The sequence below is a fragment of the Thermococcus indicus genome, assembly GCF_006274605.1.
Classification (GTDB): Archaea; Methanobacteriota_B; Thermococci; order Thermococcales; family Thermococcaceae; genus Thermococcus; species Thermococcus indicus.
Map to the genome: position 1 here is coordinate 2,099,189 of NZ_CP040846.1, position 111,103 is coordinate 2,210,291.

Sequence of the window (111,103 nt, forward strand, 5' to 3'; positions counted from 1 at the left end):
AGGATCCTAACTTCCTGAACTTCATCCGGCATGGTCATCACCTACCCAAATCTAAACGGCACTTGGGGATATTAAGGTTACTCTTTTTTCTGAAAGCTTCGCCCTTCAGGACGGGGAGGAGGTCAGCGGTGCGTGGCGCCCCCATCGCGGGCTGCACCAGAACGGGCACTGCAAAACTTTTATACCTCGATGACCAAAAAACGACCGGTGGTTCTCATGGCGAAGCTGGACTGGATTAAGGAAGAGCTCAAAGAGCTCAAGGACAAGGGCCTTTACGTAACCATAAGAAAGCTCGAGAGCTCCCAGGGCCCCTGGGTCGTCGTTGACGGAAAGCGCGTTCTCAACATGTGTTCGAACAACTACCTCGGCCTGGCCGCCCACCCCAAGATAAAGGAGGCCGCGATAAAGGCCATCCTCGACTACGGCGTCGGTGCCGGAGCTGTTAGAACCATCGCCGGAACGATGGAGCTTCACGTCGAGCTCGAGGAGAAGCTCGCCAAGTTCAAGAAGAGAGAAGCCGCCATACTCTTCCAGAGCGGCTACAACGCCAACCTCGGCGCTTTAAGTGCTCTGCTCACCAAGAAGGACAATGGCGTGTTCATCAGCGAGGAGCTCAACCACGCGAGCATCATAGACGGAATGCGCCTCAGCGGCGCCCCGAAGGTCATCTACAAGCACCTCGACATGGAGGACCTCAAGAAGAAGCTTGAGGAGAACAAGGACAAGGAGAAGAAGATAATCGTCAGCGACGGTGTCTTCTCGATGGACGGTGACCTCGCCCCGCTGCCGGAGATGGCGGAGCTGGCCGAGCAGTACGATGCCATGCTCTACATAGACGACGCCCACGGTGAGGGTGTCCTCGGAGACAGCGGAAGGGGTATAGTTGACCACTTCAAGCTGCACGATAGAGTGGACTTCGAGATGGGTACGCTGAGCAAGGCCTTCGGTGTCATCGGCGGCTACGTGGCCGGACCGGAGGAGGCCATCGACTACCTCCGCCAGCGCGGAAGGCCGTTCCTCTTCTCAAGCGCCCCGAACCCGCCCGACGTCGCCGCGGCTATAGCTTCCGTCGAGATACTCCAGCACAGCGACGAGCTCGTCAGGAAACTCTGGGACAACACCCACTTCCTCCAGAACGGGCTCCGCGATTTGGGCTACGACCTCGGCAACACCAAGCACCCGATTACTCCGGTTATGCTCTACGACGAGAAGACCGCCCAGGAATTCTCAAAGCGCTTATACGACGAGTACAACATCTTCGCGCAGGCGATAGTCTATCCGACCGTCCCGCTCGGAACCGCAAGGATAAGGCTCGAGCCTTCCGCGGCCCACAGCAAGGAGGACCTCCAGTACGTGCTGGACGCCTTCGAGGACCTCGGGAAGAAGACGGGCTTCTTGAAGTGATCAATATAAAGCCTTCCCTTCAATTTTTACTTTTTCTTCCGAAGGCTTTGCCCTTCTCGACTGGGTGGTTCTTGGAGACAACTAAAAATGGCATATAACGATTAAAGGATAGATTGAACGTTTAAACGATGTTTTGATTTCAATCATGTCACTGCCAGAGAGTAAAATTTATTAGTTCTCAATTCGAAAAAAAAAGGTGGGATCATGAATTATCCTGAGATAAAGCTGGCCCTTGAAGTAGTCAAACTTATCGCAGTTACAGGGATGCTCGTAATTGTACTCAAAAGACACAGGACCTTTACAGGCCTCTTACCTTCCCGCATCCTCAGCAGGACATTTGGATTTCTGGTGGTATTCTGGCTTGGATTCCTAGCGGATGTTTTCAACGACGTGTATCCCACATCATTCACAAAGGTACTGGACGATATCATACTCTCCATTACACTGATTTTTGGTGCGTACTTAACTTGGTGGGGCTCTAGGACAACACTAAGAAAGTCCATAGCTCCAAAACGACTCCACGGCAACCACACATCAGCAAAAATCAAAAGCGGTGCCCATATTGTGTCCGAACAAGATGTTAACGAGATAATACGGCTATCCTCAGGAAAAAAGATACTCTTTGTGACAAGACGGCCGGAAATTATGAAAAATCTGGAAATCCCGTACATATGGGTTACAAAGGTTCCCGGCGAACATTCCATCGATCCATCCGACATGCATATTCTCCTCCACAAGATTGCCAAAAGCATGGATGAGGAGACGGTAATAGTTTTAGATGCCGTGGAATATCTGATTCTGGAGAATGGCTTTGGCCCCACTATGAAGTTTCTAACGGCTCTCAAGGATATAACGCTAGAGAAGAAAGCAACTCTGCTGATTTTGCTGAATACTGAGTCCCTCGAAAAAAGAGAACGTGCGTTTATTGAGATGGAATTTCCCCCGCTTACTTCTTCTTCCGAAGACTTTGCCCCCCCAAAGGGAAGGACAATCAACACCCCCTTCTGACCAACGACAAGATCACAACGTGAGTCTTGCCAAGGCAAAAAAGAAATTCACTGAGGCAAATCCGTTCTGGTTAGCCGTAACTTGTGTAAAGTTTGTAAGCCTCGTTACGGCTAACCTTCCCTCCTCCCATTTTCATTGGAGGGCTTTCGGGGGGAACGGAGACTCCCCACATCTTCGGAAGCTTTGACGGTCTCCATTCGGGCTTAACAACCCCACATATCGGAGACTGTCACACCACCACAAAATAAAACCCAAGAATATTTTAAAAATTACGCAAAGCAAAAGACACCAAACATTTCAAAAGTTACCATTTATGAAACAGCCCACACATAAAAGGTGAGATTTTATAGACTTTAAATCTTTGTCAGAAACTCAAAACTTCACCCACTCAACCTTGTAGTACACCACGTCGTTGTCCTCATCGACGACAGCCATCACCATGTTCTTCCTGACGCCGTGGGCAACCCTCACGCGGGCGGTGATGTCGTTAGGGGAAAAGCGGAGGTTTTCTGGAACCACCCATATCAGCCACTGGGAGTGCTCGTCCATCCCGCGCCTGTAAACGCGGAAGTGGGAGCCGAACTTGAGGGCGGACTTCACCGTGTACCCCCTGTCGCGCAGGTCGGTGTAAACGAGTAACTTGATATCAAACTGGTCGTCCCTCTTCCTCCCGAGTTCGACCAAATCCTGGAAAGAAAGCTCCTTCTCCCCATCGAAGACCCGTATCTTGCCCTTCTCCATCAGGTAGGCCGCCTCTATGAGCGAGAGGAAGAGCTTTCCGTTCACGACCTCGCCAAAGTAGCGCTTGTTGTAGAACTGGTTTATCGCCTTCTCCCTCTCACTGAAGACCCTGTCCCCGCTGAGCTGAAAGATTATCGGTTCCTTCAATTCCTTCCACCCCACTCGTCGGCGGGCAGGAGCATGTAGTACGCATCCTCCCCGTCCGCATAGTAGCCGATTATGCGCTTGATCCGCCTGAAGCCAAAGCGCTCGTAGAGCTTTATGGCATTTTCGTTGCTCACGCGAACCTCCAGGCCTATGTAGCGGGCCCCCCGGTTTATGAGCCTTTCGATGACCTCGGTAAGCAAAGCTGAGCCTATGCCGTTGCCCCGGTACGCCGGATCGACGGCTATGCTCATGATGTGGCCCTCGAGGTCCGGTCTGAGGTAGCCCATGACATAGCCGATAACTTTGCCGTTGTACTCGGCGACCAAAAAGGTGTCGGGGTTGTTCTCCAGGAAGACCAGGAAGACACCCCTCGGGTAGTCCTCCCTGAAGGACTCGCGCTCTATCCTCATGACCTCGGGGATATCAAAGAGCCTGGCCGGTCTTATGGCCACCATGGCTAGTGGGACCCTCCCCCCAAACTGACGGATGGAGACGCTCATATCCTATTCTACGCACCAGAGCTTTTAAGGATTAACTGCCTCCTCGTCCTGAAGGATGAGACTTTCAAAGAAAATTCAATGCACCCAAAAGCTTTAAACGTCTGGACAAATAATCCGACCCCATGAGGAGATGGCTCCCCGCGCTGGCACTGCTCTCAACAGCCGCGCTATTCCTTGGAGTCTACGTGGGCTCCGTGGGCATAAGCCCGTCCGACGTCACCGCCAGCATAGCCTACGGAATAAAATCGACGCTCTCTCACTTCACCCAGACCAACCCGGGTGAAAAGCCGCGGTACTTCGTGATAATATGGGAGCTCCGCCTCCCAAGGGTTCTCCTGGCGTATCTCGTTGGGCTCTCCCTCGCCTCAGCGGGCGTCGCTTCCCAGGCCCTCTTCAGGAACCCCCTGGCTGACCCCTACATCATCGGTGTCAGTGCCGGCGCCGGAATCGGGGCCGCGCTGGGTGCCATCTACGCCCCCTCGCACATGGGCTCCCTTGCCCTCGCCTCCGCCCTGCTATCGGTCTTCATAGTTTACTCCGTCTCAAGGGTCGATGGCCATGTCCCCGTTGACACCCTCCTCCTGGCGGGAATAGCGTACGGCTTTCTGGCGAGCGCGGTAACGTGGTACCTCATCATAAGCCAGGGAGAGAGGGCCCACGTCACCTGGATGTGGCTCATGGGGACGTTCAACGGTGCCGGCTGGGGCGACGTTGGTGAGATGTTCATCGTCTCCGCCCTGGGGACGGGCTTCCTGATATGGAAGTGGCGCGAGCTGAACCTCGTCCTCCTGGGCGAGGAGAGCATAGCACTTGGCCTCGACCTGCACCTCTACAGAAAGCTCTTCATCGGGGTCATAGCCCTTTTAACGGCCTTCGCCGTCTCGACCGCGGGAATAATCGGCTTCATCGGCCTCGTCAGCCCACACGTGATGCGCCTTCTCCTCGGCCCGAACCACAAAAGCCTGACCCCCGCGAGCGCCCTCTTCGGAGGCGTTCTCCTCGTCTTCGCAGACCTGCTCGCCAGAACCGTCGCAAAACCGACCGAACTGCCGGTGGGCATCATAACCGCACTGATGGGGGCGCCCTTCTTCCTGTACCTCCTGATGAAGCACAAGAGGGGGGAGCTGTACTCATGACGATGAGGCTGGAGGTTAGGGTTTCCTTCGCCTACGGCGAGAGGGCGGTCCTGAAGGGCGTCGAGTTCACGGCGGAGAGGGGTGAGCTCCTCGCGATAATCGGGCCGAACGGTGCCGGAAAGAGCACCCTGCTGAAGGTCATGGTCGGGATTCTGAGACCGAGGGGGAGCGTGAGGCTCGACGGAAGGGACCTGCTCTCAATGAGACCTCCGGAGAGGGCAAGGCTCATAACCTACGTCCCGCAGAGCTCCTTCCCCGAGTTCGCCTTCACCATCGAGGAGTTCGTTGAGATGGGTGCCTATGCAACAAGGGGCAACGTTGAGGCGGCTTTGAAGCGCGTCGGCCTCTGGGAGCGCAGGAAGGAGCCGGTAACGAACCTGAGCGGCGGCGAGTACCAGCTGGCCCTCGTGGCCAGGGCGCTTGCGCAGGGGAGCGAGGCGATACTCCTGGATGAGCCGACGAGCCACCTGGATATAAACCACGCCCTCGTGGTGATGGAGCTGCTGAAGACCCTTAAGGAGGAGAAGATAATCGTGACCGTTCTCCACGACCTGAATTTAGCGCTCCGGTACGCGGACAGGCTCGTCCTCCTGAAGGGAGGGGAGAAGTACTGGGAGGGGAAGCCAGGGGAGCTGAAGCCGGAGACTATTGAGGAAGTCTACGGGGTGAGGGCGAGGATAGCGGAGGTAGATGGCCACAGAGTTCTTATAGCGGGGATTTGAAGGCTAGTATGAGAGATAGCCGGAAGGATGTCAGTTATGTTCTTTTTCTACCTATTACTCAGGCTCCAAACGAACGAAAGGCCCATTAGGTTTTCCAAGCTTCAAGAGTAAATTTTATAAGTCAACATTGGGCAATAGCATGTGGGGCCCACAATGGTGAGAAAGAAACCCCTGTTAGTGGTCTTACTGCTGATTCTCCTGGGAGGAACCACAGTAGGGGCCTTAAACTACACGGCAGGCAACGAAGACTCCGTAACCAGGGTACTCGGCTACGACGTGTACAGGATCGAAGGCTCAGGCAACTACATCATCTACTACCCCCTGCCCAACGGAAGCGTTAAAGTTCTGAAGAATGGAAAAGCCGGCGGCCTCTTCCCGACCTTCGTCAAAGTACCCAGGCACGAGTGGATAAAGGAACTCTCAACGGCAGAGAAAGCCCTCTACGCCCCACCAACCCCGCTAATACTCTACATCACGGAGGACGGAAAGCTGGGAGTGAAAAGCATAACTTCAAGCAGAATCAAGCTCGAAAGCGAAAAGACGCTGAACCTGAAGGGGGACTATCAGGTTCAGGCAAAGGGTTCATGTCCAAGGGGCTGGATAGACTTTGGGGGAAGGTACTGCCTCGACCCACAGTGGAGTCTTCATTTTGACAGCAGGGCAAAGTCAAAAACCTTCGACGAGTGGGTTTCAGTGATGGGATTGAAGATTGAGAACAGGGTCGCAGAAAAAGTTGATTACCACTGGCTCCTCCAGCTCAGCAGGAGCACCTACAGCTACTGGACAGTTGGGATTGATGTGGGACCTTTCAACGTAATCACCGTGTCCCTTGGAAACCACTTCGAAGGCTGGGGACTAGACATTGGATACGAAGTTGATGGACCTCTCCAAGTTCGTTCAAACACCTGGGAGCGGTATCTTAATATTAAGGTGGAGTACATTGTGGCCCACGCCAAAGTTCCGGCATACGACAAGCTCACAAGGAAGTACATGGACATAGAGATAGTTCAAACTTACCCCATCAAAATCCACAGCACCGGAAGGTACACAATACTAGAATCTTCCAATGGCCAAATCAAGTTCACCGAATCTTACGGGAGCAATCCACCAAGAATAACCAAGACTCCAAACCTCTGGACAATTCCTGAGAACGTCGAGTGGACAAGAAGCTGGATCGGTGTAAGCACATGGAAACGGGCCATATACCTAAGACAGAACCAGAGCAAAGAATTTAGCTCAAGCTCTAGCCTGAACATCCCACTCGGCTATGCAGCCGGAAAGTACCTGACAAGGATAAGCCCCAAACTCGGAAAATTAGCCAACACGATAAGCATAACCGTTGGATTCCACCATAGCTCAGGATACCGTTCAATGGCAGAATACAGCGTTAAAATCAAGCCAAGGAAGAGTTGCTATGCGATGTACAGTGTTCTGGGAGTCAATGTCGGCACGAGTGGAGCAAAGACAAAGGTAAACGTCCCACTAGTGTTCGGTGTCATAACCGACGGCAAGGTACCTTCACCACCGTGCAACCCAAGAACGGGTGTATGCGTGGACTCCACAAACCCATGGGGAAGAGAAGGAGACTAAATCTCCATTCCCTATTTTTAGGGTGCAGAAGCACCGGTAGAGACGGCCCAGGGAGATCAGAAACCAGGATAATTGAAGATTGAAGACGTCTACAGGGCAAAGGCCAAGATAGCGGAGGTAGATGGTCACAGAGTCATTCTAGCAGGGGTCTAGCAAAGGTTTAAAACGTCAGGTGAGAAGATGGGTCAGGGGTGAGAGAATGGAAACGAAGAAAACCGGCACCACCACCGTGGGAATAAAGGCCAGGGACGGTGTCGTTCTGGCCGCTGATACGCAGGCTTCCCTCGACCACATGGTCGAGACCCTCAACATCAGGAAGATAGTCCCGATCACCGACAGGATAGCGATAACAACCGCGGGAAGCGTCGGCGACGTTCAGGCCCTGGCGAGAATGCTCGAGGCGGAAGCGCGCTATTATCAGTTCACCTGGAACAGACCCATGAGCACCAAGGCCATGGCGAACCTGCTCAGCAACATACTCAACGAGAACAAGTGGTTCCCCTACCTCGTCCAGATAATCATAGGCGGCCACGTTGAGGAGCCGACCCTGGCGAACCTCGACGCAATGGGTGGTCTCGTCTTCGATGACTACACCGCCACTGGCTCTGGAAGCCCCTTCGCCATAGCCATCCTTGAAGACGGCTTCAGGAAGGACATGAGCGTCGAGGAGGCGAAAGAGCTGGCAGTCAGGGCCGTGAGAACCGCCGGAAAGCGCGACGTTTACACCGGCGACAGGAAAATCCAGGTCGTCGTCATAACGAAGGATGGTATGAAGGAGGAGTTCGTTGAGTTCAAGGAGTGAACCGTTCAACGGTCGCACCAAAGCCCTTTTTAATTCCCTTTTCGAGTTGGTAACATGCGGAAGCTTTCCGAAAAGCTGGCGGTTCTCGGGCTGATAATCCTGCTCGTCTCGGCGCTCTACGCAGCGGAGAGGCTGACCGTCAATCCGAGCGCGGTTCTCGGTGAGGTAAACGGGATACTCGACCAGGTCCAGGAGATAAGGAACCTCACCTTCAAGGAGAGGCCGAAGATAGTGGTTCTCACGAAGAGCGAGGCCCTGGCCAAGTGGAAGCCAGGCAAAGCGGACATCGAGAGGATGAAAATAGAAGAGCTGACCTACAAGATGACCCTCCTCCTTCCGCCGGATTACCAGTACGTCAAAAAGGAAACCGAGAGAAGCGCCAACTGGATAGCCGCAACCGTTGGGGACACGATATACATCATCCAGGAGAACTTTATGGCCGATCCGGACACCGCCAGGAGGACGATAGCCCACGAGAGCGTCCACGTGCTCCAGAAGCAGTGGTTCGACGCGAAGTACGACGCCGACACCTACGATGGCACCATAGCGATCCAGTCCCTCATCGAGGGCGACGCCGACCTGGTTGCTGACCTCTACTGCGAGAGGAACGGGATACCCATCCACAAGATACGCTCGCTGAGCGGGAACCCGCTTACGGACCTCCACATCTTCCCCTACGTCTTCGGCGACAAGTTTGTTCGCTACCTCTACGAGAAAGGCGGCTGGGAGCTGGTGAACGAGGCCTATGGTCACTATCCAGTCTCGGCGCAGCAGGTCATGCACCCCGAGCTGTACCTCGAAAACGTTACGCCCACCAACGTCACCCTGAGCGAACCGCCGAGCTCGCGCGTCCTCAAGGAAGACAGGCTCGGCGAATACTACGTTTACCTCCTCCTCAGGGACGTTGCGAAGCTTGAGGACGAGACCTCCTGGAACGTCTCGAGTGCGTGGCGCGGGGATAAGCTCCTCTTGACCCAGAACGCGAGTGGCTACCTCCTCCAGTGGAAGGTGGCCTTCTCAAGCGGGAGCGCCGCGAGGACCTTTGGTGAAACCCTCTCCAAGCTCGCGGAGGGCAACACCTATGCCAACTACACGATAAGGATTGAAGGGAACTCCGTTCTCCTGATCGCCAAAAGGAGGGACTGATGTGAAGCTCCTCTGCCCCATCTGCGGGAAAACCTACGACGAACCGGTTCAGAGGTGTGAATGCGGTGAACCAGTCGAGTTCGAGCCCTTTAAGGGCGAACCCTACATTGGAAAAACAGTCTGGGAGCGCTTTTGGGACTTCTGGCCGGTGGAACCTGCTCTGGAACTTTCGCTCGGCGAAGGCGACACACCCCTAGTGAAGTCGAGGCTCGGCGAAGAGCTTGGAGTGAAGCTCTACCTCAAGAACGAGACGGTCAATCCAACCTGGAGCTTCAAGGACAGGGGGACGTTTTTAGCCCTAAGCCACGCCCTCAGAGAGAGTTATAAGGCCGTCGGAACGGTCTCGACCGGAAACATGGCGGCGAGCGTTTCTGCCTACGCTTCCCGCTTTGGGTTGAGGGCCAAAATCCTCGTCTCCGAGAGCGCGAGCGACGAAAAGCTGAAGGCCGTTTCGGTTTACGGCGGCGAGGTCATCAGGGTTCGCGGCGACTACGGGAAGCTCTACTTCGAGAGCCTGAATCTGGGAGAAAGGCTCGGGGTTTATTTCATCAACTCGGACAACCCCTTCCGGATCGAGGGCTACAAGGGCATAGCGTTTGAGATAGCCGAGGAAGTAAGCCCGGACTACGTTCTCATTCCGACCAGCTCCGGTGGCCTCTTCCGCGGAATAGCTAAAGGCTTCATCGAGCTCCACGAGAGCGGGCTCATCGATGGACTTCCAACCCTCATCGCGGTTCAGGCCGAGGGCTGTTCGCCGATATGCAGGGCGTTTAAGGAGGGGAAAACAAGGGTGGAGCGCTTTGAGAAGCCGGAGACGATAGCGAAGGCCATAGCGAACCCATATCCACCGAGTGGGAACGCGGTTCTAAAGCTTCTCCGCGAGTTTGGCTGGAAATGCGTGACGGTCTCAGATGACGAAATCAGGGAAGCCCAGAGGAAGCTCGCCGGTGAAGGCATCTTCGTCCAGCCGGCGAGCGCGACCGGTGTAGCTGCCCTGAGAAAGCTCGAACTTCCTGAAGGGGTCAAGGTCGTCTCAATACTTACCGGTTCCGGTTTGAAAACTTTGAAGAACGCTCCGGCCAGGAAAATAAGGGAATGCCCGCTTGAAGAGCTGGAGAACTGCCTGGGGTGATGAAAATGCTCGCCGGAATCGGCCTCATGCCCCACGGAAACCCGGTTCTTGAGCCGGAGGATGAGGAAACGAGAAAGCTCGCGGAGGTTCTGAAGGAAATCGGAAGAACCTTTAGCGACGTTGATTCCTACGTCTTAGTAAGCCCCCACAACGCCCGTATGAGCGACCACCTCGGCGTTGTTTTAGCGGAGAACCTCGTCTCGTGGCTGCCCTTCGAGGGGAAGGAAATCCCAGGGGAGTGGAAGACCGACCGTGGGCTGGCCGAGAAGATTTATAGAGTAGAGAAAGAGGCAGGAATGCCGGTCGTCGATTTAAACTTCGCCTCGCTAAGGGGAGAATACTCCCGCTGGCCGTTGAGCTGGGGGGAGCTGATCCCGCTGAGCTTCCTCAAGAAGAAGCCGCTCGTACTCATAACTCCCTCGCGCGGGGTTTCTAGGGAGACGCTCGTAAAGTTCGGCGAAGTCCTCGGAGACGTGCTCGATATGGAGGAGAAAAAAGTCGCCCTCATAATAAGCGCCGACCACGGGCACGGGCACAGCGAAAACGGCCCCTACGGAAAGGTGAAGGAGAGCGAGGAGTACGACAAACTCATAATGGAGCTGATCAACGGGAACCGCATTGAAGAGCTGCCAAAACTCCCCGAGGAACTGGTGAGAAAAGCCCTCGTTGACAGCTACTGGGGAATGCTGATAATGCTCGGGGCGATGAGGAAGGCCGAGTTCGAGCTAAGGACTTCAGCCTACGCCTGCCCGACCTACTTCGGCATGGCCGGGGCGCTGTGGGTGAGAAAGGGCTGAGCGCAAGTTATTCGTGTTGTGTATTAGTAATACACAAACCTTTTATATTATTGTGTATTAGTAATACACATGATTTCGCTGATTGAAATTACCGAGGAGTACCTCGGCTCCCTCAGGTTCGTCGAGGAAATACCCAGAGAAGTTGAATTGCCCGGGGGAAGGGACATAAAGGCCATAATCGGGCCCAGAAGGGTAGGAAAAACGTTCCTGCTCCTCAAAAAGGCCAAATCAATCAAAGACCGCCAAAACGTTCTCTACCTTCCGTTCGATGAACCAGAGCTGAGAAGACTAACTGCCCGGGAGCTGGCGGAAAGAATCAGGCGAGAATTCCCTGAAGGCAGGGTGGTTCTTTTCCTTGACGAAGTTCAGGAATGGGCAGAATGGGACGTCAAGCTTCGCTGGCTCCACGACGTTGGAGATTTCGATGTATACATCTCGGGCTCCTCCTCCACCCTTATGTCCTCCGAGATACCCTCGCGCCTGAGGGGAAGGCACGTCTCAAGGCTGATTCTCCCGCTCTCATTCAGGGAAATCGCGGGAGAGTCCGGAAAAACCTTCCGGGAAAGGGGGAGACTCCAGGCGGTTCTGAAAGATTACATAAAGTGGGGAGGTTTCCCGGAGGTATGGACGTCCAAATCAAGGGAGAAGATTATTTCAATCCTCGAAACCATGTTCTACAGGGACATGGTGGAGCGCTTTGCCTTCAGGGACGTCAAAGAATTTCAGGAGGCCTTCTACCATATACTTTCCCTCTACGGCGGCTACTTCACGTACCGCTCCCTCCAGAGGGCCCTAAAGGGCCTCGGCGTCGACGCAAACCTGAAGACGGTCATGAACTACCTCAGGGCAATGGAGGAGTCCTTCCTCGTTTTCCAGCTCCCAATATTCTCACCCTCAACGAGGGAGAGAATGATAAAACCCAGAAAGCTGTACCTCGTTGACACTGCCTTTGCTTCTCTCTTTTTCAAAGGACACGACGGAGGGAGAAAACTGGAGAACCTGGTGTTCATAGAGCTGTTGAGGGAGAAGAGCTACTGGAACCCGTCGCTTGAGATCTCCTACTACTCCGACGGAAAAAACGAGGTTGACTTTGTCGTGAGAGAAGGTTCGCACATGAGGGAGCTCATCCAAGTGACCTACGAATTGAACGCCGCAAACTATGAGAGGGAGATCAAAGGGTTAATCAGAACTGCTAAGAGACTCGAAGTGAGTAAACTTACTGTAGTCACGGTGGAAGACGAAGAAAGGATTAAAGAAGGAAACCTAACGGTGGAGGTTCTTCCAATTTGGAAGTTCCTCCTCAGAGGACATCAAAGCTAATCTCAAGCAGTTCCTTGCTTCTCCTGAAGCGGACTTTCCTGATTTTTATCTCCCCTATTTCCCCGGTAGTTGCGGTGTGCTCCTTGTTGCAGGCATTTACGTTCCAGCCCTCTATAACGACCACCTTGAGGGTTCTTACCTCCGGCGGGATCGGGAAAAGGTCGTACATGTCCTCGCCGAAGCGCTCCTCTGCCTCTTCGCGCGGAAGCTCGTAAACCTGGACCGGGACGTTTTCCCTTACCTTTTCGTTTGCCAGGCGCTCTATCTCGGCGATTTCTTCGGGCGTCGGCTTTCTGTCGAACTTGACGGTCAGCCTTCCATGGTTTCCATCCACGTAAACACTCGCCGTCCACTTTGCTTTCTCGCCAAGAACCTTGACGACGGCGCCTTTAACGACATGCAAAGCCGTATGGGCTCTAACGTCAACCGGCGGCATAGGCATCGCAACATCTTGTCAAGAGGATTATTAAGGGTTACGGGATGTGGGAAACAGCCCGGCTGGTTATCAATCCCACAGGTAAATTCAAACGGAGATTATCCAGCGGCTCTTGAATGTTTTTCAGTCCACTGGTGGCCGTACCGAATAATCCCCGCCAGAAGCTTGCACCATTAAACAAAAACCGTTATAAATGCCAAAAACGATACACTAGTGCCTGATTAAAAACTTTTGAGGTGGTCGAAAATGGCCGAGAAGAGAAAGAAGAGGGTTCTCATTTTGGGCGCCGCCGGAAGGGACTTCCACAACTTCAACGTGTTCTTCAGGGACAACCCCGACTACGAGGTCGTTGCCTTCACCGCCACTCAGATTCCGGACATCGAGGGCAGGGTCTACCCGCCCGAGCTCGCCGGCGAGCTCTACCCGAACGGCATTCCGATCTGGAGCGAGGATGACATGGAGAAGATAATCAAGGAGCACGACATCGACGTCGTCGTCTTCGCCTACTCCGACGTTCCGCACGAGCACGTCATGCACCTCGCCAGCAGGGCCCACAGCGCCGGTGCCGACTTCTGGCTCCTCGGTCCGAAGAGCACCATGCTCAAGTCCAGCAAGCCGGTTATAGCGGTTACCGCCGTTAGAACCGGCTGTGGAAAGAGCCAGACCAGCAGGAAGGTCGCCCAGATCCTCCAGGAGATGGGCTACAAGGTCGTCGCGATAAGGCACCCGATGCCCTACGGTGACCTCAGGAAGCAGGTCGTCCAGCGCTTCGCCAGCTACGAGGACCTCGATAAGCACGAGTGCACCATCGAGGAGCGCGAGGAGTACGAGCCCTACATAGACAGGGGCATGGTGGTCTATGCCGGCGTTGACTACGAGAAGATCCTCCGCGAGGCCGAGAAGGAGGCAGACATAATCCTCTGGGACGGCGGAAACAACGACTTCCCGTTCTACGAGCCCGACCTCTGGATAGTCGTCACCGACCCGCACAGGCCGGGCCACGAACTCAAGTACCACCCCGGTGAGACCAACTTCCGCGCGGCTGACGTCATAATCATCAACAAGATAGACACCGCCAACAGGGACGACATCCAGAAGGTTCGCGAGAGCATCGAGAAGGTCAACCCGAACGCCGTCATCATCGACGGTGCCTCACCGCTCTACGTGGACAAGCCGGAGCTCATCAAGGGCAAGCGCGTTCTTGTCGTTGAGGACGGCCCGACCCTCACCCACGGCGGCATGAAGTACGGTGCCGGCTACGTCGCCGCCAAGAAGTATGGCGCGGCTGAGATAATCGACCCGAGGCCCTACGCCGTCGGCTCGATCATCGACACTTACAAGAAGTACAGCCACCTCGACGTCATCCTTCCTGCTATGGGCTACGGCGCCAAGCAGATCAAGGAGCTTGAGGAAACCATCAACCGCGCCGATGCCGACGTCGTCATCATGGGTACCCCAATCGACCTCCGCCGCGTCATGAAGCTCAACAAGCCGGCCGTTCGCGTCAGGTACGAGCTCGAGGAGATCGGTGAGCCGAAGCTCAGGGACATCCTCAAGGACTTCGTCGAGAAGTGCGAGAAGCTCAAGAAGTGATTTCCTCAGCCAGGAGAAAATCTTTTATCCTCTTCTTTTGTATTTCATGCAGGTGGTCTCATGACAGGTGAAGGGGCGATATTTGTATTTGTCGGGGTGTTCTGGCTGTTGGGTCTCATTGGGCTGATGGCAGCAATATGGGTTGTCTACGATGTCCTTGCAAAGCAGACGAAGATGGACACAACCCAGAAGCTTATTTGGATACTAGTGGCCCTGTTCCTTTGGCTCATAGGCGCGATAATCTACTACCTCCTCGTCAAGAGGGAGGGCAAGTACGAAGAATCCTGAGGGCACTTGATTCCTCAAGGTGGTTGCAATGGACGAGATGGCATTCTTCGGCCTTGTCTATGTGGCGGGCATGCTCCTGATGGTCCTCCAGCTGCTCGCCCTCGTGTGGGTCATCTACGATGTAACAACAAAGCAGACCAAGATGTCCGGCGTTGAAAAGGTCCTGTGGATCGTCCTGACGTTCCTCTTCACGATACTGGGGGCACTGGTGTATTACCTCGTCGTTAAGAGGGGACGCAGGTACGAGGAGGGCGAAATAGACGCAGGGGAGATACGGGTCTGCTGACCGGAAGCCTTTTAGGGATGACGACCAACTTACCCTGCCCGGGGAGTGCCGCCGAAGGCGGAGCCAATGAACTTGGGCGGGTTATTACCCCCTGTATTTCATTAAGGCAATAAAGGTAAATATCTTCTATTGGCCCCCAAATTCTAAATAAAACAAACTGTGTAACAGCCCACTACAGGATATTTCTAAGCTCTTTTTCGCCTCGCTGTTCATTCAAACATAACAAGATAACTAGTCACGAAACCATGTTGATCTTTAAATTAAACCGACAATAGGAAAGTTTAAATATGATCGCACAAAGTATAATATGTCCCACACACTTTAGGAGGTCCAGAAAATGAGGGCAACAATCGCGGGATTGCTCCTCAGTTTGGTTATCCTGCTAAGTACGGTGAGCCTCGCGACTCCCATCTTTGACGATCCAAAAGCAGACTCCCATTCGGAGATAGTCATCTCGGAGTCCGCGCAGAAGCTTCTAAGGGGCAACCCCGTTTACTTCTACGGTGATGATGCTCCAGAGAACGCCCAGAGGCTGATAAATTCCCTTAAGACAAAATTGGGCATCGTCCTAGATTTCAAGGGACTGAAGAAATCCAACATAAAGTTCATCGGAATAGTGACTAAGCCAACCCCCGGGGGTAGATATTACACAGTGTACTACATTGTTGAAGGCCAAGGGATAGACCCGCAGCGAGAGGTACGCGAACTCCAGAAGATAAGTGAGGAGGTAAAAAGAACGGACATTGAAATCCTATCCGCCAGGTCCAAGTTATCGCCTCTAAGCCTCCAGGTCTCCTATGACTGGAATCCCATAGGGAGCGTTCAATGGAAGAGAAGCGCGCTGGATTCCGCCTCCCGTGCATATCTAGAATTCAAAGCGGACTACAGTTACGTGACAACCACCTCCGGCCAGTACTGGTATCTCGTTCACACAGTAACCCAGGGCAGGGCGGTGACATCTACCGTGGCCGTAAAAAGCCTGGAGACGATAATAGACGCCAACCACCCTCAGAACCCGTGGCAGCAGATAGAAGACTGGTGTCCCAAAAACGACGGAGGCCCTAAAACGGTTTATAGTTACACATTCCAGATCAACAATGCAAAAGAAGGGTCAGTAAGTGCCACCGTCAGTTATGAAACCAGCGATGGATATTACATGAAATGGAAGGACCGCACCAGCGGATACGAGAGCAGGCTCGATGTCACTCACGAGTACTACAAACAACATTATCTCCGTCCCGACATAGCCTGGGGATCACAGCTGACCGTGGAACCCTCTGCGATATTCTCAGCAGATCCATCAAAGGGAATGGGACGTACCTACTATTTAAGCCTAGACCACGTTGTGAAGGGAACCTTCTGGGTCAGGGGTGGAAGCGGAGCCATATACACCATGAGCACGCCTCCGATAGAATTCCACGTGACAGTGTATCCCTGGAAGATTGTTGAATACGATCAATGATTTGTTTTTCAATTTTTGAGATGCTTAGAACTCCCACGTCTCAGCTTTTATAAAGGTATGAGAACCGGGAGTTCTCACTCCCCAACAACCTGCACCACAACGCGCCTTTGCCTCGGTATCACGTCGAGCTCGACGAAGAAAATCTGCTGCCAGGTTCCGCGCACGAGCCTGCCGTCAACTACCGGGAGGCACTCGCTTGCGCCGAGAAGCGTCGCCCTCAGGTGGCTGTGGGCGTTGTCATCGATTCTGTCGTGGAGGTAGCCTTTGCCTTTGGGAATCAGCTCTCTCAAAGCCCGCTTGAAGTCCTCCAGAAGACCGGATTCATGCTCTATCGTGACTATCGCGCCAGTCGCCCCGGGAACGAAGACCAGAACCTGGCCGTTCTCGATTCCGGATTCCTCAACGATTCTCTCCACCTCACGGGTTATGTCGATGAGGTCAATCTCCCCCTTCGTTTGAAACTTCAGTTCCCTCGTGAGAACCTTCATGCCACCACCCCGCGATGACTCCGAGGGTGAAGCCTATTAGGTTTGCGCCCATGTCGGCGAAGGAGAACGTTCTGCCGGGAACGAAGAGCTGAAGAAACTCCAGAAGGAACGGCAGGGGCAGGAGGTAGGCCCACCAGCGCCATCCAAAAAAGCCCAGAGAGGCAAATTCTACCAAATGAACCAGCTTATCCCCGTTGGCCACGGGCGACGACGGAACCCTCGGGGTCAGGTTCAGAAACAGAAGAAGGAGCACGTAGAGGAAGAGAAACCTCCGCCTCAAAGGTTCTCCACCAGCCTCTTGAGCTTCTCAACGACGTCAAAGGGCGTCTCGCCGAATATATAGACCAGCGGTTCGACTCCAAGGCCGCCCACGTCAACGACAGCGTCGTAGGCATCCTGCCTGAAGGCCTCTGCTATAACCCTCACGGCCTCCTCTTCGCTCAGTCCGCCGGTTTTAACCTTCCCGACCTTGAACCCCACCGCAGTCAGGGCGGATTCTATGTCACGGCCGTACCTGATGTTGAGAACGCTCCGTATTTCGGGTCGTATCGCGGCCAGCTTAACGAGTATACCCGCGGTAAAACCGCTCGCCCCAAACTCGGGCGGGAGGGCGAAGGCTTTACCCTTGGCGGCGGTTATCCTTCCCGGAATCGCCGCAACGTCTTCGATGCCCCGCGGGGACGGAAGGGAGTAGGCGAAGTTGCTCCTGACCTCCGGGATGAGGGCTGGGAACTTTTCATCCCTGAGGAGCTCGTTGAGGGCCATGTTCAGAACCTCGAGTACCTCGCTCCTCAGCGGCTGGACCTCAAAGAGCGACCTGCATGCTTCTTCGCTCACACCTGCGTACTCGGAATAGAACCTGCACAGAAAACCGGTTTGAAACAGATCAAAAATGTGCTTCGCCACGAGGAGTATCGCATCCTCCCTGCTCCCCCCGAAGAGTATGAAGGAAGACACGTCGTCGGCCATGTCCTCGAGCCTCTCGGCCACCTCTGCGGGGGGCACCTTATACTTCCCGGCCAGATATTTGCTAACCATCGCCTGGGTTATGCCGAGGTACTCGGCTATCTGGGACTGCTTCATGCCCTCACGGTAAAGTCTCTCCGCTATCTTGGCCCTCAGAAAAGGCATCAGCTCCTCGGCTATGTACACGCTGGGCGTCCTCATGCTACCACCCTAAAACCAGGTTATGGAAATTTTGAACCCGGATTTAAAGGGTTACCGTCGACAAGTTTATGTTAAAAAACGTTTAAAAACCCTTCGAAATTTACACGAGAAGGGCTTTTATGGACTGGAAAGGACGCGACGTGATAAGCGTTAGGGACTTCTCGAAGGAGGATATTGAGTTCGTTTTGAACGTTGCCGAGAGGCTTGAGACGGAGCTCAACGAGAAGGGCGCACTCGAGTACGCGAGGGGAAAGATACTCGCGACGCTCTTCTTCGAGCCATCAACGAGAACCCGCTTGAGCTTCGAAAGCGCCATGCATCGCCTCGGCGGCTCGGTCATCGGGTTCTCCTCCGCCGCAAGCACGAGCGTTAAGAAGGGCGAGAGCTTAGCGGACACTATAAAGACGGTCGAACAGTACAGCGACGTGATAGTCATACGCCATTCGATGGAGGGGGCCGCGAGGCTCGCCGCGGAGGTGGCGGAGATACCGGTGATCAACGCCGGCGACGGCAGCAACCAGCACCCGACGCAAACTTTGCTCGACCTCTACACGATAAAGCGTGCCTTCGGGAGGATTGACGGCCTGACCATCGGCCTGCTCGGTGACCTCAAGTACGGGAGAACCGTCCACAGCCTGGCGGAGGCTCTGGCCTTCTACGACGTCGAGCTGTATCTGATTTCGCCGGAGCTCCTGCGGATGCCGAAGCACATCATTGAAGAGCTCCGCGAGAGGGGTGTGAAGGTTCAAGAGACGACCGACTTGGAGGGAACGATCCCGGAGCTGGACGTCCTCTACGTCACCAGAATCCAGCGCGAGCGCTTCCCGGACGAGCAGGAGTACCTCAAGGTCAAAGGTAGCTATCAGGTCAACTGCGCGGTTCTGAAGAGGGCGAAGGAAAGCCTCAGGATAATGCACCCGCTCCCGAGGGTCGACGAGATACATCCCGAGGTTGACAAAACGGAGCACGCGCTCTACTTCAGACAGGTCTTCTCCGGCGTGCCAGTCAGAATGGCCCTTCTGGGGTTAACGCTGGGGGTGCTTTGAATGAAGGTGAGTTTTAGCCTGTATCCCACTCAAGGGGCCTCATGGGATACATTGGGGAGTCACGCTATTGGTGAGGCCCCAAAACTTTTCCGCCAGCGCTTTGCGGAGCAAAGGGCTGTTTCGGGGGTGCTGTGAATGGCCGAGCTCAAGGTTACCGCCATCAGAGAGGGAACCGTCATAGACCACATCCCGGCCGGAAAGGGGCTGAAGGTCATCGAGATACTCCGCCTCAACAGGCCGAACGGAGGCGTTCTCCTTCTCGCCTCGAACGTCCACAGCGGAAAGCTCGGAAGGAAGGACATCGTCAAGATAGAAGGAAAATTCCTGAGCGAGGAGGAGGTCAACAAAATAGCCCTGATAGCCCCGACGGCCACGGTCAACATCGTGAGGGACTACAAAGTGGCTGAGAAGTTCAAGGTCGAGATTCCCGATGAGATAACCGGAATCCTCCGCTGCGCGAACCCCAACTGCGTCAGCAACCACGAGCACACCGTTTCAAAGTTCTATGTCGTCTCGAGGGAGCCACTCAAGGTGCGCTGCCACTACTGCGAGAGGACGATGGAAGGGGAGGAGATACTCGGGAACCTCTAACCATTTTTTAAATCTTTCGAAAAGCTTTTTAACTCTCTCAGATAGTGTTAACTATGAGTTCCATGGGGAAAACAGCAACAGTAATCTTGGTAACGCTCCTTCTTATAATCTCCGGTTGCCTGGGGACGAATGGAAAAGAAACGAACCCCACGCCTTCCAACCCGATGACCAAAACAGCCACGCCCATTCACAAACCTCCGATTGAACCACCGCCCGCAGGACCGGGGGACTACGAACTCCTCATTGAGGAGTATCCCTCCCTACGGGAGATCATAGGGAAAGCGTTCAATGCCTCCCTGGAATTCCCGGACATCCACTATCCCATCGAGGTGTTCTCCTCAATCGCAGGGAAACGACGTCTTACCCGGGCCGAGCTGGAGATACTGAACCTCACCCTCCGCGCCGACCTCTGCTACTTCTCGAAGAGCGAGCCGCCGGGTACCGATTACCACGTCGTCTCATTCTCCAGGGAGCGGCCCCTCGAAAGCATCCCCTACGTGGAATGTCAGAACTTCACGAGCACGCTGCCCTTCGTGTACTACAGGGGGCGCGGTTTTCAGTATTACCCTGTGACGGCCTCCAACTGGGCGTACCACTACCTGAAGACGGGCCAGGTTGAAAGGGCGGAGGAGCTTCTAAAGGAAATGCTCCCCCTTATGGAGGTGGTCAATCAAAGCACCGGCGAAGCGGGCATCTTCAACGTTTATTTCGAGCCACCGGGCACCCGGGAGATCAGGCTACCCTGGGCCTCGTCGTTTTCACAGGGAATGCTCGCCGGTCTCTACGCGTGGCTACACAACGAGACCGGCAACGAGACATACCTGCGCGCGGCCCATCAGCTCTTTAACTCGTTCTACCTGTCCCCCGAGCACGGCGGTTTCATCGAGAACACGGACTACGGGATCTGGTTTCTCGAGTACCCATACCGCCCGGACTTTCTCGTCCTCAACGGCCACATCATCACTATGAAGGGGCTGTGGCTCTACCACAGATTCACGGGTGATGAACGGGCACTGGAGCTCTTCAACGCGGGCGCGGAAAGCGTTAAACGGGCCCTTCCAGACTGCGATAGCGGTGAGTGGAGCCTCTACTCAGTCAAAGGACCGGAGGCCAGAGAAGACTACCACCGGCTCCACATCAAGCTCCTCATCTGGCTCTACACCCGGACGGGGGATAGAACGTTCATGGACTACGCAGAGAGATGGAACGGTTATCTTGAAGAAAGAGGGCTCAAAAAAGAAAACCTGGAGGCACTACTCCAGCAGGTGCGGAAGGCGCCTTAACACGGGTATCGTCGCGGCAAGCCCCACGAAGACGTCGATGGCACTCTGAATGGCGTTCGGAAGACCTATGGCGACCCAGAAGGGAACGCCCGTCCAGCTCTCGACGGCCTGGATCACCTGCTCCCGCGGAAGGCCAAGCCATATCTCGAGGGCAACGTAGTAGTTGAGGGCCAGCATGAGGGGTACCCTTATCGCGATTCCTGCCAGGTAGGCAACCACCGCAAACAGAAGGAGCCTCCCTCCGTTTCCACCGCCAAGGTCAAAGCGCGTGAGTCTCCTGGCCGCTTCAAAGCCCACGATGACCGAGAGGGTAGCCAGGGACTTCATCATGGCCCCGAGCCAGCTGGCGGAGGATACCACGCTGAGACCAGCAAAGAGCAGCAGAACCGCGGTTAATCCCCCTGTGAACCCAGTGAGAAGGTAGGCCATAACTATCGGAACCGCCACGAGGTCTATCTTCATCCCCCAAACCGTGGGCATCTCTATAGGCATGACATCGAAAAGCAGCGAGAGTCCCAGCATCATGCCGATTAGAGCTATCTCCCTCGAACTCATCCTCACCCACATCACCGGAGGGAAGTTTGTTCCACATTTTATAAATTTTTGTTCGTATTTTGGAACAAACCTCCTCCGAGAACCTTAAAAGTCCACCCCTTGAGGTAAGATGGAAGAGCCATGTTCACGGTCGAAGAGATATCAAAGCTGGTCAGAGATATAAGGCGCGAGAACGGCTTTCCGGAGAGCCCGTTCAGGATAGACGAGGTTCGCTACGACGAAGAGGGAGACAAGCTCTTCATAATCGCCCACGACAGGACAGACAAGAGCGTCGTCATAGGCAACAGCTTTGTCATCGGAAAGCTCCGCGAGAGGCTTGGGGTTAAACAGCTGACCGTTTATTCAAACCTCGATCTGGAGATAAAACGGAGGAAGCTCGAGGAAGCCGGGAAACTGGTTAAGGGGACAGAACTCGAGTTCCTCCTCCCACTAATCGAGGCGGAGAAGAGGTTTCCCCCACGAAAGTGGCCGGAAGTTAAAGGGGAGGTCAAAACGCTCGTCTTCATGAGCTTCAACGCGAAAGCCCTGCTCGGCTTTTCCGAGAGGCTGAACCTTCCCCACGAGGCGATCGGCATAAGATACGCCTTTCCGAGGTTGAAGTACGAGCCGATAGAAGCCGAACCCCGGGAGCTGTTCTTCCCGGACGAGGGGAAACTCCTCAAAATAGCAGAGGAGCGCGGGGCAAAGCTTGTCTTAGCCGATTTCCCGTTTTCACTCAAGGAAATGGGGGGAATTTACCTCCTCAACCCCTCCCGGCTGCTGCACATAGGCTTCTTCGAGCTGAAGTACCTCTTCGGCTTTGAGAGGCCCGTGGTGTACGACAAAAAAGCCTTAATCAGGTTCATCACAGAGTTAACCTACGAGGGGCTTATGGAATCGACCGACGGGGCGAATCTAATCTGGAGGATGTGGAGAAGATGATAGTCGGTGTCGTTGGGAAGATTGCGGCAGGAAAGACGACGGTTGCAAAGTTCTTCGAGGATAAAGGCTTCTGCAGGGTTTCCTGCAGCGACCCGCTGATAGACCTGCTCACCCACAACGTCTCGGACTACTCGTGGATTCCAGAGCTGCCGGAAAAGGCCGAGCCGACGCGTGAGAGACTCATAGAGTTCGGGAAGTACCTCAAGGAAAAGTATGGGGGAGACGTCCTCATAAGGCTCGCCGTGGACAAGAAGAGGCACTGCGAGAACATCGTCATAGACGGCGTCCGCTCGCGGGAGGAGATAGAGGCCATCAAACAGCTCGGTGGAAAGGTGATTTACGTCGAGGCGAGGCCCGAGCTGAGGTTCGAGCGCCTTGTGAAGAGAAAGGCAAGCAAGGACAAGGGCATAAGAAGCTTTGCGGACTTTAAGGAGATGGACGACGCCGAGGAGCGGCTGTATCACACGAGCGAACTTAAGGGACTGGCCGATTACCTGATAGTCAATGAGGGAACTCTGGAAGAGCTGAGGGAGAAGGTCGAGGGGATAATTGAAGATGTCGCGGGGAAGGTTTAAAGGGAGTTGGAACAATTCATACACGGTGGGAAGATGGGAGAGATAGTTGTAAAGATTCCCGACGAGATTGAGAGATACCTCACCCCCGCGCTGAGGAAAAGAATAGAGCTTGAAACAATCAAGGAGATAGAGATGAGAATCCGCAAGGCCAGCAGGTTCATCAAACTGGTCGAAAAAAGCGAACTGACCGAGGAAGAGGCGGAAAAGCTCGCCGAGGAACTCAAACGGGACCTCGCAAAGAGGTACGGGGTTATTTAGATGGAAATCGCGCTTGATTTCAACCTCGTTTTCTCAGCGCTCCACAGCAGGGGTAGGGTTCACTTAATTTTCGCCTGGAACTACGTTGTTAAGAGGGTTACTTTTCTCGTTCCAGAGTACTTCTGGGAGGAAATCGGGGACAAGTGGAGAAAGATTCTCCTCTCAACGAAACTGAGCGAGAGCGAACTCTCAGAGATGCTTGAAATCATCAGGAGCCAGACTCTGACGGTTCCAGAGGAAAAGATACGGCTCCACCTCCAAAGAGCAATTGAGATAAGTCCCGACCCAAAGGACGCCCCATACGTGGCGCTTGCTTTGTCCTTTAATGTTCCTCTTGCAACGGGGGACAAAAAGCTTAGGGAAGGGCTAAAAGGGAGTGAAGTCCGACTACTCACGCCCAACGACCTTGCAAAAATAGTGCTGGGTGAGTGAGATGAACCTCCTCATCATCGCGCCCTGCCTGCTGAGTCCGTTCTACGTCTACCGCGGGCCGAAGGAAAAGGAGTACGTAACTGCGAAACTTTTGAGGGAGCTGATTGGAGAGCTTGGCGAAAACTGGCAGGTTTTAGCTTATCCCTGCCCCGAGTACGAGCTGATCGGCTGGCCGAGGGCACCGGCGAGCAGGGAAGTTTACGTGAGGCTCGGAATGCGCGAGAGGGCCAAGATAATAGCAGACTTCATAGGAAGGGTCCTTACCGAGGAAAAGCCCGAGAAGGTCGTCTTCGTTGGAGTCAAAGGGTCCCCGACCTGCGGCGTCTTCCACACGAGCTCAAGCGACCCGGAGGGCTATCCTTACAGAGCTATGCAGGAGTTCTTCTACATGAGCAAGGAGGAGAGACTTAGCCGTTCGAAGGAGATTGTAGAGGAGCAGGGCTTCAGGCTCGTGAATGCGCCGGGAATACTCTTCGAGATACTCATGGCGCGCTTCCCGGAGGGAACCTACATCGAGTTCGATAAGGATGCCATCGAGGAGAGCATCGAGGAGCTGAGGAATGCCCTATGCGGACCCTCATAGTCTACGTCTCGATACATCACCGGAACACGGAGAAGATAACCAAGGCCATGGCGGAGGTTCTCGGGGCAGACCTTGTCAAGCCCTGGAAAACGGAACCGAATGAGCTCCTGAAATACGACCTCATAGGCTTCGGCTCTGGAATATACTGGTGGAGGCACCACTGGGGCCTCTTCAAGCTCGTTGAATCCCTGCCCAGAATGGACGGAAAAAAGGCGTTCATCTTCTCAACCGCAGGGATGAACATAAGATGGTACAACCACAGGAAACTAAAGAAGGCCCTGAGGAAGAAGGGCTTCAAGGTAGTTGGGGAGTTCTCCTGCAGGGGCTGGGACACGAACGGCTGGCTTGCCAAGATAGGCGGCCTTAACAAAGGACACCCGAATGACAGAGACGTAGCCGAGGCGAGAAGGTTCGCGGAGAGGCTGAAGGCAAAAGTGTTAAATCCTCACGCACCAAAGAGCCGTTAGATGATGCGGTATGATGTGGTACACGCACGTTGTCTTTGGAGTCCTCTTCTACCTGATAGCGGCCCTCTTCGGAGCCCCGATGAGCTTTCTGGACATCGGTATGGCCGCCTTCGGGGCGTTGATGCCCGACATAGACCACCCAAAATCCTACATCTCGACCAAGCTACCCGGCGGAACCGTCATGCCCCGGTTCGTGGAGCACAGGGGGGCAACTCACACGATAGAGGCCGCTTTCCTGATAACCGCACTCGTTGGTGGCTTAGCGTACTGGATAACCAACAGCTACTGGCCAGCAATAGCTTTCTTCATCGGCTACATCTCGCACCTCTTCGCCGACACGCTGACGGTTTCGGGCATCAAGTGGAGCCGCTTCTCAAGCTTCCACCCGAGGGGAAAGATAAGAACCGGAACCAAGGGCGAGGGGCTGGTTCTGATACTGATGACCTTCACCACGGTGATGCTCTTCGCCTACATCGTCATGCCAGAAGAAACGAGCAAGAACCTCGGCTGGGTCATGCTGGTGGCTTTAATGGCGACCTTCGCGATAATAGGAAAGAAGCTGAAGAGGTTGAAGTGATCAGGCCCTGGCTATTGCCTCCCTCACCAGCCTCTCCGCCTTCTCCATCAAAGCTCTGGCCTTCTCCCCGGTGTGGGCCTCGAGAGTTATGCGCATTATCGGCTCGGTTCCGCTCGGGCGGAAGAGGATCCACCAGTCGGAGTTCTCAATCCTGACCCCGTCTATGTCTATGAGCCTCTCGTAGTCGAAGCTCTTCAAAGCCTCCCTCGCTATGATTTCCATCGCTTTGGCCTTCTTCTCGTTGGGGCAGGGTATCTTGGCGCGGAGCGTAACGTAGCGCGGGACTTCCTTTGCTAACTCGCTCAGCGGGCCGAGTTTGTCTATCATCTCAAGAACAAGCGCTCCAGCAAAGATGCCATCAGGCGTCAAGTTCCACTCGGGCATTATCCAGGTTCCGCTCGGCTCGCCGCCGAAGACGCCGCCATGCTTGGCCAATTCATCAGCGACGGCAACGTCCCCAACGCGCGTTCTAATGACCTCTCCGCCAAGTGGCCTGACGTAGTCGTCTAGGGCGAAACCGGCATCTACAGTGGTAACTATCCTCCCCTTCCCGAACTTCCTGAGCATGTAGCCGGCTATGAGGCTTAGCATGACCTCGTATTCCACGAAGTTCCCCAGGTCATCAACGACGCCAATCCTGTCGGCGTCGCCATCGTGGGCTATTCCAACGTCGGCCCTCATGGCCTTCACGGTCTTTGCCAGAGCGGACAGGCTCTCCGCGTTCGGCTCGAGCTCCCTCACGAAGAAGCCGCTGGAGTGGGAGTTGAGGGAGATAACCCTGTTGCCAAGCTCACGCTGGAGGTATGGACTCAGAATCGAGCCGGCACCGTTGCCGGAGTCGAGGACGACCGTGTACGAATCCCCAAGATGAACCATTTTAAGGGCCTCGCTGATGTACTCCCCCTCGGGTCGGCCTTCCTGAGGCTCCCAATCTCGTTCCAGGGGGCCTTCCTGAAATTCCCGGATTCCAGGATGGCCTCAAGCCTGTTCTCCATATCCGGCGTGTAGGCCATTCCATTGGCCTGCCACACCTTTATGCCGTTGTACTCCGGCGGGTTGTGGCTGGCCGTTATCGTAACGCCCGCATCAGCACCGTAGAGCCTGATGGCGAAGCCGGTGAGGGGCGTGGGCGCGAGGCCGATGTCTATAACGTCTATTCCCGCCGAAAGGAGCCCGCTTATTAAAGCTCTCTTCAGCATCTCACCGCTCGTTCTCGTGTCCATGCCGACGACGACCGTTCCCTCACCAAGGAAAGTCCCAAGGGCCCTGCCAACGTTGAGGGCAAGCTCGGGGGTGAGTCTTTCGTTGACGACCTCTCGAATCCCGCTGGTTCCGAAGTACCTTCCCATGAATCTCACCCGTGAGAATTATGGTACGCGTTGGGAGAGGGAAAATATAACGTTTTCTCACGCCAAAGGAAAGGGAGAATTAATGAGGGAGGGAAAGGTTCCGGGCCCTCAGCCGCTGAAGGCCGCTATCTCCTTCCCCTTGGGGTTCAATACGTGGACAACCACGTCCCCGCCAAGTTTCTGAGACAGGTCGGACGCCATCTGCCTATACGCGTTTTCGGCGTCGCCTATCTCGTCCCTGCTCTCGAAGGAGCTCACAGCCTTCACGTCGTAGGGATCGCTCCCTTCGAGGATTATGTCCCACGGCCCCTCGCCGACGAGCGAGACCGCATAATCAAGCACGGCCTTCGCCTTATCCTCGCCGGCGTCAGCGTACCACACGTATATGGTGCCGGAGTTCACGTACGAGTACCTGCTCTCCGCGGAGAAGAGCTCGTCCCTCTCGTCCGTCACGAGCTTCAGGGTCGATTTAGAGCCCCCGAACACGTCCTGCGACATCTTCGAGGCCATCATCTTCACGTAGAACTTCGTGGCATCGTCTATCTGGTCCGGGCTTGTGTAAGGCGTGGTCACCTCGACGATGTAAGCATCCCCGCTCTTAGCCAAATAGACGTCCGTTTCACCGGTTATCTGAAAGGTCTCTCCAACGAAGTCAATGAGCGCCTTGGCCTGCGAGAGCGACACGTCGCCGGAGTAGTGCACAGTTACATCGTTTATGGTGAGGGTCTTCTCAGTCTTCACATTCGTGTCCGGATTTTCACAGCCAGCGGCGATGACCAGAAGGGCCACCGCTAACAGGGCAAAGACGAGTTTCTTCATTTTCACACCTCACTCACTTCCAATCTCACGGACGCTTATCGCGTTCGCGAACTCCTCGGGAGAGAGCTCTCCCGAGAGGGCCTTCAGGAGAGCGTCGCTGGAGACGGAAACGCTGACGTTCCTCTCACCGAGGTAGACTATCTCCACCCTCTCGACCCAGGGAACAGCTTCCAGTATGGCGAGGCTCATCTTAGTGTAGTCCCTCCAGAAGAAGTCCTCTCCAGCCAGATACTCGAGGGAAACACTCGCTGTGTCGTTAGTTAGGGCTACATTGTGCACGAGGACATCGAAGAGGCCCAGGTCGTTTTCAATCATGAACTCCGGCCTTCTAATATCCTCGAAGGTAGCATTGTCGAGGTCACCGTTTCTGACCGTCAGCGCGATTACTGGCTCGTCCCCGAAGTAGGCCTCGACCCTGATGTTCTCGGAGCCGTTTTCGCGAGCTTTCTCAGCGAGGGTGTAGAGGGCACCGGGAAGGCTCCCGTCTATAATGCTCGTCTCGAAGCGTATAACCGTCCAGTTGCCGGAGTTCATAACGGTGACGTTCCCGGCTAAATCGGTGCCGGGACTTTCCGCCCCGTTGGATGAAGGAGTTTCTGTGGCGGTGGATGTCTCACCAGCGTTGTTCGTCAGGTTTTTGGCGGTATCGATAACCCGCTCCGGGCTTAGGTCGTCTGGAATCTGGAAGCCCCCGCTGAAGTACACGTAGCCACCGATGAGGAGCAGTATCAGGAGGAGGGCCTTTCCCTTCATATTACCCCCTCCTCGTAGAGCTTGTTTATGTAGAACCGTATCCTTGCCTCCTGGTCTCTAAAGTCGCCCTTGGAGTTCCTGTTCATCATGTTGACCCTGTGCATCCCCGTGGTGGTGTCCCTCATCTCGTCGATGGTGTTCCTGATGATGTCGCGGTACTTCATGCCGGCCTTCTTGTAGCGGATGGCAATTTTCGCGGTGGCTTCAAACTCCCACCGGTAGTCCTGGGCCAGGGTCTTCTTTATTGCCACGCCCATAGAGTTGAGAACCACCTCGATCGGCTTCGTCTCGATGTTCGATGGAACTGCGTTCTTGTAGGGGGACATGGCCTTTTCGCGGTTCTCTATGTCCGACATGTCGTTGTAGAACGAGGCGCTCTTCTCGTCCACGTGCAGGTCTTTGGCGGTCTTCTTCACCGCCTCGCTATCGGAGAAGACGTTGACGTCCTTGTCGGCCTTGAAGTAGTCCTTGAGGAGCCCCAGCGGTTTGGGGAGGTAGTTTGCGGCCTGGTCGATGAAGGTATCGAGGGCCTTGTTGCCGTAGTACTTGGCCTTCCAGCCGAGTGCCGAGCTTCCGCCGGAATAGTCCGGGTCTGAGTTGATTACCCTGATAACGTCTCCCCTCGGTGTTTTGACGACCACGAATCCTCCCCACTTCTCACCGAGAGCTTTGAGTCCCTCCTTGGTTTCCGCCATTCTTCTGGCAGCATCCGGAGTCAATCCGTTGGAAGAAACCTCCGGGCTTTCAGGAACGGCCACCGATGAGCTAACCGGGACCCTAACCGTAGTGTTGGGGATTCTGCTCAGGTAGAGGTTGAGCAGAACCGGGGCGAGGCCCTCGAGGTCGCAGGCGTTCGCCCCAACCAGATATTCAACCTTGGCACTCACCAAGTAGTGGTCGTTGGCGAGGACATCGTAGGTGTGGGTCACCCCCGTGAAGCCGGTTCCGTCGAGGTACCTCTTGCCACAGAAGGACTTCAGGCTGACGTAGTTCCTTCCAGACTCGAACTCAAAATGGCAGAACTCCACGCCTATTTTCTGCCCATAGTCATCTGTCATGTCGTACTCGTAGTCCGTGTAGTTCGGCAAGTCTTTGAGGAGCCCATTAAACAGCTCAACGGCCTCGTTATCGGTGTAGTAGGTCGCCCCCACCCGGATGTAGTTGGCGCTCTCAGGGCTGTGGTTGGCGCACATGAAGTCCTGGACGACGTTGACGTAGTTTGAACCCTCCCAGCCGCCCCCACCCTGGCCGAAGGTGAGTATCAGGCCGAGGGATTCGGCCTCTTCCTTCGTTATCGCGGGTAACCGATCCGGAAACTGGGAGGCAGAAACGGGCAGGGCGAGTAGGAGTGCAACTCCCAGGAAAAGAATCAGGTTCTTGAACATCATACCAGCCTCCGAAGGAGCCCCAGGAACCACCTCGCGAGCAGGAGGAAAACTATAACTGCCCCAATGAGCAGGAGAAGCCCGAGTAGCGGGCCGAGAACGTTCAGGCCCGTGAGGGGTTCCGAGGGCATCTGATCACTTCCTGGCAAAACCGTCTCGCGAAAGAGAAAAGCGGGACAGCTCTGCGTTGATCCTTTTAACAAATTACGCAGTTATGAGTAATAAGACTTTCGGAAAAGAAAATTCAAGTGAGGATTTTATAAACAAAATTTCTTCAATGGCGAAGACTTTTCGCCAAATTGACCAGCTTCCTCGCCCTTTCGAGAGAGACCTCGTTTTCCACCCTTTCCGTCCCCGCTTGAGCCACGTGCGCATCCGGACGAACTCGAGGTCTCACCACAAAATGACATAAAAGAAAAAAGAAAATGGCCTCATTTCTTCTCCAGCCGGTAGATTCCAACGCTGACCTTGTAGGAATCGACGTTTACCGGGGCCTTATAGTCCACCCTGACCTGGAAACGCTGTGTTGTACCGTAGACCAGGCTGTCGGTTTCGGATTCTGTCAGAACGTTGCCGTTCTCGTCGAGTATCGTTATCTTCTCGACTGTCCCTTCACTGCTCGCGTTTATGTAGTACTTCCCAGGTTCAAGGACGTGGCTGAGGTAAAAGACATCACCCGAAACCGTCTCGGTCTTGACCTCCACCGGAACCTTGTCGTAGGCGTGAGTGTAGTAGTACTGGACGCCGAAAACACCGGCTATTCCGATGAGTATCAGCAGGAAGAAGCCCACCACGAGCTTTTTTAACAATCCCATCTTTCTCACCTCCCAGCGTTTCTGTACTCGATTTCAACCACGTGCCCGCAGTCTCCGATTCTCTCGTGGGAAACGAGGGTAAAGGCAGTGTAGCTCCCGTCGGAGTTTCTGTTCACATAAACATGGCCGATTACCACTTCCATAGCTCCTTCCTCCGCTGGGTATCCTGAGGCTGGGATGTCCCCAACGGTAAGCTCCTCAAGGCTCTTTGCTCCGATGTCAACGTAGTGGCCTAGTATCGCCGGATAATCCACGCACCACGGCTCCAACGCTATATCCATCTTCTCCCAGTCCTCAAGGGTCTGGAAAATTTCGCCGGTGGAGAACCTTATTCCAACGCTACCGTTGGTTGAGAGCGTTGCTTTCATCAGCCCACCGAGCTCGCCGGTAATGTTCTCTCTTTCCGTCCCGCTTTCCGTTTCGGTGAATGACTCGTAGCAGGCTTTGGCCTTCTCGTATTTCCCGTAGGCTTCCTCAAGCTTCTCCTTGAGTTCGTCGCTCGGCTCGTCGTTGTACTGGGCCTGGAGTTTGGTTACGTTGTTGTAGGCCTGAACATAGAGCCTGTAGGCATCTTCAACGGTCTGGGGGCAGGCGGCGGTTTCGTTTTCCGGGGAAGCGAGGACCGGCCCGCCCTGGAACTCGTCGAAGACGCCGTCGAAGTCCATGTCGTGAAGGTCCGGATTTCCATCCCCGTCAACGTCCCTCTCGTCTATAACCCCGTCGGAGTTTATGTCCCACGCGTCAACCTTCCCGTCGCCGTCGGTGTCGTAAACATCTGCGATTCCATCGCCGGTCAAATCCCAGGCGTAGCTCTTTTCGCCGTTGAACGTCGTTACCCACTCATCGGTTTTGCCGTCGTAGTTCTGGTCGAGGTATTTGGTATCGTAGTTTCCATCCCCCGTCGTGTCAAGGTAGACGGCATCTATTTTTCCGTCGTCGTTCCTGTCGAGGAAGAGGACGTAGGTCGAGTTCACCCTCACCGCTCCAAATCCCTCGCCTATGTAGACGTCTCCTTCGCTTCCGTTGCCGGCCCAGCCGGAGCCGGAGAAGCCTTTCTCCCCGGTGTTGGTTCCAGCAGAGTTTCCGTTATCGTTTCCGGGGTTTTCATTCCCCGAGTCGATGCCTTCGGCCTTCTCCCTGGCCTTCTTCGTGAGGTCGTCGATTACCCTCGGATTGCTGTGGTAGATGTAGGCAACGAGGAGAACCACCAGGAGGAGCACGATGAGCTTCTTCATCTCACTTCACCTCCACGAAGGTCGTCGGACCGAGCCAGCCGCCGCTCACGCGCCTGAACTTCTTTCCCGTCTCGTAGTCCTCGTATATTCCTGGCGTCTCCGTCTCGTGGAGAACGTAGCCGTTCCAGGTGAACCAGCCCCCGTTCCTCTCCTCGAGCTTCTTCCTAAGGTTCACGAGGGAAGAAACGGTAGCGTCCGCCATGTTACCGAAGTAGCCAGTCGGGTCGAGGAGCTTGCCTATTTTGGTGGCCCCATCAAGGACTATTATGGAAACCTTCGTTCTGTCGTCGAGGTTCATCTTGCTCAGTTCCCTCGCCTGGTCCATCAGCGATTTCGCGTCCTGGGCGACGAGGAATATGCCGAGGGGGGTGGTGAGCATTTTCACCTTGGCATTTCCCTTCAGCTTGACGGTATCTCCAACCTTCTCGAAGTTTGTGGCCACGAACTGAGCCCAGTCGAGTGCCCCACCGGAGCCGTACTGACCTCCCACCAGCCACTTGGGCGGGTCTATTATTCCCGTTAGAATGGCGTTTTTCAGGGCCTCCTTTGTGGATTCCTCCTCGGCGTGGCTGTATACGAAATCTTTGAGCTTTATGTCCCTCATTATAGGGTCGTACTGGTATTTCTTGGCGATATCGAGCAGTTCCGCCTGCTTCTCGGGGTCGTCCTTGAATATCGAGAGGTAAGCATTCAGCTTCTGCCTCCCGTAGACCTTCTCGTTCATGTAGGCGTTCATCCGCCTGACCATCTCCTCAGGATTGTCCCCGTATTTCCCGTGAATCTCGTTGATGTCGTCGAGGTAAATCGAGTAAACGCTCTCCATGCTTGGGTTCAGCTCGATGGCCTTCTTCAGGTACTCAACGTGCCGCTTGTATATCCCCTCGGCCCACTCCTTCTGCTTTTCCAGAACGCACTCGTCGCAGGTGAAGACGTCAGGGTCGTCGCAGTCAATCAAACCATCCCCGTCGTTGTCTATACCATCACCGGGCTTCTCCTCGCCCCAGAAGTTCAAACTAACGCTGTCCGAGGCTATGACGTTTCCTTCAGCATCGTAGAGCTGAACCGAAATCTCACCGCTGTTTCCGGGGTTGGTGATTCTCAAGATGTCCGCTATAAAGCCCCCACCCGCATCTACCCTGTGCCTTGAACCATCCGGAGAAATCACGACGGCGTAGGAGGCGTTGCCCTTAACTTCAGCCCAGAGGGGAATGACGAAGGCATCCCCAACGGTCGGCTCCAGCCTGGCACCGTTCCTTGGGGAGGTTATCCTCACGGTCGCCTTTTCAGGTTGTTGAGTTGTCGCGTTTGCCTCCCCTGCGTTTTCAGATTTCACGAACATCCACGAAACCTCGACTTCTTCGCCGGAATCTGTCCTAACCACGGCCCTCGCGGGGCCCTCCCTGAGTTCTCCGGGCGGAATTAGGATTTCAAGGACGACGCTCGCCATCCCGTTCCTCATCCAGCCCTCGCAAAGGTAAGCCTCAGTTGAGGTTCTCTCGGAAGTGAGCTTGGCAAAGTACTCCTCCTCAGTCAGAACCCTTGGCTTCCCGCTGTAAGGCCCTCCAGGCCCAGAGTACGAGACGGTCAAAGAATATATCCCGTTGGCGTCGAAGAGGTTGAAGGTCAGAGCCATAAGCGTCGTCCCGTTGGCATCCTCTGGAGTGAAGTATATCTCGCCGATGTAGCCCGGACTAACCGAAGCCTCACCGGACGATGACTCGTTGCTCCCGTAATTGCTTATGGCAGATATGGTTATATCACCGACCCGGAGGGGGTAGTTTTGGGATATCACCGCGTTGAAGACATCGTTGGCCATTCCTGAGAAGAAGCCCCTAAAGTCGGAGTTCATAACGGCCAGAATTTGCTCGCGGTATTTCCGGTATTCATCCTCCTTGAAGTAGTCGTAGCAGGTTGAACTCCCGTTGATATCGTAAACGCAGCTCGTCTCTATGAAGTCGTTGGGGCTTTTGGAGTAGCCACCGTAGGCGGTGAGTGTTACGGTGAAGACGGTGTAGGTCTCGGTGAAGGAGTAGGTGAACTCGTAGCCCACCAGCAGTTCCCTGGTAACAGGGGCGCCGTCAGAGCCATCGGGATAGTATGTGATGTTGGTCTTTAGCGGAGTGATTTTAAAGTCCTGGGTGAGGTTCATTGGCTTTGCATATTCGTCGAGGCGGGAGAAGTCCTCCGGCGAACCAACCTCGTACCTCTTTATGTGCACGCTCACATGATATGGGGCCATTCCGCTTTCGGAGTAGTTCCCGCTTCCGTAGAGGTGCATATAGGATACACCGCTCTCCACCTCGGCGGCATCAACCCTGCCAATTAGGACTCCCTTATCGGTTAGAATTCTCTCTATCGCGCCCCGGGGCGGTAAAACCGCCGAGGCAAGGCCAACGGTCATTAAAAGCGTGATTACAATAAGCGCAAGGGCTTTGGATTTGCTCAAGTCTCATCCCTCCTCTTTTTTGTGACCCTCGCCGGAAGAAGGACGGGGATGAAAACGAAAGCAAAAACCAGCGCTCCCACGACCGGTCCCAACGGATGGAACCCGGTTGGATAACCACCCGTATCCGGTTGAGAAGCCGTGGTGATGATAGTTAAACACATCTCAGTCCCTTCCCAAGGAACCCCTCTCGCGGAAGAGAAAAGCGGGACAGGGTTCACCTTTTTACTTGTTACGCAGTCATAGGTAATAAGTCTTTCGCAAAATAAAATTCGAGATTTGAAAGATTTCTAAGACGAATTTCGAAGTTTATTCGCCAGCTCGACCAGCTTCCTCGCCCTCTCGAGGGAGACCTCGTTTTCGACCTTCCCGTCCCGCTTGATCCACGTGCCCACTATGAAGCCGTCCGCGAACTTCCATAGCCCCGGCAGGTTGTCGTAAGTCGTCCCGGAGCCGACCACCACCGGCACCGGCGAGACCCTCTTCGCCAATGCGAGCCTTTCCAAATCGACTGGCTTTCCGGTCGCCTTTCCACTCACGACGATCGCATCTGCGAGGCCCCTCTCAATGGTGTCCCTTACCGCGTCCTCAAACTCGAAGAAGTGGACGGCGTGCTTGACATGGACGTCGGCGAAGACCTTGATTTTGCTCGGGAGGAGCTTTCTGAGCCTTGCCAGCTCGTGGGCGATGCCCTCTATGAGGCCCTGGTCAGTGTAGGCAACGCCACTCAGCACGTTCACCCTTATGAAGTCCGCCCTGACGGCGTAGGCTATTGAATAAGCCGCTATCCCGTCGTTGCGGAGGACGTTTATCCCCAGGGGCAGGCTCACCTCGTCGCGGATTGCCTTGGCGACGGCCGTGAATGCCGCGACAGTCGTCTTGTCCACGTACTTTGGGAACGGGATGTCGCCGAAGTTCTCGACCATCATCGCGTCGAAGCCCGCCTTTTCAAGGGTTTTCGCGTCATTAACGGCCAGCTCGATGACGTTATCAAGGTTCCCAACGTAGAGGTAGGAACCCGGAAGGGGCTTCAGGTGAACCATGCCTATGAGGGGTTTCCGCTCGAATTCCATAACACCACCAATCCAATGACGACCCAGCGATAGTTAAGGGTTTTGGAAATGGGGCACATTAATGGTCAAATTTATACACTGATGAAAAGCCTTATATAACCCACGGTTGAGGTAAAGAACATCATGGTGAGGCGGAAATACATCGCCTTTCTCACGCTGACACTGCTCTCCCTCCTCCTTGTCTCCGTCGTGCTTGGACCAGCCCTCATCGAGGCCCCGCCCGGAACCAAGAGCATCGAGGAGATACTCTCTCCGAAGCTTCCGCCCGGGAACGAGAGCAACGAAACCGGGCCGCCGGCTGAGGCTCCGGTTTCTCCCCACTTCGTTCTCCTCGTAACTGGGGCGGCCCACACCCACTACCTCAGGCTCAACGTGTACACCGACTACATCAACGGGAGCTGGAGGACGGAAAACGCCACGGCGATTCCGAGCAACGTCATCGCCCCACCAGAAATAAACGTCCCCCATCACGCCGAAAGGGATATAATAACCGTCGTCTCGTTTCTTCCCCTCAGCGGGAACCTCTTCACCTCCCTCTACACGACCCGCGTTGACGGTGCCGGGGCCGAGGCGATTCCTGAATACAACCTCTTCAGAACACCCATGAACGTGACGACCTACTCGTTCTCCGCGGTGGGCTACACCTTCGACATGCCATACCTGGTCAACCTCACCGCTGGAAACCAGACGGAGTATCTCTCGGCCCCCAACGACACCCGGCTGACGGCCCTGGCGGAGAGCATAACGACGGGGGCACGCTCGGACTACTGGAAAGCACTCAGTATAGTCAGGTACCTGGCCGGCAACTACAGGCACGTGGAGGACGTGACTCCCCCCGAGGGGGCTGACAGGCTGACGTGGTTCCTGTTCGAATCAAAGACGGGCAGCGCATACGACTTCGCCTCCGCCCTCGTGGTTCTGGCCAGGCTGAACGGCCTTCCCGCGAGGCTCGTCGAGGGGGTTTACATCGATGCAGTCCCCCAGACCCAGGTCGTGACCGAAAAGAACAGGCACTTCTGGGCCGAGGTTTACTTCAAGAACACCGGCTGGCTGGTCTTCGACCCCCTGCACCCCACGGATCAGAACGTGTACCTGCCCTTCGAACTGGAGGCACCCGGGGTTCTGATGCCCCTTGAGCCCGATTCCTCCGGAACGGTTACGATAAAGTTCGAGCGGGTCGCGAGCGGGACGAACTCGAGCGTCACCGTGGACGTTCCGACCCTCGGGAGGATAGCGCTCATCAGGGAGTCGGGGATATACAACCTGACGGTGGGCCCCTTTGAGGAGCCCGGCTACTATCCCCTCATGGTCAGGGCATCGGACAGGGAAGGAAACTCGCTGACCCGGATCGTCCCGGTGACTGTCCCCGGAAACGTGAGCGCCCTGCCCGACCCGGCCGTGGCGTACCTGCGCAAGAACGATGCACTTACCCTGGAGCTCACCGTGCCAGGCACAGGGGGGACGGGCCTCAGAACGGAATCCCCGCTGGTGGATTCCTGGTTCTCCATCGAGACCCCTCGGAACGAGACCAGGGTGTACGTCAGGCTAATCTCCCCCGACGATTACCCGAACGGCTGGCACATCGAGAACCTCACCGTCACAAGGGGAGCAGACGAATACAAAATCCACCTCCCGGTTTTCGTCGTGGAGCGAACCGAAATAAAAGCGGGGGTACAGAGAGCGGTGACCGCCGGGGGCTCGTTCGTCATAAACGGAACCGTGGAAGGCAGCACCACGGGCGAGCGGCCGCGCCTGGGAAGCGTGGCGGCGTTCATAAACGACGGGGAAAGGGACGTCCTGATAGGCTACGCAAACGCATCCAACGGGACCTTCGCACTCCCCGTTAAAATCCCGGTGTACCTCTCCCCCGGGACGAAGCAGGTTTTCGTATACTACCTCACCCCCCTCGGATACCCCTACCTCCCCTCAGGGGCCACGTTCACGGTCGAAGTCAGGGGGCTGGCCAGATTCTCGATGCCCGGGCTGATCCTGGCCAGACCCGGCAACGTCACGGTCATAGGTAGTCTCCTCAGCGGGGCGGGGAGACCGATAGCCAATGCCAGCATCGAATACTACCTCGATGGAAGGCCCCTCGGAGAGACCACCACCCTGACGGACGGCAGGTTCTCCCTGGTTCTCCAGCTTCCCCAGATTGAGAGGCACGTGCTGACCGTGAGGTACCCCGGAAGTCCCGTTTACTCCCCGTCCGCCATGAACGTCACGGTGGCGACCGTTGAGCTGAAGGTTCCGGAGAGGATAACCGGAGAAATCGGGGAGCCCGTCAGAATCAGCGGAAAGGTCGCTGGGGTGGAAGATGCGACCCTGCAGGCCTATGTGTTCCCTGGGAAGACGTATCAGGTAAACGTGATCAACGGGAGCTTTGAACTGACGATCGAACCATTCCAGACTGTCGGGGAAAGGTCCGTGGAATTCCGCCACGGCACCAGAACCCTGGGGAGAACAGCGGTAGCGGTTCTTTCACCGGTGGAAATAGAGCTCCTGACGCCGAGGGCGGAGGGCGAAAAAACCGCCGCGCTGAGGTTCAGGGTCGTTGATTCCGCCAACAATCCGGTAAGCGGGGTTTACCTCAACGTCAGCGTGGACGGCTTCGCGATGCGGGTAATGACCAACGGTTCTGGAATAGCCACCCTAGAAGTCCCCGTGCCGGAGAAGGAAACCAACGCAACGGTGGTTGTTGCTTTCGACGGCTCCTCCTACTACCTGCCCGCGAGCGGGAGGTTCCACGTCGTGATATCCAGAAAACGGGGAATCCCCTGGACCTACATTGCCATAGCTCTGGTTATCGGTGCACTGATAGTCAGATACCGTCTCGTGAGAAGAAAACCGGAGAAGAGGGGAGTGGAGAAGGTTCTGAAGATTATCTTCAACAACGGTATTCCCGTATTCAGGGAGGGGGAAACGGTGGAGCTGAGCATCGAGTGCGAGGGAAAGGCGGAGCTTTACGTTGATGGAAAGCCGGCTGGGAAGGGCAGGGACTTTACCCTGGCCCTGGAAGTTGGGGAACACACCATAGAGGCCCGCTGCGGGGAGCTCATCGAACGTGCGACCGTGAGGATAGTACCCCGCTACGATGACGCGGTGATCGATTACTACGAGAGGTGCTTCCTGCCGTGGGCCAGAGGGACCGGCCTGGACGTCGAAGGGATGACCCCCAGGGAGATAGCCGCGGCGCTGACGGACATGATGTACCCATGGGAGCCCCTAGACACCCTAACGGAGGTCTTCGAGAGGGCCAAGTACAGCACGGTCGAGGTGTCGCGGGGAGAGTTCATCAGATTTTACCGCTCGCTCCTCGAGCTGGTTGGAGGTGGTTGCATTGTTTAAGCTCAACTGGGGAAGGATAGGCATTTACTTCGGGGCGGTTGCCCTCATCTACGCCCTTTCGCCCTGGGCGGAGCCCCTCAACGCCATCAAGGAGCCATCGGCAATTTTAGCGCTGTTTATGACCGCACGGGAGGTGGCGAAGGGGCTGGGGAGGGAGCTCCTCGCCGGGCTTCTCGTGCCGCTCGGTCTCTCGGCCGCGGCCCTTCTCATCCCGATCCCGGAGTGGCGCCTCCCGCTGGCCCTGATTTCATTCGGCACGGGGGTTGCACTCACCGCGCCGAATCTGGAGGAGCGGGCCAGGGTCGTTAGGGGGATCGGGGTCTTTCTGGCCCTCTACGGTCTGTCCAGAACGCCCCCGCTGATGGCCTACGGAAGCGTCTTCAGCTACGCCGGGGCCGCGTTCCTGCTCGGCTACGCCGCCTCCGAACTCATCGAAAGATACCCCTGGGTGGAGGTCATCGAGAGAAACCTGCTTGGAATAGGTGCCCTCGGCGGCGTTTTGGGCCTTTACGTTTCCGTCAGAGGGAAACTCAGTGAGAGTCACCCAGAGCTGGTCTTCTACGGGGAGTGGCTGGTGCTCGTCCTGGGCGTCGTTCTGGCCGGATCGATGGTGTACTCCCACGTGGCGGGGCACGACCCGGAGCGCTACCTCCTCGAGCAGTGGCGGAGGCACGAGGCAAAAACGCTGGAGAGGCTGGGCCCAGAGATGATGGAAGCCAGAAGGGCCGTTGAGGATTTCATCGTGCGCGGCAGAAGGGGGCCGCTGGTGGCGTTCGTAACCTACTACGGTGCGAGGCTCTTCGGGGACAGGGAGGAGTTCGGAGCGCTCATCTCGAAGGTGGCGGACTACGAGGGAAAACCAATCTCCCCCCTCATGCCGCTCTGGATAAGGCGGCGCTATGAGAGGGCCGAGCTTGAGAGGAGAAGGAAGATCGTGGAGGAAGTTTTTGAAGGATTGAGGGATCTGATGGGGTGAAAGCCATGACCGAGATTGAGGAAGCCTCTAAGAAGCTTGAAGAGATTGTGGAGAGAATTTCAACCGTCTACATAGGCAACGAGGAGGTCATAAGGAAGACCCTGGCGGCGGCTCTCGTCAATGGGAACGTCCTCTTTGAGGACTACCCCGGCCTGGGAAAGACACTCCTGGCCAAAGCCTTCGGGAGGGTTCTGGGCCTGAAATACACCCGCGTTCAGTTCACCCCTGACCTGCTCCCCGCGGACATACTGGGAACGAAGGTATGGCGCCAGAACCTTGGAACGTTCGAGCTCATTAAAGGCCCAATCTTCACGCACGTCCTTCTGGCGGACGAGATCAACCGCGCTCCCCCCAAGACCCAGTCCGCTCTACTTGAGGCAATGGAAGAGCGCCAGGTCACGATAGAGGGTGAGACCTTCCCCCTGGAGCGGCCGTTCTTCGTCATCGCAACACAGAACCCGATAGAGTTCGAGGGAACCTACCCCCTCCCCGAGGCCCAGCTCGACAGGTTCCTCCTCAGGTTGCGCGTGGGCTATCCGAAGAGCCTGGAAGATGAGATGGCAATCCTTGAAGCGCGTTTGAGCTGGAGAAAGGACGACCCAACGGCGGACATGGAACCGATGATCGACAGGAAGACGTTCGTAAGAATCCAGGACCTCGTGGAGGAGAGAATTTTCACCAGCAGGGACATTGTGAGGTACATCTCGGAGCTCGTGAGGAACGCCAGGGCGGATTCCAGGGTGGAGGCCGGCCCGAGCCCCAGGGGCGGAATCGCACTGATGAAGGTGGCAAAGGCAAACGCCCTTCTGGAGGGCAGGGACTACGTTCTTCCGGACGACGTCAAGGCCTTCGCCATCGATGCCCTGGCCCACAGGGTCGTCATCAGGGCGGAGTACTCCTTTGAGGGCATCAGGGGTGAGGACGTTATAATGGAAGCCCTGGAAAAGACCCCCGTTCCCAAAGGGGCGGAAGGAAGATGAGAAAGAACCTGACGGGCTACCTCCTATGGGCGCTCCTCCTGGGGACGCTTTTTCTCTCCCCCGGGATGATAGGCCTGGCCACGGTGCCCCTGTCCGTCCTGGCCCTAGGAACACTGATCGAACCGCCGAAGGGCATAACCGTGGTGAGGAGGATATCCCGGAGGGAGGTGCGGCTCGGTGAGGAGGTCGAGGTCAGGGTGCGCGTCACGGTCGAACGCGGTATGGGTATAGTGGTCGTCAGGGACCCCCTGCCCGGGAGCGTGGCGCTGACCGAGGGCAGCAGCGTCGGGGTATTCTTCAAGGGCCCCAGGCCACTGCAGGTTGAATACACCTACAGGATAAAGCCCGTCCTCAGGGGCGTTTACAGCCTGCCCAGGAGCGAGGTGACCACGAGGAATCCCCTCGGGACCCGCTATCTCTGGGGGCTCTACGGGGAGGAGCTGAGAATAAGGGCCGTTCCCAGGGTGCTGAGAGAGGTATCTGTGATTGAAACCCGGAGAAAGGCCAGGATAAGCGTTCCGGAGACGAGCTACTCCATAAGGGGGCCCATCTCAACGGACTTCAAGGAGATAAGGAACTACCAGACGGGGGATCCGATGAAGCTCATAAACTGGAAGGCGACCGCGAGGATGGGGGAGGTGCTCGTCAACGAGTTCGAGAGGGAAGGAAAGAAGACCGTGCTCTTCATTGTGGACGCCCGGGAGGCGATGAAGATAGGAAAGGAGAGCGAGAGCCCCTACGAACACGCCATGAACCTGGTCGCATCGATGGCCCACAGCTTCCTGAGAAAGGACTACCACGTGGGGCTCTATCTGCTGGGAGCGGGAAAGTTCATTCCACCTGCCACGGGGCCCAGACAGCTCCACGAAATCGTTAGAACCATGATGAGCTTTGAGAGGGTCCAAACTGGGGAGGAAAGGCTCGATGACGCGGTGGAGAGGCTGAGGAGGATACTCATCCAGTACACCCCCCTTGTGGTCTACGTCTCCAACATCCTGGAGGGAACGTGGGCCGAGACGAGGAGAGGAATGCTCACCGTGAGGGCCATGGGGCGGGGCAAGACGAGGCCGATGGTGATAGACATCTCGGTCTATCCGACCCTCGACCCGGGGACAGGGACGCTGATGGAGATGGAGAAGAGGGCGATAATGGAGGACCTGGAGAAAACCGGAGCCTACGTCATCCGCTGGCTGCCCGGCGAGGAGGAAACGGGCAGGATAGTAACCAGGCTTCTGGGGGAGATAAGATGAGCCTCACCCCCGCAAAATTCGCGGTTGTTCTCCCCGCGGCGGCTCTGACCGCGCTGGCGTATTCCAGCGTCTCTGGGGTGAGCGGCTACGCACTTCCAGCAGCACTCGCGGCGATCCTGCTGGGAGTCTTTCTATCCAGCGGCTCCGCCAGCAGGGCCGTCTCCCTCTCGATGACCCTCTACGCGGTCCCATACACGATCGGGGCGTCGCAGTTCCTGCCCGTGGCATTTCCAGAAGCCTACAGGAACCTGGGGGAGGCAATACTGGCCAGCCCGTACTTCTCATCTGTGCTCCCGATATTCGCCCTCGTCGCCCTGGGAATCACCGCGGACTACGTGGAGACCGCAGAGGAGTGGGAGGGCGTTCTGAATGAACTGGGCGGGCAGGAAGTCGGAAAGAGAACGCTGCTCTACGGCCTTCTCTTCCTGCTGGGGGCGTTCATTCTCTCCCTGGCGGTCTTCTGGGCGGGCGGCCGCCTGGGAATCTCGGCGGCTGGCCCTCTGCTGCCGTTGATTCTCATCACGGTGGGGCTGGTTGTCGCATACTCCTCCATCGAAAGCGGGGATCACAGGAGGGTGATCGTCGCGGTGGAGACCCCCCCGTTCAACGGGAGCGTGGTTATCCAGACCCCAAAAAGGACGCTGACCCTGCCGGTGAGCCGTTCCATGGGCTTCGAGTGGGAGACCGTGAGACTGGAGGCCGAAACGGGGGAGAGACCAAGGAGGGTCCTCCTCAGAACAGGAGAAAGGGAAGAAGTCCTGAGCCCCCTGATTGAAAGCGTCGATCAGGGGACTCTCTTCCTGCTCTACCGGGTGGAAAAAGAGAAGGTTAATATAGACCGCCGTCCATATTCATCCCAGGTGAGAACGTATGAGTAGTAAATTACCGAAGGCCGCCGGAAAGGTTTTGGAAGCCGGGGAGAACGTGCTCTTCACCGTTAAAAAGAAAGTGAGCCTTGAAAAGCCCAAATGGCTCCTCATAACCGACAGGAGAATAATCTACCTGGACGAAAAGATCCTGGGAAGGTACGACGTGAAGGCCATACCCTATCAGAAGCTCGAGGAAGTCAGGGTTGAGCTCGGTGTGGTGTCCTCGGAGTTCCTCATTAAGGGTGAGGAGAACGTGAGGCTAAAGCTCGGCTGGATGAACAAGGAACAGGCAAGAAAGACGATAAACGCCATAAAGGACGCTTTGAATGCCATAGCCATTGAACCCGTGAGTGTGGACATCAAGAAGGGCCTGACCCACGAGACATGGGTGCTGAAGAAGCCCAAGGAACTCGTCAGCAGGGTCGTCTCAACTGGAACCACGGTCCAGCACACACCGGCCGTGGAGAAGAAGGAAGATCCCATCGAGAAGCTCAAGAAGCTCAAGGAGCTCTACGACATGGGTGTTATAAGCGCCGAAGAGTACGAAGAAAAGAGAAAGAAGCTTCTCGAGCAGATTTAGCCCCTTTTCTTCCAGATTATCAGCGCCGCCCCGAGCAGGAGAAGGGAGGCGAGGAGGTAGGGGAGAGGGTTCTCTCCAATGGGCCTGTGGACTATCGTCGTTGTTGGCATCGTTGAAGAGATTTGGTTTTCTATTGGAGGTTTATCATCCAGGAGCACCGTTTTTCCAGCTTTTCCATACAGCGTAATGCCCAGAGGGCTGAGCTCTCCCCACGACGAGCCGGTGTAGAGTTCCACTGAAAAGGTGACGTTTTGGGGCAGCGGAACCACTGTGAAGTAGTAGCCCGTCGAGGATTTGAACATGGGCCTCGGCTCCTCCAGCTCCGGGAGGCTGCCCCTGATCCAGAGCGTTCCGGAGAGTGAGGCATTCACAAGGCTCGCATTGAACGCCAGCAACGCCGGAACGTCGTTCCCCGAATAGTAGCGCAGCTTTGCCGGTTCGCTGACATTTCCACCTGTCTCGACCACGACGTCGAGCCACGCTTTTTGAGTTCTCACCTCGGGAACCTCGACGAGTATCCCGGTCGAGTTCCAGGAAAGAACCCTCGCCTCAGCGCCGCCGATGATGACCCTTCCACCGCTTCCGAAGCCCGCCCCTCCAATGAGGATTCTCTGACCCGGCTTGGCCGTGTAAGGGGTTACCGAGCCGATGAGAGGTTCTTTCTGCTCTCCTTCGACGTGGAAGACGTAGATGCTGTTGTGAGGGAGTTCGAGGGATGCCTTTACATTCGAAACGCTCATCTTGGCCCCGTAGAGGGCATCGTGGTATGTTCCGTCCGACCACTCAAGGTTGAGGGTCAGGTTGACGGGCGAGCCCTTGTTCATGACGACCAAGAGCCTGTGGCTTCCGAAGGTTCTCTCAAAGGCCCAGACGGAGTAGTTGGCGTAAACCGTCCTGAAGTCGCCGAAAGCCAAGGCATCGTTGGCCTTTCTCAGCTCGGCTAAGATTCTGATTATATGAGCCGCCTCGGTGGTGTTGTTGAAGGCCATCATCGGCCGGTTGTAGGGGTCGCCCTTTCCGTCTTTGCTCACCAGGTAGCTCTCGTCGCCGTAGTATATCACCGGAATCCCTGGCAGGGTCATCGTCAGTGCCAGGGCCATGTGAAAGCGCTCCACGGAATCATCTCTCTTCGCCGCGTTGAGGAAGCGGACGAGGTCATGACTATCGAGGAAGTTCAGTTGCTTGTTCGGATAGACGAAGAGAGAGTAATAGTCCTCAAGCGTTCTGGAGAGTGTTTCGAGGCTTCCCACGAAGCCGAAGGTCCTCACGATGTTTTCCCTTATCGGTATGTTGAGGACCGGCGAGACGTTGGAGTAGCGGTAGAGCTCGTACAAATCGTCGCTCCTTTCCGGAGAGAGCGAGTAGTACTCCCCGTAGATGAAGAGTGGCCCTTTGGAGTAGAGGCGCAGATAAAAGGCCTCCAGCCAGCCGAGTTCCATGTGCTTGACGGCGTCGACCCTGAAGCCGCAGGCACCTGAATCGGCAAAGAGCATCGCCCCCTCGGTGAGGTACGAATCGACCCAGGGATCGAGCTGGTTGAAGTCAGCTAAACCGAAGAGGTTGGCGTACTTGAGGGGGATTCCCGACCAGGTGAATATGTTGCCGTTGTGGTGGTAGAGGTTCTCACGGATTCCGGTTATCGGGTTCACCGTGGCGTTCCTGGTGTCCCGGTAGTAGTCGGTTACAAACGTGCCGTTGTCGTAGAGCGCTCCAAACTCGCCGTCCGTTGCCGGGTTGGAGTGGTTGGGGACGTAGTCAACGCTCACGCACATGCCCCTCTTCTTGGCTTCCTCTACAAGCCGTCTGAAGGCTTTCCAGTCACCGAAGTGCTCCTCTATGCGCTTGTAGTCGCGCGTCCAGTAGCCGTGGTAGGGGGCAGAGCCGTGTGCCATTTTGTTTATGTTGTCGTTGAGCGGAGAGACCCATATCATGGAGACGCCGAGGCTCGCTATGTAGTCGAGCTTTTCTGTCAGGCCTTCCAGGTCACCTCCCCAATAGAGGCGGTAGCTGGTGTGGGTCGGATCGTAGAAGGGCTCGTTGTTGCTCTGATTCCCATCGTAGAATCGGTCAACCATCACCTGGTAAACGACGCCCCGCTCGGGCACCGCGTAGGCCCCGGAGGGGGGCAGTATCATAAGCATCATCAAAATCACAGCTAAGGCTGCCCTCATCATATCACCAAGAGTGATTAGAAAAGACGGCTTAAAAATCTCGTGCCCAAAGATCGATGGATACTGCCGAACCCCGGAGGTCGGGGTTGGGAGACTTAACAACCCTGAGAACCTGCTCGGTTTCCACCAGGTCAAAGCTCATAACGGTGGTGGCCACGTCCCTGAAAAGCGCGAGATGCGCCGGAAAAGTCGCGCCCGCTATATCGGAGTTCACAACGTAGACCGCGACCCTGTCCCTGTGACCAACGAAGGACGCAAGGTTCCGTATGAGCCTGAGAACCTCCCTCTCAGACAGGGAGAGAAACAGCTTGTGGAAACCAAGAACGGGATTAAACACAAATTTATCTCCCCTCGCCCGCGTGTATATCGACTCGTAGTAGCCGAAGTCCAGGGAATGCCTGCCGACATCAACGATACCAAAGACGTTGCCGGTCCTCGAGCTACCACCTATTTTTATGACGGGCACCCCCTGCAGTCCCTCAACATCGAAACCCCCAACATCAAGCTTGATCAGGTATTCACCGAAGGTATCGAGAACATCATCAATTATCATCGGGATTCCTTTTTCAGCACAGAAATCCCAGAAGGACTTCAACAGAAGCTCAGGCATCACGTACGATGTGTATTCAAGAAGAACAGTCTCACCCGGAAGGAGACCCTCAAGTATTCTCCCAACATTATCCACTACCATAGGGCATCACCAATAATGGAGTACAGTTCACGGATTAAAAACGTAGCGGAGCTACACCAGTCTGGCGGTGACTAGAATCCTCGGAGATACGAAGGAACCCCTGCGAACAGGCTCCCGCCCGACGGCGAGGATTGACCGTAGAACCTCGAAGGCGTTTCCTACAAGCATGTTGTCCCTGAATGGCCGAAGCTCCCCGTTCTTAACAACGTATCCCAGCTCAACCGTCAGGGAGAAATCGCCGCTGACGGGGTTGGCGGTGTGCTCGCCGAAGACCTTTCTAACAACAACCCCCTCGAAGTCGCGGAGGCTCTCCTTCCCCGGCTTGACCAGCAGGTTGCTCGTCCCTATGTGCGGCATGGTTCTGAAGTCCCGAACCGCGTTGCCCGTGCTCTCCATGCCCAGAAACGAAGCGTATGTGTGGTCAAGGAGGAAGGACTTCAGCACACCATCCTCAACGAGAACCGTCCTTCTGGAAGGAGTCCCCTCACCGTCGAAGGAGTAGCTCCCGGGGAGACCCTCGATGGAGGGGTCGTCGATGAGGGTAAGCCCCTCGGCGGCCGCGGGCTCACCGGGCCGCGAGAACCTGCTCCTGCCGAAGTAAACGCTGTCGCCGTAGAGGTTCTCGAGCAGAATTCCCAGGATCGCCCCGAATGCCTCGGGCTCGAGAACCAGCGTGCCGGAGTAGCCCCCGAGCTTTCCGGCGGCAGCGCTCAGCTCCGCCTCCTCGATGGCGAGAGTTATGGCCCGCTCAAGCTCCTCAAATGGCTGAAGCGAGCGGTACGACTGATAGTAGGAGCCGGTTCCCGTTCTCCCGCCGCCCTTGACCGCGTAGGCGGAAACGCTCATTCCCGTGGAGCGCTCCTCGAGGAAAACACCGTTCGAGTTCGCGACACCGTAGGTGTTGACGCCGAAAGCCAGCGAGCCGGAGAGGGTAACTCCCTCGCCCTTAAGCTCCGCCATCTTGGACGCAAAGTCTCCCGCGAGGGCGTAGGCGTCTTCAAAGGGAATCTCGTCGATGAGCCTGTCGTAGAGCCCACCGACGGGGCGCGGCTTTCCCACGGAGGGGAACCCCGCGAAGGGCACCTCGCTTACCCTCGCGAGCTTTATCGTTCTTTTCACGAAGTTTTCAAGCGTTTCGCGGTCGTGGTTGAGACCGGTTATGTAGGAGAAGCCCAGCCTCCCGTTGTAGCCAACACGCAGGCCCATTCCCGAGTAGAACTTCCTCTGGGAGCGCTCGAGCCTCTCGCGCTCTATCTTGAAGGAGCCTCCCCTACCGACCTCCCAGTAGAGCTCCCACTCGACGTTCTCCCGCTCCAGTATCGACACCAGGGTCTCGACGGAAGAGTTCATCTCAATCCCCCCACGAGAGCCCTCGTTAAAAGGTGCGGCCCGCCGTCGTCCACCGGAACCACCTGTCCCTTGCCGCAGTAGCCGGGGAACTCCACCCTCAACTCCTTTCCCACGGCCCTGATGTTCCTCAGAACTTCAAGAATGCTCCCGCTCATAGCCACATCGCGCACCATATCCTTTATCTCGCCGTTCTCTATGATGTATCCCTCTGTAGCACCGAAGGTGAAGGTTCCGCTCGCGGTATCCACCTGGCCCCCCTTGTCGCCGGCCATGTAGAGGCCGTTCTTAACTTCCTCCAGCATCTCCTCGAGGCTCCAGCTTCCAGGCTCAACGTAAGTGTTGCTCATTCTGACGAGGGGCTGGTAGTTGTAGCCCTGGGCACGGCCGTGGCCGTTCGGCTCTAGGCCGAGCAAAGCGCTCGTCTCACGGTCGTTGAGGTAGTTCACGAGCACGCCGTCCTTGATTATCTCCACGCGCTTTGCCCTGATTCCTTCGTCGTCGTAGACGTAGGAGCCGTACTTGCCGGGAAGTGTTGGGTCGTCCACAACGGTCAGCTCCTCCACCGCTATCCTCTCGCCCAGCTTCCCGGCCAAGATGCTGTCGCCGTTCTTTACGGAATCCGCCTCGACCGCGTGGCCCAGAGCCTCATGTATGAAGACGCCAGTCAGTTCGGGGTCCATTATGATCTCGAACTCTCCAGAGGGCGGCGAGCGGGCGTGGAGGAGCGAGAGGGCCTTTTCCTTCACCAGCTCGGCCCAGTGGGGGAAGTCTATGCTCTCGACCAGCTCCCAGCCGGCAGTTCCACCGAAGTACCTCCAGTAGGTCTGCATCTCCCCGTTCTCCCTCGCCGTAACCGAGAACCTCACCCTTATCCTCGGAACCACCGTCTCTATCTCGCTCCCAAGGGAGTTGAAGTAGAGCTGCTCCTTCAGGCCGTCGCCGTATGCGGCTTCCCTGCTGACTATTTTCTCCCCCCTGAGGAGGGAGTCTATCTCCTTAACAAGGGCCAGCTTGTCCTCGACATCGATGTCGGTGAAGGGCTTCCTCACCTTTATCTCCGCCCTGTCCCTCACGGGGTCACCGAGGTGTATCCTCGAATCCCCGCGGGAGAGCTTGGCTATCTTCATGGCCGTTTTTATGGCCTCCTCTGCCCGCGTCATGTCGTTGGCGCTGGAAAAGCCCCAGGCCCCGTTGAAGGCCCTCACACCTATGCCCATCTCGGTGTTGAGGGAAAGCTCCTCCAGCTGGCCGTTCTGCATGCCGAGATGGGCTGCCGTGACACGGGTTATCCTAATTTCATAATAGGATATACCGTAACGTCCCGCCAGTTCCTCGGCCTTTCTCACCAGTTCCTCCATACGCACACCGATGGACATAAAAGGGAGTTCCTTTATATGGGTTGTTATAGAGATCCGGTATAGATGGAGGAACCACAGGGTTTAAGGGTTGGCTATGGAGAGGCGTAACGAGATACTCGAAACGATCACGGACAAGCCGGGAATAACCTTCCGGGAGCTGGCGAGGGAGCTCGGGATAGGCATAGGCGACCTGCAGTACCATCTCCGGAAACTCGAGAAGGAGGGCCGGGTGTTCTCAAGGAAAACAGGCAAGAGGCGCTACCTGTTCCCGAAGGGCTTCGAGGAGAAGGCGCAGAGACTGCTCATAGCAATATCGACGGAGACGAGGAGAAGGATACTGCTGCTCCTCATGGAGGGGCCGAGGAACCAGAAGGAGGTGGCGAGGAGCCTTGGACTCAGCCAGCCGACGGTGAGCTACCACATGAACGAGCTGATAAAGCTCGGCGTCGTGACCGCGGAGAAGGAAAGCAGGAGCATCATATACACCCTCTCCTACGATCCCGAGCTGATAGCAAGGCTGATAAAGGAGTACCGGCCGAGCCTGTGGGAGAAGCTGGCCGACAACCTGATAGACCTGCTGACGAGCGTGGGTGATGTAGAATGATGGAAACCCTACTCGCTATCGTGGCGCTGATCCTTGCGCTGACGCTGGCCGGAATCTCTTTCATCGCGTACAGGAAGAGCCACCTGCGTCCGGCAATGTACCTGATGATAGCCTTCCTCCTGCTCGCAATCAAGAAGACGATAGAGACCGCCAAACTGGCGGCGTGGATAGAGCGGGACGTGGGGCTGGTGGTGGGCGCCCTGGAGGTGGTCGTTCTGGCCCTGCTGGTGCTCTCGCTCTGGAGGCGCTAGCGAACCACCATGACAGGGGGGCCTATCAGACCGACTACCTCCTCGAGAAGGCTCCCTATCCTCGTTTTTCCGCTCCTGCCGTAGGCACCCATGACGACCAGACTGTAGCCCCCGGAGTTGGCCTCTTCGAGGATCTTTTCCTTGGCGGAGCCCTCGACTATCCTGAAGGAGCAGTTCACACCCTCCTCCTGACAGAGCTCCAGGAGGTTCGTCATCAGGTGCTTGATGCTCCTCTTCATATCATTCCATATCTCCTCCTCAAACCTCTCAACCTCCGAGAGGTTCTCGCTGAACATTCCCAGGTTGAAGGCCATGGCCCTGGCTTCCCTCCTGTCCAGGACCGAGAAGAGTATGACCTTTCCCCTCTTCTTCTTGGCTATGGCGATGGCATGGAGAGCCGCCTTCTGGCTCCACTTCGAACCATCAACGAGGACCAGTATACGCATGACATCACACCCCTATGTACCTTATCCAGAGCAGCCCCAGTCCTATGGCGACTGTGGCAAACATTATAACAAGACCAACCTTGAGGAAGTCCATAAACGTTATCCTAACGCCCTCCCTGGCCGCAATACCGATGACAACCACGTTGGCGCTCGCACCTATTGCGGTTCCGTTGCCTCCAAGACATGCTCCGAGGGAGAGGGCCCACCAGAGCGGGTAAACGTTCATCGAACTCCCCATTGCCTTTATGAGGGGTATCATCGCCGCCGTGAGGGGGATGTTGTCCACTATGGCGGAGGAGACCGCGGAGAACCATGTTACTATAATCAGCGCCTCACCGGTGCTCCCGATGTATCCCAGTATCCAGCGGGCGACCCCGTCGATGATGCCGGTCTCCACAAGGGCACCGACGAGTATGAAGAGGCCCATGAAGAAGAATATGGCCGTCCACTCGACCTTTTCGAGTATCTCCTCCGGGTCCATCCCGCTCCACAGGAGGAGAACGGAGGCGCCGGTGAGGGCGACGACCGCCGGCTCAATCCCAAGCCGGTCGTGGATGAAAAAGAGCATGACCACCCCGATTATAACCGCCACGGACTTCTTGAAGAGGGAGTGATCCCTTATGGCATCCGCCTCGTCGAGCTCACCGATGGTAGAGAGTATTCTGTCCCGCTTGGCGTCGCTGATCTTCATGGCCTTCCGGTAGACCAGGTAGATTATCCCGAGGGAGGTGAACAGATCCACGAGGGCTATCGGACCCATGTTAAGGAGGAACTCGTTGAAGCTCAGCCCGGCCGCGGAGCCTATCATTATGTTGGGGGGGTCGCCGATAAGGGTGGCGGTTCCGCCTATGTTGGAGGCAAAGACCTCCGCCAGGAGAAACGGAACAGGATTGATGTCCATGAGGCGCGTTATGTAGAGGAGCATCGGGGTCAGGAGCAGGACGGTTGTAACGTTGTCAAGAACCGAGCTTATGACGGCGGTGACGACGGAAAACAGCAGGAGAACCTTCATAGGGCTCCCCCGGGCAAACTTGGCGGTCTTTATTGCTATGAACTCGAAGAGACCGCTCTCCTTGGAGGTGTTGACGATTATCATCATACCGATGAGGAGAAGGAGCGTGTCGAGGTCGAGGTGCTCGGGAAGCGCCTCCCACGGCACTATGCCGAGGAACAGCACCACGGCCGCACCGAAGAGGGCCGCAACCGTTCTGTGAACCCTCTCGCTGATTATCATGGCGTATGTTACCAGGAACACTGCGACGGCTATCCCTGCTGCGATGGTCTGCTCCATGGTCACCACCCAACTAGTAGATTATAACCGGACTCTCAAGATGCTGGACTATTTTCAGAACGACGGGGCTTACGGGCGACGTTCTCGTAACCTCCGAGCCGTAGCTCCTGGACACGACGAGGAGATCGAAGTTATCGTTCTCCATGAGTCTTATAACGTCGTCACTCTTGCTCCCGATGAACTGCCTCCGCTCTATTCTAAGGCCCAGCTCCCCTAGCCTCGGGGCTATTTTAAGAACAAGGGCCCGGGCAAATTCCATTTTGGCACTTCTAAGCTTTTCAGCCTCTTCCTTGCCCAGGGTCTGCTCAATGAGCGCCAGAGTTCTTTTCTCCGAGATGTAAACGAGCGTCACGGACGCACCGCTGTACGCGCTCAGCGTCTCGTAAAGCTCCTCCGGTATCTCACCGGAGAACCTATCAATGGGGATCAGAATCGAACGAACCTCCGGAAGCACAAACTCCTCGGGAAGGAGCAAAAACTCCCGGTACCTCCTGGTTATCTCCTCGTACCTGTCCGCGGCGATGTTCTGAAACTTCCTCTGGATGAGCCTGCTGAATATGTCCATTCCCATCCCCACCTTCCGGAGGGAGAAGAGGAATATATAAGCTTTTTCTGGCTCCCGGCCCATCTCGAGGGGTCGGGTCTGAATGGAAAATGGCCCCCCAACTGGATTTCAGTCCCTGAGTTAAACGGATGAACCACAAACCCTTTATTAAAATCCGTTGAGATAAGTGCGGGGTGAGAATATGAAGCGAACAGCGGCCGTGCTTCTCATAGCCCTGCTGATTCTGCCGTTCGCAGGATTTGCAGCGGCCCAGTGCCAGAGCGAGGGACACACGGTTGTTCTAAAGGCACCGGCAGTCTCGAAGACCTCCAACGGAGAGCTCGTCGGAGTGGCCACGGACTTCGTGATAACCGTCGCACCCGGAACGGGGCACGTCTACGTGGAAACCTGGCCCCTCGCGGAGGTGGACATGCAGGCCAGCGCGAGGCTTGCCGCCCAGATAGCCGGCAAGGTTCTCGGTGTGGATATGAACAAGTACGACGTCTTCATTCAGATAAAAGCCGATTCCCCAATCATCGGCGGCCCATCCGCCGGCGGAACCATGACCGTCGGAATAATCGCGGCCCTTGAGGGATGGCAGGTCAATCCAAAGGTGATGATGACGGGTATGATAAACCCCGACGGCACCATCGGTCCGGTTGGCGGCATACTGGAAAAGGCCTCCGCCGCCCACGACGTCGGGGCCGAGGTGTTCCTGATTCCGGAGGGCCAGAGGATACAGTACGTCCAGGAAACCCAGAAGAAGGAGATAGGGGGCATAGTGGAGATAAACACCCAGACGAAGAAGGTGGACGTGGTAGATTACGCGAAAGAGCGCTGGGGCCTGACTGTTATCGAGATAAAGGACATATACGACGCCGTTTACTATTTCACCGGCCGCAGGATACCGAGGCCCGAGGCCCCTCCTACGTCAGCGTCGATACGTCGTTCCTCAAGGACGACGCGCTCAGGGACTACGAGAACACAACCTCCTACTACCGGGCAACGCTTGAGAAGCTCAAGGACAGCGACGTCAGCTACGCCACCTACACCACGCTGATGGAGGCTCTGAACCAGGCCAGCGCCATCCTCAACCAGTCAAAGGAAGCAATAGACGACGGAATGTACTACACCGCACTCAGCAAGGACTTCCAGGCGAGGATAATCATAAGGCACGTTGACTGGTACCTGGACGTGAAGTCGCAGGATGATGTTCAGAGGCTCCTCAAGACCACAGGCAACCAGATAAACGCATCGGAAAGCACCGTCTCCGGGATAACCATAAAGGGCGTCACGATGCTCCAGGCGGTAGCTGCCGCGGAGGAGAGGGTGGAGCAGGCCAAGGGGCTGCTTGAGGAGGCGTGGAAGTACTACTACAGCGGAGACTACTGGGACGCCGTGGGCGATGCGGCATACGCCTACGAGAGGGCCAAAACCGCAGAGCTATGGGCGGAGCTGGGCGAGAGGTTCGCGGGCGACGAGGTCATAAGCAGGGACGTTGTGAAGGCAACGGCCAGGGACTACATAGACGAGTCCAACCTCATCGTGACCTACATAGAGTCGATGTACGGCACCGTTGGGGGCGACCTGAGTCAGAGCATCCAGCAGGCAGAGCAGTACTACGAGGACGGCAAGTACTCGGCGGCACTGTTCACGGCGATGGAGGCAAGGGTGAGGGCGCAGGTCTTCCTCGACACGCTGGGTATAGATAACCAGAGCGTGCTTGTGGATAAGATGAAAGCGATGAAGACCGATGCCAGAACCGCCATCGGGGTGGCTCAGAGCCAGGGTGTCACGCCCGTCCTTGCGATGGCCTACTACGAGTTCGCCGAGAGCTACGAGAAGAGCGCCGAGGAGAACGGGAGTATCGACGACATGCAGACCGCGATGATATTCTACCAGTACGCCAGGGAGACGGCCGGCCTCTTCCTCAGCGCGCCGTCCCAGCAGACCCCACTGCCCCAGGACAACTCAACCGGCGTACCGCAGATAATCATACCCACCGGCGCGTCCACTCCGACCGATGGCTCCACCAGCACCCGGTCGGAAGGGACGCCGGAAGGACTCCCCGCCGCGGCCCTGGCGGCAGCGGCGGTGGGGGCGTTCCTGGTCGGTGCCCTCGTTGGAAGAAGGCTCTGACCACCACTTCTTCTTTTAGACCGCTAGACCAGCGCCTTCAGGAACTCAACGTAGACGCGCTTTACCCTCTTCAGGGATTCAACGCTCACCCACTCGTCGCTCCCGTGCCAGTTGCCACCGACCGGCCCGTAAACCAGCGTCGGCTTGTTGAGGTAAGTCCCGAAGTAGTTGAAGTCCCCAACGCTCCGACCGTAGATTATCTCGGGCTCTCCTCCAAGGACGGTCCTGTGGGCGGACTTGAAGATGTTCACAAAGCGATCGTTCTCCCTGACGACGTAGGGGAGCATATCCGGCGTCGGTCTCTCAAACTTCGAGACCCTGATGTCCCCCTTCAGTTTTACCCTCCCCGCAAGGTTGAGGAGCTCGGAGCTAACCTTTTCCCAGTCCTCACCAATGACTACGTGCCTGTCTATTATCGCCCTGGCGTAGTCCGGGACGCTCAGGCCGTCGGCAGAGCCCTCAATACTGAGGGTGCAGTAGGAGCCCACGCCAAGCTTTCTGTGGTTCCTGAAGCGTATCTTCCAGAGGGAGCCGACGAACCTCCCCAGCTCCTCTATGGAGTTGAGCCCCTCGTGCGGCCTCGCCGCGTGGGCTTTCTTCCCGAAGACCTCCACCTGAACAACGAAGCGCCCCCTCGCACCGAGCATGAGCCTCTCGTTCGTCGGCTCCGCGACGAGGACAACGTCAGCCCTGTCCAGCTTTCCGCTCCTTATGAGCTCCCAGGCACCCCTGGAGTAGCCCTCCTCATCGACGACCGCGGTGAAGATGATGTTGGGCCGCTCCTTCCGGGGAAGCTCTGCCATCTCAACGAACGCGGCCAGGAGCGCCGCCAGGCCCGCCTTCATATCCGCGCTTCCCAGGCCGTAGAAACGGTCGCCCTCCAGCTCACCGTGAGGATTTCTGGTCCAACCGGGGGATAGATTGACGGTGTCCATGTGACCGTTCAGAACGACGGTGTAGCTCCTTCCAGGAAGATAGGCCACCACGTCGCTTCCAAAGCCCTCAACCGGAAGGAGCTCCACGTCAAAGCCATGCTCCTCGAGAAACGAAGCGATAAATCGGGAGATCTCCTCCTCTTTTCCAAACGGGGAGCTGATGGACACCAGTTCCTTCAGGAGGTCAAATTCCATATAACCATCACCAGATGATAAAAACGACAAAGTGCTTAAGTAATTTTCCCCAATTACATTGAACAAAATTTGACTAAAATCCCAGTTTTTTCAAAATGCCAAAGTATTCCACCGTGAGGTAGACAATGCGGCAGGTGAAACCAGAAACGGCAAGTATATCCAAAACAGGAAGGTTTGTTTTCTGGTGGACCGGGCGGGATTTGAACCCGCGGCCTCCGCCTTGCGAGGGCGGCGCTCATACCAGGCTGAGCTACCGGCCCACACCCGGTATTAGGAACCGGCCCTGGGTTTAAAAGCTTTTGGTTCCCCCAGCTTCTTCCGTTTCCATATCAATGTCAAAGACCTGGAATTACCAAAGCCCTTTTAACTCATACATGCCAACAAACCCCGGTGGTGAGATGGACCCCCTAACGTTTCACAGGGACAACTTCATAGGGAACGGAAAGATAGAGGTAATACCCAAGGTTCCCATCACGGGAGAGAGCCTCAGCCTCGCGTACACGCCGGGCGTAGCGGAGGTTTCGCGAAGGGTAAAGAAAAATCCCGAGGACGCCTTTGAATACACCAACCGGGGAAATACGATAGCCGTCGTGAGCGACGGAACCCGCGTGTTAGGCCTTGGGGATACAGGGCCCCTCGGGGCACTCCCGGTCATGGAGGGGAAAGCTCTGCTCTTCAAGGCCTTCGGGGGAGTCGATGCGTTTCCCCTGGTGGTGGACGAGAAAAACCCGGACCGCCTCATCGAAGTTATAAAAGCCGTTTCACCCTCCTTTGGGGGAATCAACCTCGAGGATATCTCCTCCCCGAAATGCTTCTACATCCTTGAAAGGCTGAGGAAAGAGCTCGAAATTCCCGTCTTCCACGACGACCAGCAGGGGACTGCGAGCGTCGTCCTCGCGGCGCTCATAAATTCGCTGAAGGTGGTCGGAAAGAAGCCCGGCGAAATCACGGTCGCGCTCTTCGGGGCGGGGGCAGCGGGATTCGCCACCCTCAGACTGATCACGAAGGCCGGAATACCCCCCGGAAACGTCCGCGTCGTTGAGCTCGTGAACGGGGAGCCGAGGATTTTAACACCGGACCTTCCGCTTGAGAGGCTCTTCCCATACCGCGGCGGGCTCCTTGAAAAGACCAACGCCGAGGGAATCGAGGGCGGCCCTGAGGAGGCGCTGAAGGGCGCCGACGTGCTCATATCCTTCACGAGGCCCGGGCCAGGGGTGATAAGGGGGGAGTGGATAGAGCTGATGGCCGACGACGCAGTAGTGTTCCCTCTGGCCAACCCCGTTCCGGAGATACTCCCGGAGGAAGCCAAAAAGGCCGGAGCGCGGATAGTTGCCACCGGCAGGAGCGACTATCCCAACCAGGTGAACAACCTCCTGGGCTTCCCGGCGATTTTCAGGGGGACCCTCGACGTGAGGGCCAGAACCATAACGGACGGGATGGTCATCGCCGCGGCAATGGCCATGGCGGAAACAATCGAACCCGACGAGGACGAGATAATCCCCTCGCCATTCCACCCCGACGTCCATCCAAAGGTAGCGAGGGCAGTCGCCGAGGAAGCGATGCGTGAAAACGTTGCGAGGATACGCGTGAGCGGGGAAGAAGTGGAGGAGAGGCTGAAGCGCTGGAGGGAGTTCTACGAGCGGGAGATAGTGCCCCTCAACGACCGTAGAGGGAGCTACCGTTAGCGTCTATCGCCACCAGCAGCGGGAAGTCCTCAACCTCAAGAACCCACGCCGCCTCCGGAATCCCCAGTTCCTCCAGCCAGAGGACGTCAACGACGCGCTTTACGCTCTTCGCCGCCAGGGAGCCCGCTCCACCTGTGAAGGCGAAGTAAACGGCGCGGCCTTTGAAGGGCCCCGGGTTCATGCCCCCCTTTCCGATTATCCCACGGACGCCGAGGGAGAGGATTTCCTCCAGGTAGCGGTTCATCCTAGCGCTCGTCGTCGGCCCGGCGGAGACTATCTCATACCCATTGGAAGTTTTCCTCACCACCGGCCCGCAGTGGTAGATAACGGCCCCGTTGAGGTCGAAGGGAAGCTCTCCCCTCTCTGCCAGTTCGAGGATTTTCCTGTGGGCCGAGTCCCTCGCCGTGTAGATCACCCCGGAGAGGTGAACAACGTCGCCGGCCCTGAGGTTCAGGACGTCATCCTCGCTCAGAGGGGTTTTCAGCCTCATAATAGGCCATAGAGGGAAGTCCTTAAAGGCGTTTTGGGTTTGGCAGAATTGGTCAAACCCAGGTCATAAGTAGGAATCCGCCGATGTTTCGTATGGTGATTCCATGAACGTTAAGGTTGTTGCTTCCGCTGTGCTGGCCCTCCTTCTCGTGGTCTCGATAGCCGGCTACACCGGGGCCTTTGGAAAGGGCGGCGAGGGGAAGCTTGAGTACAGGGTTTACACGAAGGAAAGGATAATGGCCGGTGCCTACAAGGTCTACGGCAACCCGAAGCTCGACTTCTGGGCGGCCAAGACCGTCCTGACCAACGGCGGGGAGGGAACGATAAAGAACATCAGGATAAGGTATTCCATCGACAACTACGCCCCGGAAACCGAGAAGAGCTATCCCCTCCTCCTACCGGGCGAAACCATCGTGGACCTCTACTATCCCATAGTCTCAAGTGAGGTCACCAAGCTTTCGGCCTCAACGCCATCGAACGTAAGGATAACCATAACCTACGAGGTGAACGGCGAAACCAGGGAGGAAAGCGTCACAAAACCCCTGAGTATCCTCGGCGTCAACGACTTCGTCTTCTCCTCCCTCAACCCCGAAGAGAGCACGGGGAGCTTCTACGACACCTTCAGCAACGCCCCCCTCTTGGCGGCATGGGTTACCCCGAGCGACCCGGTCGTCAGGGAGTTCGCCGACATGGGAAACAAGCTGGCAGGGGGTGCCGGGGCGAGTCTGAGCGACGAGGAGGCCATGAAAAGCCTCAGCGGCATGTGGGAGCTGGCGGTGAGGAACGGCTTCTCCTACAAGACGGAGGGCGAAGGCTACTGGACCGGAAAGTTCTCCGAGCACATAATGTTCCCGCGCGACGTGATAAGGGACAAGAGCGGAACCTGCGTTGACCTGGCGCTGTGGTTCGCCTCCCTGGCGATGTCCCAGGGGCTTAAGGCCTACATAGTCCTCATGCCCGGCCACGCCTTTCCGCTGATAGAACTGCCCAGCGGGGCAGTGATACCCGTCGAGGCAACCGCGATAAATCAGGGGGTCTCATTCCAGGAGGCGGTGCAGATCGGCATGGAGAAGAGCTGGAAGATGGCGATGGACGGCCCACACGACATCATAGACGTCGCGGAGGAGCATTCCACGGGAATAGTCCCGCCGGAGCTGCCGCCCCTCCAGGCGGATATCCTCTCAAAGTGGGGGATAAGCCTGAACGCGGGTGGAAACGGGCTCAACAACGGAAACGCCGGTGGAAACGGAGGAAACCCCGAGGGTGAAAACGGTGGAGAAGCCGGAGGAACCGGGGGGTGGAAAACATACCGCGGCACCTACTTCTCATTCGCCTACCCCGCCGACTGGGACGCGCCCGAGGACTACGGCGGTTACGTTTACCTGCTGAGCCCCGATGGGGAATTCGAGTTCATCGTTCTATACTCCCAGGGGGCGAGCGTTGGAGACATGGTTCAGGCCTTTGAGGGAAGCCTGGCAGACGCAGGGGTCGAGATAACCGACCGCCAGGAGGGGGAGGCCAGCGTGATGGGTCAGAACGTGTACGCAGTAGCTTATGGCCTCGGCACTGACTATGGAAAGTACTCAGCCGCCGCCAGGTACTTCACGGCAGGCGGAGTTGGCTTCGCCGTTATCTACGACTTCCCGGCTGGGAACAGCGAATACAACCAGCTGGGCGAGCATATTGTGGAAACGTTCAAGTTGGGGTGATGCAGATGAAGAGAACCCTGACCCTGCTGATACTGCTCCTCCTGACGGTGCCCTTGGCCGCGGGGGAGGTCAAGATAGTGGAGTACAAGATAGACGGAACCATGAAGGTTACGCTAGACGGCGTGGGGAACGCTCAGGTGGAGGAGGCATGGCACCTCACCCCGAACCTCTACCTCCAGATGAAGGGGGCGTATCCCACAACGTACATGCTGAAGCGCGAGTTCGAGAACAGACGGAGCGACACCGAGTACAGGGACATGAAGATCGAGTGGGACGACTCCAACAACGAGATCAGGGCAACCTATACCATGCTCGGGGCGGCTATCAACAGGGGCGACCACTGGGAGCTGGACCTGGGGGAGGGCGACATGACCCTCTCAAGCCAGAACGGGAACACCGTGGTTTTAACCCTGGTTCAGCCGATTTCCGGGGGAGAGGGAAGGCTCATCGAGACGGCAACGATAGTCCTCCCCGAGAGGGCGGAGAACGTGAGGGTGGATGACGGGATACTCCGCTACGAGCTTCCAGAGGAGGGAAACGGAAGAAACCCCGCCTTCCTGGGTCTAGCGATCATCTCGCTCGCCGGCCTGGTTCTCCTTAACGTGCCCCTAAAGAGGGGAAAGGAATGATAAGGGAGATAAAGAGGGAGATGGTCGATTACATAACCCGGGAAACCGGAGTGGACAGGGAGGTCGTCGTCAAGGTTCTCCGGGCGGAGGAGGAGTACCTGCTGACGGAGATTAGGGATGCCCTAGGGCGGGTCAAGTGACTTTTCTCTTCTCCAAGCCCCGCCCTTTAGGACGGGGTACAGTATTCTGAAAATCAGCCTTCAAGCAGGAAAGCAACCTTTTTTAAAGCCCAAAAACCGTACCATACTTTGGAATGAAGCGGGCAGTAACGGTAAAACTCCAGCCCTCAAAGGAGCAGGAGAAAACCCTCTTCGAGTTAGCCCACGCCACAGCAATAATCTGGAACAGGCTCAACTACGAGCGATTAAAACAGTTCAAAGAATTCGGCAAAATGGACTTCTCAACAACTGAAAAAGAGGCCTATCACGAGTTCAAAAACTGGATTGGCGGCTCAACAGTTCAACAATTAGCTCGAAAGAATGCAGAAGCGTGGCGAAGTTTCTTCTCACTCAACAAAAAGAAAAAGAAGAGAGAACTTCCCGAGTGGTTCAAACCAAAACCACCAAAATTCGTCAAAGAAGAGAATGGGTGGAAGCTCTTCATAATTCCCCTCAGGAACGACCAGTATCGGATTGATGGGAACGTTATTGAATTGAGGAGGCTCGGCAAATTTGGAAAACTCGAAGTTCAGTTTAAGGGGAGAATACACCTGAAGGGCAAGCAAGGGCGGTTGGAAGTAACCTACGACCCGGTAAAGCGGAAGTGGTATGCTCACATCAGCTTTACGATCGAGGAGAAACTTGAGGGTGGAGAATGGGTTAAGCTTCCGAGAACTCCCAAGGGGAGCCTTTCAGCAGGAATTGACTTGGGGATTAACAACTTGATGGCCGTTTACGTTGAGAATGGGGAAAGCTTTCTGGTCAATGGAAGGCCACTCAAGAGCATTGATTTTTACTGGTGGAAGAAGATTGCTGAGTACCAGTCGAAACTCAACAAGTCCGGCTGTAAAAAGAGTAGAAAACTCAAAAGAATGCACGAGAAGGCGAAACTTCAGGCGAAGCACTACATCAATACTGTCGTTAGACAGACTGTTAAGAAACTCTATGAACTTGGAGTTTCCAAAATCGTCGTGGGTTATCCGAAAGGCATTGCAAGAAACTCCGACAAGGGTAAAAAGCAAAACTTCATCCTCTCTCATGTCTGGCGGTTTAATTACGTAATTAAACGTCTCAAGGAAGTTGCTGAGGAGTATGGTATTATTGTTGAGGTGGTTGATGAGGCTTTCACTTCGCAAGTTTGCCCTCTCTGTGGCCAACGCCATGAGAATGCTCGTTTTGTTAGGGGTTTGTTTAAGTGCCACAGGGAGGGTGTTGTTATGAATGCTGACCTTGTTGGGGCGTTTAATATTTTAAAGAAGGCGGTAAAAACCATAACCCCAAATCTGAGCGGTCTTTATGCTCAGGGGAGGGGTAACGGGGGGAAGACCCTCCCCGAGGGGCTGAAAGCCATCTTCACTGGCTTTGGTGAAGCCCCTCAAACCTCCCCGCCAATGGCGAGGGGTTAAACCATTGGAACCCTCGCCCTTCAGGGCGGGGAGGAGGTCAGCCTCCCATTTTTCCGGCAACTATAAAAACTTTGAGCGCGTAGTGAGAGCTTGAAAACCGGTCGCGATATAAACGCCGGTTCTGGAGAGGGTTGTGTGAACCGTCCAGATGATGTAGCCCTGCTGAAATCGATTCTCAGTGAGACCAACCTTCAGATAATCTCACTCCTCAGAACGGACTCTCTGAACACACGGGAGATAGCCCGTCTTCTCCAGAAGGACGAGACGCAGATCTCCAGGGGATTGAGGAACCTTGAGCGGATGGGCATCGTTGAGGGAAGGTGGGTTCGGCTGGGGGGCAAAAACGTCAAGCTCTACTCCCTCAAGTGCGACGAGTTCAGCGTCCGCTTCACAGCTGGGGGAATCGAGGTGGCGATGGGCGATACCGTCTACCGCCGTCCCCAGCGGCTTCTGGCATCCAGCGTGCCGGAGGTGAAGAACTTCGTTGGAAGGGAGGAGGAGCTGAAACTCCTCAAAGGAAACGCACCTGTTGTGGCCGTGTTCGGGATAGCAGGGATAGGGAAATCCAGCCTCGTGGCGAGGGCCTTTGAGGACGCCTTCTGGTACTCGATGGACGGGAGCGAGAGCCTTGAGTACGTGGCGTGGCAGATGGCACTCTACCTGAACATGAAAGGGTTCCCGGAGCTGACCGAATACCTGCGCGCCGGCGGAAGGGAGTCCGAATCCATAAGGGAACTGGTTCTCGAAGGAATGGAGGAGACCCGCTCCATAGTAGTCTTCGACGACCTTCACAAGTGCACCGATGAGGATGTTGAGTCGTTTCTGCGGTTCCTATCATCAAGGGTTGAGAGGGGAAAGCTGATCCTCATCTCAAGGGAAAAGCCCAGGGTGGACTATGAGAGGGTTCTTTTCATACACCTCAGGGGGCTGAAAATTGAGGAATCCCACAGGCTCCTGAGCCTCAGGATTCCGGGGATAACCCTGAAGGAGTCGGTCAGGATGCACCACCTCACCCTGGGCCACCCCCTGCTCCTCGTCCTTGCCGCGGAGGCTCCGGGAACGGCGGGAGACGAAGACTCACTCTTCGAATACCTGCTGGGGGAGATATACGACACGCTGGACGAGAGGGAAAGGCTCGTACTTCAGGTCCTGGCGCTCTTCGACGAGCCCGTAGAGCTATCCGCCCTCAGGAGGATGACGTACAGAAACGCATTCCTGGTTCTGTACTCCCTCCTGAACAAGAGTCTGGTGGAAAGAAAGGGCGAGAGCTATCAGGTCCACGACCTCCTCAGGGCATTTATCCGACGGGTCAGCGAGGTTGACGAGGAGCGCTATTACAGAGAGTACGTCTCGTACCTCCTGGAGAAAAACACGGCCAGGGAGTTCCTCACGGCATTCACATATGCCGCCAGGTTGGGGGACGAGAGGCTGATAGCCGAGATAACCGAGCTGAGGGTAAGGAGGCTCTGGAGGGTTGCGCTGGACTTCCCAACGGCGTACATGAGACTCCTCAGGGGGGTAGGCAGCAGCCCGTACGCAAAGAAGGAGATGGCACGGCTCTACTTCAACAGGGGGTTCTTTGAGAGGGCCCTGAACCTGTGGAGTGAGGCATTAGGGGGTGTTGAGGGGGACTTCCACAGGTTCGACGCCCTCATGATGCTCGTCGACGTCCACTGCGAGATGGGAGATATCGAGTCAGCGGAAAGGATTTTCAGCGAGCTTGAGGGGATTTTCAGGAGGCAGGGGCAAGACCCCTACATCCGGCTCGGTTACTACATCGAGCTCACAAAGATAAGGACGTTCAGGAGGGAGCGCGAGAAGGCCATCGAAAGCGCCTTCAAGGAGCTTGAGGCTGTAAGGAACTACCCGGAGCCGTATCCCGAACTCGAAGCCCTCATCCTCTACCACATAGGCTACCTCTACGTCGAGCTCGGCGAGCTTCAGCGGGCGCTGACATACTACCGGGAGGGCCTTGAGACGGCCAACGCATACAGCCTGCCCTTCATGCTGAACCTGGGATACCTGCAGATGGGGATAGTTCACTATTACCTCAGGAATTTCGACGAGGCCGCCGGCAACGCCAAGAAAGCCGCGGAGTACTTCCTGGGAGTTAGAAACTACCGCAGGGCGCTGGATGCGCTCTTCAGGCTGACGGTGTCCCTCATGGGGCTGGGGGCGTATGAAGAGGCCGAAAAATGGGCCGAGAAAATGACCGAGATAACCCACAGCACGAACTACCCGCTGGGATGGACGGCCTACGTGCTCATCGGAATCCTGAGGGCGCTCAGGGGAGAGGGCGGCAGGGAATACCTTGAAACGGGCCTGGAGAAAATCAAGAACAACCAATACCTGTACAGGGGACTAATTGAAGAGCTGGCCGTTCTCTTCGACGAGGAGGACGTAGATTCCTGGCTTTCCAGCGGCTCTAGTTCCAAACCCTGACATCACCGTCCGGCTTTATCTCGATGAAAGCCCTCCTGTTGGCCCAGCACTGGACGACCAGCCCCACCGGAAAGCTCGCCGGATGCCTGTGGGCGACCTCTATCTTGACGTCCAAGGCGGTGGTCTTCCCGCCCATACCCATCGGACCGATCCCTGTGCTGTTCACTTCCGTCAGAAGTTCCTCCTCGATTTTCGCTATCCTCCCATCCGGGTTCCTCTCGCCCACCTTCCTCAGCAGGGCCTTTTTGGCCAGGAGCAGGGCGTAATCTGCACCCCCACCAACCCCTATGCCCAGGATGACCGGCGGGCACGGCTTTCCGCCGCAGGCCCTAACGTGCTCGACGACGAAGCGCTTTACCCCTTCCCAGCCCCCGGCGGGGGTCAGCATTGCTAAAGCAGAGCAGTTCTCGCTTCCGCCGCCCTTCGGAAGAACCGCTATCCTTATTCTATCCCCCGGAACGGGCTCCCAGTGGATTATGGGAATCCCTTCCCCGGTGTTGTCACCGGAGTTCCTCCCCGTGAGAACATCGACGGCGTTCGGCCTGAGGGGGATTTCCTCAGTTGCCCTCCTCGTCGCCTCGATGAGCAGATCTCTGAGTTTTCCGAGAAAGGGACTCCCAACGCCGGCCTCGACGAAGAAGGTAACCGTGCCCGTGTCCTGACAGACGGGAACCCTGTCGGCGAAGCCGAGGTCTATTGCCTTAATTATGTTCCCGAGGTTGAAGCGCGCTGTCTCGTCCTCCTCCCCGGCGTAGGCCTTCCTGATGGCGGAGAAGGTGTCCTCGGGGATCTTGGTGACGGCAAGTCTTATCGCCTCAACGATGGCCTCAATCAATTGGCATCCACCTGTTGAAGATTGTGATTGTAGTTAAAAAGTTTTAACTTGAACATTGCACAAAATCCCGGAAGGTTTACCACCATATTGGCAAACTTTGGCATTAAACTGTCCCACCATACCGGTACATATTTCGGCAGAACTGCACCACCGTACCGGCAACATTCAAACCACAGAAGAGAAAGAAAGGGCATCAGCCCTTCAGAACCTCGACTATCTGCTCCGCAACCTGGACGCCAGCGCGCATCTGGGCCTCGACGGTCGAGGCGCCGATGTGCGGGGTGAGGACGACGTTGTCGAGCTTGGTGAGCGGGTGGTCGGCCGGGAGCGGCTCCTCCTCGAAGACGTCCAGGCCGGCCCCGGCAATCCAGCCCTCCTGGAGGGCCTTGACGAGGGCGTTTGTGTCCACGACGGCACCGCGAGCGGCGTTGATGAGTATTGCCGTCGGCTTCATGAGCTTAAGGCGCTCCTCGTTTATGAGGTGGTAGGTTGCATCGATGAGCGGGACGTGGAGGGTAACCACGTCACTCTCCCGGAGGAGAGTCTCAAGGTCGACGAACTTCCCACCGACTTCCTTCGCGCGCTCTTCGTTCGGGTACGGGTCGTAGAGGAGAACGTTCATGCCGAGGGCCTTGGCTATCTTGGCTATGCTGTAGCCTATCCTTCCGAAGCCGACGACTCCAAGGGTCTTGCCCTCAAGCTCGATTCCCATGGCCTGCTTCTTGGCCCAGGTTCCCTCGCGCATCTTCCTGTCGGCGAAGGCGATCTTTCTGGCCACGTTGAACATAAGCGCAACGGCGAGCTCGGCGACGCTTCTGCTTGAAGCGCCTGGGCTGTTCACGACCTTTATCCCGCGCTCCTTGGCGGCCTCAAGGTCGATGTTGTCCAGACCGACGCCGGCCCTTCCGATGACCTTGAGCTTCGGAGCAGCTTCGATGACCTTTCTCGTCACCTTCGGCTTGCTCCTGACTATTATAGCCTCAACGTCCCCGACGAGCTCCAGAAGGCGGGTCTCATCGGGATACTCCTCGTAAACAATTTCAAAACCGGCGTTCTTCAAAACGTCGATTGCCTTCTCGTGCAGCGGTGCCGCAACCAAAACCTTCACCATTTCCATCACCTCATCCCCTTCTCTTTATAGCCATGAGCATGACCTGATCGGATGCATCCTCCGCCCTGTCGGCTATGTCACCTATCTTCGTTAGTATCTGGTTCCAGACGAGCTTTGCGTAGGTAGTGACTGTCTCGCTCTCAAAAACCTTGCCCTTGACGTCGTACTCGACCTCGTCGGCTATCTCCTCGGCATCCTCCACTGCCTTGGCCAGCTCTATCGCCCTGTCAACGTCCGAGTTCATAGCATTTACCGCCTGAACGAGAACCCGGTAGGTCTCAACGGCGGACTCCACGAGCCTCAGGATCTCCGCCCTCAGCTCCTTCGGAACCTTCGGCTTGGCCAGTACGAGGGTGTGGGCCGCGCTCTCCGCGGCATCGGCGACCTGGTCAATGAGCTCGCTCAGCCTCACGTAGTCCCCCCTGTTGGCGGGCAGAAAGGCACCCTCGTAGAGCATCGTCTCTATGCCCCTTCTGAGCGTGTCGGCCTTGCTCTCCAGCTGGTCAACCTCCCTCTCAAAGGCCCTGGCCCTCTCAAAGTCACCGTCGAGGTAAGCATCAACCAGCTCCCTGAAGGCAACAAGAGACTCGCTGACGACCTCAAGGTGCTCGTCTATGGCTTCAAAAACGTCGCTCTCCTTGCCTCCGAATATGGGCATCTTCGACCCCTCCAGTCTATACTTCACCGCCCGGTTTATTTAGATTTTCCTTGGCCTTTATCAGGGCCCACAAAAGCTCGTTTCTGGGCGCCTCCAGACCCACGGACTGGGCGTACTCCACTATCTTTCCATGGATGTAGTCCACCTCGGTCCTCTTACCGCGCCGTATATCCTGGAGCGTTGAGTTGTAGTTCTCCCGTGTCCGCTCTATCGTATCCCATAGCAACTCGAGGGGATGTATTTCGAATTCTATACCAAGCTGCTGGGCCACGAGGCAGCCCTCGCGCGCAAGGTCCACCGACACCACCTCGAGGTACGGGTCGTCCTTCAGCGCACCGTTCTTCACTCCCAGAACCGTCCCAAGGCCGTTGATGACAGAATTCACTATAGCTTTCGCCCACTTCCAGCCGATAACGTGCTCCGTAACGGACGTTTCAAGGCCCGCAGCCCTGAAGACTTCGGCCACCCTTTCCACGAAGGGATCGGCCCCCGTCGGGTACCTCCCAATAACCGTGAGTCCGCGCCCGGTCCAGCGCACGTGGCCCCACTCAACGAGCATGGCACCGTTCGTGGTCACCCCGCCGATGACCTTTTCCGTCACCTTGAGGGCCAGCTCCTCGTTGCCGAGGCCGTTCTGCACGCTGAGTATCCACGTATCCGGCCCTATGCATCCCCTGGCGCACTCCAGGGCCGCCTTTGTGGAGTAAGCCTTCGTGGCCAGAATCAGCAGGTCCGGCGGCTCATCGGGGGCGGTAAGGCTGGCCCGGGGATGAACCGTGAAGTCCTCAAAGCCCGAAACGTGCAGCCCGTTCTCGTTTATAGCCCTCACCTGCTCCTCCCGCCCGATGAGCGTTACGTCGTTGCCGGCCCTCGCGAGCAAAGCCCCGAAGAGGGAACCTATACTCCCCGCACCGAGTACGTAAACCTTCATCCCACCACCGCAAGCGTTTAAAGCCCCATCCTTAAAGCCTTACCGATGATTTCGATAGTTCTCGTTGAGCCGGAGGGACCGGCGAACATAGGGATGGTAGCTAGAACCATGAAGAACTTCGGGTTCTCAAGGTTAGTCCTCGTCAATCCGAACATCACCGAGGAGAGCTACAGCTACGCGGTTCACGCCGCGGATGTCCTTGAAGACGCGCTGGTGTTGGGGAGCTTTGATGAGGCGCTTGAACTCTTCGACCTCGCCGTAGGTACTACTGGAAAGCCCGGAAAAAGCTACATCCCGGAGAGGGCACCCCTGATGCCCTGGGAGCTGGCCCAAACCCTGAGGGGCTACTCGGGGAGGATCGGCCTGTTCTTCGGCAGGGAGAGCATCGGCCTGAAAAACGAGGAGCTGGAGAGACTTGACTTCACCGTAACGATTCCAACCAGCGAGGCGTATCCAGTCATGAACCTCTCACAGGCGGTGGCGGTTATCCTCTACGAGCTATCGAAGGGGAGGCCTGGCCCAAGGGCCCACTCCCTTGAGCTAGCCACTAGAAGGGAGAAAGAAGAGCTGGTGAAGGCCTGGGGAAACCTGTTAGGGGTTCTCAACTATCCCAAGGACGCCGAGAGGAGGGAGGTCTTCGTGAGAGTGTTCAGACGCTTCGTCGGGAGGGCAGTCCTCTACGGAAGGGAGGTTCACACTCTCATCGGGCCGATCAGGAAGGCGGCCCTTAAACTGGAGGAATGCTGGGATGCTGAGCGTCGAGAGGTTTGACATAGCCGGTAGGACGGTGTGGATAGGAGTAATCCACGCCGAAAAAATCCAGGGGATAACCTTTTCCCTGGAAAGGGAGCAGTTCGAGAGGAACCTCGACCGCCTCACGGGCTTTCTAAGGAAACGGGGCGTGGACGTCGGTACCGAACGCGGAAGGTCGGACTACCCCTCCCTCGTCAGGGACGTCATCGTGGGCAATGTGAGCAACGCCGAAATCCTACCGGAGCTCTCCTTTGAGGGCGTGACACCCTTCGAGAGGCGCGTTTACGAGTGGCTCACGAAAAACGTTAAAAGAGGGAGTGTTATAACGTATGGTGGCCTTGCCGGGGCCATTGGCACGTCACCGCGGGCCATAGGAGGGGCGATGAGGAGGAACCCATACCCCATCGTTGTTCCCTGTCATCGCGTCGTTGCCCACGATGGCATCGGCTACTACACTCCACGACTGGACGAAAAGGTCTTCCTGCTCGAAATCGAGGGGGTGGAAGGATGGACAAGCTCAAAGCGTACCTGATCGGTTTCCTGATAGCAATCCTGGCAATAGCCGCTGGAATAGTCTGGTACGGCGGCTGGAAGCTGCTGCTCCAGGTGATACTCACCCTCGGCTTCCTCGGCGTCACCCTGATGCTGCTCTTCTTCACCGGACTGACGCTCTACGCGGAGAGCTGGAAGTACGGGGCGATACTCGCGATATTCACCGCTATAAGCGGCTACGGCCTGTATCTGAGCGCCACCTGGCGGAACCTCAACGTCGTCGCCGGAATAATCGTCTTCTTCGTAGCGATCGTCGCCTTTGGAATCTGGTACATCAGCGAGCCCGACCTCGGCCTCGCGGACCGCTTCCGTTCGGCCGAGAAGCTGGAGAGGGCGGGCAAGTACAAGGCCGCGGCGAGGAAGTACGAGAAGGCCGGAAACTACCTGAAGGCAGCGGAGATGTACGAGAAGCTCGGCTGGATGGAGAGCGCCGCCTGGGCCTACGAGAAGGCCGAGAAGTACGAGAAGGCCGCCGAGATCTACGAGGCCCTCTACGACAAGGAAAAGGACACCTACTACCTCAAGGAGGCCCACGAGTACTGGAAGAAGGCCGGGAACATGGAGAGGGCAGCGAAGGCCCTCGAGCGCTACGCCGAGGAGGAGCCCTGGTTCTGGGAAGACGTGGCAAAGCTCTACGAGGAGCTGGGCAACGAGGAGAAGGCCAGGGAGGCATGGGAAAAGGCCCTTGAGTACTACCAGAAGGAGGCCCAGGAGGAGGGCGTCTTTTACGAGGACGTCGGTAACATCGCCAGGAGGCTCGGGAAGGAGGAGCTCGCCAGGGAAGCCTACGAGAAGTTCCTCGAGTACTGCCTGAAGGAGGCGGAGCAGGACCCCATGTGGTGGAAGCACGTGGCCGAGGCCTACGACTATCTCGGCGAGAAGGAGAAGGCGGAAGAGGCAAGAAAGAAGTACGAGGAGTACAGGGCAAAGATAATGAGGGCCAACGAGGAGACCTCGAACTTCCCTGAGGAGAAGGAGAGCCAGAGCTAAAAGACCCTTTCTATTTCCTCAATTCTGTCGAAGTCCCTGTCGTTTGAGAGGATAACCCTTATCCCGTGGTTTTTCATCGTGGCGTAGTGAACCGCATCGTCAAAGTCAAGCTTCTCAACCCGTTCAGCTTCCACGAGAATTTCAGGTGTCAGCGGAACGACTCGAATCCCCAGTTCAGGAAGTATTTCCATGAGGTTGAACCTTCTTTTCTTGTTCAGCCTTCTGAGGAGCACGTAAAGCTGCCAGATGGTCAGCGATGAGGTTATCATTGACCCGTAGTGTCTTTCCAGCAGTTCCGTGGCTCTGTCGGCGAACTCCGGGTTGTCGGTGAGATGGTAGTAGATCACGCTAACGTCAACGTAAACCCTCACAGCTCTCCCCTCAGGAGCTTTTGGGTTTCCTTCTTCACGATTTCGTCGATTTCTTCACCGGTGAGGTTCTCCCCCCGGAAAATTCCCCTGTATTTCATCAGCTTCTCCCTGACGGGGATCAGGATTATCCTGCCGTCCTTCTCCTCGACGTAGAACTCCCTGGAGCGGAGGTTTTTCCTGATGCTGGCGGGGAGGTAAACCCTTCCGTTGTCATCGAGCCTCACAACTTCCACTGCCATGGTAAAGATTGGGTTTTTGGAAAATAAATAGTTTTTGGCAAACGCAATTCTTAATACAGCTCGCCCGCTTTCTTCAGCTCCTCAAGCTCCTCCTCAATTTCCTTCTCCTTTTTCTCCGCGTACTTTCCCATCCAGTCGAAGAAAAACCAGACCGCCAGAAGGAGCAGGGCTATGGCAAAGAAGCCAAATACTACCTGGAAGTCCGTGGGAACAGTGCGAGGGATGTACGGCATGCTCCCACCAGAAGAGACTTCGCGGGACACCTGAAAAACTTTGCCAACCTTTTTAAAATCCGAGGGGAACTCTCCCCAGGTGGTAGCGATGATGGGGATGAACCCGCGGCAAATGAAGAAGCTCATGCGCCAGATGGGCATCAAGATGGAGGAGCTCGAGGGGGTTGAGGAAGTCATAATCAGGATGGAGAACAAGGAGATAGTCCTCAAGGAGCCGGTCATCACGATAATAACCGCGCAGGGCGAGAAGAGCTATCAGATCGTCCCGGGGAGTGAGGAGGTCAGGGCCATAGTAAGGGTCTCGGAGGAGGACGTCCAGCTCGTCATGGAGCAGACCGGCGTCGATTACGAGACGGCAAAAAAGGCCCTCGAGGAGGCAAACGGCGACCTCGCGGAGGCGATACTGAAGCTGACGGAGGAATGAGCCAGAACAAAGAGGAAAACAAAACGTCGGGGTTCACTCCCCTCCCTTCTCATTCTGGAAGGTCTCTATGGCCTTCATGAGAGGTATGAGGTGCATCAATGCCGGACCTCCGGCCATGAGAACCGCAACGAGGCCCGCCTCGATAAGCTCCTCGGGCTTTGCACCGGCGGCGAGGGCCTTCTGGGTGTGGAGATAGATGCACCACTCGCAGCCCGCGGATATGCCGAGGGCCAAAGCGATTAGCTCCTTCTCGCGCGTCGTAAGGGCCTTGTTGTCGAGGGTCTCCCTGAGGAATCTCGAGAAGGCGGAAATCTCCTTGGGGTGCTGCTTGCCCAGCCTGTCGAGGAGCTCCTCTATCTCCTCAAGTTTGACGTTAACATCGTCGTAATCCATAGGGATCACCGTATAGAGCTAAAAAAGAACCGCCTTAAAGCATTTCCAAAACGAAAGGTTCAGAACTAGGTGTGAACCACAACGCCGCGCTGACGGAGATGCAGGATGTCATCGATGACGTCTATGAGGGAAGCGATTATCTCGTCGTACTTCCCGCCATCCAGACCGTACACTGTTTTAAGTCGATCTTTAAGCTCGAAAAGCAACTCCTCATCCAAGTCCATGAGCCGCTGGGCCTCCCTGGCGAGGAACCTGAGCACCACTCCCCTTGCATCGTCCCGCTCGAGGAGCTGGAAAATAACCCCCAGTGTCGACCTAATGAACGCCTCATCCTGAACCTTGTCGGTGATTCTGGAGAGGAGTTCCAGCGCACCCTCTATATCCCGCGGATGGGTCGATTTAAGGAGCACGTTAAGGAGGGACGCGAAAAACTTCTGGGTTCCCGGGTAAAGCGTGTAGATATCCGCCAGAACCTCCGCCGCGGTTTCCCTGGCCCACGGGTTTTTGCTCTTCAGAAACTCCCCCAGGACAGGCAGTATACTGTAGGCATCGGAGGGGGTCAGGTACTGGGTGAGTCTGGAGACTATCCACAGGGCGTCCATTCTTCTTGTGTAGTCCTCGTCCTCCAGCATCCCGAGAACCCTGCCCATAACCTCAGGATCCATCTTGGCGAGCTCAGCCACGATCTCCGGTTTTCCGGCGTCGAGGAGCCGGTCGATGTCCTTCGCGCTGTACTGGCTGACGGTCATGCTCTTCATGATGTCCCCCGTGTCCTTCATAACCTCACCAACGCCCGCGGACTTCTCAAGCTTTTCGAGAACCTGGGCCGCGCGGATACCGAGTTTAACATCTCCCCTGAGCCGTTTGATACCATTTATTGCCTTCAGCTTATTTCTCATGCTGAGCCTATCGGAGCGGGACAGCAGTCTATCTATGGACATAACCGCCCTCTCGACAACGTATGGGTCAGGATGAGAAAGAAGATCCGCCATCTTGTCGAATACCTCGTTTAGAACCTTGGTGTCCTCGGTCTTGCTGGCCATCTCGGTCAGGGCAGTTATCGCGGCACCCTGGACTTCACGCTTTTTGCTTGAGCCTATGAGGGAGAACAGCCAGCCTATCAAACGATAGGCCAGCTTCACAAACTTTGCACCCACCTTACCCAGTCCCTCTGAGGCGTATTCGCTGAGTATCGGGATGCCCGATTTAAGGACATCCATAAGCGCATCCGTTATTCTACCGTACTCCTCCTCGGTAAGCTGACCCCGCTCAAGAAGGGCGTTCAGGACCTCCAGCGCCTTGAGGGCAACCCTCTCATCATCATCCTTGGTCCGGGAGATTATATAATCCAACGCAGCGGAAAGTCGGCTCTGGGAGAGCCCATCCTCCCGCACCATGTCAAGAAGAACCTGAAGGGCGTTGGCCCTCACATGGGGGTTATCGTCCGACAGCAGCTCCAGAAGAACCTGAAAAGCGCTGTCGTACTCGGACGCAAGTTCACGAACCTCCCGCAGGTGCCAGGCCAGGAGGTCTTTACGCATGCCCGCCTTGTTAACCACAAGCTCCCCTCCCCCCAAAACCATCAGCTTCACCATGGAATAATAGGTTACACTCCGATTTAAGGGTTCCCTCAACGTCAGCTACTCAAATCGAACCTGTTGTGAGGAAAAAGTGTCGCAATCAAACATCAAACAAAGATTGAAGGCACAAAAACTATTAACCCCCAACGAAAAGTGGGGACAGAATGAAGGCCATAGGTGTGATAAGAAAATCCCGGCGGGACAGGGTAAACAGGGAGGAGTTCGAGGAGCTGCTGAGGAGTGCCGGCTATGAGGTAGTGGCGATACTCGAGCAGAACAGGGAGGAGCACCCGAAGTACAACATCGGAAAGGGGAAGCTGGAGGAGCTCAGGGAGCTGGTTCGAGAGCTGGAACCGGACAAGGTTGTGTTCGCCAACAAACTCAGCCCGAGCCAGGCCTACAACCTCTGGAAGGAGCTCCGCGTTGAGGTCATCGACCGCTGGCAGCTCGTTCTCGAAATCTTCGAGAAACGCGCCCACTCGAAGGAGGCCAAGCTCCAGGTGGAGCTGGCGAGCCTCCAGTACGAGGTTCCGCTCGTGAGGGAGGCCATCAGAAGGATAAAGCTTGGCGACAGGGCGGGTTTCAAGGGAATGGGTGAGTACCAGACGCAACAATACCTCAAGCACATCCGGTACCGCATGGGGAAGATAAGAAGGGAGCTGGAGAAGGTCAAAGCCGATAGAGAGGTGAAGCGGAAGCGCCGCGAGGAGGTCGGCTTTATACTCATCGCCCTCGCCGGCTACACCAACGCCGGGAAATCGACCCTACTCAACGCCCTCGCGGGGGAGGAGATAGAGGCGAGGAACCAGATGTTCACCACCCTGGACACGACGACGAGGCGCTTCAAGCTCTCAGGAAAGAGGGTTCTCGTTACTGATACCGTTGGCTTCATCGACGGCCTGCCGCCGTTCATAGTCGAGGCCTTCCACTCGACGCTCGAGGAGATAGTGAAGGCTGACATAATCCTGCTCGTCCTGGATGCGAGCGAGCCCTGGGGGGAGATAAGGAGGAAATTCATGGCGTCCCTGGGCGTTCTGAGGGAACTGAAAACCCTGGACAGACCGATGGTGGTTGCACTCAACAAGATGGACCTGACCGGCAGGGAAGACGTCCGCGACAAGGCCGAGAGGGTGCGAGAGATAGCGGAGGAGAGAGGTATAAACCTCCTCCGCGTGGTGTCGATCTCAGCGAAGCTGGGGGAGCTTGAGGAGCTTTACGGTGCGCTCGAGGATGCCGTGCTGACCCTGCCAAAGTACGGGGCCTTTGAGATAAGGGTGGGCGAGCCGGAGAAGGTGCCGCAGGTCATGGCCCTGATAAACGCCATCGGCGAGGTTCTAAACGTGGAATACGGCGAGGAGACCAGGATAGAGGCCTACATACAGACGGGAATGATAAAGGAGCTGACGAGGCTCGGCGTGGGGATAAGGCGGTTAAACCAGTCCCACAAGGGAGAAGGCCTTGAAGATGGCCAGTGATATCGCTATGGCCGTAAGCGGCGTCGCCACCCATCCAAAGACTATATCCCTGATGACCGATTTCTCAACACCCTGACCCACCAGCAACCCAACACTCACCACGCCCCCGACTATGGACTGGCTCGAGCTCACCGGGAGGCCGAAGAAGTTGGCGAGGCTGACGGCGATGGCGGAGCCAAACTGGGCGGCGAAGGCCGAGATCGGGCCGAGGGCAGTTATCTTCTTTCCAACGGTGTGCATCACCGCGTAGCTGAAGGTGAGGGCACCGAGGGAGAGCGCTATCGCCCCAAAGATTCCCGCCACCTTCGGCTCCATGAAGCCCGCGCCGACGAGGGGCCCGGAGGCGTTGGCCACCTCATTGGTTCCGAAGTTGAAGGCCATGTAGGAGCCGCCGAGTATCGCCAGGGCCTTGTAGAGGGACTCGATGGTCGAGACGCTCCCGATCCTCGACACCACCAGGGAGTAGAACCGGTACAGAACTATCGCAAGCAGACCCGAGAGCACCGGCGAGACGACCCAGGCGGCGGCGATTTTGGTGAGGGTGTACCAGTTCACGGGGGCGTGGGTGGCTAGGCCGACTCCGATGACGCCCCCGACTATGGCCTGGTCGTGGAGACCGGGAGCCCCCTGACCGTTGCTATCGTGACCCAGACCCCCGCCGCGAGGAGGGCTATGACGGCCATCTCCATCGTGAGGTAGCCTTCGGGCACTATACCCTTCCCGACGGTCTTCATGACCTTGTATCCCCTGAGGTAGGCCCCCATGAGAACGAATATTGCTATCGTGAGCGTGGCCTGGCGGAAGCTCAGTATTCCAGCCCCAACCGCGGTGCCCATGGCGTTGGCCGAATCGTTTGAGCCTATGTTCCACGCAATGTAAAACGCCACCGCAACAGCCGCCACCGCCAGGCCATCCATTTTAACCACCACTATATAGACTATATACCTGCGTGGGGTTTGCGGACTTAAAAATTTAGCGGGCGAACTTTTTTCGGGAAACGATGACCGCTTTTTACCATTGACGACTGACAACGTTCACGCCTACCCAAAGACACCTGCCGAAGGGAGCTTAAGCCAATACCGAAACTTAAATAAATGCATTGGATGAATAAACTTTGACAAATTTAAGGAGGCAGAGAAGATGATCGAGATTCGTTTTCACGGTAGAGGTGGACAGGGTGCCGTTACCGCTGCCAACATACTAGCCTCAGCTGCTTTCCTTGAGGGCAAGTACGTCCAGGCGTTCCCGTTCTTCGGTGTTGAGAGGCGTGGAGCGCCGGTTACGGCTTTCACCAGGATCGACGAGAAGCCGATAAGGATAAAGACCCAGATCTACGAGCCGGACATCGTCGTCGTCCTCGACCCGAGCCTTCTCGACACGGTAGATGTTACCGCCGGTCTCAAGGACGGCGGAATAGTCATCGTCAACACCGAGAAGAGTAAGGAGGAGGTTCTTGAGAAGCTCAAGAAGAAGCCGGCCAAGCTGGCACTCGTTGACGCAACCACCATAGCCCTCGACGTTCTCGGACTGCCGATCACCAACACCGCCATCCTCGGTGCGGTCTCCAAGGCCACCGGTGTCGTCAGCCTCGAGCACGTCCAGAAGGCCATCCAGGACGTCTTCTCCGGTGCCCTCGGGGAGAAGAACGCCAAGGCCGCAGAGGAAGCCTTCAACAAGACCGTCATTTACGAGCTCTGATCTTCTTTCCTTACCCTTAATCCAAGCAAGGTGGTGATAAGGTTGAACACGCTGTTCGGTGAAAAGAAAGAAGGGGCCACCAAAATCGTCCTCAAGAGCGTGGACGAGTACCCCGAGGCCCCGGTGAGTCTGGGAACAACCCTCAGCAACTTCACGGGTGACTGGAGGACATTCATCCCGGTCATTGACGACGACAAGTGCGTCAAGTGCTACATCTGCTGGAAGTTCTGCCCGGAGCCGGCCATATTCATCCGTGAGGACGGCTACGTGGGAGTTGATTACGACTACTGTAAGGGCTGCGGCATCTGTGCGAACGAGTGCCCGACCAAAGCGATAACCATGGAGAAAGAGGAGAAGTGAGGTGTTGGTTATGGAGTACAAACCCATTAGGAAGGTCGTGAGCGGTAACTACGCGGCCGCTTACGCCGTTAAGCACGCGCGCGTTGAGGTCGTCGCGGCTTACCCGATCACCCCTCAGACCAGCATCATCGAGAAGATAGCCGAGTTCATAGCCAACGACGAGATTGAGAACATCCAGTACGTCCCCGTCGAGAGCGAGCACTCCGCCATGGCGGCCAGCATAGGCGCCTCAGCAACCGGCGCCAGAGCATTTACCGCCACTTCAGCCCAGGGTCTCGCCCTCATGCACGAGATGCTCCACTGGGCCGCCGGTGCGAGGCTCCCGATAGTCATGGTCGACGTCAACCGCGCCATGGCCCCGCCGTGGAGCGTCTGGGACGACCAGACCGACAGCCTCTCCCAGAGGGACACCGGCTGGATGCAGTTCTACGCCGAGAACAACCAGGAAGTTTACGACGGTGTGCTGATGGCCTTTAAGATAGCCGAGACCGTTAACCTCCCCGCGATGGTCATCGAGAGCGCCTTCATACTGAGCCACACCTACGACGTCGTCGAGATGATACCGCAGGAGCTCGTTGACGAGTTCCTCCCGCCGAGGAAGCCGCTCTACACCCTCACCGACTTCGACAACCCAATATCCGTGGGTGCCCTCGGAACCCCGAACGACTACTACGAGTTCCGCTACAAGCTCGCCAAGGCCATGGAAGAGGCCAAGAAGGTCATCCACGAGGTCGGCAAGGAGTTCGGCGAGCGCTTTGGAAGGGACTACAGCCAGATGATCGAGCTCTACAAGACCGACGACGCTGACTTCGTCTTCATGGGCATGGGCTCGCTCATGGGAACCGTCAAGCAGGCGGTCGATGTTCTCCGCGAGGAGGGCTACAAGGTCGGCGCGGCCAAGGTGCGCTGGTTCAGGCCGTTCCCGAGCGAGGAGCTCTACGAGCTCGCCAAGGACGTCCAGGCCATAGCGGTCCTTGACAGGAACTTCTCCTTCGGACAGGAGGGAATACTCTTCAACGAGGCCAAGGGAGCGCTCTACAACACCGACGCAAAGCCGCTCATGAAGAACTACATCGTCGGCCTTGGAGGAAGGGACTTCACGGTGAACGACGTCAGGAAGATCGCCGAGAACATGAAGGCAATCATCGATAAGGGAGAGCTTGATGTAGAGGTGGACTGGTACCACCTTAAGAGGTGAGAAAGATGGAGATTCCCGAGAACGTTAAGAAGAGGTTGAGCATTCCAGCTGATGAGCACTTTTACGCGGGCCACACCGCCTGCCAGGGATGTGGCGCTTCCCTGGGTCTTCGCTACGTGCTCAAGACCTACGGCAAGAAGACCATCTTCACAATCCCCGCGTGCTGTTCGACCATCATAGCCGGTGCGTGGCCGTACTCAACCCTCGACGCCCCGCTCTTCCACACGGCCTTTGAGACCACCGGTGCCGTCATGAGCGGTATCGAGGCGGCCCTCAAGGTCAAGGGGTACAAGGTCAAGGGCGAGGACGGTGTCATGGTCGTCGGCTGGGCCGGCGACGGCGGTACCGCGGACATAGGTCTGCAGGCCCTCAGCGGATTCCTTGAGAGGGGCCACGACGCGCTCTACATCATGTACGACAACGAGGCCTACATGAACACCGGAATCCAGAGGTCCGGCTCGACCCCGTACGGTGCCTGGACCACCAACACCCCGGGCGGAAAGAAGCACTTCCTTGAGAAGAGGCACAAGAAGAAGGTCATCGACATAGTCATAGCCCACGAGATACCCTACGCCGCCACCGCAAGCGTCGCCTATCCAGAGGACTTCATAAGGAAGCTCAAGAAGGCCAGGGACACCCCGGGACCGAGCTTCATCCAGCTCTTCGCCCCGTGCCCGACCGGCTGGCGCTCACCGACCGACAAGAGCATCGAGCTTGCCCGCTTAGCCGTCCAGACGGCCTACTTCCCGCTCTTTGAGTACGAGAACGGCAGGTACAAGATCAACATGCCCTCACCGAAGAAGGAGCCGAAGCCCATCGAGGAGTTCCTCAAGTACCAGGGCAGGTTCAAGTACATGACCAAGGAGGACATAGAGGTCCTCCAGCAGTGGGTCAACCACGAGTGGGAGAAGCTCAAGAAGCTCGCCGAGATCTTCGGCTGAGCTTTCCATCTTTACCCCAAGGTTTAAGTTTCCATCTGATAAGTCACCCGAGGTGATAAGCATGGCCGAGAGTCCGTTTAAGGCCGACATTGAGAGGGTTCAGAAGGAGTATAGCGAAAAGATGACCCCCGGAGCGATAGCCACCATCCCGGGGAGCAGCGTGGTAAACAAGACCGGTTCCTGGCGTGTTTTCATGCCCGAGTTCAACCGGGACAAGTGCGTCCGCTGCTACCTCTGCTACATCTACTGCCCGGAGCCGGCCATCTACCTCGACGAGGAGAACTACCCCGTCTTTGACTACGACTACTGTAAGGGCTGTGGAGTTTGCGCGAACGAGTGCCCGACCGACGCTATCATAATGGTTAGGGAGACCAAGTGAGGTGGTGAAAGATGCCGATTAGGAAGGTTATGAAGGCCAACGAGGCTGCCGCCTGGGCGGCCAAGCTCGCCAAGCCGAAGGTCATAGCGGCGTTCCCGATTACCCCGTCAACGCTCGTTCCGGAGAAGATCAGTGAGTTCGTTGCCGATGGAGAGCTCGACGCTGAGTTCATCAAGGTCGAGAGCGAGCACTCGGCGATTTCAGCCTGCGTCGGTGCCTCTGCGGCCGGTGTTAGAACCTTCACCGCGACCGCTTCCCAGGGTCTGGCACTCATGCACGAGATACTCTTCATCGCCGCCGGCATGAGGCTTCCGATAGTCATCGCCGTTGGAAACCGCGCGCTGAGCGCTCCGATCAACATCTGGAACGACTGGCAGGACACCATCAGCGAGCGCGATACCGGCTGGCTCCAGTTCTACGCCGAGAACAACCAGGAAGCTTTGGACCTCATACTCATCGCCTACAAGGTCGCCGAGAACGAGAAGGTCCTTCTCCCGGCGATGGTTGGATTCGACGCCTTCATCCTGACCCACACCGTTGAGCCGGTCGAGATACCCGATCAGGAGCTCGTTGACGAGTTCCTCGGCGAGTACGAGCCGAAGTACGCCTACCTCGACCCGAGCAGGCCGATAACTCAGGGTACCCTCGCCTTCCCGGCCCACTACATGGAGGCCAGGTACACCGTCTGGGAGGCCAACGAGAACGCCAGAAAGGTCATAGACGAGGCATTCGCGGAGTTCGAAAAGCGCTTTGGTAGAAAGTACCAGAAGATCGAGGAGTACCGCACGGATGACGCCGAGATAATCTTCGTCACCATGGGCTCACTCGCCGGAACCGTCAAGGAGTACGTTGACCACCTCCGCGAGCAGGGCATCAAGGTCGGTGCGGCCAAGATGACCGTTTACAGACCGTTCCCGATCGAGGAGGTTCGCGCGCTCGCCAAGAAGGCGAAAGTCATAGCTCTCCTCGAGAAGAACATCACCTTCAGCGTCGGCGGAGCCCTCTTCCAGGACTTCAGCAGGGCGCTCATCAACGAGAGCGAGAAGCCGAAGATCGTTGACTTCATCCTCGGCCTCGGTGGCAGGGACGTCACCTTCAGGGACCTTGACGAGGCCCTCGCGATTGCCCAGAAGGCCCTCAACGGAGAGGCCGTTGATGAGGTCAACTGGATCGGCCTGAGGAAGGAGATTCTGTGAGGTGATGAAGATGGCCGTTAGAAAACCCCCGATTACCACTCGCGAGTACTGGGCACCCGGTCACGCCGCCTGTGCCGGCTGTGGCTGTGCCACCGCTCTCAGGCTTGCAACCAAGGCCTTCAGCGAGGCCATGGAGGAGAAGTACGGCGATCCGAACGCCTTCGCCATAGCCCAGGCCACCGGATGTATGGAGGTCGTTTCAGCTGTCTTCCCGTACACCGCCTGGAAGGCCCCGTGGCTGCACGTCGCCTTCGAGAACGCCGCTGCTGCCGCCAGCGGTGTCGAAGCGGCTTGGAAGAAGCTCGGAAGGAAGGGCAAGATACTGGCAATAGGCGGTGACGGTGGTACCGCCGACATCGGTATGCAGGCCCTCAGCGGTATGCTCGAGCGCTGGCACAACGTCGTTTACCTCATGTACGACAACGAGGCCTACATGAACACCGGAATTCAGCGCTCAAGCTCAACCCCCTACGGTGCCTGGACCACCACCAGCCCGCCGGGCAAGTACTCCATCGGTGAGGACAAGCCCAAGAAGTGGGTCGCCCTCATCGCCGCCGCCCACCAGGTTCCGTACGTCGCAACCGCCAGCATAGGCAACCCGTTCGACTTCGTCAAGAAGATGAAGAAGGCCGCCAAGGTGGACGGCCCGGCCTTCGTCCAGGTCCAGTGTACCTGCCCGACCGGATGGAAGAGCCCGCTCGAGAAGGGTGTCGAGATAGCGAGGCTCGCCATCGAGACCGGTGTCTGGCCGCTCTTCGAGATCGAGAACGGCGACATCTGGAACATCAAGATACAGGCCCCGGGAGGAGGCGCCAAGGTCAAGCGCGAGGGAGGAAGGGTCGTCGCCATAGAGTTCAAGAAGCCCATAGAGGAGTACCTCAAGCTCCAGGGCAGGTTCAAGCACCTCTTCAAGCAGCCGGAAGCTATAGACGTCATGCGCGAGCAGATCAAGGCCATGTGGAGGACCATCGGCGTCGAGGTCACCCTCCCGAAGCCGGAGGAGTGAGCTCCTCCCCTTTTGTTTCCCCATTTTGATGCCGTTAAAAGAGATGCAACATCATCCGGCGGTTCTTTCAGGCAGGATACCCTTGAAGCAACACGTTCTGAGGTGCGGGGCGTGATCGCGGCGGTCCTGGCGGGGGGCAGGAGCAGGCGCTTCGGGGGCGACAAGCTCCTCGTCAGAATCGACGGGAAGCCACTCATCCTCCATACGATTGAGAGGCTTGAGCTGGCGAGGGAGATAGACCGGATAGTCGTGATCTCATCCAGGGAGAACGCCGACAGGATTCGAGCGTTCGGCTACGACGTCCTCGTCGATACGCTCATGATCGGCCCGATGGGCGGCATCTACACCGCGCTGAGCCTCGGCGATGCCCTCGTGGTGGCCGGGGACATGCCCCTCCTCATCCCCGAGTTCGTTGACTTCATCATCGATATGTTCCTGGAGGCAAAAAAGCCGGCCTGCGTGCCGAGATGGGCAAACGGCTACCTCGAACCGCTCCATGCAGCGTATTCTAAGGATTTCCTCCCGCTTCTTAGAGAGAAGATCGAGGGGGGAGACTACGCCATAAACAGGGCCGTGCGGGAAAGCGACGCCTGCTACGTGGATATTGAGAAACTGCCGGAGGAATGGCGGGAGAGCTTCTTCAACGTGAACACCCGCGGGGACGTTGGAAAGCTGAAGGAAAGAATCGTTTAGATTTCCCTTGCCGGGGGCCCGGCTATTCAACCTTTTGTTCATAACACTAATATCAAAAAAGTGTTAAAAATCGTGCCACTCGACCTAAAATTGGTGATACAATGCTTGAGCTCAACAGGTTGGTGGCGGAGAGAAACGCAGAGGGAATACTGGAATACGCGAGAGAGTTCCACGGCCACGTCTGTCCCTACCTCGCCCTGGGGATAAGGGCATCGCTGATAGCGATGGATGAGCTCGGGGTCGGGAGGCTCGACTACTCGGGCAGCGTCGATGAGTCCATACTCGCGATAGTCGAGGTCAACAGCTGCTTCACCGACGGCGTCCAGGTGACAACGGGATGCACCCTTGGAAACAATTCGCTGGTGTACATCGACCTCGGAAAAACCGCCATGACACTCGTCAGGCGCTCCACGTGGGAGGGCGTCAGGGTTTACGCCGACGGGGAAAAGCTGAGGAGGCACTATCCCCCCGAAGCCCTCGAACTGTTCAACAGGGTCGTCAGGGAGAGGAGGGGGACCGAAGAGGAGAGAAAGCGCCTGTGGGGACTGTGGGAGGAGGTCGCAAAAACCATGCTCCACCTCCCCAGGGAAGAATTCAAAATCGAGAGGGTAAAGGTTCCGCCCATAGAACAGGCGCCGATAGTTGAGAGCGCCCGCTGCGCGAAGTGCGGCGAGCTGTTCATGGAACCGAAGGCGGTTTACATAAACGGCGAACCCTTCTGCCTCCGCTGCGCCGGCGAGGCGTACCCCGGGGTCGTCGGTGAGGGCATAGTGGAGATCAACCAGACCGCTCCAAGGGGGTGCTGACATGGGGAGAGTCATGAAACCTCTGCTCGCGGTTTTCCTCATACTGCTGACCGTCTCTCTGAGCGGGTGCATCGGAAACGCCGCGGAGAAAAGCGGGTCAGAAACCGCGACCGGGACCATAACCGTCACCGATGCCCTGGGAAGGACCGTGGAGGTTCCGGCTCACGTTGGAAGGGTCGTTGCGGCGGGGCCGGGTGCGCTCAGACTGGTCGTTTACCTCAACGCAAGCGACATGGTCGTTGGGGTGGAGGACTTCGAGAAGAGGTATTCCTTCGGAAGGCCGTACATCATAGCCCATCCCGAGCTTAAAGAGCTTCCCAGCATAGGCCCCGGCGGTCCCGGAAAGCTGCCGGATTTCGAGGCCCTGATAAAACTCGAACCGGACGTGATATTCATCACCTACGTCGATGCCAAGACCGCGGACGAGATAGAGGAGAAAACTGGAGTGCCGGTCGTCGTGCTCAGCTACGGGGAGCTGGCGACCTTCGATAACGATGAGCTGTTCAAATCGCTCGAGCTGGCCGGGAAGATCCTCAACAGGGAGAAGAGAGCGGAGGAGGTTATAAACTTCATCAAATCCGCACAGGAGGACCTCCTGAAGCGCACAGAAGGTGTCGAGCCGAGGAGCGTATACGTGGGGGGCATCGGCTACAAGGGCGCCCACGGGATAGAGAGCACGGAGGCGAACTATCCGCCGTTTGCGGCGGTACATGCAAAGAACGTCGCCGATGAGCTGGGGAGCGGCCACAAATCCATCGACGTGGAGAAGCTCCTCGAATGGCAGCCGGAGTACATCTTCATAGACGAGGGTGGTCTAAAACTCGTCCTCGACGACTACAGAAAGAACCCCGACTTCTACAACTCCCTCAGAGCAGTGAAAGAGGGCAACGTTTACGGTATACTGCCGTACAACTTCTACACCACCAACATAGGCACGGCCCTGGCGGATGCCTACTTCATAGGAAAAGTCCTCTATCCCGAGCGCTTCCGCGACGTTGATCCCGAGGAGAAGGCGGACGAGATATACAGGTTCCTCCTCGGAAAGCCCGTTTACGCCACCATGGCGGACCAGTTCGGAGGCTTCGGGAGGATAGACCTCTCCAACGGAACCGTGAAGCACTCACTACCGACGTCGCCGTGATGACCATGGACTACGAGAGGTACACCGCCAGAAAGCTCTCCATTGGCCTTTTCCTCTTTCTCCTCACCGTCCTGGTTAGCCTGTACTCCCTCTCCCACGGCTCGTATGAACTCACACCCCGCGAGGTTCTGGAGGCGCTCCTCGGGGGAGGAAGCGGGGGCGCGGGGCTCGTCGTCTGGAAAGTCAGGCTTCCCCGCATAGCCGCGGGCCTCCTCGTGGGGGCCACCCTGGCCGTGGCCGGGGCAGTCATGCAGGGCTTCCTCAGGAACCCACTGGCCACGCCCTTCACTATGGGGGTTTCCCACGGCGCGATGTTCGGGGCCTCCCTCGCGATACTTCTCGGAGCCGGCTACGCCGAGAGCTCCGGCAGGATATCCCTTGACAACCCCTACGTGGTCGTCCTCTTCGCCTTCATGGGGGCGATAAGCGCCACGGCGGTAATACTGCTCCTCGCGAAGCTGAAGGGACTGAGCCCGGAGGCGATAATCCTGGCTGGAGTGGCGATGGGCTCCCTGTTCGTGGCCCTGACCACCCTCGCCCAGTACTTCGCCGACGAGCTACAGCTCGCGGCCATGGTTTACTGGAGCTTTGGGGACCTCGGCAGGGCCACGTGGAGGGAAGATGCCATAATGGCCGCCACCTTCATCCCTGTCCTCGGGTACTTCATCGTCAAGCGCTGGGACCTGAACGCAGCGGTCATGGGCGACGAGGTGGCGAAGAGCGTTGGCGTGGATGTTGAGCGGGTGAGGCTGGTCTCCACGTTCCTCGCGGCCCTGATAACCGCGGTCAGCGTTGCCTTCGTCGGGGTCATAGGCTTCGTTGGCCTGATAGCCCCCCACGCGGTGAGGCTGGTGGCGGGTGGAGATTATCGCTTCCTGATTCCCCTATCGGCGCTGGCCGGGGCGCTCCTTCTTGTAACCGCGGACACAATCGCGAGGCTCATTCTGTCGCCGATGATACTTCCGGTGGGCATAGTGACGTCCTTCCTCGGCGCGCCGGCGTTCATCTACCTGCTGGTGAGGATGGAGGGAAGGAGATGAAGCCGTCATCCGAAAAGATCGTCCTGAGCGCCAGAAACCTGCGGTTCTCGTACAACGGTTCCGAGGTGCTCAGGGGGATCAACCTAGATGTCTGGGAAGGCGAGTTCGTGGCGGTGCTCGGGCCCAACGGTGCCGGCAAGAGCACCCTCGTGAAGTGCCTGGCGGGGATACTGAACTGCGGGGGAGTGAAAGCCTTTGGACGGCCCCTCGGGGAATACTCAAGGAACGAGCTCGCGCGCATCATCGCCTACGTCCCTCAGAGAACTGAGCCAGGGTTCATGACGGTCTTCGACACGGTGCTCCTCGGGAGGAGGCCCCACATGGGGCTGAGGCCATCAAAGAAGGACATCGAGGCCGTCATGGCGGCCCTAAGGACGCTCGGGATAGAGAACCTGGCAGCTAAAACCACGAACAGACTGAGCGGCGGTGAGCTTCAGAAGGTGGGGATAGCGCGGGCCCTCGCCCAGGAGCCCAGAATACTCATCATGGACGAGCCAACGAACAACCTGGACATAAGAAGCCAGCTGGAGGTTATGAGACTCGCCAGGGGGTTCTCCAGGGAGGGAGGAACCGCGATAGTGGTGATGCACGACGTGAACCTAGCGCTGCGCTTCGCGAGGAGGTTCATCTTCATGAAGGAGGGCAGGGTCATGGCAGAGGGAGGTCTTGAGATCCTCGACGGGAAGCTATTCAGAGAGATTTACGGCGTGGACGTTGAGATTGGAGAGATACGGGGCATACCCACCGTCGTCCCCCTGTAGAGTACCCAAACATGAGTAATACTGTCAAATTTTTGGACAAAACTTTTAAGCTCCTTAGGGCAACCTAAGCCGGAGGTGAATGAGATGACGATCAAAGCTCCCACACTCAACATAGGAGGACTGGGCGCTGACCCGCTCACCCAGAGGATAAACGAGAAGCAGGAGAAGTGGACGTACAAGATAGCCGTCCTGAGCGGCAAGGGCGGCGTCGGCAAGAGCACCGTGGCGGTTAACCTCGCCGCGGCCCTGGCAAAGAAGGGCTACTTCGTTGGAATACTCGACGCGGACATACACGGGCCGAACGTCGCCAAGATGCTCGGCGTTGACAGGGCAGAGGTTCTGGCCGAGAAGATGGAGGACGGCAGGTTCGAGATGATACCGCCTATGAACGACTTCCTCGGACAGACGACCCCGATAAAGGTCATGAGCATGGGCTTCCTGGTTCCGGAGGACCAGCCGATAATCTGGCGCGGAAGCCTCGTCACCAAAGCCATCAAGCAGCTCCTCGGCGACGTCAACTGGGGCTCCCTCGACTTCATGATAATAGACTTCCCGCCCGGAACCGGCGACGAGATACTGACCGTCACGCAGAGCCTCAAGCTCGACGCCGCGGTTATCGTCACCACCCCGCAGGAGGTCGCTTTGCTCGACACGGGCAAGGCGGTTAACATGATGAAGAAGATGGAAGTGCCCTACGTGGCCGTCGTCGAGAACATGAGCTACCTCATCTGCCCGCACTGCGGCGGCGAGATAGACATCTTCGGCAAGGGCGGCGGGAAGAAGCTCGCCGAGAAGGAAGGCGTTGACTTCCTCGGCGGCATACCCATAGACCTCAAGGCCAGGGAGGCAAGCGACGCTGGCATACCCATAGTCCTCTACGAGGACACTGTTGCCGCCAAGGCCTTCATGGAGATAGTGGACAAGCTCGTCGAGAAGCTCGAAGCGATGAAGGCGGACGAATCCAAAGCAGAGTAATCCTCCCGTTATCCCTTCCTTCTTTATCGGGTTTCCCTGCATTAACTTTTTAACCACCTCCGGGTATCTCATCGGGAGGGAGAGCATGAAGAGGGTTCCCGTTCTAATCGCGCTCATCCTCCTGCTGGCGGTTCCACTCGTTTCTGCCGGCGAACTGGCATATTATCCAGACCCCGAAGCGTTCCAGGCGTTTCTGAGCTCAAATTCCACCTACACCGTCGTCCCGGGCAACGAGACCTGGGCGATGGGCTGGGCGTACTACGTGGACGAAAAGCTCTACACCGTCAAGCGTCATGGAAACGACACCCTGGTTCTCGTCGGCAACGTTTACAACAACGGGCTCATGGCGTCCGTCTGGAACCGGACGGGACTCCCCGCGAACGCCTCCCTTCTCCCCTCCATCGTCGTCCTCAACGGCACCGTTCTCATAACAGGCTCGGAGGATAGCATCCACCTCACGGAGAGGGCATTTGAGGGACTGTGGAACCCCCCCAGAGGCTCGGTGGCCACGTTTTTGACCCTTGCCTTCACCATAATCATCGTATTCCTGGCCCTCCTCAGCGGCGACGACAGCCACGCGGGAAGGTTCTACGCCCTGGCAGCTTCCCTCTTCCTGGTCTGGTACCTCACGGCGGAAAGGCCGGGACTCACCGACGGGTTCCTGGCGTACCTCTCGTCCGCCCTGAAGTTCGCGGTCGGCGGCTCCCCCGACTCCCCCCTGAGCGCCATCATGGGAGCAGTCTTCAGAACGGTGCCCCCAATCGAGGAGAACATAATCTTTGCACACTGGCTCCTTATACTCATAATAATGTCCTTCGCGTTCTACCTGGCGCCGAAGAGATCCCGCGAGCTGGGCTTTCTGGTCTTCGGGCTGACCTTCGTCGCCCCGATGTTCAGGGAGAGCTTCCGTGAGGTAAGCGGCGGCGCCCTGGGCCTCGCGGGTTTCATGATAGCCCTCGCGATAGTGAGCAACGTGACGTTCTCGCCCGAGAAGTGGAAGGCGCTCCTACAAACGGGTGTGCTGTCCCTGTTCACCCTCCTGGCGGTGGCGATAAACCCCCACCTCGCCCTGATGCCGCTGATATTTGTAATAGCCTTCCCCAAGAGGCACCTCAGAAACTACGCGTACCTGCTCATAACGGGCATTGGCGTCCTCCTGCTCTACGGGGCCTTCGGACTGCCGCGCGGCATACCCTCAAACATGGATCCCAACGCACCCGCACACGTCAGGGACTTCCTGCTGAACGGCTCCCTCACGATCGCAACTGCGGTTTACGCGATCGCGGGAAGAGAAAAGGGCATAAGAATGAAGGGACAGACGGCATTTCTGCTCCTGATGACCATGGTCTACATCCCGGTGGCGCTCTTCGTGCCGGCCATGTTCCCCTACTGCTTCGTCCTGCTGGCAGCCCTCGCGGTCCGCCTGATCCACGGGCTCACTCCTAGAACTTGATCGCGCCGATGAGGGTTCCCTTCAGGTGCGGCCCTATCTCCTTGATTATGCCCGGCGCCTGGGTGCCCTTCTTGAGTATTAGGAGGGTCTCCATGAGGCCGAGTTCCTCAATCCGCTTCACGTCCCTGCCGTGACCGGTCCGGATGAGGGCCTTCTCAACGTTCTCGCTAACCGTCCCGGTTATGAAGAGCTTGTCGTGACCGTCGTTGAGCCAGGAGTTTATCCTCTTCAGCTGGGAGTCGCTGAAGGTCAGCTCAACCTCCCTTGCACCGAACTCCACCCCCCTAACGGTCACCTCGACGGGGAGGTTGTCAACCCAGCCGAACCTGCCTATCATCTCCCTGACCGGAATCTCACCGAAGGTCTCCTTCAGGTAGTAGAGGGGCAGGAGGGCGTCCTTCGGCCTCGGGCTGAAGATCCCGATGTCAACGTAGGCGCCGTAGCCAACCTTCCCGAGGTCTATAAAGCGACCGCGGTAGGTCTCTCCCTCCTTAACCGCGCTCAGCCTGTACGGAACCTCACCGAACTCATCGCGCACCAGGTTCGCGCTTATCTCCTCGTCCTCCCCGGTAAGGGAGACCTTCACCCAGTTCTTTTTGACGGCGGAAAGCTTCCACTCAACTTCCAGGTCGCCCAGAAGGGCCCTCAGCTTCCTGTCGAGTTTAAGAAAACCGCTCCTGTCACCGTAAACTTTCTCCAGAATAACCACTTCTTCCATTCTCACCATCCCCGAAGTTCATTAAAGGAAAGCCATTCAGTTGGACTTCTTTCTGGGCTTCTTCCTGAGGCCCAGCTCAATCTCCAGCTCCTCGATGCGTCTCTTGAGCTCCTCCACGACCTCGGTGTTGTCGTACTGCATGAGCATCGCGCCGCATATCGGGCACTGGAACTGGTAATCCATGGCCTCGTCGAAGGTAAGCTTCGGATGGCCCGGCGTGCCGCAGTGGTAGTATATCTCGCTGGTCTCTTCCTCCAGCATCTCCCTGAGCTTCTTGAGCTCCGCCATCTTCTTGGAGCGAATTATCTCGGGGAGGCGCTTGGTCTCAAGGCGCCAGTAGTAGTAATACCAGCCGGTCTCCTTGTCGCGGATGCGCTTGAACTCCGCCAGCCCCTGGTCGTAGAGCATGTAGAGAACCTTTCTCACAGTATTAACGCGTATCTCCGTTATCTCCGCAAGTTCCTCGTCCGTGGCTTCCTTCTTCTTCTCGAGGGCTTTGATTACCTCAACGGCCTCCTCGCCGCCCATGTCCATTGCAAGTTCGAGGAGCTCCTTGTTCTTCCGCCTTGCCACAGTAACGACCTCCAGAGAATATTCGATCCCCTGACTTCACGCCCACAGAGCTGTCCAATATTAAACTATGTGAGCTGGACTATATATAGGTTTTTGTCATATTTCCAACCTCAATGAACAGAAAAGAACATCAGATGCGGGGTCACTCTGTGAAGTACTCGTTGAGGAGCTCCTTCGCCGAGGGCTTGTAAAGCTCCACAACTTCTATGTGCTCTATGACGTTTCCCTCGCGGAGCTGGAGCTTTACCTTCCCGCCGTAAACCTGAAGATCATCGAGCATGCCGTATATGGCATCCTCCGCCTCCAGGGGGGTCTTGAACTTCATTATGTACTCTTCTCCCTCCGAGAGAATGAGCTTGACCCAGTACTCGTTCTTCCTCTTGAAAGGACGGGTGATCTTGGGCTTGAAGTTGTCGATTATGATTTCCAAGCGCGCCACCTCCACTCTAAGGACTTTTGGCCCCTCTAAGACTTTTAGGGCACGGATTTTTAAGGGTTTCTTAAGGGGAAGCTTAAAAGGAGTACATCGGCAGGTATTTAAACGTTATGAAATGGGCCCCGCCCACGGAGAGGAAAAGAGCCCGCTCAGTTCCTGCCGAAGGGCAGGTTGAGGCCCACCTCCCCGGCGGCGGCTATGACGTCCTCAAGGGGCATCACCGCGCTCCTGGCCCCAACCTGCTGAACGGTGAGGTACGCCAGAAGCATCCCGAGCCTCGCGGCGTCGTCCAGGCCCCATCCGATGAGAACACCGTAGATAACGCCCGCGTCAAACGAGTCACCGGCACCGGTGGAATCAACTACCTCCGCGCTGAGCCCCCTGATTTCGTGAACGTTTCCGGAGGCGTCCCTGACCAGCGCCCCTCCCCCGTTCAGGGTAACCACGAGGTTTTTGGCCCCCGAGAGAGAAAGGTCGAGGGAACCGAACTTTCTCCGGTACTCATCCTCGTTCATCATTAGGTAATCAACCTTCTCCTCGATTTCCCTCGACAGCGGGGCCTCCCCTATGTCCAGGGAAACTGTTATCCCCCGTTCACTCGCGAACTCCACCACCTTCTCTATTGTATCCATCGGGTTCGAGGAGAGGTGAACGTGCCGCGCCCTGGAGAGGTAGTCGAAATCGATGTCCTTGAGGAGGTTCGCACCGGGGTACTTCACTATCCTCTTGTCCTCCCCCCGTATCATCGCTATGGCCACACCCGATGTGGCATCGACGACCCTTATTCCGCCCGTATCAACGCCTATCCTTCTGAAGTACGAGAGGTGCGCCTCACCTATCTCGTCCCTCCCAACGGCGCCTATGTACCCGGTTCTCAGACCGAAGTGCGCGAGCCAGCTTATGGTGTTCGCAGCGGCGCCGCCGAGGCCGAAGAAAGCCTCCTCCGCGTTGACCTTCTCGTGAAATTCCGGAAAACGCTCGATGAGCATTATGATGTCGTAGTTAAGGTTCCCAATCCCCACCACATCGAACTCCACCGCACTCACCCCTGCGGTGGAAGCTACGGGGCATCCGTTAATAACCTTGCGCCGCGGGGGAAAGATTTAAATATCCATTCCTACTCATATATGGGTAAGAGGTGAACAAAAATGATGCTCATACTCGAGGCCTACTTCAAGAACTACCCCGCCAGGAGAAAGGTGGCCGAGTTCCTGTTCGAGAACGGCCTCAGCGTAAAGAATGGTAAGATATACCTCCGGAACGTCGAGGTTCCAATAAGCGAGCTCGCCAGGATAATCGGGGTCAACAGGAAGATAGTCTATCACACCATCGAATACATAGAGAAGACCTACCCCCTCAAGTTGATATTCGAGAAGCTCAACCCGCTGCCAAGCCTCATCGACGTCGCCCCGCTGATGGGATGGGAGGTTCTCGAGATAGAGCTGGACAAGGAGAAGTACCTCCAGGGTTTCTCACAGGTGCTCGGGCTCCTACACCAGAACGGGGTTCCCGTTATGGAGGTCTTCAGCAGGAACCTCCGCGAGGAGCCGACGAAGCTCTACATAGTCATTGACGGAACACTCCCCGTCGAGGTCTTCGTGAGGATCAAGGAGATGGAGGGCTTCAGGAAACTCATACTCCACACGCCCGAGAAGGATAAGGAGAAGTACGTCTGCAACTACTGCGAGGTCAAGTACTGCCCCAAGAGGATCCTGATGGAACGCCTCGCCTCTACCCGGTGACCCTGAACCCCTCAAGCCCCTCCGGTTCTTCCCATTTTACCTCCACACGGGTTACCCTCGCGAGGGCCGGCCCCTGGTGCGCCCATCCTATCAGTGCCTCGACCCGCTCCTCGTCCCCCTCCACAACGGCCTCAACGGTGCCGTCGGGCAGGTTTCTCACCCACCCGCTGACGCCGAGCTTCCTCGCCTCCCTCTGCATGCTCCAGCGAAAACCAACGCCCTGAACGCGCCCGTGGATTCTAAGGTGCGCCCTCACCCGTTCCATACCACATCCCGTCCTTAATACTCCCGCAACCGATTTAAGCTTATCCGTTGAGCTTAAGACGGGTGGGAGGATGGAGATGATACTAGTTTACACAACCTTCCCCGACTGGGAGAGCGCCGAGAAGGTGGTGAAGGCACTCCTTGAGAGAAAGCTCATCGCCTGCGCAAACCTCAGGGAGCACAGGGCGTTCTACTGGTGGCAGGGGAAGATTGAAGAGGGCAAAGAAGTCGGCGCCATACTCAAGACGGAGGTCGAGAAGTGGAGGGAGCTGAGGGACGCCATCAGGGAGATGCACCCTTACGAGGTCCCCTTGATAGCCAGGATAGAGGTGGACAAGGTAAACGATGAATACGCGGAGTGGCTCGAGAAGGTGCTGTCATGATAAGGAAGGTCAAGCCCCAGATACGCGTCGTTGGGTTTGACGATGGGACGTTCTCTTTCTCTCCCAAACTCCAGCGGGAGAAAACGATTCTGATAGGCGTCGTCATGAAGGGCTCCCGGGAGGTTGTTGGCGTTCTCTCGCGCTGGATAACCGTCGACGGAAAGGACGCCACGGAGGCCATGATAGACGCCATCAGCTCATCCAGATTCAAAGATCTGAGACTGATCCTCCTCAAGGGCATTACCTACGCCGGCTTCAACGTCGTTGACCTGGAAAGGCTCCACAGGGAAACGGGACTGCCGGTCATAGTGGTCGTCCGGAAGAGACCGGACATCGGGGCGATGGAGGCCGCGCTCAGGAAGCACTTCGCCGATGCGGAGGAGAGGCTTGGGCTTCTTAAAAAGGCGCCCCCGCTGGTTGAGATGATACCAGAAAAGCTCTACTTCCAGGCTGCGGGCGTGGACGAGAAGACCGCGGTCGAGATAATCCGGGCCACCACCCGGACCGGCCTAACCCCCGAACCCCTCCGGCTGGCACACATGATAGCCTCCGCGGTAATGACGGGCGAGAGCAAGAGGGAGTAGGTTTATAAGGCGAAAATTGGAGAAAAGAACGACCGATGATGGCAACAGGGTAGCTACCGAATCCTGATGTGGAAGCCGTTCCAGACTGAGGTCAATCACACGGAACCAGCAGCACAGGAACTTTTGAGTCCCTTATGACACGCTCCGCAGTGCTGCCAAGGAGCAGGTCCTTGATGAAGCTCCTCCCCTTCTTGCCGATGACTATGAGGGTCGAGTTCTTGGCGAGTGAAGTTCCAATTATCGCCTGGCTCGCCGAGCCCACCATCACCTCGGTCTCAAACTTTGCCCTCAGTCCCCTCGCGGACTTCTCGAGGTTCTTCTTCGCCAGCTCTATGTTGTGCTCAAGCTCGTCCATACTGCCGTAGTCAACCGAGTGGAGCAGAATTCCGCTCTCCACCAGCTCCTCAAACTTCCGGACTGTCTTGAGAACCTTTATAGAGCAGTTTGAGAAGTCCAGGGCCACCAGCGGACGCCTGAAGACCTCGGAACAGTCCCCGGACAGCTCAAATTTACCGTCCCCCTTGACATACTTGAGGAGCAGGACCGGCCGCTTCGTGGCCCTCGCAAGGTTCGAGGCGGTGCTTCCGACGAACATCGTCCTCCATATGTTCTCCCCCATGCTGGGGATGACAACCAGGTCCGCGCCCTTCTCCTCGGCGGTCTCGGCTATCTCTATCGAAGGAATTCCTATCCTCACGATTGCCTCGACCTTCACACTGTCCTTCCTGAGCTCCTCAGCCAGCCCCTCCAGCCTCTCGCGATACACGTCCTCGAGTTCAAAGGCCTCGAACTCGGCTATGGTTATATCGACGACGTGGATGAGGTACAGCTCCCTGACACCCATGGAAATGAGCCTGGGAATGCAGGTGCGCAGGGCGTGCATCGATACATCCGAAAAGTCGGTCGGGTACAACACTTTCTCAAACATCCCGGACACCCCAGTATTAATTTGGACGTCGATGCTTATTATCGTTGCCCATGTATTGGAAAGGGTTATAACGCCTCGATTGAAGTTTGAACGGTGATAGCTATGGTCAAGAGGGTCCACATATTCGACTGGCATAAGGAGCACGCCAAGAAGGTTGAGGAGTTCGCGGGCTGGGAGATGCCCATCTGGTACTCCAGCATAAAGGACGAACACCTCGCCGTTAGAAACGGCGTCGCAATCTTCGACGTCTCCCACATGGGGGAGTTCATCTTCCGCGGAAAGGACGCCCTTGAGTTCCTCCAGTACGTCACGACCAACGACATCTCAAAGCCCCCCGCCATAAGCGGAACCTACACCCTCGTCCTCAACGAGCGCGGAGCGGTTAAGGACGAGACGCTGGTGTTTAACCTCGGGAACGACACCTACATGATGGTCTGCGACAGCGATGCCTTCGAGAAGCTCGAGGCATGGTTCAACGCGATAAAGAGGGGCATAGAAAAGTTCGGTGAGCTGGACCTCGAGATAGAAAACAAAACCTACGACATGGTCATGTTCTCAATCCAGGGTCCGAAGGCGAGGGACCTCGCAAAGGACCTCTTCGGCATCGACATCAACGAGCTCTGGTGGTTCCAGGCGAAGGAGGTCGAGCTCGACGGAATTAAGATGCTCCTCTCAAGGAGCGGCTACACCGGCGAGAACGGCTGGGAGATTTACTTCGAGGACGCCAACCCCTACCACCCGGACGAGAGCAAGCGCGGAAAGCCGGAGAAAGCTCTCCACGTCTGGGAGAGAATCCTCGAGGCCGGAGAGAAGTACGGCATAAAGCCGGCCGGACTCGGTGCTCGCGACACCCTCAGGCTTGAGGCAGGCTACACCCTCTACGGCAACGAGACCAAGGAGCTCCAGCTCCTCAGCACCGACATCGATGAGGTTACCCCCCTCCAGGCCAACCTCGACTTCGCCATCTTCTGGGATAAGGAGTTCATAGGCAAGGAGGCACTCCTCAAGCAGAGGGAGCGCGGCCTCGGCAGGAAGATGGTGCACTTCAAGATGGTTGACAAAGGCATCCCGAGGGAGGGCTACAAGGTTCTGGCCAACGGCGAGGTCATAGGCGAGGTTACCAGCGGAACCAGCTCCCCGCTCCTCGGAATCGGCATAGGAATAGCCTTCGTGAAGGAGGAGTACGCCAAGCCAGGCGTTGAGCTGGAGATAGAGATAAGGGGCAAGCCCAAGAAGGCCGTAACCGTTGCTCCGCCCTTCTACGACCCCAAGAAGTACGGGGCCTTCAGGGAGGAGTGATTTTTCCTCTTCTTTTTCCAAAAACCTTTTAGGTAATGGGGGCGTTACCTGGTAACAGGGGCAGGACCAAATTTTATTCGGAAAGCCAAAATCGTTGAATTTATATGCCCCGGAAATGAGTTGAAGCCATGTCCAGCAAGCACGCCGTCGGCGCGGTGCTCCTGTGGTCAACGGTTGCCTCGGCCTTCAAGCTCTCCCTGCGCTACATGAGTCCGCTCCAGCTCCTGTTCTACGCGTCCCTAACCTCGCTCCTTCTCTTTGGTATGCTCTACGCGAAAGAATTCACCCCCAGAAAGGAAAACCTCCGCTCCGCTTATCTCGGCCTTATAAACCCCCTCCTGTACTACACCGTTCTCTTCTCGGCCTACGACAGACTGCCTGCCCAGGAGGCGCAGGCTCTCAACTACACCTGGCCGCTGATGCTCGTCCTTCTCTCTATTCCGCTCCTGGGAAAGAGGCCCGGCGCAAGGGCGGTACTTGGCCTGCTCCTCGGCTTCATGGGGGCCATCGTGGTGGCAACAAAAGGGAACCTCGGGGGCCTAAACTTCACCGATCCCCTTGGGGTGGCCCTCGGCATTGGAAGTGCCGTTATCTGGGCGAGCTACTGGCTCCTCAACCTTCGCGACGGGAGAAAGCTGATCGAGAAGATGTTCTGGAACTTTCTGTTCGGCTTCATCTACGTCTCAGCGGCCGTTGCGGTAACGGGAAACTTCGCCGTTCCCCCCGCCGGAGGTCTCGCCGGGGCAATCTACGTCGGCCTCTTCGAGATGGGGGTTACCTTCCTCCTCTGGTACAGGGCCGTTGAGAGCGATATGGCCTTCGCCTCGAACCTTGCCTACCTCGTGCCATTCCTCAGCCTGTTTTTCATCTCGGTCGTCGTCGGGGAGAGAATCGTCCCAGCAACGGTGGTCGGGCTGGCGATGATAGTGGGGGGCATAATCCTCGGAAGGGAACAATAAAGCTTTTAAATGGGGGTCGCTTTAATTATAGCGGGCCAGGGCGGTGGTAGTCTAGCCTGGTCCAGGACACCGGCCTCCCAAGCCGGTAACCCGGGTTCAAATCCCGGCCACCGCACCATCTTCTTCTCGCGGACGTTACTCATACCTTTCTGCCCACGATGAGCCTGACTATTCCACTGTAGTGGCTCTCCTCGTGCTCGATTTCGAAGTATTTTCTGGCCAAAAGGTGCGTCTCCCTCAGCGTGTTGTCCTCCAGCAGAAAACCGAGGAGAACGTCGAGGGGCCTGAGAAACAGCCAGTTCAAAAGCCGGCAATCGCTCTTCGTGTGCTCCAGGAAAACCGCCCTTCCGCAGGGCTTGAGAACGCGGTGGATTTCCCTCATGGCCCTCTCAGGGTTGGGAACGGTGCAGAAGACGAAGGAGGAAACCACCGTGTCGAAGCTCCCGTCCGGAAACTCCAGGTTCTCGGCGTCCATCACGTAAAATTGAACGTTGAGACCGAGTTCTCTGGCCTTCTTCCTCGCTATCTCGACCATCTCCGGAACTGCATCAACGGCGTGGAGTTCAACCCCTTGCGAATAGTAGGGGAGCATCTTCCCGACGCCAACGCCGATTTCAAGGACCCTTCCGCGGGCAAAGCTGGCCGCCATCTTCCTGAGGGGGCAGAAGAACCTGTCCAGGGGCTTTTCCAGGACGTTGTAGCGCTCTCCAAGCCTCGCGTACTTCTCCCTGAAGCTCATGCCCCAAAATCCCTCCTCCCGCTTAAAACCCTAACTGGGCAGGAGTGTGGAGTCGAGTCGGCAGGCTTTTAAGGCCAAAGGGCAAAGCCGACCCGGTGATGCTCATGCCGTACCTGCTCATAGAACACCTTGAGGAACTGCGCGACTGGGTTCTGCTCGAGTACAGGCACGCGAGCGAATGGTGGGGAGAGAGGCTGATATTCACCAACGTGGAGCCGCACGAAAGGGAAGAACTCGCGAAGTTAGGAAGTGTGATAGCGGCCAGTGTTACGGAGTTCCCCCTTGACAGGTCGAAGCTGATAATCCTTGACCCCTTCGCAGAGGAGGAGCTGAAGCCGGAGGATATAGAAGAAGACAGCGTAATCGTCGTGGGTGGAATCCTCGGCGACTTCGAGTTCACTGGGAAGACCAAGAAGTTCATAACCGAGAAGATCGAGGGCGCGAAGGCCAGGCACATCGGGAGCGTGCAGTTCTCCATAGACGGTTCCGCCATCATCGCGAAGCTCATCGCGGAGGGAAAGAGGCTGGGAGAGATAGAGTACGAGCTGAACCCCACGATAAAGCTCGACGAGTTCAGCGAGATAACCCTCCACTACGCCGTGCCGAAGCTGGACGGAAAGCTTCTCCTCACGCCTGGGCTGATAGAACTCCAGAAGAGGGAGCTTGGGTACACTGAGGCGGACGATGAGATAAGCGACGAGGAGCTTGAGGCGTTCTTTGAGGGGAAGGGGGAGTTATGATAGCGAAACTCTACCAAGTGCTCCCAATAGAAGTGTTCAAGATACTGGCAAGACACAACTTCAGCTTAGTTGGGTCCTGGGGGAGCATTATCTGCTCAGGGGAAATACACTCCTAATTCGGGGCTTCCGCTCAAAGTGACCTTCAGGGGAAAGACACTAGCTCGTGCTGGACCTCGAAGGCTGAGTTTACATTGGGGGTGGGGCTTTCAAGAAACCATAAAGTATTCCACGACGCTACCTTTTGTTCCCGCGTAGGCATCGTCACAAATCGCCATTTCCCTCCTCCCGGATGGTATAACACTGGGCGAAGGGGTTAAATACCGCCTGCCGTATCTTTTCCTATGATGATAAAGAGGAGCGAGTACGAGCGGTGGATGAAGCAGGCCGGGAGAACCCTTTCCTCGGCCCGAAGGGATCTGGAGGAGGGTTACTATGAGTGGGCCAGCTTCAAGGCCCAGCAGGCGGCGGAACTGGCGGTTAAAGCTTTGTTACGCGGTCTCGGCTACGCCCCCATCGGTCACTCAATCACGCGCCTTCTCAGGGAGCTCCGGGCGGAGGGTTTCAGCATTCCAAGGGAGATCCTTAGCATGGCGATGGAGCTCGACAGGAACTACATAGCTCCTCGCTACCCGGACGCTTATCCAGAAGGCGCACCCTTCGAGTACTACTCCGAAGACGTTGCCGGAGAGCTGATATCCTACGCGGAGGAGATTATAGAATTTGTGAGGGGGCTTATCGGTGATCTCGAAGGAGCTTGAGAGCTTTGTTAAGAGGCTCGTTGACTACTTCCACGGGGACGTCACGGTAATCCTCTTCGGCTCCCGCGCGAGGGGGGACTTCAACAGGGCAAGCGACTACGACCTTATCGTGGTCTCAAAGCGACTGAAGGGGAACCCTCTAAGGAGGACGCGCCCGCTCTACGAGCTGAACGATGAGTTCCTCGACCTGGACATACTGGCCTACACTCCATCAGAGTTTCTCAGGGCTATGGAGAGCCTCTCGCCTTCAGTTCTCGACGCAATGAAGGAAGGAATCCTGCTCCACGATAATGGATTTTACAAGACCGCTAAGAGGCACTTTGAGGAGCTGAAAAGGAAGGGGCTCAGAAAAGAGCGCTACTGGAGGGTAGAGGGGTTTATTCAAAGAGGGTAGGCACAGATACTCAACTGAAGCTTAGGAAAGCGTAGAGAGCTGCGCTTTAATCGACATTTCAGCGTTCTTAGAACCTTTGAGCCCGATCGCCAAAAGCTCCCCCTGTATCTTCTCACCCTGAGGTAGTGGGGTACCATGATTATGAAGGCAAGCCCGCGATTATGAAGCTGGTATGAACAATGTACCGGTAGTTTTTACATGAGCTCATCGCTCACTTGTTAAATATTCACCGTTCAGCATGGCGTGCCAGTCAAGAAGAGCTCCGACATCGCTCGGGGGCCAACCTCCAACTGTCGAGAAAGTTCATGATACCGTACGCAAAACTCGCCCTACCAATCACGATCAAAAATACGGCCCAGCCTATTATTTCCCTCCTCCCGGAGGGTATAATATCCACGAACAGGCCCTCAGAAGAGCCTCTCTACCTCCCTCCAGACCCTCTCCCTGTCCTCTTTATCAACCACCAGAAAAACCTCCTGAACGCTCCCGTCGCTCTTGGCTATCAGCTTCAAACCGGTTGCAGTTTCCCTCGACACCTTTATCTCAAAGCCCCTCGAATCACTCGCGTATATCCTGCCGGGAATTACCTTCTTGACCCCGGGTATGGCTGCTATCCTTTCCAGCGGCTTCTCAAGACCCTTCAGGAAGTGGTGCTCCCTCTTGACGCCTCTCTTGAAGTGCCTGGGCATGTTTCTTAGAACGCCCGCCGGGTTTTTAGCGTTTTCTCACCGCCGAACCATGAAGAACCAGGTGAAGCCTATCAGCGCCAGCAGAACGACGGCCGCCCAGAACTCGAGGGCGTACGTTTTTGGCACTTCACATTTGGTGAACGTTACGTTGTCAGCCTTCACAAGAAAGCCTCCCTCAGTTGGTTCTCCGAGGAGGAGGGGCCTCAAATTTCCGTCGTAGTACAGGACATAAACGTCTCCCCCGCCGCTGACCGCAACGCTCTCGTTGCCGAACTCCAGCAGTTCTCCAGTGGAGTTGGCGTCCGGCGCGAAGTAGTGGGTGAAACCGGGCGGCACCAGAAGGAGGACGTTCTCAAGCCTGTACACCCTGAGATAAGCCGCCTCTTCACGCGCCCACAGGTATTTCTCCACGGACTTCAGCGGGAGCTTAACGTTTTCCTCGGGAATGCTGAGGGTGTCGCCGGAGACCTGGAGGGGCATGGCCCCGGGCGGTTTCTCAGGCGAGTCCCCCACCAGCTTGATGTTACCGCTCCCCTTAACAACCGTCACGCCCTTGAAGTAAGTCCCGTTTTCGACGTTCTCCACGTCAATGGTTCCAAGGGTAACGTTCCTGGCGACGTTAACCGCGACCAGCTCGTTCTTCCCGGTCTGGACCACCAGGTACGGGACCGCAACGGCGAAGTTGGGTTCCTCACCGGTGTTCGACTTCACCACGGTGACCGGCTCAAAGCAGTCCCGCCCCATGCGGTAAACCCTGACCGAGCCGTCCATAGTGGCCACAAATAGGTAGTAGAACCCCCTGTACTGGTAAACCACCGGGGCCTCCCAGGACCCGCCCATGAAATACGCCCCGCTGGAGTTTATGTAGAAGTTGTAGTAAACGCAGCAGGTATCCGGCACGAGTGCGCCGCTCATGGAGGGCGAGTATGTGGTGTATTCAAGCGACAGCACCGCCGCGTCCCCGTAGGTAGCGACGACGTAAAAGTCCAGGCTTTCTGCCCCGAGGTAGTCTGCGGAACCCGATGGCAGAGAAAGGAAGAGAACATGGAGAACCAGGAGAAGGCCAAGAATCCTTCTCATACTCACGCCCTCTTCCTGACCTTAACCGCAACGCCCTTCCTGGCTCTAACCATCTCCTCTCCAGCCAAAACTGCCTTTCCGACGCCTATTACCTTTCCGTCCCTCACTATGCCCACTATGTCGTCCGGCCTTATTGCGGGATCGGCCTCGTCAACGCCGACCGCGAAGACGTCGCCGCGGAGCTCGAAGTCCACCTTCACCCAGTAGCTCCCAACGACGTCGTATACCCGCTGCATTCCGAAGGGGGTGACGCTTATCACGCCGTCCTTGAAGGTTCCAGTCTGCTGGTTTTCAACGAAGAGGCGAAGCATCTTGGAACCCCTGACTTTCCCGTCATCCGGGAGAACTGCCTCACCCGCCCCAGGCCCGAAATAGAAGTCAAAGACCTTCCTAATGTTCTCGAAGTAGCGGTAGGTCCTGTCCTCCTTGGTTCCCTCAAGTTTGAACTCCCTCAGCGTCTCGGTGAGGGACTTCAGACTCTCCTTGCTCGTCGTGCCGTTCTTTACCTCGGTAAAGATTATTTCCCTGCCGGAAAGCTCGCCCGCGAGCTTCGCTATCTCCACGTAGGCCTCGTCGAGGTGAGCTATGATTGGAACGTCCTTCGGGTACTTCTCAAGGGTCTTCGCCAGGAGTTCGGCCGCGGGCTTAATCTCCTCCTCGCTCCAGTGGCCGGTAACCACTATATCGTACTTGGCCAGCCACTCCCACTCCCTTGGGACAACGCCAAAGGGCGAGGTGAGGATAAGCTCGTGGACTTTGGAGATGCCGGAACCGAGGGCTTCCTTTACGGCCCTCCGGTAAAGTGTGTGACTCCTCGAGAAGGAGTAGGGCTTTTTGGCCGAGCACGGGAAGAGGAGAACCAGTTCGGTGTTCCTCGGAGGAACGAAGCGCTCGGCAACCCTCGAATGCCATCTCCTAACCTCGGGCCTTCTAATCGAGGCGTCGCTGATGAAGTAAACCGTCTCCCTCTGGATCGGCGTGTACTTCTCAAGGTAGTCGGAATGCTCAAGGTCGGCTATCCTCAGTATCCCCGCGTGGTACTGGGTGCTGAAGAAGTTCTCAACGAGGTAGCGGAGCTTTCCCTCCCTCAGGGCGTTCCTGACCAGTATGATCGTCTCACGGGCGAAGTCGAGGGAGTTGCCTTCTTTCTTCCAGAGGAATGGGCTGTACCCGGTGAAGCCCTTCCCCTCGAAGTCGTAGAGCTTGAGAGAGCGGGTGTCGAAGGCATCGACGCCGAGGTAAACGGCGAGCGGATAGAAGAACGGTTCCAGGTCGGCGATTATCATGACGTTGGGGAACCTCTCGCGGAGTTCCCTTAAAATCCTCACGAAGTAGCGGTACTCCCTCACCAGAACCTTTGAGTTGCCGAGGTAGACGGCATCGAAGTTGTAGCGCTCGATTATCTTGAAGAACTCACCCAGGTGGGAGGTCCTCCTCAGGGCAGGCAGGTAGAAGGCGTTGAAACCCTCGTAGTTCACGCTCCAGAGCCTTCCCAAAGCTTTCTCTATAACCTCGTCCGGCGTGTAGAAGCCGAGGGGTATCGAGGGGGCAAGGTTGAAGTCGTACTCCTCCGGCCCCCGGGGATGGAAGAAGGAGTTGAACGGGGAGAGCGTGAAGTCTACCCCTGCCAGTGCCGGGGTCGTGAAAGAGCGCTCCCCTACCCTGACGAGACCCAGTCTCCCGGGCCCCTCGTGCCTGATGACTTCCATAGCCAGGCCTCAGACAAGGTTGTACCTCTGGAGGAGGAGCAGCTCGTCGAGGGTGAGCTTCTCGCCCTTCTTGAACTTCTCAAGGGCCTCGACGGCCTTCTCGAAGCTGGCGTCCTTCTTGGCGTGCATCCTGGCAACGAGCCTGTAGGCGATGAGCTCCTTGTGCTTCTCGTCGTACTCCCTTATCTTCCTCTCGATGCTGCGGAGCTCCTTCCTGACCTCCCTGATCTTGTCACGGAGCTCAACGACCTTGGCGTGGTACTCGTCGGCCTCCTTCTTGACCTCGTCGGCCTGGTTGAACGCCGCTATCATCTGCTCGTGGAACTGCTGGCTCTGGTTGGCGAGCTTCTGTATCTCGAGGCTGATGTTCCTCCTGGCCTTCTTGAGCTGATCGACCTTCTTCCTGGACTCGACGAGCTTCTTGTGGAAGCGCTCGGCCTGCTGGAGTATCTCAAGTTCGGTGGCGAGAACCTGTATCTGATCCACGATCTGCTTCTCCCTATCGGGCGTGATGTTCGGGTTGGTCTGGAGCTCCCATTCGAGCTTCTCTATCCTCTCCTGGATCTTCGCCGGCGGCATCTTGAGCCTGCGGAGCTGGTTGTACTCGTCCCTCTTGGTGCGGTACTCGAGTATCTCCTGGTAGAGGAGGTCGAGCTTCGCGTTTATCTCCTCACGGTTCTTCTTCAGCTCCTGTATCTGCGCGTTGATTTCATCGCGCTTGGCCTTGTACTCCCTGCCCTTCTGGCGGAGCCCCTTGACCTCGTTGTTCTTCTCGTCCCTCTTCTGGATCCAGATTTGAAGCTCCTTTTCAAGCTCATCCAGTTTGGCCCTTATCTCGTTTCTCTCCTTTTCAAGGGCCTCTATCTCCCTCTTGATCCTCTTAATCTCCTCTGGGTCCACTTTCGTCTGCATCGCTCTTACCCCTCTCCCTTTTTAGAACAGCTGACCTGCTCAAACATTTCTGGACTCAAAAAGGAATGAGCAAATAAAAACTTTTTGGCCAGAATTCCCTCAACCGGAGAAAAATGGAAACACAAAAGGGGAAAGACCTCACTTACCGACCTCGCCCCCCTGCGTGTACGGCATGAACTCCACCGTGCCCCTCTGCTTCATTGGCTGCTTGTAGAGCTCCATCAGGGAGTAAACCTCCTCCGGAACGTCCGTGCTCACGTGAAGGCCCAGCTCCCTGGCCTGCTCGTATGTGATCGGGTAGTCGTGCGTCCACCTTCCCTCGGTGAGCACCCGGGCAAGCTCCCGGGCCTTCTCCTCGCCGTAGCGATCCTTCAGCAGGGTGTAAACGAAGTCCCGGACCTGGTTGATGGCCTTCTCCGCCACGTCCGCCAGGATGAGGGTCTGGTCGTCCACCTTGTCAACGCCCTTCTTCTCAACTGCCCTGACGATGCTCGGGGCAGGGTACTGGCCGAGTTGCGGGTCAACCGGTCCCAAAACCGCGTGGGGGTCCATTATTATCCTGTCCGCGGCGAGGGCTATCAGCGTCCCGCCGCTCATGGCGTAGTGGGGGACTATGACGCGTGTTTCGGCTGGATGGTCGTGGAGCGCTTTCGCTATCTGCGTCGCGGCAAGTACGAGGCCTCCCGGGGTGTGAATTATCAGGTCTATCGGCCTGTCCTTGGGAGCCGAGCGGATGGCCCTGAGAACCTCCTCGCTGTCCTCGACGCTTATGAACTTGTAGAACGGTATTCCGAAGAGTCCTATGCTCTCCTGCCGGTGGATCATGGTTATTACCGTTGATTTTCGCGTTTCCGAGAGCCTCTTGAGCAGCCTCGCCCTGGCCAGCTGCAGGCTCCGGTACTGCATCTGAGGCCACAGCAGGATGTACATGAAGAACAGCCACCACAGCAGCGAACCGAAGAATCCGGTAGCGGCCTCGCCCATGTTATCACCGAAGAAAGAGGGGAGAGGAGATATTTATAGAATTTGGTTCAGCCCTTTATGACCTGCGTTCCGGTCTTTCCTTCGAGGGCCTCAACGGCCCTGTCGAGCGCCGCTATAACCGCCCTCTCGCCGCCCCACTCGACGAACCTTATCGCGGCCAGAACCTTCGGACCCATGCTACCCTTCTTGAAGTGGCCCTCCTCGTAGTACTTCCTGAGCTCCCCGACGGTGACCTCCCCGAGCCAGCGCTCGTCGGGTTTGCCGAAGTTCACCGCCGCGCCGTTCACGTCGGTCAGGATCATGAATACGTCCGCTTTGACCTCCTCCGCGAGCCTCTCGCCTGCCAGATCCTTGTCTATAACCGCCTCGACGCCCCTGAGCTGACCGTTCTCCTCGATGACGGGGACCCCACCGCCGCCGCTGGTGATCACTATGAAGCCCTTCTCAACGAGGTCCTGGATGATCTCCGCCTCAACGTGGCCCTTTGGATCAGGGCTCGGCACAACCCGCCTCCAGCCCCTGCCGGAGTCCTCCACGACGACCCAGCCCTTCTCCTCCGCGAGCTTCTTCGCAGTTTCCTCGTCGTAGAATGGACCAACCGGCTTGCTCGGGTGCTGGAAGGCGGGGTCGTTCTTGTCCACGATGGTCTGGGTGACTATCGTTGCCACAGGCCTGTCTATCCCGCGCTTCCTCAGCTCGTTCCTTATCGCCTGCTGTATCATGTACCCTATCTGCCCCTGGGTCATCGCACCGGCAACGTCCATCGGCTGGGCCGGGATGCCGTGGGTGGCCTGACCGGCGTCCATGTGGAGGAGCAAGGCACCGACCTGGGGACCGTTTCCGTGGGTGATTACAACCTCGTAGTCGCCGTCCAGGATTATATCCACTATCTGCTTGGCCGTCTTCATGACGTTGGCCATCTGCTCCTCGTAGGTTCCCTTCTGGCCTCGCTGGAGAATAGCGTTACCGCCCAAGGCTATTACAACCCTCTTCATGAGCATCACCTCCGGGATGGATAGATACGCGGGGGAGGATAAAAACGTTCGTTAGGAGCCAGGGCTGTTCACTGGAAAAAGGTTCGGGGGGCGAGAAAATAAGTTGGCAAAGGTAAAGAACAGCGGGCCCAGAAGGGCGCCTCCCTCAGAGGTACCAGTCCGAGAAGTTTCCCAGTCCGAGCCTCTCAAGAGTCCTCATGACGCCGAGGGCTATGCCCTCAACCTCTATTCCCCCTGGCGGCTTGTAGGCGTCGCCGACCACGTAAATTCCCTCGATCGGGAAGTCCTCGACGACCTGCCCGCTGGCAACTCTGTTCACGGGGTTCCCGTCGAGGTAGGTCTGAACGAGCAGAATCTCCCCTTCCCCGTCGAGGTTCGGGAAGATTTTGTAGATGTCCTCTACCCCCTTCCTCTGCTCGGCCTTGACGTTTCTGCTCTGTAAAGCGTGGTGGAGCATTATCAGGGTGTGGCCTTCCTTGGCTAGCTCAGGACTCAGAGATGACGGCTCGTTGTAGCCGTTTATCCTCTCGGTGTCGAGGGTGAAGACGACGGTGTTGCCTATCCTAGGCCCACCCTTCAGTGCCACGTTGTACTTTATGCCCTCGCTCGGCCTCAGCGAATCAACGCGCCTGAGGTACTCGCGGTCGAAGTTCTCCCTGCCGATCAGCCCCACGGTCTCCTTTATTCCGACGTTGGATATGAGGATATCGTAGGAGAGCTCGTCGCCGTCGGCAGTGATGACCTTCTTGACATCGGTGTCGATTTCGACGGCGCGCTTCCTCGTGAGTATCCTTCCACCGTTGCCAAGGATTATCGAACTCAACGCCTCGGGAATCGACTTGCAGCCACCCTTAACAAGCCCGGGCCCGCCCCATCTCAAAGCCGCCTTTATCTCCCTCGCCAGTTCTCCGGCGGGAACGTCCAGGACGCTGTCGGCCCAGCCGAGGAAGCTCTTGATGAACAAGTCAACGAACTCGTTGTCGCCTATCTTTTCCCTGATCCACTCGCGGCCGCTCATCTCGGCCTCTTCTCCGGCCGGCAGTTTGTTCCTCTTTATATCGGCCAGGAGTTTCATAGCCCTGGCCTTCTCGCGGAGGCCCAGATACTTCCAGCCCTCACGGTAGTGGAAGGTTCTGCCCTCGTAGAACATCATGCCCTTTGGATCCGAGTTCACGATTTGAACGTCCGCGTTGAGGAGTCCGAGGAGGTGAGCCAAAGGCCCGTCCTCGCCGTGGGGCAGCATATGGAAAGCACCGGTGGAGAGGCCGAAGCCCCTGTAGTTTAGGTTCGTGAAGCGCCCACCGACGTAGGGGGCCTTTTCGAGGACTATGACATCGTAACCATTTTTAGCTAAGAAAGAGGCCGTCAGAAGGCCGCCGATTCCGGAGCCTATTACAACCGCCCTCATTTTTCTCACCTGAAAACCTGAGGGAAGAGGAGAATATAAGGGTTGTTCCTAAAAGGAAGAAAAAACTCACAGCCTCCACTCCACTCCCAGAATCTCGCTGTAAGCTTCCAGGACCATCTCAAGGTACTCCTTGGCGGTGCCGACCTTGTCAATTCTGAACTTCTCCGCCCAGCGCTCGTTGCCGAACTCCTCGCTTCCAGCTGAAACGAGGTCTATCACGCGCATGCTGTCCCAGAATGCAGGGGCATAGCCGGCCTTCCTCGCGTACTCGATGAGCCTCTTGAGCTGCTTCCTGGCGTGCTCCTCCATGTCAACGTTCTCTCCGTAGGCGTCCATGAAAAGCGCCTTAAGGACGGGCTTCATCCAGCCGCGGTGGAAGCGGCACCAGCCGACGTTGTCGTACCAGAACTCCCAGAGGGCGCTCGCGATTATCTTCTGGGCCAGCTCCTCGGGCTCGAGGAAAACGCCGAACTGGTAGAACGTCCAGTAGCGACCCTGAATCGGGAGCGGTATGTAGTTGCCTATCGCCCAGTACATCGTCGGCGTCATCTCGCCGTCCTCGCCGAGCGGAACGAAGACACCGTAGTCCTTGAAGCTCTCACCGTACTTCAGCCTGTCCTTGAACCTCTCGTCGAGGATAACGCTCGCCTTCCTCTTGCCGAGGCCTATTATCCTGGCTATCTCGTTCTCGGCGAAGGCCACAAGGCGGGCCAGCTCGGCCACGAGCCTAGCGTTGACCTCGCTCGCCTCGACCGGGCGCTCGAGGAGTGCCTCCTTCGTGAACTCCGGCTTTCCGCTTATACCGACCTCCTCCGGCTTCAGCAGACCACGATGGACGAGCTCGAGAACCCAGGCGGCCGTTCCGCCGAACTCTATCGCGTCGAAGCCCATCGCGTCTGCCGCGTGGACGCTTATGTCGCTGGCCCTCAGGCTTATGCTTCCGCTCAGCGGGCCGTTGGCCTCGTAGGGTTCGTACTCAACGTGGTGGCCGCGGCGGTACTTCTTACAGACCACCGGACACGGCTCGCCGCAGGTCGTCCAGTTCTTGGGCTTTATGGCCTCCTCGTTGAAGGGCTCCCAGTAGTGCTTCATTATGTTCTCGTGAATCCTTATGCGCTCCTCCTTCGGAATGTACGGCATCTGCCAGTTGAGAATCGGGACGAAGTCGCCCTCGGCCGGGTAGTTTCCGCCGAAGGTTCCGCCGGTGTTGAGCTTGGGGTTGAAACGGTACTTGGTGGTCTTCTCGCTTATGATTTCATTGTAGGGCTTCTTGTGAACGCCCTCAACAATCGCCTTGGAGGTCCTGAAGTTGCCGATGTCCTCGCCCGGGAAGGGCCTCTTCCTCGGCTTGCCACCGAAGATTATTCCGACGACGTTGTGGGCCCTCAACAAAACGCTTCCGGAGCCTCCACGGGCGGCCCAGTCCTCGCTGCCGACCAAGCGTTCTCCCTTCCGGAGGGCCTGGGAGAATATCGCGCCGTAGTTGGTGTTCAGAGCGGCGGGGCCTACAACGGCTATGCGGTACTCGAAGTCGAACTTATCGCCAAAGGTATCGATGAGGTACTGGGTGAGCGCGTAGACGCCTTCCTCATCCTTGTAGCCCCTCCATATCTCGATGACCTTTTCGAGTTCAATCTCGTGGAGCTCAACCCTTACGCTCTCGCCGTCGTTGTAGAGGAGAACGACGACGGGCTTCTCGGCTTTGCCCTCGAAGGTCACGAAATCAACGCCGACGTTCTTGAAGGCGTAGGCCGCTCCGCCCATGGCGGAGGGGAACAGGGTTCCGTAAAGGGGGGAACGGAAGAAGAACATGAGCCGGTGGGCCCCAGGCAGGGTCGAGCCCGAGAATGGTCCCATACCCATGACAACGACGTTCTTCGGGTCGTAGGGTTCAACGCTGTGGGTTTCAAGGTTCTCGTGAACCTCTATGCCGTAGTCTATGACCCCGTATATCCCGTCCCTCTCCAGCTCCTCACTCTCCACCTTCTTCTCGTCCAGATTGAGCCTGAGAACTGTGAACTTCATGACTCCCACCCCTGTGTATCACTCCGAGTGTTAGTTTTGGGCTGAAGAATATTTAAGGCTTCCGATGGGCCTATCAAAAAAGTTGGGCGGGAGGTTATAAAAACCTTAGCAATCGGGACGGCCGAGGAACGTTGCGGAAACCAGAGAAGAAAGGGAAAGACGGAAGATCACTCGATCTTCTCGAACCTCTCCTCGAGCCTCTTGAGGACGCCCGGGAGGGTGGTGTACTCCATGTCCTCCATCGGGAGCCTGTGGGGCTCGAACGGGCCGTGCCTGCGCATGTACTCGGCGATCTCAACGGCCTTCTGCCTGGCGCCGTCGAAGGCCGGGTCGTCGAAGAGGTCAACCGGACCGACGAGCTTTCCTTCTGGGCTTATCTGCCAGCCGAGGGCGACGACGCGCGGCGGGCCGTCGAACCTCGTCGGGTTGGCCTGGTGCATCGCGACCGGCATGACCGGGCCGTTGTGGGAACCCCTCATCCATCCGCTGACGAGGTGCGGGAAGGCGAAGGGCTCGAGAACCTCACCAAGGGCCGGCAGTCCGCTCTGGGCGCGGACGATTGCTACAGGGTCGTCCTTCCCTATGTACTCGCCGGCTATCTCAAAGAGCTTCTCGGTGCTCACAACGGCGACCGGCTCGTCCTTGGCTATCTTGTGCCCCTCCTTCGGGAAGACGCGCTTGATGACGTACCTGCTCTTGGCGCCGATGAGGGCGAGGAGATCGTAGACTTCCTCCGGCGTGTTAAGGATCACGCGCTTGTGCTCCTTTATGTCCCAGACCTCGAAGCGGAAGCCCATGTGCATGTTCGGGTCGATGACGAGGCCGGCGGTGTTGAACGGGTCCGCGAACATCCTGAATATCGGCAGGTTGAACGCACCGGGCTCGGTCTTGTCCATGTGGAACGTGACAACGGGCTCGCTCTTCCTGAGGGTTATCTCCATCTCGGCTATTCCCGGACCCATTCCGCGGATGTTGCCGCTGAAGGCGTCCTTGAGGAGGTCCTGACCGGCACCGTAGAGGCCGAGCTCCTTGGCGACCCTGGTGGCCTCCTCGAAGGCCTTCCAGGCCAGGCCGTGTATCTCGGAGCTGTCAACACCCTTCCTGTGGGTCATGATGAGCTGAAGGTCATCTCCGCAGGTGGCGACGTAGAAGTCGATGATGGTTCCGTCCTCGACGGCCTTTGAGAGGACTTCCTCGGCCGTCTCGACGAGCTGCGGGTGCACCCTCGAGTGCCCCGGCCAGCCGCCGATGTCGGCCTTGATCACGCTGAGGGTTATCTTTTCTCCAACTGCCATTGGCAACCACCGATAGCTTTAACCACTTTTATGCTTATAAAACGTTAATATCACCGTCGATGATACACAAAAAGGAGTCAAAATTCGGGAAGTCTAAGGGCGCGGGAGTAAGAACGAAAGGAACCTCACTCGCAGATGTCGGTCCAGCCGAACTCCTCTCTGGCCACCTTGATGAGGTTCTTGAGCTCCTCCTTCTTGATGTTGACGCTGGAGCTCGCCCCGACGAGGGCTATAATGCCGTGCACCTCTTCCTGAACCTGAATCACATCGTCGCTGACCTTGACTATGCGGAGCTCCCTCCTGGCGGTCTCGTCGTCGCTTATCTTGAACTTGTCCTTTCCAATAACCACTGGCTCCTCCATGGTAATCACCAGGATATTTTTGTAAGCCAAAGTTAATAAAACTTCCGCCAATCATAAAACTTATAAACCCGCCCCCGCTAAGGTTAAGCTGGACGGGGGCATGGTGTAGCCTGGTCCATCATCGCGGGCTCCAGAGGTATGAGGACTTGCGGGTTTGCTGATTTGGGGATGAGCCTTTGGAGCTCTGACCCGGAGAAACCCGCGGACCGGGGTTCAAATCCCCGTGCCCCCACCAATTTTAGACAATTCTAAAGAACTATTGAAGGAGTAATGAGCTGCTCAGTGGGCGAGGGTTTTCTCAAGATTGGAGATGGGCTTCAACTCGGAAGTTAGTATGCTAAACGTCCTCTCGTCCAGGGATTCCCTATCCACGGTCACTATAACGAGTCCCCTGTTGAGGGTGGCGAAGTCTTTTATGCTGGTTATGAATTTAAGAACCGCATCCTCCCCGTTCTCAAGGATAAAGTACTCCACACAGTCGATAAGGATCACCTTATCAATATTGGCCATCTCAAGGAACCTTCTGAGGTTATCCATTATAACCTCCAGCTTCGTTGGGCTCACCGCATCGTCGTGCTGAACCGTAGATACCCACATCACCGGGATCAGCTTGAGACCGAGTTTTTTGCGGAACATATCAGGTGGATCTCTTGTAACGGCTATCCCGGGCATGCGATAGCGTTTTGCGAGTTCCACAAAAATACGGTGAGCCCGCTCCCTATCCCCCCAGTACGCACCGTACCTGAGGGAGTCCACGGGTTCCGAGGCTATCGGGACTATCATGTATTCCCCGCGGGCAAACGGCAGGTATATCATGACGGAGGAGACGAGAAGCAACAGGGCACCGGCGGTGAGCATGACCGAGCGGATCCAAGAGTAGGTGGGGTCATTGTTCAGTACGGTAGTTCTTAGGAGGACGCCTATCACCTGGGCCACCACGACAAGCAAAAACGCGAGGAGGAGTGAATCGAAGGCCCGGATAAAATAGCCGAATCCGAGGTTTTTCTTTGTTTTTCCCCCCATGGCCAGCAGGACAACGACGATTATGGACGTCGCCACGAGGACTATTAAATCCCTGATGAAATATCCCATCGATATTATTTCCGGCATAGTAATA

116 protein-coding genes, 3 tRNA genes and 4 pseudogenes (1 of these 123 only partly in view) are annotated in these 111,103 nt (G+C 56.8%); 68 read left to right on the forward strand and 55 right to left on the reverse strand.

From position 1 onward, the window contains the following. Positions 1–32: pseudogene (locus FH039_RS12585) on the reverse strand (replication factor C small subunit) (its annotated part extends 145 nt beyond the left edge of the window); the annotation flags it as partial. 184 nt (positions 33–216) lie between these two features. Here FH039_RS12585 and FH039_RS11385 point away from each other — a divergent pair. Then, entirely contained in the window at positions 217–1,404 is a 1,188-nt protein-coding gene (locus FH039_RS11385) for a glycine C-acetyltransferase (RefSeq protein ID WP_139681866.1), read from the forward strand. Positions 1,405–1,608: 204 nt separating this feature from the next. Next, entirely contained in the window at positions 1,609–2,412 is an 804-nt protein-coding gene (locus FH039_RS11390) for a DUF835 domain-containing protein (protein WP_139681400.1), read from the forward strand. A gap of 372 nt (positions 2,413–2,784) precedes the next feature. Here FH039_RS11390 and endA read toward each other — a convergent pair whose 3' ends face one another. Both endA and rimI read right to left on the reverse strand, forming a co-directional pair. Continuing rightward, entirely contained in the window at positions 2,785–3,300 is a 516-nt protein-coding gene (gene endA, locus FH039_RS11395) for a tRNA-intron lyase (protein WP_139681401.1), read from the reverse strand. Continuing rightward, entirely contained in the window at positions 3,297–3,800 is a 504-nt protein-coding gene (rimI, locus tag FH039_RS11400; protein ID WP_139681402.1) for a ribosomal protein S18-alanine N-acetyltransferase, read from the reverse strand. The genes endA and rimI overlap by 4 nt, the downstream gene beginning before the upstream one ends. 122 nt (positions 3,801–3,922) lie before the next feature. On the opposite strand from rimI, the gene FH039_RS11405 reads away from it, so the two are divergent. From FH039_RS11405 to FH039_RS11440, 8 genes are all read left to right on the forward strand, one after another. Further along, the gene (locus tag FH039_RS11405) at positions 3,923–4,936 is read left to right on the forward strand and encodes a FecCD family ABC transporter permease (RefSeq protein WP_139681403.1); all 1,014 of its coding nucleotides are present in this window, start codon (positions 3,923–3,925) and stop codon (positions 4,934–4,936) included. Between the two features lie 2 nt (positions 4,937–4,938). Beyond that, the gene (locus tag FH039_RS11410) at positions 4,939–5,658 is read left to right on the forward strand and encodes an ABC transporter ATP-binding protein (RefSeq protein WP_139681867.1); all 720 of its coding nucleotides are present in this window, start codon (positions 4,939–4,941) and stop codon (positions 5,656–5,658) included. A 153-nt stretch (positions 5,659–5,811) separates the two neighbouring features. Further along, entirely contained in the window at positions 5,812–7,248 is a 1,437-nt protein-coding gene (locus FH039_RS11415; RefSeq protein WP_139681404.1) for a hypothetical protein, read from the forward strand. Positions 7,249–7,447: 199 nt separating this feature from the next. Next, entirely contained in the window at positions 7,448–8,050 is a 603-nt protein-coding gene (gene psmB / locus FH039_RS11420) for an archaeal proteasome endopeptidase complex subunit beta (protein ID WP_139681405.1), read from the forward strand. A 54-nt stretch (positions 8,051–8,104) separates the two neighbouring features. Continuing rightward, the gene (locus FH039_RS11425) at positions 8,105–9,196 is read left to right on the forward strand and encodes an eCIS core domain-containing protein (protein WP_139681406.1); all 1,092 of its coding nucleotides are present in this window, start codon (positions 8,105–8,107) and stop codon (positions 9,194–9,196) included. A 1-nt stretch (position 9,197) separates the two neighbouring features. Beyond that, positions 9,198–10,328 (forward strand): threonine synthase, encoded by a 1,131-nt coding sequence (gene thrC / locus FH039_RS11430; protein WP_139681407.1) that lies wholly within the window; start codon positions 9,198–9,200, stop codon positions 10,326–10,328. Between the two features lie 5 nt (positions 10,329–10,333). Continuing rightward, complete coding sequence (locus FH039_RS11435; RefSeq protein WP_139681868.1) at positions 10,334–11,125, forward strand: DODA-type extradiol aromatic ring-opening family dioxygenase; 792 nt, start codon at positions 10,334–10,336, stop codon at positions 11,123–11,125. Between the two features lie 69 nt (positions 11,126–11,194). Next, positions 11,195–12,445, forward strand: coding sequence for an ATP-binding protein (locus tag FH039_RS11440; protein WP_139681408.1), 1,251 nt, complete (start codon positions 11,195–11,197; stop codon positions 12,443–12,445). Here FH039_RS11440 and FH039_RS11445 read toward each other — a convergent pair. Then, positions 12,426–12,881 (reverse strand): alanyl-tRNA editing protein, encoded by a 456-nt coding sequence (locus FH039_RS11445; protein WP_139681869.1) that lies wholly within the window; start codon positions 12,879–12,881, stop codon positions 12,426–12,428. The genes FH039_RS11440 and FH039_RS11445 overlap by 20 nt on opposite strands. Positions 12,882–13,127: 246 nt before the next feature. Between FH039_RS11445 and FH039_RS11450 the strand changes: the two genes are divergently transcribed. The 4 genes from FH039_RS11450 (at position 13,128) to FH039_RS11465 (ending at position 16,510) form a co-directional block, all read left to right on the forward strand. Further along, complete coding sequence (locus FH039_RS11450) at positions 13,128–14,474, forward strand: cyclic 2,3-diphosphoglycerate synthase (protein WP_139681409.1); 1,347 nt, start codon at positions 13,128–13,130, stop codon at positions 14,472–14,474. Positions 14,475–14,534: 60 nt separating this feature from the next. After that, positions 14,535–14,762 (forward strand): PLDc N-terminal domain-containing protein, encoded by a 228-nt coding sequence (locus FH039_RS11455; protein WP_139681410.1) that lies wholly within the window; start codon positions 14,535–14,537, stop codon positions 14,760–14,762. Between the two features lie 28 nt (positions 14,763–14,790). Continuing rightward, positions 14,791–15,048, forward strand: a complete 258-nt coding sequence (locus tag FH039_RS11460; RefSeq protein ID WP_139681411.1) for a PLDc N-terminal domain-containing protein — start codon at positions 14,791–14,793, stop codon at positions 15,046–15,048. Positions 15,049–15,385: 337 nt separating this feature from the next. After that, positions 15,386–16,510 carry a hypothetical protein gene (locus FH039_RS11465; protein ID WP_139681412.1) on the forward strand — a complete coding sequence of 375 codons (1,125 nt, stop codon included), beginning with the start codon at positions 15,386–15,388 and terminating at the stop codon, positions 16,508–16,510. Between the two features lie 74 nt (positions 16,511–16,584). Here the strand turns inward: FH039_RS11465 and FH039_RS11470 are convergent, their stop codons facing one another. From FH039_RS11470 to FH039_RS11480, 3 genes are read right to left on the reverse strand one after another with little or no spacing between them, the layout of a single operon-like run. After that, complete coding sequence (locus tag FH039_RS11470; protein WP_139681413.1) at positions 16,585–16,998, reverse strand: secondary thiamine-phosphate synthase enzyme YjbQ; 414 nt, start codon at positions 16,996–16,998, stop codon at positions 16,585–16,587. Next, positions 16,949–17,278 carry a VanZ family protein gene (locus tag FH039_RS11475; protein ID WP_139681414.1) on the reverse strand — a complete coding sequence of 110 codons (330 nt, stop codon included), beginning with the start codon at positions 17,276–17,278 and terminating at the stop codon, positions 16,949–16,951. Before FH039_RS11475 ends, FH039_RS11470 begins: the two co-directional genes overlap by 50 nt. Beyond that, positions 17,275–18,165 carry a thiamine-phosphate synthase family protein gene (locus tag FH039_RS11480; protein ID WP_139681415.1) on the reverse strand — a complete coding sequence of 297 codons (891 nt, stop codon included), beginning with the start codon at positions 18,163–18,165 and terminating at the stop codon, positions 17,275–17,277. The genes FH039_RS11475 and FH039_RS11480 overlap by 4 nt, the downstream gene beginning before the upstream one ends. 119 nt (positions 18,166–18,284) lie before the next feature. Here FH039_RS11480 and pyrB point away from each other — a divergent pair, with 119 nt between their 5' ends. The 3 genes from pyrB (at position 18,285) to FH039_RS11495 (ending at position 21,085) form a co-directional block, all read left to right on the forward strand. Beyond that, the gene (gene pyrB, locus FH039_RS11485) at positions 18,285–19,211 is read left to right on the forward strand and encodes an aspartate carbamoyltransferase (protein ID WP_139681416.1); all 927 of its coding nucleotides are present in this window, start codon (positions 18,285–18,287) and stop codon (positions 19,209–19,211) included. A 135-nt stretch (positions 19,212–19,346) separates the two neighbouring features. After that, entirely contained in the window at positions 19,347–19,802 is a 456-nt protein-coding gene (gene pyrI / locus FH039_RS11490; protein WP_139681417.1) for an aspartate carbamoyltransferase regulatory subunit, read from the forward strand. 53 nt (positions 19,803–19,855) lie between these two features. Continuing rightward, positions 19,856–21,085, forward strand: a complete 1,230-nt coding sequence (locus tag FH039_RS11495; protein WP_139681418.1) for a D-glucuronyl C5-epimerase family protein — start codon at positions 19,856–19,858, stop codon at positions 21,083–21,085. Here FH039_RS11495 and FH039_RS11500 read toward each other — a convergent pair. Next, entirely contained in the window at positions 21,056–21,652 is a 597-nt protein-coding gene (locus FH039_RS11500) for an ECF transporter S component (RefSeq protein ID WP_240703320.1), read from the reverse strand. The genes FH039_RS11495 and FH039_RS11500 overlap by 30 nt on opposite strands. Before the next feature lie 108 nt (positions 21,653–21,760). On the opposite strand from FH039_RS11500, the gene FH039_RS11505 reads away from it, so the two are divergent. From FH039_RS11505 to FH039_RS11535, 7 genes are read left to right on the forward strand one after another with little or no spacing between them, the layout of a single operon-like run. Further along, a complete protein-coding gene (locus tag FH039_RS11505) occupies positions 21,761–22,561 on the forward strand; it encodes a hypothetical protein (RefSeq protein WP_139681419.1) in 801 nt (266 codons plus the stop codon). Continuing rightward, positions 22,558–23,136 (forward strand): AAA family ATPase, encoded by a 579-nt coding sequence (locus tag FH039_RS11510; protein WP_139681871.1) that lies wholly within the window; start codon positions 22,558–22,560, stop codon positions 23,134–23,136. Before FH039_RS11505 ends, FH039_RS11510 begins: the two co-directional genes overlap by 4 nt. Positions 23,137–23,169: 33 nt before the next feature. Next, complete coding sequence (locus tag FH039_RS11515) at positions 23,170–23,394, forward strand: hypothetical protein (protein ID WP_139681420.1); 225 nt, start codon at positions 23,170–23,172, stop codon at positions 23,392–23,394. Further along, positions 23,395–23,826, forward strand: a complete 432-nt coding sequence (locus tag FH039_RS11520; RefSeq protein ID WP_139681421.1) for a PIN domain-containing protein — start codon at positions 23,395–23,397, stop codon at positions 23,824–23,826. Between the two features lies 1 nt (position 23,827). Then, a complete protein-coding gene (locus tag FH039_RS11525) occupies positions 23,828–24,409 on the forward strand; it encodes a hypothetical protein (RefSeq protein ID WP_139681422.1) in 582 nt (193 codons plus the stop codon). Then, entirely contained in the window at positions 24,394–24,876 is a 483-nt protein-coding gene (locus tag FH039_RS11530) for a flavodoxin family protein (protein WP_139681423.1), read from the forward strand. The genes FH039_RS11525 and FH039_RS11530 overlap by 16 nt, the downstream gene beginning before the upstream one ends. A 10-nt stretch (positions 24,877–24,886) precedes the next feature. After that, on the forward strand, positions 24,887–25,453 hold the full coding sequence (locus FH039_RS11535; RefSeq protein WP_139681424.1) for a metal-dependent hydrolase: 567 nt from the start codon (positions 24,887–24,889) through the stop codon (positions 25,451–25,453). Here FH039_RS11535 and glmM read toward each other — a convergent pair. From glmM to FH039_RS11575, 9 genes and pseudogenes are all read right to left on the reverse strand, one after another. Next, positions 25,454–26,802, reverse strand: a pseudogene (gene glmM, locus FH039_RS11540) (phosphoglucosamine mutase). 108 nt (positions 26,803–26,910) lie between these two features. Beyond that, a complete protein-coding gene (locus FH039_RS11545) occupies positions 26,911–27,621 on the reverse strand; it encodes a hypothetical protein (protein ID WP_139681872.1) in 711 nt (236 codons plus the stop codon). 9 nt (positions 27,622–27,630) lie between these two features. Next, a complete protein-coding gene (locus FH039_RS11550; protein WP_139681425.1) occupies positions 27,631–28,374 on the reverse strand; it encodes a hypothetical protein in 744 nt (247 codons plus the stop codon). Further along, a complete protein-coding gene (locus FH039_RS11555) occupies positions 28,371–29,762 on the reverse strand; it encodes a hypothetical protein (RefSeq protein ID WP_139681426.1) in 1,392 nt (463 codons plus the stop codon). The genes FH039_RS11550 and FH039_RS11555 overlap by 4 nt, the downstream gene beginning before the upstream one ends. Continuing rightward, positions 29,759–29,890 (reverse strand): hypothetical protein, encoded by a 132-nt coding sequence (locus FH039_RS12515; protein WP_276607305.1) that lies wholly within the window; start codon positions 29,888–29,890, stop codon positions 29,759–29,761. The genes FH039_RS11555 and FH039_RS12515 overlap by 4 nt, the downstream gene beginning before the upstream one ends. Positions 29,891–30,190: 300 nt before the next feature. Further along, positions 30,191–30,574 (reverse strand): hypothetical protein, encoded by a 384-nt coding sequence (locus FH039_RS11560; RefSeq protein ID WP_139681427.1) that lies wholly within the window; start codon positions 30,572–30,574, stop codon positions 30,191–30,193. A gap of 5 nt (positions 30,575–30,579) precedes the next feature. Next, complete coding sequence (locus FH039_RS11565; protein WP_139681428.1) at positions 30,580–31,809, reverse strand: EF-hand domain-containing protein; 1,230 nt, start codon at positions 31,807–31,809, stop codon at positions 30,580–30,582. A 1-nt stretch (position 31,810) separates the two neighbouring features. After that, positions 31,811–34,255 carry a hypothetical protein gene (locus tag FH039_RS11570; protein WP_139681429.1) on the reverse strand — a complete coding sequence of 815 codons (2,445 nt, stop codon included), beginning with the start codon at positions 34,253–34,255 and terminating at the stop codon, positions 31,811–31,813. 287 nt (positions 34,256–34,542) lie between these two features. Next, entirely contained in the window at positions 34,543–35,325 is a 783-nt protein-coding gene (locus FH039_RS11575) for a BtpA/SgcQ family protein (protein WP_139681430.1), read from the reverse strand. 123 nt (positions 35,326–35,448) lie between these two features. Between FH039_RS11575 and FH039_RS11580 the strand changes: the two genes are divergently transcribed. Genes FH039_RS11580 through FH039_RS11605 form a run of 6 tightly spaced genes read left to right on the forward strand, consistent with a single transcriptional unit; the run spans position 35,449 to position 43,325 of the window. Further along, positions 35,449–38,670 (forward strand): transglutaminase domain-containing protein, encoded by a 3,222-nt coding sequence (locus FH039_RS11580; protein WP_139681431.1) that lies wholly within the window; start codon positions 35,449–35,451, stop codon positions 38,668–38,670. Beyond that, a complete protein-coding gene (locus tag FH039_RS11585; RefSeq protein WP_139681432.1) occupies positions 38,663–39,646 on the forward strand; it encodes a hypothetical protein in 984 nt (327 codons plus the stop codon). Before FH039_RS11580 ends, FH039_RS11585 begins: the two co-directional genes overlap by 8 nt. A gap of 5 nt (positions 39,647–39,651) precedes the next feature. Further along, positions 39,652–40,626: an AAA family ATPase gene (locus FH039_RS11590; protein WP_139681433.1), complete on the forward strand. Its 975-nt coding sequence runs from the start codon at positions 39,652–39,654 to the stop codon at positions 40,624–40,626. After that, complete coding sequence (locus FH039_RS11595; RefSeq protein WP_139681434.1) at positions 40,623–41,876, forward strand: DUF58 domain-containing protein; 1,254 nt, start codon at positions 40,623–40,625, stop codon at positions 41,874–41,876. Before FH039_RS11590 ends, FH039_RS11595 begins: the two co-directional genes overlap by 4 nt. Next, positions 41,873–42,754 carry a hypothetical protein gene (locus tag FH039_RS11600; RefSeq protein WP_139681435.1) on the forward strand — a complete coding sequence of 294 codons (882 nt, stop codon included), beginning with the start codon at positions 41,873–41,875 and terminating at the stop codon, positions 42,752–42,754. The genes FH039_RS11595 and FH039_RS11600 overlap by 4 nt, the downstream gene beginning before the upstream one ends. Further along, a complete protein-coding gene (locus tag FH039_RS11605; RefSeq protein WP_139681436.1) occupies positions 42,747–43,325 on the forward strand; it encodes a PH domain-containing protein in 579 nt (192 codons plus the stop codon). Before FH039_RS11600 ends, FH039_RS11605 begins: the two co-directional genes overlap by 8 nt. Here FH039_RS11605 and FH039_RS11610 read toward each other — a convergent pair. The 4 genes from FH039_RS11610 to FH039_RS11625 are packed head-to-tail and all read right to left on the reverse strand — an operon-like array spanning position 43,322 to position 48,895. Beyond that, positions 43,322–45,496, reverse strand: coding sequence for an alpha-amylase family glycosyl hydrolase (locus FH039_RS11610; RefSeq protein WP_139681873.1), 2,175 nt, complete (start codon positions 45,494–45,496; stop codon positions 43,322–43,324). The two genes, FH039_RS11605 and FH039_RS11610, sit on opposite strands and share 4 nt — an antisense overlap. 31 nt (positions 45,497–45,527) lie before the next feature. Then, complete coding sequence (locus tag FH039_RS11615; protein WP_139681437.1) at positions 45,528–46,187, reverse strand: DUF257 family protein; 660 nt, start codon at positions 46,185–46,187, stop codon at positions 45,528–45,530. Between the two features lie 51 nt (positions 46,188–46,238). Beyond that, the gene (locus tag FH039_RS11620) at positions 46,239–47,537 is read right to left on the reverse strand and encodes a TldD/PmbA family protein (protein ID WP_139681438.1); all 1,299 of its coding nucleotides are present in this window, start codon (positions 47,535–47,537) and stop codon (positions 46,239–46,241) included. Beyond that, a complete protein-coding gene (locus FH039_RS11625) occupies positions 47,534–48,895 on the reverse strand; it encodes a TldD/PmbA family protein (RefSeq protein ID WP_139681439.1) in 1,362 nt (453 codons plus the stop codon). The genes FH039_RS11620 and FH039_RS11625 overlap by 4 nt, the downstream gene beginning before the upstream one ends. 94 nt (positions 48,896–48,989) lie before the next feature. Between FH039_RS11625 and FH039_RS11630 the strand changes: the two genes are divergently transcribed. Continuing rightward, the gene (locus tag FH039_RS11630; RefSeq protein WP_139681440.1) at positions 48,990–49,499 is read left to right on the forward strand and encodes a winged helix-turn-helix transcriptional regulator; all 510 of its coding nucleotides are present in this window, start codon (positions 48,990–48,992) and stop codon (positions 49,497–49,499) included. Further along, positions 49,496–49,750, forward strand: a complete 255-nt coding sequence (locus FH039_RS11635) for a hypothetical protein (protein WP_139681441.1) — start codon at positions 49,496–49,498, stop codon at positions 49,748–49,750. Before FH039_RS11630 ends, FH039_RS11635 begins: the two co-directional genes overlap by 4 nt. Here the strand turns inward: FH039_RS11635 and FH039_RS11640 are convergent. The 3 genes from FH039_RS11640 to FH039_RS11650 are packed head-to-tail and all read right to left on the reverse strand — an operon-like array spanning position 49,747 to position 52,052. Beyond that, entirely contained in the window at positions 49,747–50,196 is a 450-nt protein-coding gene (locus tag FH039_RS11640; protein WP_139681442.1) for a universal stress protein, read from the reverse strand. The genes FH039_RS11635 and FH039_RS11640 overlap by 4 nt on opposite strands. 4 nt (positions 50,197–50,200) lie before the next feature. Beyond that, complete coding sequence (locus FH039_RS11645) at positions 50,201–51,487, reverse strand: ArsB/NhaD family transporter (RefSeq protein WP_139681443.1); 1,287 nt, start codon at positions 51,485–51,487, stop codon at positions 50,201–50,203. 13 nt (positions 51,488–51,500) lie between these two features. Further along, entirely contained in the window at positions 51,501–52,052 is a 552-nt protein-coding gene (locus FH039_RS11650) for a universal stress protein (protein WP_139681874.1), read from the reverse strand. 181 nt (positions 52,053–52,233) lie between these two features. Between FH039_RS11650 and FH039_RS11655 the strand changes: the two are divergent. Beyond that, a pseudogene (locus FH039_RS11655) lies at positions 52,234–54,170 on the forward strand (S16 family serine protease). Positions 54,171–54,193: 23 nt separating this feature from the next. On the opposite strand, the gene FH039_RS11660 reads toward FH039_RS11655, so the two are convergent. Both FH039_RS11660 and FH039_RS11665 read right to left on the reverse strand, forming a co-directional pair. Beyond that, positions 54,194–55,300 carry a M20 family metallopeptidase gene (locus FH039_RS11660; protein ID WP_139681444.1) on the reverse strand — a complete coding sequence of 369 codons (1,107 nt, stop codon included), beginning with the start codon at positions 55,298–55,300 and terminating at the stop codon, positions 54,194–54,196. A 182-nt stretch (positions 55,301–55,482) separates the two neighbouring features. After that, positions 55,483–55,560, reverse strand: a tRNA-Ala gene (locus FH039_RS11665). 138 nt (positions 55,561–55,698) lie between these two features. Between FH039_RS11665 and FH039_RS11670 the strand changes: the two genes are divergently transcribed. Beyond that, the gene (locus tag FH039_RS11670; protein ID WP_139681445.1) at positions 55,699–56,985 is read left to right on the forward strand and encodes an NAD(P)-dependent malic enzyme; all 1,287 of its coding nucleotides are present in this window, start codon (positions 55,699–55,701) and stop codon (positions 56,983–56,985) included. Here the strand turns inward: FH039_RS11670 and FH039_RS11675 are convergent. Next, positions 56,957–57,475: a FumA C-terminus/TtdB family hydratase beta subunit gene (locus tag FH039_RS11675; RefSeq protein ID WP_139681446.1), complete on the reverse strand. Its 519-nt coding sequence runs from the start codon at positions 57,473–57,475 to the stop codon at positions 56,957–56,959. The genes FH039_RS11670 and FH039_RS11675 overlap by 29 nt on opposite strands. Before the next feature lie 103 nt (positions 57,476–57,578). Between FH039_RS11675 and FH039_RS11680 the strand changes: the two genes are divergently transcribed. The 5 genes from FH039_RS11680 to FH039_RS11695 all read left to right on the forward strand — a co-directional run bounded on the left by FH039_RS11680 (position 57,579) and on the right by FH039_RS11695 (position 63,818). Further along, entirely contained in the window at positions 57,579–59,183 is a 1,605-nt protein-coding gene (locus FH039_RS11680) for a cysteine protease (protein ID WP_139681447.1), read from the forward strand. Beyond that, positions 59,183–59,812, forward strand: coding sequence for a hypothetical protein (locus FH039_RS11685; protein ID WP_240703226.1), 630 nt, complete (start codon positions 59,183–59,185; stop codon positions 59,810–59,812). The genes FH039_RS11680 and FH039_RS11685 overlap by 1 nt, the downstream gene beginning before the upstream one ends. Then, complete coding sequence (locus FH039_RS12225) at positions 59,809–59,952, forward strand: hypothetical protein (protein WP_168188413.1); 144 nt, start codon at positions 59,809–59,811, stop codon at positions 59,950–59,952. The genes FH039_RS11685 and FH039_RS12225 overlap by 4 nt, the downstream gene beginning before the upstream one ends. Before the next feature lie 113 nt (positions 59,953–60,065). Beyond that, the gene (locus FH039_RS11690; protein WP_139681448.1) at positions 60,066–61,376 is read left to right on the forward strand and encodes an RNA-guided endonuclease InsQ/TnpB family protein; all 1,311 of its coding nucleotides are present in this window, start codon (positions 60,066–60,068) and stop codon (positions 61,374–61,376) included. A 90-nt stretch (positions 61,377–61,466) separates the two neighbouring features. Further along, entirely contained in the window at positions 61,467–63,818 is a 2,352-nt protein-coding gene (locus FH039_RS11695) for a tetratricopeptide repeat protein (protein WP_139681449.1), read from the forward strand. On the opposite strand, the gene FH039_RS11700 is transcribed toward FH039_RS11695, so the two are convergent. From FH039_RS11700 to FH039_RS11715, 4 genes are all read right to left on the reverse strand, one after another. Then, positions 63,802–64,653, reverse strand: a complete 852-nt coding sequence (locus FH039_RS11700; protein WP_139681450.1) for a fumarate hydratase — start codon at positions 64,651–64,653, stop codon at positions 63,802–63,804. The two genes, FH039_RS11695 and FH039_RS11700, sit on opposite strands and share 17 nt — an antisense overlap. A 193-nt stretch (positions 64,654–64,846) precedes the next feature. Beyond that, the gene (locus FH039_RS11705) at positions 64,847–65,761 is read right to left on the reverse strand and encodes a hydroxyacid dehydrogenase (protein ID WP_139681876.1); all 915 of its coding nucleotides are present in this window, start codon (positions 65,759–65,761) and stop codon (positions 64,847–64,849) included. Between the two features lie 13 nt (positions 65,762–65,774). Continuing rightward, on the reverse strand, positions 65,775–66,422 hold the full coding sequence (locus tag FH039_RS11710) for a TIGR00153 family protein (RefSeq protein ID WP_139681451.1): 648 nt from the start codon (positions 66,420–66,422) through the stop codon (positions 65,775–65,777). A 16-nt stretch (positions 66,423–66,438) separates the two neighbouring features. Beyond that, entirely contained in the window at positions 66,439–67,353 is a 915-nt protein-coding gene (locus FH039_RS11715) for a 2-dehydropantoate 2-reductase (RefSeq protein ID WP_139681452.1), read from the reverse strand. A gap of 45 nt (positions 67,354–67,398) precedes the next feature. Between FH039_RS11715 and FH039_RS11720 the strand changes: the two genes are divergently transcribed. Genes FH039_RS11720 through FH039_RS11730 form a run of 3 tightly spaced genes read left to right on the forward strand, consistent with a single transcriptional unit; the run spans position 67,399 to position 69,648 of the window. After that, positions 67,399–68,124, forward strand: a complete 726-nt coding sequence (locus FH039_RS11720; RefSeq protein ID WP_139681453.1) for an RNA methyltransferase — start codon at positions 67,399–67,401, stop codon at positions 68,122–68,124. Continuing rightward, entirely contained in the window at positions 68,102–68,638 is a 537-nt protein-coding gene (gene otg / locus FH039_RS11725; RefSeq protein WP_139681454.1) for a methylated-DNA--protein-cysteine methyltransferase, read from the forward strand. Before FH039_RS11720 ends, otg begins: the two co-directional genes overlap by 23 nt. Next, positions 68,614–69,648: a tetratricopeptide repeat protein gene (locus tag FH039_RS11730; RefSeq protein WP_139681455.1), complete on the forward strand. Its 1,035-nt coding sequence runs from the start codon at positions 68,614–68,616 to the stop codon at positions 69,646–69,648. The genes otg and FH039_RS11730 overlap by 25 nt, the downstream gene beginning before the upstream one ends. Here FH039_RS11730 and FH039_RS11735 read toward each other — a convergent pair. The 3 genes from FH039_RS11735 to FH039_RS11745 are packed head-to-tail and all read right to left on the reverse strand — an operon-like array spanning position 69,645 to position 70,491. Then, on the reverse strand, positions 69,645–70,019 hold the full coding sequence (locus FH039_RS11735) for a type II toxin-antitoxin system VapC family toxin (RefSeq protein ID WP_139681456.1): 375 nt from the start codon (positions 70,017–70,019) through the stop codon (positions 69,645–69,647). The two genes, FH039_RS11730 and FH039_RS11735, sit on opposite strands and share 4 nt — an antisense overlap. Beyond that, complete coding sequence (locus tag FH039_RS11740) at positions 70,016–70,258, reverse strand: AbrB/MazE/SpoVT family DNA-binding domain-containing protein (protein ID WP_240703227.1); 243 nt, start codon at positions 70,256–70,258, stop codon at positions 70,016–70,018. The genes FH039_RS11735 and FH039_RS11740 overlap by 4 nt, the downstream gene beginning before the upstream one ends. 50 nt (positions 70,259–70,308) lie before the next feature. Beyond that, a complete protein-coding gene (locus tag FH039_RS11745; RefSeq protein ID WP_139681457.1) occupies positions 70,309–70,491 on the reverse strand; it encodes a hypothetical protein in 183 nt (60 codons plus the stop codon). An 88-nt stretch (positions 70,492–70,579) separates the two neighbouring features. Between FH039_RS11745 and FH039_RS11750 the strand changes: the two genes are divergently transcribed. Beyond that, entirely contained in the window at positions 70,580–70,915 is a 336-nt protein-coding gene (locus FH039_RS11750) for a nascent polypeptide-associated complex protein (RefSeq protein ID WP_058939900.1), read from the forward strand. A gap of 33 nt (positions 70,916–70,948) precedes the next feature. Here the strand turns inward: FH039_RS11750 and FH039_RS11755 are convergent, their stop codons facing one another. Continuing rightward, a complete protein-coding gene (locus FH039_RS11755) occupies positions 70,949–71,308 on the reverse strand; it encodes a carboxymuconolactone decarboxylase family protein (protein WP_139681878.1) in 360 nt (119 codons plus the stop codon). 65 nt (positions 71,309–71,373) lie between these two features. Then, on the reverse strand, positions 71,374–72,903 hold the full coding sequence (locus FH039_RS11760; RefSeq protein ID WP_139681458.1) for a hypothetical protein: 1,530 nt from the start codon (positions 72,901–72,903) through the stop codon (positions 71,374–71,376). 149 nt (positions 72,904–73,052) lie between these two features. Here FH039_RS11760 and hflX point away from each other — a divergent pair, with 149 nt between their 5' ends. Next, positions 73,053–74,363 (forward strand): GTPase HflX, encoded by a 1,311-nt coding sequence (hflX, locus tag FH039_RS11765; protein ID WP_139681459.1) that lies wholly within the window; start codon positions 73,053–73,055, stop codon positions 74,361–74,363. On the opposite strand, the pseudogene FH039_RS11770 reads toward hflX, so the two are convergent. Beyond that, positions 74,319–75,280 (reverse strand): annotated as a pseudogene (locus tag FH039_RS11770) (anion permease). The gene hflX and the pseudogene FH039_RS11770 sit on opposite strands and share 45 nt — an antisense overlap. A 223-nt stretch (positions 75,281–75,503) precedes the next feature. On the opposite strand from FH039_RS11770, the gene FH039_RS11775 reads away from it, so the two are divergent. The 14 genes from FH039_RS11775 to FH039_RS11840 all read left to right on the forward strand — a co-directional run bounded on the left by FH039_RS11775 (position 75,504) and on the right by FH039_RS11840 (position 88,010). After that, positions 75,504–76,061: a pyruvate/ketoisovalerate ferredoxin oxidoreductase subunit gamma gene (locus tag FH039_RS11775; RefSeq protein WP_139681460.1), complete on the forward strand. Its 558-nt coding sequence runs from the start codon at positions 75,504–75,506 to the stop codon at positions 76,059–76,061. A 42-nt stretch (positions 76,062–76,103) separates the two neighbouring features. Then, a complete protein-coding gene (locus tag FH039_RS11780) occupies positions 76,104–76,421 on the forward strand; it encodes a 3-methyl-2-oxobutanoate dehydrogenase subunit delta (protein ID WP_014013205.1) in 318 nt (105 codons plus the stop codon). A 10-nt stretch (positions 76,422–76,431) separates the two neighbouring features. Further along, positions 76,432–77,619 (forward strand): pyruvate ferredoxin oxidoreductase, encoded by a 1,188-nt coding sequence (porA, locus tag FH039_RS11785; protein WP_139681461.1) that lies wholly within the window; start codon positions 76,432–76,434, stop codon positions 77,617–77,619. Between the two features lie 5 nt (positions 77,620–77,624). After that, positions 77,625–78,560, forward strand: a complete 936-nt coding sequence (locus tag FH039_RS11790; protein WP_139681462.1) for a 3-methyl-2-oxobutanoate dehydrogenase subunit beta — start codon at positions 77,625–77,627, stop codon at positions 78,558–78,560. Between the two features lie 61 nt (positions 78,561–78,621). Beyond that, a complete protein-coding gene (gene porD / locus FH039_RS11795; protein ID WP_139681463.1) occupies positions 78,622–78,939 on the forward strand; it encodes a pyruvate synthase subunit PorD in 318 nt (105 codons plus the stop codon). 11 nt (positions 78,940–78,950) lie between these two features. Then, the gene (porA, locus tag FH039_RS11800; RefSeq protein ID WP_139681464.1) at positions 78,951–80,135 is read left to right on the forward strand and encodes a pyruvate synthase subunit PorA; all 1,185 of its coding nucleotides are present in this window, start codon (positions 78,951–78,953) and stop codon (positions 80,133–80,135) included. Positions 80,136–80,145: 10 nt separating this feature from the next. After that, positions 80,146–81,141: a pyruvate synthase subunit PorB gene (porB, locus tag FH039_RS11805; RefSeq protein ID WP_139681879.1), complete on the forward strand. Its 996-nt coding sequence runs from the start codon at positions 80,146–80,148 to the stop codon at positions 81,139–81,141. Between the two features lie 111 nt (positions 81,142–81,252). Beyond that, positions 81,253–81,834: a molybdenum cofactor guanylyltransferase MobA gene (gene mobA, locus FH039_RS11810; protein ID WP_139681465.1), complete on the forward strand. Its 582-nt coding sequence runs from the start codon at positions 81,253–81,255 to the stop codon at positions 81,832–81,834. Between the two features lie 101 nt (positions 81,835–81,935). Next, positions 81,936–82,640: an FmdE family protein gene (locus FH039_RS11815; RefSeq protein ID WP_139681466.1), complete on the forward strand. Its 705-nt coding sequence runs from the start codon at positions 81,936–81,938 to the stop codon at positions 82,638–82,640. Between the two features lie 13 nt (positions 82,641–82,653). Continuing rightward, positions 82,654–83,781, forward strand: a complete 1,128-nt coding sequence (locus FH039_RS11820; protein WP_206206177.1) for an iron ABC transporter substrate-binding protein — start codon at positions 82,654–82,656, stop codon at positions 83,779–83,781. A gap of 5 nt (positions 83,782–83,786) precedes the next feature. Next, positions 83,787–84,821 (forward strand): FecCD family ABC transporter permease, encoded by a 1,035-nt coding sequence (locus FH039_RS11825; RefSeq protein ID WP_139681881.1) that lies wholly within the window; start codon positions 83,787–83,789, stop codon positions 84,819–84,821. Then, the gene (locus FH039_RS11830; RefSeq protein WP_139681467.1) at positions 84,818–85,582 is read left to right on the forward strand and encodes an ABC transporter ATP-binding protein; all 765 of its coding nucleotides are present in this window, start codon (positions 84,818–84,820) and stop codon (positions 85,580–85,582) included. Before FH039_RS11825 ends, FH039_RS11830 begins: the two co-directional genes overlap by 4 nt. Positions 85,583–85,666: 84 nt before the next feature. Next, on the forward strand, positions 85,667–86,557 hold the full coding sequence (locus FH039_RS11835) for an Mrp/NBP35 family ATP-binding protein (RefSeq protein WP_139681882.1): 891 nt from the start codon (positions 85,667–85,669) through the stop codon (positions 86,555–86,557). 85 nt (positions 86,558–86,642) lie between these two features. Beyond that, complete coding sequence (locus FH039_RS11840) at positions 86,643–88,010, forward strand: hypothetical protein (protein ID WP_139681468.1); 1,368 nt, start codon at positions 86,643–86,645, stop codon at positions 88,008–88,010. On the opposite strand, the gene FH039_RS11845 is transcribed toward FH039_RS11840, so the two are convergent. The 4 genes from FH039_RS11845 to FH039_RS11860 all read right to left on the reverse strand — a co-directional run bounded on the left by FH039_RS11845 (position 88,000) and on the right by FH039_RS11860 (position 90,726). Next, positions 88,000–88,728 carry a DUF2110 family protein gene (locus FH039_RS11845; protein WP_139681883.1) on the reverse strand — a complete coding sequence of 243 codons (729 nt, stop codon included), beginning with the start codon at positions 88,726–88,728 and terminating at the stop codon, positions 88,000–88,002. The two genes, FH039_RS11840 and FH039_RS11845, sit on opposite strands and share 11 nt — an antisense overlap. Before the next feature lie 36 nt (positions 88,729–88,764). Beyond that, positions 88,765–89,301 (reverse strand): transcription factor E, encoded by a 537-nt coding sequence (tfe, locus tag FH039_RS11850; protein WP_139681469.1) that lies wholly within the window; start codon positions 89,299–89,301, stop codon positions 88,765–88,767. A gap of 142 nt (positions 89,302–89,443) precedes the next feature. After that, on the reverse strand, positions 89,444–89,731 hold the full coding sequence (locus tag FH039_RS11855) for a hypothetical protein (protein WP_139681470.1): 288 nt from the start codon (positions 89,729–89,731) through the stop codon (positions 89,444–89,446). A 155-nt stretch (positions 89,732–89,886) separates the two neighbouring features. Further along, positions 89,887–90,726 carry a carbohydrate kinase family protein gene (locus tag FH039_RS11860; protein ID WP_240703321.1) on the reverse strand — a complete coding sequence of 280 codons (840 nt, stop codon included), beginning with the start codon at positions 90,724–90,726 and terminating at the stop codon, positions 89,887–89,889. A 159-nt stretch (positions 90,727–90,885) separates the two neighbouring features. On the opposite strand from FH039_RS11860, the gene FH039_RS11865 reads away from it, so the two are divergent. Then, positions 90,886–91,479 (forward strand): regulator of amino acid metabolism, contains ACT domain protein, encoded by a 594-nt coding sequence (locus FH039_RS11865; RefSeq protein ID WP_139681472.1) that lies wholly within the window; start codon positions 90,886–90,888, stop codon positions 91,477–91,479. On the opposite strand, the gene FH039_RS11870 is transcribed toward FH039_RS11865, so the two are convergent. Then, a complete protein-coding gene (locus tag FH039_RS11870) occupies positions 91,469–91,744 on the reverse strand; it encodes an acylphosphatase (RefSeq protein WP_139681473.1) in 276 nt (91 codons plus the stop codon). The two genes, FH039_RS11865 and FH039_RS11870, sit on opposite strands and share 11 nt — an antisense overlap. A gap of 70 nt (positions 91,745–91,814) precedes the next feature. On the opposite strand from FH039_RS11870, the gene cutA reads away from it, so the two are divergent. Then, the gene (cutA, locus tag FH039_RS11875) at positions 91,815–92,126 is read left to right on the forward strand and encodes a divalent-cation tolerance protein CutA (protein ID WP_139681474.1); all 312 of its coding nucleotides are present in this window, start codon (positions 91,815–91,817) and stop codon (positions 92,124–92,126) included. Continuing rightward, a complete protein-coding gene (locus FH039_RS11880; RefSeq protein WP_139681475.1) occupies positions 92,123–92,710 on the forward strand; it encodes an endonuclease dU in 588 nt (195 codons plus the stop codon). The genes cutA and FH039_RS11880 overlap by 4 nt, the downstream gene beginning before the upstream one ends. A gap of 91 nt (positions 92,711–92,801) precedes the next feature. Here the strand turns inward: FH039_RS11880 and FH039_RS11885 are convergent, their stop codons facing one another. Then, entirely contained in the window at positions 92,802–93,638 is an 837-nt protein-coding gene (locus tag FH039_RS11885) for a universal stress protein (RefSeq protein ID WP_139681476.1), read from the reverse strand. Positions 93,639–93,740: 102 nt separating this feature from the next. Here FH039_RS11885 and gcvT point away from each other — a divergent pair, with 102 nt between their 5' ends. The 3 genes from gcvT (at position 93,741) to FH039_RS11900 (ending at position 96,014) form a co-directional block, all read left to right on the forward strand. Next, positions 93,741–94,937: a glycine cleavage system aminomethyltransferase GcvT gene (gcvT, locus tag FH039_RS11890; RefSeq protein WP_139681884.1), complete on the forward strand. Its 1,197-nt coding sequence runs from the start codon at positions 93,741–93,743 to the stop codon at positions 94,935–94,937. Between the two features lie 128 nt (positions 94,938–95,065). Next, entirely contained in the window at positions 95,066–95,896 is an 831-nt protein-coding gene (locus tag FH039_RS11895) for a DMT family transporter (protein ID WP_139681477.1), read from the forward strand. 40 nt (positions 95,897–95,936) lie between these two features. Next, positions 95,937–96,014 (forward strand) — tRNA-Gly (locus tag FH039_RS11900). A 21-nt stretch (positions 96,015–96,035) separates the two neighbouring features. Here FH039_RS11900 and FH039_RS11905 read toward each other — a convergent pair. After that, positions 96,036–96,635, reverse strand: a complete 600-nt coding sequence (locus tag FH039_RS11905; protein WP_139681478.1) for a class I SAM-dependent methyltransferase — start codon at positions 96,633–96,635, stop codon at positions 96,036–96,038. Between the two features lie 104 nt (positions 96,636–96,739). On the opposite strand from FH039_RS11905, the gene FH039_RS11910 reads away from it, so the two are divergent. The 3 genes from FH039_RS11910 (at position 96,740) to FH039_RS11920 (ending at position 98,527) form a co-directional block, all read left to right on the forward strand. Then, entirely contained in the window at positions 96,740–97,375 is a 636-nt protein-coding gene (locus FH039_RS11910) for a hypothetical protein (RefSeq protein ID WP_139681885.1), read from the forward strand. A gap of 344 nt (positions 97,376–97,719) precedes the next feature. Beyond that, a complete protein-coding gene (locus FH039_RS11915) occupies positions 97,720–98,133 on the forward strand; it encodes a HEPN domain-containing protein (protein ID WP_206206178.1) in 414 nt (137 codons plus the stop codon). Beyond that, positions 98,114–98,527: a nucleotidyltransferase domain-containing protein gene (locus tag FH039_RS11920; RefSeq protein WP_139681479.1), complete on the forward strand. Its 414-nt coding sequence runs from the start codon at positions 98,114–98,116 to the stop codon at positions 98,525–98,527. Before FH039_RS11915 ends, FH039_RS11920 begins: the two co-directional genes overlap by 20 nt. Positions 98,528–98,934: 407 nt before the next feature. On the opposite strand, the gene FH039_RS11925 is transcribed toward FH039_RS11920, so the two are convergent. The 10 genes from FH039_RS11925 to FH039_RS11970 form a co-directional block, all read right to left on the reverse strand. Then, positions 98,935–99,216, reverse strand: coding sequence for a DUF2103 domain-containing protein (locus FH039_RS11925; protein WP_139681480.1), 282 nt, complete (start codon positions 99,214–99,216; stop codon positions 98,935–98,937). Positions 99,217–99,252: 36 nt separating this feature from the next. Then, positions 99,253–100,296: a hypothetical protein gene (locus tag FH039_RS11930; RefSeq protein WP_139681481.1), complete on the reverse strand. Its 1,044-nt coding sequence runs from the start codon at positions 100,294–100,296 to the stop codon at positions 99,253–99,255. A gap of 2 nt (positions 100,297–100,298) precedes the next feature. Then, on the reverse strand, positions 100,299–102,005 hold the full coding sequence (gene arcS, locus FH039_RS11935) for an archaeosine synthase subunit alpha (protein ID WP_139681482.1): 1,707 nt from the start codon (positions 102,003–102,005) through the stop codon (positions 100,299–100,301). A gap of 9 nt (positions 102,006–102,014) precedes the next feature. Then, entirely contained in the window at positions 102,015–102,917 is a 903-nt protein-coding gene (locus FH039_RS11940) for a coiled-coil protein (RefSeq protein WP_139681483.1), read from the reverse strand. A 138-nt stretch (positions 102,918–103,055) separates the two neighbouring features. Then, on the reverse strand, positions 103,056–103,901 hold the full coding sequence (locus FH039_RS11945; protein WP_139681484.1) for an SDH family Clp fold serine proteinase: 846 nt from the start codon (positions 103,899–103,901) through the stop codon (positions 103,056–103,058). A gap of 47 nt (positions 103,902–103,948) precedes the next feature. Beyond that, entirely contained in the window at positions 103,949–104,896 is a 948-nt protein-coding gene (gene arcC / locus FH039_RS11950; protein WP_139681887.1) for a carbamate kinase, read from the reverse strand. 145 nt (positions 104,897–105,041) lie between these two features. Next, positions 105,042–106,304 (reverse strand): phytoene desaturase family protein, encoded by a 1,263-nt coding sequence (locus tag FH039_RS11955; protein WP_139681888.1) that lies wholly within the window; start codon positions 106,302–106,304, stop codon positions 105,042–105,044. A 66-nt stretch (positions 106,305–106,370) separates the two neighbouring features. Continuing rightward, entirely contained in the window at positions 106,371–108,329 is a 1,959-nt protein-coding gene (gor, locus tag FH039_RS11960; RefSeq protein WP_139681485.1) for a glyceraldehyde-3-phosphate:ferredoxin oxidoreductase, read from the reverse strand. 167 nt (positions 108,330–108,496) lie between these two features. Continuing rightward, entirely contained in the window at positions 108,497–109,624 is a 1,128-nt protein-coding gene (gene fbp / locus FH039_RS11965) for a fructose-1,6-bisphosphate aldolase/phosphatase (protein ID WP_139681486.1), read from the reverse strand. A 125-nt stretch (positions 109,625–109,749) separates the two neighbouring features. Then, positions 109,750–109,986 (reverse strand): hypothetical protein, encoded by a 237-nt coding sequence (locus FH039_RS11970; protein ID WP_139681889.1) that lies wholly within the window; start codon positions 109,984–109,986, stop codon positions 109,750–109,752. A gap of 94 nt (positions 109,987–110,080) precedes the next feature. On the opposite strand from FH039_RS11970, the gene FH039_RS12230 reads away from it, so the two are divergent. Continuing rightward, positions 110,081–110,221 (forward strand) — tRNA-Trp (locus FH039_RS12230). Positions 110,222–110,265: 44 nt separating this feature from the next. Here the strand turns inward: FH039_RS12230 and FH039_RS11975 are convergent. After that, positions 110,266–111,096, reverse strand: coding sequence for a DUF835 domain-containing protein (locus FH039_RS11975; protein WP_139681487.1), 831 nt, complete (start codon positions 111,094–111,096; stop codon positions 110,266–110,268). Positions 111,097–111,103: the final 7 nt, after the last annotated feature.

Excerpts from the sequence above, each read along its gene's own strand:
- FH039_RS11510 (WP_139681871.1), top strand. The coding sequence starts at position 22,558 with ATGATAGTCGGTGTCGTTGGGAAGATTGCGGCAGGAAAGACGACGGTT.
- FH039_RS11555 (WP_139681426.1), bottom strand. The coding sequence starts at position 29,762 with ATGATGTTCAAGAACCTGATTCTTTTCCTGGGAGTTGCACTCCTACTC.
- FH039_RS11925 (WP_139681480.1), bottom strand. The coding sequence starts at position 99,216 with ATGCCCAGGCACTTCAAGAGAGGCGTCAAGAGGGAGCACCACTTCCTG.
- FH039_RS11910 (WP_139681885.1), top strand. The coding sequence starts at position 96,740 with ATGCCGTACCTGCTCATAGAACACCTTGAGGAACTGCGCGACTGGGTT.
- FH039_RS11835 (WP_139681882.1), top strand. The coding sequence starts at position 85,667 with ATGACGATCAAAGCTCCCACACTCAACATAGGAGGACTGGGCGCTGAC.
- FH039_RS11590 (WP_139681433.1), top strand. The coding sequence starts at position 39,652 with ATGACCGAGATTGAGGAAGCCTCTAAGAAGCTTGAAGAGATTGTGGAG.
- FH039_RS11580 (WP_139681431.1), top strand. The coding sequence starts at position 35,449 with ATGGTGAGGCGGAAATACATCGCCTTTCTCACGCTGACACTGCTCTCC.
- FH039_RS11825 (WP_139681881.1), top strand. The coding sequence starts at position 83,787 with ATGGACTACGAGAGGTACACCGCCAGAAAGCTCTCCATTGGCCTTTTC.
- FH039_RS11440 (WP_139681408.1), top strand. The coding sequence starts at position 11,195 with ATGATTTCGCTGATTGAAATTACCGAGGAGTACCTCGGCTCCCTCAGG.
- FH039_RS11385 (WP_139681866.1), top strand. The coding sequence starts at position 217 with ATGGCGAAGCTGGACTGGATTAAGGAAGAGCTCAAAGAGCTCAAGGAC.
- FH039_RS11915 (WP_206206178.1), top strand. The coding sequence starts at position 97,720 with ATGATAAAGAGGAGCGAGTACGAGCGGTGGATGAAGCAGGCCGGGAGA.
- rimI (WP_139681402.1), bottom strand. The coding sequence starts at position 3,800 with ATGAGCGTCTCCATCCGTCAGTTTGGGGGGAGGGTCCCACTAGCCATG.
- FH039_RS11595 (WP_139681434.1), top strand. The coding sequence starts at position 40,623 with ATGAGAAAGAACCTGACGGGCTACCTCCTATGGGCGCTCCTCCTGGGG.
- FH039_RS11740 (WP_240703227.1), bottom strand. The coding sequence starts at position 70,258 with ATGGCAGTGGAAGTTGTGAGGCTCGATGACAACGGAAGGGTTTACCTC.
- FH039_RS11550 (WP_139681425.1), bottom strand. The coding sequence starts at position 28,374 with ATGAAGGGAAAGGCCCTCCTCCTGATACTGCTCCTCATCGGTGGCTAC.
- FH039_RS11535 (WP_139681424.1), top strand. The coding sequence starts at position 24,887 with ATGATGTGGTACACGCACGTTGTCTTTGGAGTCCTCTTCTACCTGATA.
- FH039_RS11465 (WP_139681412.1), top strand. The coding sequence starts at position 15,386 with ATGAGGGCAACAATCGCGGGATTGCTCCTCAGTTTGGTTATCCTGCTA.
- arcS (WP_139681482.1), bottom strand. The coding sequence starts at position 102,005 with ATGGAAGTCATCAGGCACGAGGGGCCCGGGAGACTGGGTCTCGTCAGG.
- FH039_RS11500 (WP_240703320.1), bottom strand. The coding sequence starts at position 21,652 with ATGTGGGTGAGGATGAGTTCGAGGGAGATAGCTCTAATCGGCATGATG.
- fbp (WP_139681486.1), bottom strand. The coding sequence starts at position 109,624 with ATGGCAGTTGGAGAAAAGATAACCCTCAGCGTGATCAAGGCCGACATC.
- FH039_RS11685 (WP_240703226.1), top strand. The coding sequence starts at position 59,183 with ATGCAGATGAAGAGAACCCTGACCCTGCTGATACTGCTCCTCCTGACG.
- FH039_RS11860 (WP_240703321.1), bottom strand. The coding sequence starts at position 90,726 with ATGCTCATCGAGCGTTTTCCGGAATTTCACGAGAAGGTCAACGCGGAG.
- FH039_RS11450 (WP_139681409.1), top strand. The coding sequence starts at position 13,128 with ATGGCCGAGAAGAGAAAGAAGAGGGTTCTCATTTTGGGCGCCGCCGGA.
- FH039_RS11820 (WP_206206177.1), top strand. The coding sequence starts at position 82,654 with ATGAAACCTCTGCTCGCGGTTTTCCTCATACTGCTGACCGTCTCTCTG.
- FH039_RS11600 (WP_139681435.1), top strand. The coding sequence starts at position 41,873 with ATGAGCCTCACCCCCGCAAAATTCGCGGTTGTTCTCCCCGCGGCGGCT.
- psmB (WP_139681405.1), top strand. The coding sequence starts at position 7,448 with ATGGAAACGAAGAAAACCGGCACCACCACCGTGGGAATAAAGGCCAGG.
- FH039_RS11790 (WP_139681462.1), top strand. The coding sequence starts at position 77,625 with ATGGAGATTCCCGAGAACGTTAAGAAGAGGTTGAGCATTCCAGCTGAT.
- FH039_RS11565 (WP_139681428.1), bottom strand. The coding sequence starts at position 31,809 with ATGAAGAAGCTCATCGTGCTCCTCCTGGTGGTTCTCCTCGTTGCCTAC.
- FH039_RS11815 (WP_139681466.1), top strand. The coding sequence starts at position 81,936 with ATGCTTGAGCTCAACAGGTTGGTGGCGGAGAGAAACGCAGAGGGAATA.
- FH039_RS11390 (WP_139681400.1), top strand. The coding sequence starts at position 1,609 with ATGAATTATCCTGAGATAAAGCTGGCCCTTGAAGTAGTCAAACTTATC.
- FH039_RS11845 (WP_139681883.1), bottom strand. The coding sequence starts at position 88,728 with ATGGAAGAAGTGGTTATTCTGGAGAAAGTTTACGGTGACAGGAGCGGT.
- FH039_RS11545 (WP_139681872.1), bottom strand. The coding sequence starts at position 27,621 with ATGAAGAAACTCGTCTTTGCCCTGTTAGCGGTGGCCCTTCTGGTCATC.
- FH039_RS11745 (WP_139681457.1), bottom strand. The coding sequence starts at position 70,491 with ATGCCGTACATCCCTCGCACTGTTCCCACGGACTTCCAGGTAGTATTT.
- FH039_RS11630 (WP_139681440.1), top strand. The coding sequence starts at position 48,990 with ATGGAGAGGCGTAACGAGATACTCGAAACGATCACGGACAAGCCGGGA.
- FH039_RS11575 (WP_139681430.1), bottom strand. The coding sequence starts at position 35,325 with ATGGAATTCGAGCGGAAACCCCTCATAGGCATGGTTCACCTGAAGCCC.
- gor (WP_139681485.1), bottom strand. The coding sequence starts at position 108,329 with ATGAAGTTCACAGTTCTCAGGCTCAATCTGGACGAGAAGAAGGTGGAG.
- FH039_RS11525 (WP_139681422.1), top strand. The coding sequence starts at position 23,828 with ATGAACCTCCTCATCATCGCGCCCTGCCTGCTGAGTCCGTTCTACGTC.
- FH039_RS11975 (WP_139681487.1), bottom strand. The coding sequence starts at position 111,096 with ATGCCGGAAATAATATCGATGGGATATTTCATCAGGGATTTAATAGTC.
- FH039_RS11690 (WP_139681448.1), top strand. The coding sequence starts at position 60,066 with ATGAAGCGGGCAGTAACGGTAAAACTCCAGCCCTCAAAGGAGCAGGAG.
- FH039_RS11480 (WP_139681415.1), bottom strand. The coding sequence starts at position 18,165 with ATGAGGACGCCCAGCGTGTACATAGCCGAGGAGCTGATGCCTTTTCTG.
- FH039_RS11640 (WP_139681442.1), bottom strand. The coding sequence starts at position 50,196 with ATGCGTATACTGGTCCTCGTTGATGGTTCGAAGTGGAGCCAGAAGGCG.
- FH039_RS11405 (WP_139681403.1), top strand. The coding sequence starts at position 3,923 with ATGAGGAGATGGCTCCCCGCGCTGGCACTGCTCTCAACAGCCGCGCTA.
- FH039_RS11755 (WP_139681878.1), bottom strand. The coding sequence starts at position 71,308 with ATGGATTACGACGATGTTAACGTCAAACTTGAGGAGATAGAGGAGCTC.
- FH039_RS11905 (WP_139681478.1), bottom strand. The coding sequence starts at position 96,635 with ATGAGCTTCAGGGAGAAGTACGCGAGGCTTGGAGAGCGCTACAACGTC.
- FH039_RS11425 (WP_139681406.1), top strand. The coding sequence starts at position 8,105 with ATGCGGAAGCTTTCCGAAAAGCTGGCGGTTCTCGGGCTGATAATCCTG.
- FH039_RS11615 (WP_139681437.1), bottom strand. The coding sequence starts at position 46,187 with ATGGTAGTGGATAATGTTGGGAGAATACTTGAGGGTCTCCTTCCGGGT.
- FH039_RS11840 (WP_139681468.1), top strand. The coding sequence starts at position 86,643 with ATGAAGAGGGTTCCCGTTCTAATCGCGCTCATCCTCCTGCTGGCGGTT.
- FH039_RS11460 (WP_139681411.1), top strand. The coding sequence starts at position 14,791 with ATGGACGAGATGGCATTCTTCGGCCTTGTCTATGTGGCGGGCATGCTC.
- hflX (WP_139681459.1), top strand. The coding sequence starts at position 73,053 with ATGAAGGCCATAGGTGTGATAAGAAAATCCCGGCGGGACAGGGTAAAC.
- FH039_RS11610 (WP_139681873.1), bottom strand. The coding sequence starts at position 45,496 with ATGAGGGCAGCCTTAGCTGTGATTTTGATGATGCTTATGATACTGCCC.
- FH039_RS11520 (WP_139681421.1), top strand. The coding sequence starts at position 23,395 with ATGGAAATCGCGCTTGATTTCAACCTCGTTTTCTCAGCGCTCCACAGC.
- gcvT (WP_139681884.1), top strand. The coding sequence starts at position 93,741 with ATGGTCAAGAGGGTCCACATATTCGACTGGCATAAGGAGCACGCCAAG.
- FH039_RS11470 (WP_139681413.1), bottom strand. The coding sequence starts at position 16,998 with ATGAAGGTTCTCACGAGGGAACTGAAGTTTCAAACGAAGGGGGAGATT.
- FH039_RS11605 (WP_139681436.1), top strand. The coding sequence starts at position 42,747 with ATGAGTAGTAAATTACCGAAGGCCGCCGGAAAGGTTTTGGAAGCCGGG.
- FH039_RS11895 (WP_139681477.1), top strand. The coding sequence starts at position 95,066 with ATGTCCAGCAAGCACGCCGTCGGCGCGGTGCTCCTGTGGTCAACGGTT.
- FH039_RS11670 (WP_139681445.1), top strand. The coding sequence starts at position 55,699 with ATGGACCCCCTAACGTTTCACAGGGACAACTTCATAGGGAACGGAAAG.
- FH039_RS11505 (WP_139681419.1), top strand. The coding sequence starts at position 21,761 with ATGTTCACGGTCGAAGAGATATCAAAGCTGGTCAGAGATATAAGGCGC.
- FH039_RS11680 (WP_139681447.1), top strand. The coding sequence starts at position 57,579 with ATGAACGTTAAGGTTGTTGCTTCCGCTGTGCTGGCCCTCCTTCTCGTG.
- FH039_RS11970 (WP_139681889.1), bottom strand. The coding sequence starts at position 109,986 with ATGGAGGAGCCAGTGGTTATTGGAAAGGACAAGTTCAAGATAAGCGAC.
- FH039_RS11455 (WP_139681410.1), top strand. The coding sequence starts at position 14,535 with ATGACAGGTGAAGGGGCGATATTTGTATTTGTCGGGGTGTTCTGGCTG.
- porD (WP_139681463.1), top strand. The coding sequence starts at position 78,622 with ATGGCCGAGAGTCCGTTTAAGGCCGACATTGAGAGGGTTCAGAAGGAG.
- FH039_RS11720 (WP_139681453.1), top strand. The coding sequence starts at position 67,399 with ATGATTTCGATAGTTCTCGTTGAGCCGGAGGGACCGGCGAACATAGGG.
- FH039_RS11530 (WP_139681423.1), top strand. The coding sequence starts at position 24,394 with ATGCGGACCCTCATAGTCTACGTCTCGATACATCACCGGAACACGGAG.
- FH039_RS11445 (WP_139681869.1), bottom strand. The coding sequence starts at position 12,881 with ATGCCGCCGGTTGACGTTAGAGCCCATACGGCTTTGCATGTCGTTAAA.
- FH039_RS11560 (WP_139681427.1), bottom strand. The coding sequence starts at position 30,574 with ATGGGATTGTTAAAAAAGCTCGTGGTGGGCTTCTTCCTGCTGATACTC.
- FH039_RS11645 (WP_139681443.1), bottom strand. The coding sequence starts at position 51,487 with ATGGAGCAGACCATCGCAGCAGGGATAGCCGTCGCAGTGTTCCTGGTA.
- FH039_RS11625 (WP_139681439.1), bottom strand. The coding sequence starts at position 48,895 with ATGGAGGAACTGGTGAGAAAGGCCGAGGAACTGGCGGGACGTTACGGT.
- FH039_RS11930 (WP_139681481.1), bottom strand. The coding sequence starts at position 100,296 with ATGAGAAGGATTCTTGGCCTTCTCCTGGTTCTCCATGTTCTCTTCCTT.
- FH039_RS11415 (WP_139681404.1), top strand. The coding sequence starts at position 5,812 with ATGGTGAGAAAGAAACCCCTGTTAGTGGTCTTACTGCTGATTCTCCTG.
- pyrB (WP_139681416.1), top strand. The coding sequence starts at position 18,285 with ATGGACTGGAAAGGACGCGACGTGATAAGCGTTAGGGACTTCTCGAAG.
- FH039_RS11885 (WP_139681476.1), bottom strand. The coding sequence starts at position 93,638 with ATGTTTGAGAAAGTGTTGTACCCGACCGACTTTTCGGATGTATCGATG.
- FH039_RS11880 (WP_139681475.1), top strand. The coding sequence starts at position 92,123 with ATGATAAGGAAGGTCAAGCCCCAGATACGCGTCGTTGGGTTTGACGAT.
- FH039_RS11715 (WP_139681452.1), bottom strand. The coding sequence starts at position 67,353 with ATGAAGGTTTACGTACTCGGTGCGGGGAGTATAGGTTCCCTCTTCGGG.
- FH039_RS12515 (WP_276607305.1), bottom strand. The coding sequence starts at position 29,890 with ATGCCCTCGGAACCCCTCACGGGCCTGAACGTTCTCGGCCCGCTACTC.
- FH039_RS11635 (WP_139681441.1), top strand. The coding sequence starts at position 49,496 with ATGATGGAAACCCTACTCGCTATCGTGGCGCTGATCCTTGCGCTGACG.
- FH039_RS11660 (WP_139681444.1), bottom strand. The coding sequence starts at position 55,300 with ATGGAATTTGACCTCCTGAAGGAACTGGTGTCCATCAGCTCCCCGTTT.
- FH039_RS11865 (WP_139681472.1), top strand. The coding sequence starts at position 90,886 with ATGATGCTCATACTCGAGGCCTACTTCAAGAACTACCCCGCCAGGAGA.
- FH039_RS11945 (WP_139681484.1), bottom strand. The coding sequence starts at position 103,901 with ATGGGCGAGGCCGCTACCGGATTCTTCGGTTCGCTGCTGTGGTGGCTG.
- porA (WP_139681461.1), top strand. The coding sequence starts at position 76,432 with ATGGAGTACAAACCCATTAGGAAGGTCGTGAGCGGTAACTACGCGGCC.
- pyrI (WP_139681417.1), top strand. The coding sequence starts at position 19,347 with ATGGCCGAGCTCAAGGTTACCGCCATCAGAGAGGGAACCGTCATAGAC.
- FH039_RS11710 (WP_139681451.1), bottom strand. The coding sequence starts at position 66,422 with ATGCCCATATTCGGAGGCAAGGAGAGCGACGTTTTTGAAGCCATAGAC.
- FH039_RS11495 (WP_139681418.1), top strand. The coding sequence starts at position 19,856 with ATGAGTTCCATGGGGAAAACAGCAACAGTAATCTTGGTAACGCTCCTT.
- FH039_RS11515 (WP_139681420.1), top strand. The coding sequence starts at position 23,170 with ATGGGAGAGATAGTTGTAAAGATTCCCGACGAGATTGAGAGATACCTC.
- cutA (WP_139681474.1), top strand. The coding sequence starts at position 91,815 with ATGGAGATGATACTAGTTTACACAACCTTCCCCGACTGGGAGAGCGCC.
- porA (WP_139681464.1), top strand. The coding sequence starts at position 78,951 with ATGCCGATTAGGAAGGTTATGAAGGCCAACGAGGCTGCCGCCTGGGCG.
- FH039_RS11675 (WP_139681446.1), bottom strand. The coding sequence starts at position 57,475 with ATGAGGCTGAAAACCCCTCTGAGCGAGGATGACGTCCTGAACCTCAGG.
- FH039_RS11760 (WP_139681458.1), bottom strand. The coding sequence starts at position 72,903 with ATGGTGAAGCTGATGGTTTTGGGGGGAGGGGAGCTTGTGGTTAACAAG.
- FH039_RS11870 (WP_139681473.1), bottom strand. The coding sequence starts at position 91,744 with ATGGAACGGGTGAGGGCGCACCTTAGAATCCACGGGCGCGTTCAGGGC.
- arcC (WP_139681887.1), bottom strand. The coding sequence starts at position 104,896 with ATGAAGAGGGTTGTAATAGCCTTGGGCGGTAACGCTATTCTCCAGCGA.
- FH039_RS11620 (WP_139681438.1), bottom strand. The coding sequence starts at position 47,537 with ATGAACTCTTCCGTCGAGACCCTGGTGTCGATACTGGAGCGGGAGAAC.
- FH039_RS11830 (WP_139681467.1), top strand. The coding sequence starts at position 84,818 with ATGAAGCCGTCATCCGAAAAGATCGTCCTGAGCGCCAGAAACCTGCGG.
- FH039_RS11940 (WP_139681483.1), bottom strand. The coding sequence starts at position 102,917 with ATGCAGACGAAAGTGGACCCAGAGGAGATTAAGAGGATCAAGAGGGAG.
- FH039_RS11730 (WP_139681455.1), top strand. The coding sequence starts at position 68,614 with ATGGACAAGCTCAAAGCGTACCTGATCGGTTTCCTGATAGCAATCCTG.
- otg (WP_139681454.1), top strand. The coding sequence starts at position 68,102 with ATGCTGAGCGTCGAGAGGTTTGACATAGCCGGTAGGACGGTGTGGATA.
- FH039_RS11650 (WP_139681874.1), bottom strand. The coding sequence starts at position 52,052 with ATGGACATATTCAGCAGGCTCATCCAGAGGAAGTTTCAGAACATCGCC.
- FH039_RS11410 (WP_139681867.1), top strand. The coding sequence starts at position 4,939 with ATGAGGCTGGAGGTTAGGGTTTCCTTCGCCTACGGCGAGAGGGCGGTC.
- FH039_RS11955 (WP_139681888.1), bottom strand. The coding sequence starts at position 106,304 with ATGAGGGCGGTTGTAATAGGCTCCGGAATCGGCGGCCTTCTGACGGCC.
- FH039_RS12225 (WP_168188413.1), top strand. The coding sequence starts at position 59,809 with ATGATAAGGGAGATAAAGAGGGAGATGGTCGATTACATAACCCGGGAA.
- FH039_RS11775 (WP_139681460.1), top strand. The coding sequence starts at position 75,504 with ATGATCGAGATTCGTTTTCACGGTAGAGGTGGACAGGGTGCCGTTACC.
- FH039_RS11750 (WP_058939900.1), top strand. The coding sequence starts at position 70,580 with ATGATGGGGATGAACCCGCGGCAAATGAAGAAGCTCATGCGCCAGATG.
- porB (WP_139681879.1), top strand. The coding sequence starts at position 80,146 with ATGGCCGTTAGAAAACCCCCGATTACCACTCGCGAGTACTGGGCACCC.
- FH039_RS11435 (WP_139681868.1), top strand. The coding sequence starts at position 10,334 with ATGCTCGCCGGAATCGGCCTCATGCCCCACGGAAACCCGGTTCTTGAG.